Origin of the sequence: Rhizobium sp. BR 315 (assembly GCF_050577975.1) — a bacterium.
Lineage (GTDB): Bacteria > Pseudomonadota > Alphaproteobacteria > Rhizobiales > Rhizobiaceae > Rhizobium > Rhizobium miluonense.
Map to the genome: position 1 here is coordinate 56860 of NZ_JARWKZ010000012.1, position 94508 is coordinate 151367.

Annotated in this window: 91 protein-coding genes and 3 tRNA genes (1 of these 94 running past the window's edge); 35 read left to right on the forward strand and 59 right to left on the reverse strand. The window is 60.6% G+C overall.

Annotation, left to right across the window (positions count from 1 at the left end; all coding sequences use genetic code 11):
* Positions 1-548, forward strand: partial view of a gamma-aminobutyraldehyde dehydrogenase gene (locus QD409_RS14685; protein ID WP_430762974.1) — the 3' end only. Its footprint begins 880 nt before the window's first position; the window shows 548 of its 1428 coding nt (coding positions 881-1428); its start codon lies beyond the left edge, outside the window; its stop codon occupies positions 546-548.
* A gap of 199 nt (positions 549-747) precedes the next feature.
* Positions 748-921, forward strand: a complete 174-nt coding sequence (locus QD409_RS14690) for a DUF1328 domain-containing protein (protein WP_430762975.1) — start codon at positions 748-750, stop codon at positions 919-921.
* 31 nt (positions 922-952) lie between these two features.
* Here QD409_RS14690 and QD409_RS14695 read toward each other — a convergent pair whose 3' ends face one another.
* From QD409_RS14695 to QD409_RS14745, 11 genes are all read right to left on the reverse strand, one after another.
* A complete protein-coding gene (locus QD409_RS14695; RefSeq protein ID WP_430762976.1) occupies positions 953-1627 on the reverse strand; it encodes a DUF1345 domain-containing protein in 675 nt (224 codons plus the stop codon).
* A 106-nt stretch (positions 1628-1733) separates the two neighbouring features.
* Positions 1734-2465 carry an SDR family oxidoreductase gene (locus QD409_RS14700; protein WP_092852557.1) on the reverse strand — a complete coding sequence of 244 codons (732 nt, stop codon included), beginning with the start codon at positions 2463-2465 and terminating at the stop codon, positions 1734-1736.
* Positions 2466-2572: 107 nt separating this feature from the next.
* Positions 2573-3706 (reverse strand): extracellular solute-binding protein, encoded by a 1134-nt coding sequence (locus tag QD409_RS14705; RefSeq protein ID WP_430762977.1) that lies wholly within the window; start codon positions 3704-3706, stop codon positions 2573-2575.
* On the reverse strand, positions 3703-4164 hold the full coding sequence (locus QD409_RS14710) for a MaoC/PaaZ C-terminal domain-containing protein (protein WP_430762978.1): 462 nt from the start codon (positions 4162-4164) through the stop codon (positions 3703-3705). The genes QD409_RS14705 and QD409_RS14710 overlap by 4 nt, the downstream gene beginning before the upstream one ends.
* Positions 4165-4167: 3 nt before the next feature.
* A complete protein-coding gene (locus QD409_RS14715) occupies positions 4168-5241 on the reverse strand; it encodes a Gfo/Idh/MocA family protein (protein ID WP_430762979.1) in 1074 nt (357 codons plus the stop codon).
* A gap of 195 nt (positions 5242-5436) precedes the next feature.
* The gene (locus QD409_RS14720; protein ID WP_430762980.1) at positions 5437-5766 is read right to left on the reverse strand and encodes an L-rhamnose mutarotase; all 330 of its coding nucleotides are present in this window, start codon (positions 5764-5766) and stop codon (positions 5437-5439) included.
* A gap of 13 nt (positions 5767-5779) precedes the next feature.
* A complete protein-coding gene (locus QD409_RS14725) occupies positions 5780-6892 on the reverse strand; it encodes a mandelate racemase/muconate lactonizing enzyme family protein (RefSeq protein ID WP_430762981.1) in 1113 nt (370 codons plus the stop codon).
* Positions 6893-6903: 11 nt separating this feature from the next.
* Complete coding sequence (locus QD409_RS14730) at positions 6904-8001, reverse strand: ABC transporter ATP-binding protein (protein ID WP_430762982.1); 1098 nt, start codon at positions 7999-8001, stop codon at positions 6904-6906.
* 5 nt (positions 8002-8006) lie between these two features.
* Positions 8007-8873: a carbohydrate ABC transporter permease gene (locus QD409_RS14735; protein WP_430762983.1), complete on the reverse strand. Its 867-nt coding sequence runs from the start codon at positions 8871-8873 to the stop codon at positions 8007-8009.
* A 2-nt stretch (positions 8874-8875) separates the two neighbouring features.
* Complete coding sequence (locus QD409_RS14740; protein ID WP_092852541.1) at positions 8876-9769, reverse strand: carbohydrate ABC transporter permease; 894 nt, start codon at positions 9767-9769, stop codon at positions 8876-8878.
* A gap of 186 nt (positions 9770-9955) precedes the next feature.
* Positions 9956-11239, reverse strand: coding sequence for a sugar ABC transporter substrate-binding protein (locus QD409_RS14745; protein ID WP_425348549.1), 1284 nt, complete (start codon positions 11237-11239; stop codon positions 9956-9958).
* Positions 11240-11453: 214 nt separating this feature from the next.
* Between QD409_RS14745 and QD409_RS14750 the strand changes: the two genes are divergently transcribed.
* The 4 genes from QD409_RS14750 to QD409_RS14765 all read left to right on the forward strand — a co-directional run bounded on the left by QD409_RS14750 (position 11454) and on the right by QD409_RS14765 (position 14883).
* A complete protein-coding gene (locus tag QD409_RS14750; protein WP_430762984.1) occupies positions 11454-12245 on the forward strand; it encodes an IclR family transcriptional regulator in 792 nt (263 codons plus the stop codon).
* 65 nt (positions 12246-12310) lie between these two features.
* The gene (locus QD409_RS14755; RefSeq protein WP_430762985.1) at positions 12311-13147 is read left to right on the forward strand and encodes an amidohydrolase family protein; all 837 of its coding nucleotides are present in this window, start codon (positions 12311-12313) and stop codon (positions 13145-13147) included.
* Positions 13148-13178: 31 nt separating this feature from the next.
* Complete coding sequence (locus QD409_RS14760) at positions 13179-13724, forward strand: MaoC family dehydratase (protein WP_092852536.1); 546 nt, start codon at positions 13179-13181, stop codon at positions 13722-13724.
* A 1-nt stretch (position 13725) separates the two neighbouring features.
* Positions 13726-14883, forward strand: coding sequence for a CaiB/BaiF CoA transferase family protein (locus QD409_RS14765; protein WP_430762986.1), 1158 nt, complete (start codon positions 13726-13728; stop codon positions 14881-14883).
* A gap of 333 nt (positions 14884-15216) precedes the next feature.
* Here the strand turns inward: QD409_RS14765 and tal are convergent, their stop codons facing one another.
* Positions 15217-16182 carry a transaldolase gene (tal, locus tag QD409_RS14770; protein ID WP_092852532.1) on the reverse strand — a complete coding sequence of 322 codons (966 nt, stop codon included), beginning with the start codon at positions 16180-16182 and terminating at the stop codon, positions 15217-15219.
* A 503-nt stretch (positions 16183-16685) separates the two neighbouring features.
* On the opposite strand from tal, the gene QD409_RS14775 reads away from it, so the two are divergent.
* Entirely contained in the window at positions 16686-17675 is a 990-nt protein-coding gene (locus QD409_RS14775; RefSeq protein WP_092852530.1) for a sugar-binding transcriptional regulator, read from the forward strand.
* 275 nt (positions 17676-17950) lie between these two features.
* Here the strand turns inward: QD409_RS14775 and QD409_RS14780 are convergent, their stop codons facing one another.
* Positions 17951-18823 (reverse strand): methylated-DNA--[protein]-cysteine S-methyltransferase, encoded by an 873-nt coding sequence (locus QD409_RS14780; protein ID WP_092852528.1) that lies wholly within the window; start codon positions 18821-18823, stop codon positions 17951-17953.
* A gap of 111 nt (positions 18824-18934) precedes the next feature.
* Positions 18935-19438, reverse strand: coding sequence for a DUF2244 domain-containing protein (locus QD409_RS14785; RefSeq protein WP_430763038.1), 504 nt, complete (start codon positions 19436-19438; stop codon positions 18935-18937).
* A gap of 22 nt (positions 19439-19460) precedes the next feature.
* On the opposite strand from QD409_RS14785, the gene nth reads away from it, so the two are divergent.
* Positions 19461-20240 (forward strand): endonuclease III, encoded by a 780-nt coding sequence (nth, locus tag QD409_RS14790; RefSeq protein WP_430762987.1) that lies wholly within the window; start codon positions 19461-19463, stop codon positions 20238-20240.
* Here nth and QD409_RS14795 read toward each other — a convergent pair.
* Positions 20237-20959, reverse strand: a complete 723-nt coding sequence (locus QD409_RS14795) for a sulfate transporter family protein (protein ID WP_430762988.1) — start codon at positions 20957-20959, stop codon at positions 20237-20239. The genes nth and QD409_RS14795 overlap by 4 nt on opposite strands.
* A 253-nt stretch (positions 20960-21212) precedes the next feature.
* Here QD409_RS14795 and QD409_RS14800 point away from each other — a divergent pair, with 253 nt between their 5' ends.
* Entirely contained in the window at positions 21213-22064 is an 852-nt protein-coding gene (locus QD409_RS14800) for a MurR/RpiR family transcriptional regulator (RefSeq protein ID WP_430762989.1), read from the forward strand.
* Between the two features lie 22 nt (positions 22065-22086).
* Here the strand turns inward: QD409_RS14800 and QD409_RS14805 are convergent, their stop codons facing one another.
* The 9 genes from QD409_RS14805 to QD409_RS14845 all read right to left on the reverse strand — a co-directional run bounded on the left by QD409_RS14805 (position 22087) and on the right by QD409_RS14845 (position 31887).
* The gene (locus QD409_RS14805; RefSeq protein ID WP_430762990.1) at positions 22087-23670 is read right to left on the reverse strand and encodes an FGGY-family carbohydrate kinase; all 1584 of its coding nucleotides are present in this window, start codon (positions 23668-23670) and stop codon (positions 22087-22089) included.
* A gap of 20 nt (positions 23671-23690) precedes the next feature.
* Positions 23691-24365 carry an HAD family hydrolase gene (locus QD409_RS14810; RefSeq protein ID WP_430762991.1) on the reverse strand — a complete coding sequence of 225 codons (675 nt, stop codon included), beginning with the start codon at positions 24363-24365 and terminating at the stop codon, positions 23691-23693.
* 99 nt (positions 24366-24464) lie between these two features.
* The gene (locus tag QD409_RS14815; RefSeq protein WP_430762992.1) at positions 24465-25946 is read right to left on the reverse strand and encodes a mannitol dehydrogenase family protein; all 1482 of its coding nucleotides are present in this window, start codon (positions 25944-25946) and stop codon (positions 24465-24467) included.
* 151 nt (positions 25947-26097) lie between these two features.
* Positions 26098-27096, reverse strand: a complete 999-nt coding sequence (locus QD409_RS14820; protein ID WP_092852515.1) for an ABC transporter ATP-binding protein — start codon at positions 27094-27096, stop codon at positions 26098-26100.
* A gap of 11 nt (positions 27097-27107) precedes the next feature.
* On the reverse strand, positions 27108-27950 hold the full coding sequence (locus tag QD409_RS14825) for a carbohydrate ABC transporter permease (RefSeq protein WP_092852513.1): 843 nt from the start codon (positions 27948-27950) through the stop codon (positions 27108-27110).
* Between the two features lies 1 nt (position 27951).
* Complete coding sequence (locus QD409_RS14830) at positions 27952-28824, reverse strand: carbohydrate ABC transporter permease (protein WP_092852511.1); 873 nt, start codon at positions 28822-28824, stop codon at positions 27952-27954.
* A 148-nt stretch (positions 28825-28972) separates the two neighbouring features.
* The gene (locus QD409_RS14835) at positions 28973-30289 is read right to left on the reverse strand and encodes an ABC transporter substrate-binding protein (protein WP_430762993.1); all 1317 of its coding nucleotides are present in this window, start codon (positions 30287-30289) and stop codon (positions 28973-28975) included.
* Positions 30290-30435: 146 nt separating this feature from the next.
* A complete protein-coding gene (locus QD409_RS14840; protein ID WP_430762994.1) occupies positions 30436-31389 on the reverse strand; it encodes a sugar-binding transcriptional regulator in 954 nt (317 codons plus the stop codon).
* Between the two features lie 42 nt (positions 31390-31431).
* Positions 31432-31887: an RbsD/FucU family protein gene (locus QD409_RS14845; protein ID WP_430762995.1), complete on the reverse strand. Its 456-nt coding sequence runs from the start codon at positions 31885-31887 to the stop codon at positions 31432-31434.
* Between the two features lie 225 nt (positions 31888-32112).
* Between QD409_RS14845 and QD409_RS14850 the strand changes: the two genes are divergently transcribed.
* The 6 genes from QD409_RS14850 to QD409_RS14875 all read left to right on the forward strand — a co-directional run bounded on the left by QD409_RS14850 (position 32113) and on the right by QD409_RS14875 (position 38657).
* On the forward strand, positions 32113-32772 hold the full coding sequence (locus tag QD409_RS14850; protein ID WP_037151794.1) for a response regulator transcription factor: 660 nt from the start codon (positions 32113-32115) through the stop codon (positions 32770-32772).
* Positions 32769-34121 (forward strand): ATP-binding protein, encoded by a 1353-nt coding sequence (locus tag QD409_RS14855; protein WP_430762996.1) that lies wholly within the window; start codon positions 32769-32771, stop codon positions 34119-34121. The genes QD409_RS14850 and QD409_RS14855 overlap by 4 nt, the downstream gene beginning before the upstream one ends.
* An 87-nt stretch (positions 34122-34208) precedes the next feature.
* Complete coding sequence (locus QD409_RS14860) at positions 34209-35132, forward strand: ROK family protein (RefSeq protein ID WP_430762997.1); 924 nt, start codon at positions 34209-34211, stop codon at positions 35130-35132.
* The gene (locus QD409_RS14865; protein ID WP_430762998.1) at positions 35122-35832 is read left to right on the forward strand and encodes a copper homeostasis protein CutC; all 711 of its coding nucleotides are present in this window, start codon (positions 35122-35124) and stop codon (positions 35830-35832) included. The genes QD409_RS14860 and QD409_RS14865 overlap by 11 nt, the downstream gene beginning before the upstream one ends.
* Positions 35833-36075: 243 nt before the next feature.
* A complete protein-coding gene (locus QD409_RS14870; RefSeq protein WP_430762999.1) occupies positions 36076-36975 on the forward strand; it encodes a DUF6030 family protein in 900 nt (299 codons plus the stop codon).
* Between the two features lie 230 nt (positions 36976-37205).
* On the forward strand, positions 37206-38657 hold the full coding sequence (locus QD409_RS14875; protein ID WP_430763000.1) for a DHA2 family efflux MFS transporter permease subunit: 1452 nt from the start codon (positions 37206-37208) through the stop codon (positions 38655-38657).
* Between the two features lie 15 nt (positions 38658-38672).
* Here the strand turns inward: QD409_RS14875 and QD409_RS14880 are convergent, their stop codons facing one another.
* From QD409_RS14880 to QD409_RS14940, 13 genes are all read right to left on the reverse strand, one after another.
* Positions 38673-40220: a SpoVR family protein gene (locus tag QD409_RS14880; RefSeq protein WP_092852491.1), complete on the reverse strand. Its 1548-nt coding sequence runs from the start codon at positions 40218-40220 to the stop codon at positions 38673-38675.
* The gene (locus QD409_RS14885; RefSeq protein WP_092852489.1) at positions 40220-41491 is read right to left on the reverse strand and encodes a YeaH/YhbH family protein; all 1272 of its coding nucleotides are present in this window, start codon (positions 41489-41491) and stop codon (positions 40220-40222) included. Before QD409_RS14885 ends, QD409_RS14880 begins: the two co-directional genes overlap by 1 nt.
* Before the next feature lie 18 nt (positions 41492-41509).
* A complete protein-coding gene (locus QD409_RS14890; protein WP_430763001.1) occupies positions 41510-43456 on the reverse strand; it encodes a PrkA family serine protein kinase in 1947 nt (648 codons plus the stop codon).
* Positions 43457-43794: 338 nt separating this feature from the next.
* Positions 43795-43870: transfer RNA gene (locus tag QD409_RS14895), tRNA-Phe, on the reverse strand.
* 196 nt (positions 43871-44066) lie between these two features.
* Positions 44067-44282 carry a DNA gyrase inhibitor YacG gene (gene yacG / locus QD409_RS14900; protein ID WP_092852485.1) on the reverse strand — a complete coding sequence of 72 codons (216 nt, stop codon included), beginning with the start codon at positions 44280-44282 and terminating at the stop codon, positions 44067-44069.
* A gap of 5 nt (positions 44283-44287) precedes the next feature.
* A complete protein-coding gene (locus QD409_RS14905; protein ID WP_430763002.1) occupies positions 44288-44908 on the reverse strand; it encodes a Maf-like protein in 621 nt (206 codons plus the stop codon).
* Between the two features lie 114 nt (positions 44909-45022).
* Positions 45023-45241, reverse strand: a complete 219-nt coding sequence (gene infA, locus QD409_RS14910) for a translation initiation factor IF-1 (protein WP_004117876.1) — start codon at positions 45239-45241, stop codon at positions 45023-45025.
* Between the two features lie 142 nt (positions 45242-45383).
* Complete coding sequence (locus tag QD409_RS14915) at positions 45384-45851, reverse strand: low molecular weight phosphatase family protein (protein WP_092852482.1); 468 nt, start codon at positions 45849-45851, stop codon at positions 45384-45386.
* Positions 45852-45856: 5 nt separating this feature from the next.
* Positions 45857-46330, reverse strand: a complete 474-nt coding sequence (locus QD409_RS14920; RefSeq protein ID WP_037151803.1) for a UPF0262 family protein — start codon at positions 46328-46330, stop codon at positions 45857-45859.
* A 3-nt stretch (positions 46331-46333) separates the two neighbouring features.
* Positions 46334-47632: a histidinol dehydrogenase gene (gene hisD / locus QD409_RS14925; RefSeq protein WP_430763003.1), complete on the reverse strand. Its 1299-nt coding sequence runs from the start codon at positions 47630-47632 to the stop codon at positions 46334-46336.
* Positions 47633-47691: 59 nt separating this feature from the next.
* Positions 47692-48135, reverse strand: coding sequence for a DUF2948 family protein (locus QD409_RS14930; RefSeq protein WP_430763004.1), 444 nt, complete (start codon positions 48133-48135; stop codon positions 47692-47694).
* A gap of 216 nt (positions 48136-48351) precedes the next feature.
* Positions 48352-49644: a UDP-N-acetylglucosamine 1-carboxyvinyltransferase gene (gene murA, locus QD409_RS14935; RefSeq protein WP_430763005.1), complete on the reverse strand. Its 1293-nt coding sequence runs from the start codon at positions 49642-49644 to the stop codon at positions 48352-48354.
* A gap of 161 nt (positions 49645-49805) precedes the next feature.
* A complete protein-coding gene (locus QD409_RS14940; RefSeq protein ID WP_430763006.1) occupies positions 49806-50054 on the reverse strand; it encodes a hypothetical protein in 249 nt (82 codons plus the stop codon).
* Between the two features lie 155 nt (positions 50055-50209).
* On the opposite strand from QD409_RS14940, the gene QD409_RS14945 reads away from it, so the two are divergent.
* A tRNA-Thr gene (locus QD409_RS14945) sits at positions 50210-50284 on the forward strand.
* Between the two features lie 622 nt (positions 50285-50906).
* Here QD409_RS14945 and QD409_RS14950 read toward each other — a convergent pair.
* Positions 50907-51188, reverse strand: a complete 282-nt coding sequence (locus tag QD409_RS14950; RefSeq protein ID WP_430763007.1) for a hypothetical protein — start codon at positions 51186-51188, stop codon at positions 50907-50909.
* A gap of 32 nt (positions 51189-51220) precedes the next feature.
* On the opposite strand from QD409_RS14950, the gene QD409_RS14955 reads away from it, so the two are divergent.
* The gene (locus QD409_RS14955) at positions 51221-52285 is read left to right on the forward strand and encodes a D-alanine--D-alanine ligase family protein (RefSeq protein WP_430763008.1); all 1065 of its coding nucleotides are present in this window, start codon (positions 51221-51223) and stop codon (positions 52283-52285) included.
* A gap of 24 nt (positions 52286-52309) precedes the next feature.
* On the opposite strand, the gene QD409_RS14960 is transcribed toward QD409_RS14955, so the two are convergent.
* Complete coding sequence (locus QD409_RS14960) at positions 52310-52657, reverse strand: CAP-Gly domain protein (RefSeq protein ID WP_430763009.1); 348 nt, start codon at positions 52655-52657, stop codon at positions 52310-52312.
* A gap of 242 nt (positions 52658-52899) precedes the next feature.
* Here QD409_RS14960 and QD409_RS14965 point away from each other — a divergent pair, with 242 nt between their 5' ends.
* Both QD409_RS14965 and pdxA read left to right on the forward strand, forming a co-directional pair.
* Positions 52900-54081, forward strand: a complete 1182-nt coding sequence (locus tag QD409_RS14965; RefSeq protein WP_430763010.1) for a four-carbon acid sugar kinase family protein — start codon at positions 52900-52902, stop codon at positions 54079-54081.
* The gene (gene pdxA, locus QD409_RS14970) at positions 54078-55094 is read left to right on the forward strand and encodes a 4-hydroxythreonine-4-phosphate dehydrogenase PdxA (protein ID WP_430763011.1); all 1017 of its coding nucleotides are present in this window, start codon (positions 54078-54080) and stop codon (positions 55092-55094) included. The genes QD409_RS14965 and pdxA overlap by 4 nt, the downstream gene beginning before the upstream one ends.
* Here the strand turns inward: pdxA and QD409_RS14975 are convergent.
* Positions 55091-56014, reverse strand: a complete 924-nt coding sequence (locus tag QD409_RS14975) for a LysR substrate-binding domain-containing protein (protein WP_430763012.1) — start codon at positions 56012-56014, stop codon at positions 55091-55093. The two genes, pdxA and QD409_RS14975, sit on opposite strands and share 4 nt — an antisense overlap.
* A gap of 112 nt (positions 56015-56126) precedes the next feature.
* On the opposite strand from QD409_RS14975, the gene QD409_RS14980 reads away from it, so the two are divergent.
* From QD409_RS14980 to QD409_RS14990, 3 genes are all read left to right on the forward strand, one after another.
* Positions 56127-56873: an SDR family oxidoreductase gene (locus tag QD409_RS14980; RefSeq protein WP_430763013.1), complete on the forward strand. Its 747-nt coding sequence runs from the start codon at positions 56127-56129 to the stop codon at positions 56871-56873.
* A gap of 101 nt (positions 56874-56974) precedes the next feature.
* Positions 56975-57448, forward strand: a complete 474-nt coding sequence (locus tag QD409_RS14985) for a VOC family protein (RefSeq protein ID WP_430763014.1) — start codon at positions 56975-56977, stop codon at positions 57446-57448.
* Positions 57449-57679: 231 nt separating this feature from the next.
* Complete coding sequence (locus QD409_RS14990) at positions 57680-58423, forward strand: metallophosphoesterase (protein ID WP_430763015.1); 744 nt, start codon at positions 57680-57682, stop codon at positions 58421-58423.
* A gap of 52 nt (positions 58424-58475) precedes the next feature.
* On the opposite strand, the gene QD409_RS14995 is transcribed toward QD409_RS14990, so the two are convergent.
* From QD409_RS14995 to QD409_RS15015, 5 genes are all read right to left on the reverse strand, one after another.
* A complete protein-coding gene (locus QD409_RS14995; protein ID WP_430763016.1) occupies positions 58476-61628 on the reverse strand; it encodes an efflux RND transporter permease subunit in 3153 nt (1050 codons plus the stop codon).
* Between the two features lie 23 nt (positions 61629-61651).
* The gene (locus QD409_RS15000) at positions 61652-62800 is read right to left on the reverse strand and encodes an efflux RND transporter periplasmic adaptor subunit (RefSeq protein WP_430763017.1); all 1149 of its coding nucleotides are present in this window, start codon (positions 62798-62800) and stop codon (positions 61652-61654) included.
* Positions 62801-62859: 59 nt separating this feature from the next.
* Positions 62860-63468, reverse strand: a complete 609-nt coding sequence (locus QD409_RS15005; protein WP_430763018.1) for a TetR family transcriptional regulator — start codon at positions 63466-63468, stop codon at positions 62860-62862.
* Positions 63469-63694: 226 nt separating this feature from the next.
* Positions 63695-64174 carry a hypothetical protein gene (locus tag QD409_RS15010; RefSeq protein ID WP_430763019.1) on the reverse strand — a complete coding sequence of 160 codons (480 nt, stop codon included), beginning with the start codon at positions 64172-64174 and terminating at the stop codon, positions 63695-63697.
* A gap of 113 nt (positions 64175-64287) precedes the next feature.
* Positions 64288-64719, reverse strand: a complete 432-nt coding sequence (locus tag QD409_RS15015; RefSeq protein WP_430763020.1) for an OsmC family protein — start codon at positions 64717-64719, stop codon at positions 64288-64290.
* A gap of 369 nt (positions 64720-65088) precedes the next feature.
* On the opposite strand from QD409_RS15015, the gene QD409_RS15020 reads away from it, so the two are divergent.
* On the forward strand, positions 65089-65883 hold the full coding sequence (locus tag QD409_RS15020; protein ID WP_430763021.1) for a FadR/GntR family transcriptional regulator: 795 nt from the start codon (positions 65089-65091) through the stop codon (positions 65881-65883).
* A 31-nt stretch (positions 65884-65914) separates the two neighbouring features.
* On the forward strand, positions 65915-67063 hold the full coding sequence (gene dgoD / locus QD409_RS15025; protein ID WP_092852449.1) for a galactonate dehydratase: 1149 nt from the start codon (positions 65915-65917) through the stop codon (positions 67061-67063).
* 325 nt (positions 67064-67388) lie between these two features.
* On the opposite strand, the gene QD409_RS15030 is transcribed toward dgoD, so the two are convergent.
* The 6 genes from QD409_RS15030 to QD409_RS15055 form a co-directional block, all read right to left on the reverse strand.
* On the reverse strand, positions 67389-68105 hold the full coding sequence (locus QD409_RS15030) for a Bax inhibitor-1/YccA family protein (protein WP_430763022.1): 717 nt from the start codon (positions 68103-68105) through the stop codon (positions 67389-67391).
* A gap of 23 nt (positions 68106-68128) precedes the next feature.
* Complete coding sequence (locus QD409_RS15035) at positions 68129-68899, reverse strand: anti-sigma factor family protein (protein ID WP_430763023.1); 771 nt, start codon at positions 68897-68899, stop codon at positions 68129-68131.
* On the reverse strand, positions 68886-69425 hold the full coding sequence (locus QD409_RS15040) for a sigma-70 family RNA polymerase sigma factor (protein WP_430763024.1): 540 nt from the start codon (positions 69423-69425) through the stop codon (positions 68886-68888). The genes QD409_RS15035 and QD409_RS15040 overlap by 14 nt, the downstream gene beginning before the upstream one ends.
* 66 nt (positions 69426-69491) lie before the next feature.
* Complete coding sequence (locus QD409_RS15045) at positions 69492-70415, reverse strand: bestrophin family protein (protein WP_430763025.1); 924 nt, start codon at positions 70413-70415, stop codon at positions 69492-69494.
* 130 nt (positions 70416-70545) lie between these two features.
* A complete protein-coding gene (msrA, locus tag QD409_RS15050; RefSeq protein ID WP_430763026.1) occupies positions 70546-71298 on the reverse strand; it encodes a peptide-methionine (S)-S-oxide reductase MsrA in 753 nt (250 codons plus the stop codon).
* Between the two features lie 120 nt (positions 71299-71418).
* Positions 71419-71628, reverse strand: coding sequence for a SlyX family protein (locus QD409_RS15055; protein WP_092852437.1), 210 nt, complete (start codon positions 71626-71628; stop codon positions 71419-71421).
* Between the two features lie 237 nt (positions 71629-71865).
* Here QD409_RS15055 and QD409_RS15060 point away from each other — a divergent pair, with 237 nt between their 5' ends.
* From QD409_RS15060 to QD409_RS15080, 5 genes are read left to right on the forward strand one after another with little or no spacing between them, the layout of a single operon-like run.
* A complete protein-coding gene (locus QD409_RS15060) occupies positions 71866-72702 on the forward strand; it encodes a metallophosphoesterase family protein (protein ID WP_092852435.1) in 837 nt (278 codons plus the stop codon).
* A complete protein-coding gene (locus tag QD409_RS15065) occupies positions 72699-73862 on the forward strand; it encodes an ABC transporter ATP-binding protein (RefSeq protein WP_092852433.1) in 1164 nt (387 codons plus the stop codon). The genes QD409_RS15060 and QD409_RS15065 overlap by 4 nt, the downstream gene beginning before the upstream one ends.
* On the forward strand, positions 73855-74778 hold the full coding sequence (locus tag QD409_RS15070) for a carbohydrate ABC transporter permease (RefSeq protein ID WP_092852431.1): 924 nt from the start codon (positions 73855-73857) through the stop codon (positions 74776-74778). The genes QD409_RS15065 and QD409_RS15070 overlap by 8 nt, the downstream gene beginning before the upstream one ends.
* A complete protein-coding gene (locus QD409_RS15075; protein ID WP_092852429.1) occupies positions 74775-75611 on the forward strand; it encodes a carbohydrate ABC transporter permease in 837 nt (278 codons plus the stop codon). The genes QD409_RS15070 and QD409_RS15075 overlap by 4 nt, the downstream gene beginning before the upstream one ends.
* Positions 75612-75636: 25 nt before the next feature.
* On the forward strand, positions 75637-76902 hold the full coding sequence (locus tag QD409_RS15080) for an ABC transporter substrate-binding protein (RefSeq protein WP_092852427.1): 1266 nt from the start codon (positions 75637-75639) through the stop codon (positions 76900-76902).
* A 198-nt stretch (positions 76903-77100) separates the two neighbouring features.
* On the opposite strand, the gene QD409_RS15085 is transcribed toward QD409_RS15080, so the two are convergent.
* Positions 77101-78078, reverse strand: coding sequence for a LacI family DNA-binding transcriptional regulator (locus QD409_RS15085; RefSeq protein WP_430763027.1), 978 nt, complete (start codon positions 78076-78078; stop codon positions 77101-77103).
* A 251-nt stretch (positions 78079-78329) separates the two neighbouring features.
* Here QD409_RS15085 and QD409_RS15090 point away from each other — a divergent pair, with 251 nt between their 5' ends.
* Positions 78330-79250: a YncE family protein gene (locus QD409_RS15090; RefSeq protein ID WP_430763028.1), complete on the forward strand. Its 921-nt coding sequence runs from the start codon at positions 78330-78332 to the stop codon at positions 79248-79250.
* A gap of 39 nt (positions 79251-79289) precedes the next feature.
* Here the strand turns inward: QD409_RS15090 and QD409_RS15095 are convergent, their stop codons facing one another.
* Positions 79290-79745: a MarR family winged helix-turn-helix transcriptional regulator gene (locus tag QD409_RS15095; protein WP_430763029.1), complete on the reverse strand. Its 456-nt coding sequence runs from the start codon at positions 79743-79745 to the stop codon at positions 79290-79292.
* 74 nt (positions 79746-79819) lie between these two features.
* Here QD409_RS15095 and QD409_RS15100 point away from each other — a divergent pair, with 74 nt between their 5' ends.
* Positions 79820-80980: an FAD-dependent oxidoreductase gene (locus tag QD409_RS15100; RefSeq protein ID WP_430763030.1), complete on the forward strand. Its 1161-nt coding sequence runs from the start codon at positions 79820-79822 to the stop codon at positions 80978-80980.
* A gap of 71 nt (positions 80981-81051) precedes the next feature.
* On the opposite strand, the gene QD409_RS15105 is transcribed toward QD409_RS15100, so the two are convergent.
* Positions 81052-82638 carry an aldehyde dehydrogenase (NADP(+)) gene (locus tag QD409_RS15105; protein WP_430763031.1) on the reverse strand — a complete coding sequence of 529 codons (1587 nt, stop codon included), beginning with the start codon at positions 82636-82638 and terminating at the stop codon, positions 81052-81054.
* Between the two features lie 250 nt (positions 82639-82888).
* Here QD409_RS15105 and QD409_RS15110 point away from each other — a divergent pair, with 250 nt between their 5' ends.
* Complete coding sequence (locus QD409_RS15110; RefSeq protein WP_092852415.1) at positions 82889-84403, forward strand: mechanosensitive ion channel family protein; 1515 nt, start codon at positions 82889-82891, stop codon at positions 84401-84403.
* Positions 84404-84501: 98 nt separating this feature from the next.
* Here the strand turns inward: QD409_RS15110 and QD409_RS15115 are convergent, their stop codons facing one another.
* Entirely contained in the window at positions 84502-86031 is a 1530-nt protein-coding gene (locus tag QD409_RS15115; protein ID WP_430763032.1) for a S10 family peptidase, read from the reverse strand.
* 215 nt (positions 86032-86246) lie between these two features.
* Between QD409_RS15115 and QD409_RS15120 the strand changes: the two genes are divergently transcribed.
* The gene (locus QD409_RS15120) at positions 86247-86978 is read left to right on the forward strand and encodes a dienelactone hydrolase family protein (protein ID WP_430763033.1); all 732 of its coding nucleotides are present in this window, start codon (positions 86247-86249) and stop codon (positions 86976-86978) included.
* Between the two features lie 82 nt (positions 86979-87060).
* Here QD409_RS15120 and QD409_RS15125 read toward each other — a convergent pair whose 3' ends face one another.
* Positions 87061-87747, reverse strand: coding sequence for a cysteine hydrolase family protein (locus tag QD409_RS15125; protein WP_430763034.1), 687 nt, complete (start codon positions 87745-87747; stop codon positions 87061-87063).
* 246 nt (positions 87748-87993) lie between these two features.
* On the opposite strand from QD409_RS15125, the gene QD409_RS15130 reads away from it, so the two are divergent.
* The gene (locus tag QD409_RS15130) at positions 87994-88884 is read left to right on the forward strand and encodes an amino acid ABC transporter substrate-binding protein (protein WP_430763035.1); all 891 of its coding nucleotides are present in this window, start codon (positions 87994-87996) and stop codon (positions 88882-88884) included.
* Between the two features lie 200 nt (positions 88885-89084).
* Positions 89085-91646, forward strand: coding sequence for a GcvT family protein (locus QD409_RS15135; protein WP_430763036.1), 2562 nt, complete (start codon positions 89085-89087; stop codon positions 91644-91646).
* A gap of 130 nt (positions 91647-91776) precedes the next feature.
* Here QD409_RS15135 and QD409_RS15140 read toward each other — a convergent pair whose 3' ends face one another.
* The 3 genes from QD409_RS15140 to QD409_RS15150 form a co-directional block, all read right to left on the reverse strand.
* Positions 91777-92967 (reverse strand): DUF418 domain-containing protein, encoded by a 1191-nt coding sequence (locus tag QD409_RS15140; protein WP_430763037.1) that lies wholly within the window; start codon positions 92965-92967, stop codon positions 91777-91779.
* Positions 92960-93574: a TetR/AcrR family transcriptional regulator gene (locus QD409_RS15145; RefSeq protein ID WP_092852403.1), complete on the reverse strand. Its 615-nt coding sequence runs from the start codon at positions 93572-93574 to the stop codon at positions 92960-92962. Before QD409_RS15145 ends, QD409_RS15140 begins: the two co-directional genes overlap by 8 nt.
* Before the next feature lie 699 nt (positions 93575-94273).
* A tRNA-Met gene (locus QD409_RS15150) sits at positions 94274-94350 on the reverse strand.
* Positions 94351-94508: the final 158 nt, after the last annotated feature.

A 94508-nucleotide genomic window follows, 5' to 3' on the forward strand; every position in this document is an offset into this window, starting at 1 on the left:
ACAATTTCGTCGCCGACCTGACCTCCGCCGTGTCAAGCATCAAGTTCAACCTCGCCGACGACACCGAGAACGAGATCGGCCCGCTGATCTCCAAGCGCCAGCGCGACCGCGTCGAAAGCTTCGTCACCCGCGCCGCCGAACACAAGCACATGGAAATCACCACTGGCGGCAAGATCTCCGGCGAACGCGGCTTCTTCTATGCACCGACTGTGGTTGCCGGCGCCACGCAGGACGACGAGATCGTCCGCCGCGAAGTCTTCGGCCCCGTCGTCTCGGTCACGCACTTCACCAACCCCGACGACGCCGTCGCCTGGGCCAATGACAGCGATTACGGCCTCGCCTCCTCGGTCTGGACGAAGGATATCAGCCGCGGCATGCAGACCGCCGCCCGGCTGCAATATGGCTGCACCTGGATCAACACCCACTTTATGCTGGTCAACGAAATGCCGCATGGCGGCCTGAAACAATCGGGCTACGGCAAGGATATGTCAGTCTACGCTATCGAAGATTACACAGCCGTCCGGCATGTCATGATCAATCATGGGTGAGGTGTGGCTCTCGGTTCGGCCGGCTTTCTCGAGGTTGCCGCATCTCTGTACCCCCTCTGTCCCGAAAGTGACAGAGGGGGTGCCGTACTCTCCGCAAACTTCGAAATCAGCCAAACCCAAATTCCACAATCAAAACGGCTTCGGAACAATTCACCCTCCTTCTGCGTCATTAAGAAGTACAACGCAGAGGAGATTGCTAATGCTGAAATGGGCTCTCATTTTCTTTGTGATTTCGCTGATCAGCGGCTTTTTCGGCTTTTCCGGTGTGTCGGCGGCAATCGCAACCGTTGCGCGCGTTCTCTTCACCATCTTCATGATCATCTTCCTGGTGTTCCTGATCCTGGCTGTCATGGCCAGCAACGCCGTCGTCTGACGACATTGACCATCGGCGCATCGGAGGGGGCCTAGATCAGGCTCGCCCCGACGTTTATGGCGAGCGCCAGAATCGTCGTGTTGAACAGGAACGACAGGATAGAATGCAGAAGCGCCAGCTTACGCATCGAAACGGTGGAAATGCCGATATCGGCGGTCTGGGCCGCCACGCCGATGGTGAAAGAGAAATAGAGGAAATCCCAATAGATCGGCTCCTCCAAGGGCTCGGCGAATTTCAGCCCCTGCCCCTTGCCCCGGCTGCTGTAATATCTGTGCGCATAGTGGATCGTGAACATTATGTGCAGAAACGCCCATGAGATCAGGATCGTCACGATCGCCATCATCACGCGGTAGAAAGCGACTTCGGGCGGGGCATCCTTGACCCCCAGCAGATCGAGCGCGATGCCGCCGATGCTTGCGAGAGCAGCGGTGATCGACAGGAACAGCAGAAATCCATCCGAAAAATCGAGATCGGCGGAGCGCTTGCGGATGCGCTGCGGGTCAGCCGTCAGCATTCGGTAGAGGCTGTAAATGATATAGACGATCGCGGTCGCGTCCCAGGCGATCAACAAGTTGCCGGCGTTGAAATCACGCGACGTAAGAAGCAGAAAAACGAGGATACCGGCGAGCACCGAAAGCACGATGACATGATGCTTGCGCCACAGCACGAGCCATCTGGATCGATGCAAATGTCCGTGCGCATCCATGCCGCTCTCCCGATCGCAAATCGCCTGTCAGAACCGATTCGCCGATCAGAGTGGCAAATAAAAGGAAGCCCCGCAATACGGGGCCTCTGACGCATGAGATGAAGCCTCAGCCCGTCCAGCCGCCGTCGATGACGTGGGTCTGGCCTGTCGTGAAGCCCGCTTCGTCGCCGGCGAGATAGGTTACCAGAGCGGCGATCTCCTCGGCGGTCGCGATCCGACCCATCGGCTGGCGAGCGATGAAATCCTTCATCGCCTTGTCGTAGTCGCCGGTTGCCCGCAGCCGTTCATGCAGCGAAGGGCTGTCGACCGTACCAGGGCAAATAGCATTGGCGCGGATGCCCTTGGAAACGAAATCAGCGGCGATCGACTTGGTGAGCCCGATGACGGCGGCCTTGGAGGCGCAATAGGCGAAGCGGTTGGGCACGCCCTTCACGCTGGAAGCCACCGAAGACATGTTGACGATCGAGCCCTTGCCCTTTTCCAGCATGCCCGGCAGGAAGGCCCGGCAGGTCGTGTACATCGCCTTGGCGTTGAGGTTGAAGGAGAAATCCCAATCCTTTTCCTCGCAGTCGAGGATCGTTCCCGAGTGCACGAAGCCGGCGCAATTGAAGAGCACGTCGACCGGGCCGAGCTCCTCAGCGAAAGCCTTGACTGCGGCGCTGTCGAGCACGTTCAGCACATGCTTGCTGGCGCCTTCGAGCGTCGAAAGCGTCTGCTCATTGATGTCGGTGGCGTAGACATGCGCGCCAAGCGAGATGAAGCGCTCCGCCGATGCCCGGCCGATGCCTTGCCCGGCCGCCGTGATGACGACCTTCTTGCCTTCCAACCCGTGACCCATAATCCTGATCCTTTCCTCGGGACTATGACCCCATCCACGCTGGCAGCCTACGCGACCAATACCTCGGATAAGATCATGCAATAACAATCAGTTGGCGCAGCCTCTCCCTAGACCTCGAAAGACTGCGCGAAGCGGCGGTTGAGCTTGTCGATGAGAACTGTATGCCGCGTCGCCGTTCGCAGTCCATCGCTAATCACTTCGGATGCCTCGCTTTGAAATGCCATGTAGCCGTCGTGCCGAGGCCGCACATAGGCGCCCTCCAGCGTCGCGCGCGTGTTGCGGTAAAAGTCGAGCGCCGGCGGGTTGACCGCGTCGCTGACCCAGGCGTCGGCATGGCCGGGCTGACCATTGCTGTCGGCATAAATACCTGATTGTACCGGCCCGCCGGCAATCCAGCGCGCAAAGGCCTTCGCCTCTTCCGGGGCCTGCGTGCGTGCCGATACGGCAATGCCCGTACCGCCAAGAGCTGAGCCATGCGGCGCGCGGCCATCGATGATGGGCATATCCGCGAAAGCGATCCGAGCCGGCCTGAAGCCCGCAAAGGAATAGTTGACGTAGCCGTAGATGAAAGGCGACGCCACGTAAGGGCTGCCGGGCTGGCTCATCAGATCGAGCACGGCGATCGGGTCCATCTCGTAGCAGCTGATATCCATCCCGGCGACAATCCGCGCCATCCAGTCAAGCACCGCCTCGCCATCGGCTTTCGCGATGAAATCCGGTCCCTCGATGCTGCAGGGCGTGCCGAGATGCGCAGCAAGCGTTATGAAGGTCATCAGCGAATGCGGCGGCCGCATCGGCAGGATCGCCTTACCCTCTGCTGCGAGCGCGACGAACTCAGCAAGATCCTTGATCGGTGCGCCCAAACGGTCACGCCGATAGGCCTGCACCTGCGTCGCCGCATCGATCGGAAATGCCCATTGCCGGCCCTGCCAATTGTAGCTCGGATAAGAGCGGCCGACGGTGCCGGCGGCAATCGCCGCGATCTCATCCGCATGCGCAGCATCGTCAAGCGGCAATAGGCAGTTCTCGCGGGTGATCTGCCCGACATGCGGGTGATCGATGACGATCAGGTCGTATTGGGCGGCAAGCTCCTCGACAGGAAAGGTCTCGAAATCCTGTAGCGAGCGCTTTTCCCAGCTGATCTCGACACCGGTCTTTTCCTGCCAGAGCTTCGAACAGGCTAACATGGGATCGTAGCCACGCGGATGCGACCAGGTCATTCCCTTAAGCTTCACCATCACGCCTTCTCCGCAGCCGGCTTGCGCTCGACGATCAGGATGTGATCGGCAGCGAGTACGACTTCGTCGCGCTGGTTCAGCACCTCGCAACGCTCGACGACACGCCCGGCGGCCAGCCGCTTCGGATCGTCCTCCTTCGCCGAGATAGTGACGCGCGTACGGATCGTGTCGCCGATATGCACCGGCCGAACGAAGCGGAGCCTGTCATAGCCATAGGAAAAGGCGACGGGATTGATGAGCGACGCCGTCAGGCCGACGCCGATCGAGAAGATCATCGTGCCATGCGCGATGCGCTGGCCGCCGGGCAAGGTCTTGGCGAATTCCGCATCCATATGGTGCGGAAAGAAATCGCCGGTATGGCCGGCATGAACGACGAAATCAGTCTCGGTGATCGTCCGTCCGGTCGTCATCCTGACATGGCCGAGTTCGTAACCTTCGAAATAGATCGTTTGTTCAGACATTCCTCAAGCCTTCGGAAGTTCGGCAATCGGCGTCGCCGGAGCGGCGCTCGACTGATAGGCGGCTTCGACCAGCGCCATGGTCTGCCAGGCGTCGTCGACCGAGCCGACCAGCACCTTGTCCTCGCCCGAGGCGAAGCGCTGCAGGTTGGCCATACGGTTGACGAAGGCGTCCGGGAACCAGGCACCTTCGAGCTTCACCTCCACCCATTCGGCGCCATCAGCGGGACGTATCCATAGCTCGTCCGGCTCGCCGCGCGGATAGTCGAGATTGACGCCGAGCTTGATATAGGCGGCACCCTTGGTGCCGGCGATGCGGAACTCGCAGGCCTGGAACTTACGGCCGAAATCATGATCATGATTGACCGAGAGCACGCAGCGCACTTTGTCGCCGTAGTCGAGGATCGCTGCCGTTCGCGTCTGCACGACATCGTGATTGGGGTGGCCGATAGTCTTGGCGTGGACTCCCTGCGGATTGCCGAGCAGCCCGCGAATGAAATCGAGGTAGTGGATCGAGTGCATGGCGATCTCGATCCGCGGCAAGCCTTTCAGGAACGGCCACAGCCCCCAGGGGGTGCCGAGCGCCAGCCAGGCGTCGAAATCGACAAGCTCGCCGAGATAGCCCTTCTCCACGGCATCGTAGAGCGCCAGCATCATCGGCGCAAAACGGAGCTGGAAATTGACAGCCGCCTTGATGTGGCGCTCGCGGCAGACCCGCAGGATTTCTGTGGCCCCAGCAAGATCACTGCCCATCGGCTTCTGGATCAGCGCGAAGGAGCCACGCGGCAATTTCGAAAGGATCGCGGCATGTGCCGCAGGCGGCGTCGCCAGATCGAAGATGGCGTCGTCGACAGCCAATGCCTCGGCCTCGGAGGCAAAGGCGCGAATGCCCCATTGAGCGGCCAGCGCCGCCGCTTTTTCGGCGTTCGGATCGTAAAGGCCCGCGACCGGGAAGCCGCCTTGCTTATAGGCCGGAAGATGCGCGTCACCAACGATGCTGCCGGCGCCGAAGATCACGATCGGGCGCGGATTCAAAGGCTTAGGCCACCATTGGCGGAGAGATTGGAGATCGACGGTCATGAATTCAGCTCCGGTCGCGGGACGCCCCTTATCCGGCCTGTCGGCCACCTTCTCCCTGTTGTGACGGGGAGAAGGAAACGGATGCCGCCCCCGTCGTCCCTCACCTTTGCAAGGATCGAAAGCATGCTCCAAAGTAGATCGTCCCCTCTCCCCGCCTGCGGGGAGAGGGCTAGGGTGAGGGGCTTGCCTTGAAAGTCATCCATGATGAAACACCTCCTCCATCATGGCCCACCACTCACCCTCCTTGCGGGTTTCGAGCGGTTTCTGGCAGGGTATGCAGACAGACCACCATTCCTGGTTCTTTGGGCTCGCGGCCATCTTGCGCATATCGGCGTCGAAATCCGTGCCGACATATTCCCAATAGCCGAAGAGCAGGTTCTCCGGCTCCTTCAGGAAGATCGAATAGTTGGTGATGTTGCAGTCTGAGATCAGCGCCAGGATCTCGGGCCAGACGGCCACGTGCAGCGCCTTGTATTCCGCGATTTTGGCCGGCTCCAGGCCGATCACCATACCCATTCGCTGCATGGCCAGTTCCTCCTCAGCCGTGGATTTCCCTGGTGAATTCGCCGATCGAGCGGGCCTTCACGGCTTCCCAATCCCAGGCGATGCCGATACCAGGCTCGGAGGGCGCAAGCGCCTTGCCGTCGACGATCTCCATGCCCTTGGTGGTGAGGTCATCGAGCTGCGGAATGTACTCGACATATTTGCCGTTCGGCACAGCGCAGGTGAGGCTGACATGCAGCTCCATCAGGAAATGCGGGCAGACAGGAATGTCGAAGGCTTCGGCCGCATGCGCCACCTTCAGCCAGGGCGTGATGCCGCCGATGCGTGCAACATCGACCTGGACGATCGAGCAGGCGCCCTTCTTCATGTACTCACGGAAATGCCGGATCGAATACATGGATTCGCCGACCGCGATCGGCGTCGGCGTCGATCGCGTCAGCCGGATATGGCCATCGAGATTGTCGGCCGGCAATGGCTCCTCGATCCAGGCGAGGTCCAGTTCCTTGAGCCGTGCCGCCCGGCGGATCGCCTCGTCGACGGTAAAGCCCTGATTGCAATCCGTCATGATCTCGAAGCCGGAGCCGAGCGCCAGGCGCATCGCCGCAAGCCGATCGTAATCCTCGGAACCATGCGGCTTGCCGATCTTCACCTTCGAACCGGAAAAGCCCTTGGCCTTCGCCTGCAGGGCGTCCTCGACCAAGGCTTCCTTCTCGATATGCAGCCAACCGCCTTCGGTCGTGTAGAGCGGACAACGATCCTTGGCGCCACCGGCAAGCTTCCAGAGCGGCAGGTTCTGCTTTTTCGCCCGCAGATCCCATAGCGCCGTATCGACGGCAGCAAGCGCCAGCGCGGTGATCGGCCCGATGGTCGTTGCGTGGGTGGCGAATTCGAGTTTGTGCCAGATCGCCTCGATGCGATCGGCATCCTCGCCGATCAGCAGCGGCACCAGATGATCTGATAGCAGCCGCATGACGGACGAGCCGCCGGTGCCGATCGTATAGCTGTAGCCCGTGCCGGCGGCGCCATCGCTGTCGGTGATGGTGACGATCGGCGTCTCCTGGCTGACGAAACTCTGGATCGCATCCGTCCGCTTCACCTTCGGCGGCAGGTCGACCATGCGCAGTTCAATTTTTTCGATACGTGCCACGGATCGGATCCTTAGTTTGCCAGGCTCTTGCCGGCTTCGACGGAGAAGAGGTGCGCCTGACTGAGGTCGAAGCTCATCTTCAGCTGTTCGCCGCTCTTCAAGCCGCGCGGATTGAGCATGCGCGACACCCATTCCCGTCCCGCGAATTCGACGAAGACGAGCGTTTCGTTGCCGAGTGGCTCCGTGATAGCGACCGGCAATGTCTGCTCGTAAACGGCCGATTCCGCGCCCGAATGCAGGCCGTGTCCTGTCGGGAAGATATCGTCGGGCCGCAGGCCGAAGGCGACCGTTTCGCCTTCATTGACCTTGCCGGCAAACTGACCGGGCAATGGCAGCCGGTCGCCATTCTTGAAGACCAGTTCTCCCGCTTTCAGCGTCGCCTCTTCAATATTCATCGGCGGCGAGCCGATAAAGCCGGCGACGAACCGCGTGGCGGGTCTCTTGAACACCTCATCCGGCGTGCCGACCTGCTCGATATAGCCGTCGCGCATGATGACGATGCGGTCCGCCAGCGTCATCGCCTCCACCTGATCGTGCGTGACATAGACCACTGTCGACTGCACCTTGGCATGCAGCTTCTTGATCTCGGTGCGCATCTGTGTGCGCAGCTTGGCATCGAGGTTCGACAGCGGCTCGTCGAAAAGGAAGACCTCCGGCTGGCGCACGATGGCGCGGCCCATGGCGACGCGCTGGCGCTGGCCGCCGGAAAGCTGTGCCGGGCGGCGATCCATGAGGGCTTCGAGGCTGAGAATGGCCGCTGCCTCGTTCACCCGCTTTTCGATCTCAGCCTGCGGCTGCTTGGCGATCTTCAGCGAGAAGCCCATGTTCTCGCGCACCGTCATATGCGGATAGAGGGCATAGGATTGGAACACCATGGAGATGTTGCGGTCGCGTGGCGGCAGCTCGTTGACGACGGTGTCGCCGATCTCGATCGTGCCGCCCGATACCTCCTCGAGGCCGGCGATCATCCGCAGCGTCGTCGACTTGCCGCAGCCGGACGGGCCGACGAGCGCGATGAACTCCTTGTCCGCGATGTCGAGATCGATCCCGTGGACGATTTCCAGGGCGCCGTAACGCTTGACGAGTTTTTTGAGGGAAACCTGAGCCATGGAGATCAACCTTTGACCGCACCGAATGTCAGACCCGACACCAGATGCTTCTGAATGATGAAAGTGAGAGCGAGCGCCGGAATGATCATCACAACCGCCAGTGCGCACATGCCGCGCCAATCGATGGTGAACTCGGCCGTATAGTCGAGCAAGCCGACGGGCAGCGTCTTGGAATCGACGGAGCGCGTCAGCTGCGAGGCCAAGGCATATTCATTCCAGCAGGTGAGGAATGCGAAGATGCCGGCGGACGCGATGCCGGGGCCGGCAAGCGGAAATTCCACTTGCCAGAAGGCCTGCCAGCGCGTGCAGCCGTCGATCTGCGCGGCTTCGGCGAGATCCTTCGGCACCTGCCGGAAGAAGCCGTCGATCAGCCAGATCGTAAAGGGCACGTTGAGCGCGACATAGGTGAGGATCAGGCCGAAATGCGTGTCGATAATGCCCAGCCGCGCGTAAACCATGAAGAGCGGCAGCGACAGGGCTACGCCGGGCACGGAGCGCGTCAGCATCAGCCCGAGGAACACCGCCGACTTGCCGCGGAACCTGAAACGGGCGAAGGCATAGCCGCCGGACATACCGATCACCAATGCGATCGCGGTCGAGGTGATGGAAATGATCAGCGAGTTGCGGAAATAATCCCAGACGGGAATACCGCCCTGCCCCACACCACCGAACATGGAGCGATAGGCTTCGAGCGACAGCTCCTGCGGGATCCAGACCGCGGGCTTCGCCATGATTTCCACGGTCGGGCGCAGCGAGCTGATGATGATCCAGAAGCCGGGCAGGCAGATGACGAGCATCGCGAGGAAAAGGCCGATGAGATAGGCGATGTTCCAGAGGCGGCGCTGCAGGCGTTGTTGAGCGTTGCGATCCATGATTACCACTCGGCTCCGATCTGGGTGCGGGCAAGCGCCAGCTTACGGAAGAAATAGACTGTGAAGGCGATCGACAGAAAGATCGAGACATAGGCCATGGCGTTGGCGAGACCCATCTGCGCATCGGCATAGGCGGTGCGCCCGACCAGCGTCCAGATCAGCTCCGTGCGCCGCGCCGGCCCGCCATCCGTCATGATCTTGACGATGTCGTAGGCGCGCGCGACGTCGAGCGAACGGATTGTCATGGCGATGAAGGCAAACGGCATCAGGAACGGCCAGGTGACATAACGGAAGGTCTGCCAGCTGGTGCAGCCGTCGACCTTGGCAGCCTCCACCGGCTCCTGCGGCATGGCGAGCAGCCCGGCGAGGATGAGGATCGCGAAGACCGATGTCGACGACCAGACTTCTGCGATAACGATGGACAGCAGCGCCAGATTGCCGTCGATCAGCCAGGGTATGGCGTCATTGGTAATGCCCAGCGACTGCAGCGCATTGTTGATGATGCCGACGTTGTCGTTGAACATGAATTTGAACTGGAAGCCGACGAGTACCGGCGAGAACATCATCGGAAACATCATCAGCGTGCGCAGGATGCGCTTGCCGTGCGTCGCCTTGTTGACCAGGAGAGCCAATCCGAGGCCGAGCAGCATTTCCAGATTGAGCGCGATGGTCAGCAGCACCACGGTACGGACGAACGCCGCCAGAAACACCGGATCCGTCAGAATGCGGGTGTAGTTGCGCAGACCGATGAAGGTGAAGAGCGTGGCCGGCTTTGTCAGGCGAAACGGCGTGAAGCTGGAATAGAACGAGAGAAGCAGCGGAAACAGCACCACGGCCACAAGGACGACGATCGCCGGGAGAAGAAGCAGGACCGGTGGAGATATCTTTTTGAACATGGTTTGCACCTGTCGGCATTCCTCGGCAGCGTGGCCCGGACTGCGTGGAATGGATTGCTTGGGACGAGATCCGGCACGAAACCGGCAGCGCCGATCAGCCCCTCGCGGCACCGGTCGAAAGCCATTCTCGAAGTCAGATTGCGGGAGTCCCGCGCTCTCGAAAGCGCGGGACTTCGATTGCATCGCTTAGAGCGCGCCGGCGTCCTTCAGGACATCGGTTGCCTTCTGGGCAGCGGCATCGAGCGCCTGCTTGGAGCTCTTGTCGCCGAGAATGGCGGCCTGAAGCTCGGGATAGACAACGTTCGAAATCTCGATCCATTGCGGCGTGCGCGGAACCGGGAAGGCATATTTCATGGCTTCCTGGAAAGTGCTCAGCACTTCCTTCTTGTAAGGGTCGGAGGCAGCCTTCTGGATATCCCATTCCCAAACCGTCTTGCGGGTCGGCAGCGTGCCGTTGGCAGCTTCGAGCTTCTGCGAATCGTCGTTGGTCAGGAACCAGACGAGCGAGGCGGCAGCATCCTTGTGAGCGCAGGATTCGGTGACCGAGAAGCCATGATGGCCGGACCAGCCGGTATGTTTGCCGGACGAACCGGCTGGCTGCACGACGACACCGACATTGCCTGCAACCTTGGAGGACTTCGGATCGTTGAAGTAGGTCGCCCAGCCCGGCCAGTCGAGATCGAGCGCAACGGAACCGGAAGCGAAGCCGGCGCCAAGGTCGTCCCACAGATAGTTGGTCGTACCGGCAGGAACGGCCTTGGCCTTGTACATGTTGACGAACCAGTCGAGCGCACGCACGCCAGCTTCGGAGTTGAAGGCAGGCTTGCCGTCCTTGCCAAGATATTCGCCGCCTTCAGCGACCAGCATTTCATAGAAACGGCCGTTGATGGCCTCTTCCTTGCCGGGGAACTGCGTGCCGAAGAAGTTCGGCGGATTGGCGAAGAACGTCGCCTGGTCGGAGACTTCCTTCCAGGTCTTCGGCGGCGCAAGATCGTAGCCGTACTTGTCCTTGAAGGCCTTCTTCTTGGCGTCGTCCTTGTAGAGGCTCTTCTGATAGTAGAGCGCCGAGACGTCGAACTGGGCGCGCGGCAGCATGACCAGGCGGCCGTCGATGGTGGATGCCTGGATGGTCGAATCGACGAACTGGCCGATTTCTTCCTTCGGCAGCAGCTTGCCGAGGTCGGTATAAAGGTCAGGGTACTGAGGTGCGAAGGACGAGTGGTTCGAGCCGACGCACCAGGAAATGCTGCCCGAGGCCATGTCGGACTTGATTTCCTTGTCGAGCTCGAAGTGGTTCTTCTTGGACAGGATGTTGACCTTGGCGCCCGTCGCCTTCTCCCACTCGGTGATGCGCGCGTAGAGCGGCTCATATTGCTGGCCGCCGATGAGCTTGGCGTCGATCGTCACGCCCGGAAATTTGCCCGGCAGATCGGCAGCGAAGACCGAGGTGCCTGCAAGCAATGCCATCATGCCGGCAGCAAGACCGGCCCTCCAATTCCTCATCGAAATTCCTCCCATTAACATCGGACCCCTTGTCCGACTGCCCTCTCGACCCAAATATGGATCAATGATTTATAAGTAAACATCTTATTCATTGGCCGTCAAGCCGAGATCGCGCGCTTGTAAAATGCATTCATTTATATATGAATGATGATTCATGTTTCTTCGCATGGGGGACTTGCTGATGAGTGTAGAAGACGACAGTGATCGCTATCGCGCGCCGGCCCTAGACAAGGGGCTCGACATATTGGAGCTGCTCGCAACCATAGACGGCGGCCTGACGCAGGCGGAAATTGCCAAGGCGCTCAACAAGAGCCCCAATGAATTCTATCGTATGCTCGATCGCCTGGTGCGGCGCGGCTATGTGCAGAGACAGGACGGCGACCGCTTCTATCTGACGCTGAAGCTGTTCGGCCTTGCGCATTATCATGCGCCGGTGCGCCGCCTCGTCTCCTTCGCAACGCCGCTGATGCGCGAATTCTCCAACCGCGCCGAGCAGGCCTGTCATCTGGCGATCTACGACCGCGGCTCGGTCGTCGTCATCGCCCAGCAGGATTCGCCGACCTATTGGGGCATTTCCATCCGCGTCGGCGCACAGATCAATCTCTACAATACCGGCTCCGGCCATATTCTCCTGGCATTCCGGGATGAAAAGCAGCGCCAGATGATGATCAACGAGCAAAGGCGCCAGGAGCAGGATCCCGAGGAACCGCCCGCCGATCTCGAGGAGAAGCTGCTGGCGATCCGCGACAAGGGCTTCGAAACCATGAGCAGCCTGCAGACGAGCGGCGTGCACAACATTTCAGCGCCCGTTCTGGCGATGGATGGCAATGCGCTTGCCGCCCTCACCTGCCCCTATATCGAGCCCGTGAATCCGAAGGCTCCGACGCGCGAGCAGGTTGTCGAATACGTGCGGGAAGCGGCAAAGCAGATCTCCGAAACCGTGGCCGGTACCGTGGACAAGGCTGAGCTATAATTTTTATTTGAATAAATTATTCTTCTGTGAGTATATGTTGGGCAAGCAGGTATGGGAGGAACGCCATGCTTTTCGACAGCCATCTGCACATCGTCGACCGGAAACGCCTCGCTTACCCCTGGCTGGCTGAGGCCGGTGCGCTCAATCGCGACAGCCTTTACGAAGACTACGCGCGGGAAGCCAAGCGCCTAGGAATTACCGATACGCTTCACATGGAAGTCGATGTCGCCGAAGACGATATCGAGCGGGAAACAGATTACGTCAAAGGCCTGAGCCGCGAGCCGGGCAGCCTGCTGCGCGGCGCCGTTGCCGCCTGCCGTCCCGAAAGCACGAACTTCCCCACCTATCTCGAACGCGTACTCGCCGACCCCTTCGTCAAGGGCTTCCGTCGCGTTCTGCATGTCGTGCCGGACGATGTCTCCGAGGGTGCGCTCTTCCGCGAAAACCTGAAGCGGCTTGGCAACACGCGGCTCACCTTCGATCTTTGCGTGCTGCCGCATCAGATATCCAAAGCGATCGTGCTCATCGACCTCAATCCCAATGTCCGCTTTATCCTCGATCATTGCGGCGTACCAGCAGTGAAGGATGGGCTTAGCGAAAGCTGGTCGGCAGGTATCGCCGAAGTCTCGAAACGACCGAATGTCACCGTGAAGATCTCCGGCGTTGTCGCCTATGCCGATCCCGACAGCTGGTCGCCGGAAACGCTGCGTCCCTTCGTCGAACATTGCATCGCAAGCTTCGGCTGGGATCGCGTCATCTGGGGTAGCGATTGGCCCGTCTGCACGCTCGGCGGCAATCTCTCCACATGGATCGCCGCCACCCATGCTCTCATGCAAGGCGTAAGCGCCGACGAACGCAACCGGCTCTATCACCTCAATGCCAAGCGCCTCTGGTCTCTCTGAGACCGGCGGTTTTCCATCGAAAGACAATGCCATGACCGCCACCGTCGGCGTATCCAGCACCCATCCGAAAACCATGCCGGCCGATCACGCCGAAATCCCTGTCTGGAATTCGGAAAACTGGTTCTATGAGGATTTCGAAGTCGGCCACAAGATCCGCTCGCTGCGCCGCACGATCTCCGAGGGCGAGTCCCAGCAGTTCAACGCGCTGGTGCTCGACATGCACCCTTACGTCAGCGACCAGATCTTCGCCGAAACCGAAGGGCTGTTCGGCAAACGGCTCGTGGCCGGCGCCTTCGTCTTTTCCGCCGGCCTCGGGCTCGTCGCCACGAATTGCGTCAACGCCTTTTCCTATGGCTACGACAAGCTGCGCTTCATCAAGCCCACCTTCATTGGCGACACCATCTACACCATCCGCACCAATCTGGATAAGCAGCCGAAATATGCCGAACTCGGCCTGATCCGCTCCTCCTACGAGGTGTTCAAGGGCGAAGGCGAACTGGTGCTCTATTGCGAGCATATCCAGACCGTGCGCTACAAGAATGGCCGGCCGGCAGACGCACCGCCGCTGAAAGTTTGAGATGAATACGAAAAACGAAGAGGGTCTGCTCTCCGGCATCACCGTGCTGGATATGAGCCAGTTTCTGGCAGGCCCGATGGCTGCCCTGCGGCTCGGCGATCTCGGGGCACGCGTCATCAAGATCGAGCGGCCCGATGGCGGCGATCTCTGCCGCCGGCTCTATCTCAGCGACACCGAGATCGGCGGCGATTCCACGCTGTTTCACGCCATCAACCGCGGCAAGGAGAGCTTTGCCGTCAACATGAAGGATGAGGCCGATCTGCAGGAATTGCGGACGCTGATCGCCAAGGCCGACGTCATCATCCAGAATTTCCGCCCCGGCGTCATCGAAAGGCTAGGCCTCGATTACGCCTCCGTTACCGCAATCAATCCGCGCATCGTCTATGGCAGCATCACCGGATACGGCCCCGACAATGAATGGCGCCACTTTCCCGGGCAGGATCTGCTGGCGCAGGCCCGCTCCGGCGCCATGTGGCTGAACGGCGAGGCCAATGACGGCCCTGTACCCTTCGGGCTCGCCGTCGCCGATATGCTGGCCGGCAACCTCCTCGTTCAAGCCATTCTCGCGGGGCTGGTGCGACGCGGGGTAACCGGGCACGGCGTGCATGTGGAGACGAGCCTGCTGGAAGCGCTGGTCGATTTCCAGTTCGAGGTGCTGACCACGCACCTGAACGATGGCGGCCGCCTGCCCAAGAAATCCACCGTGCGAAACGCCCACGCCTATCTCGCAGCGCCTTATGGCGTCTATCGCTGCGTCGATGGCTGGCTGGCGCTGGCGATGATGCCGCTGGCAAAGCTAGCGCCGCTGCTCGATCTGCCGGCCCTAGCCGATTACACGCCAGATGATGCCTTCCAGCGCCGGGACGAGATCAAGAGCCTGCTCGCCGGCCGACTGCACGAGAAGACGGTTCGGGAATGGCTCGCCCTGTTGGAGCCCGCCGACATTTGGGCGGCGGAAGTGCTGGATTGGCCGAAACTGCTGCAAAGCGCCGCCTTCCGCCAGCTGGACATGCTGCAAACCGTCACGCGCGAGGATGGCGTGTCGGTGCGAACGACGGCAAGCCCGATCCGGGTCAATGGTGTCAGATATAAGGATGGATTAGCTGCACCGACGATTGGTAGCCAGTCTGAGAAGATTAGGGCGGAGTTCCTTCGGTAGGATCTTCCTATCCGTTTGCCGCACCGATCTTACCCCCCTCTGTCACTATCGTGACATCTCCCCCACAAGGGGGGAGATTGGTAACCTGTAGCGCTGCCATTGCAAAACAATGGGCATCGTATTGGCTGAGCTATTATACCTTGCCTTGCGGACTGAATGATGCGCCCCAACGATCTCCGCCCTTGTGGGGGAGATCTCCCGAAGGGACAGAGGGGGTATCACAGGCGCGGCACGCTCGAAGTCCCGATCTATCGTCGAAACACAAGAGGGGCGCCGCATTCCTGCGACACCCCTCTTAACGAACCACTCTCCAAAAAGAGAAGCAAGATCACCTTAGGCCGCAGCGAGCTGCAGTTCCTTGCTGACCATGGCGCGCAGCGTGCCGAGATCCTTGGCGAAGGCGCGGATACCTTCGGAGAGCTTCTCGGTTGCCATTGCGTCTTCGTTCATCATCCAGCGGAAGGTCTTTTCGTCGACGGCAATCTTGCCGGCGGAGCCCTTGTTCTCCGGCGAGAGCTTGCGCTCCAGCTTGCCTTCGTCCTTGGAAAGATCGTCGAGCAGGTTCGGGCTGATCGTCAGGCGATCGCAGCCGGCCAGCGCTTCGATTTCGCCGGTGTTGCGGAAGGAGGCGCCCATGACAATCGTCTTGATGTCGTTGGACTTGTAGTAGTGATAGATGTCGCGCACCGAGACGACACCCGGATCTTCCTCAGCCGTGTAGTCCTTGCCGGTCGACTTCTTGTACCAGTCGAGGATACGGCCGACGAAAGGCGAGATCAGGAATACCTTGGCATCGGCGCAGGCAATCGCCTGGGCCTTGCTGAAGAGCAGCGTCAGATTGCAGTCGATGCCTTCCTTCTGCAGCACTTCGGCCGCACGGATGCCTTCCCAGGTGGAAGCAAGCTTGATCAGGATGCGGTCACGCTCGATGCCGCGCTCCTTGTAGGCCGCGATGATGGCACGCGCCTTGGCGAGCGACGCTTCGGTATTGAAGGACAGGTCGGCGTCGACTTCCGTCGAGACACGGCCGGGAACAAGGGCGGAGAGTGCTGCACCCACAGAGATCGCCAGACGGTCGCCAACAGCAGCAGCGGTAGCTTCCGGCGTGCCGCCCTGTTTCTTGCCCCAGGCCACAGCTTCCTTGATCGCATCGGCAAACATCGGGGTGCCGAGCGCCTTCAGCACGATGGTCGGGTTAGTGGTGCAATCCACCGGCTTCAGGCGAGCGACTGCCTCGATATCGCCGGTATCGGCCACGACCGTCGTCATGGCGCGGAGTTGATCAAGCTTGGAAGTCATAACAGGTATCCTTGTTGAATGAAGCCCATTTGGATGGGAGGTATCGGGCAGCAGATCCGGTCTTTTCGTCGGGCGGACTCGAAGGCGTCAGGGGAGTGCAGCCTTCCTTCTCCTATGTTTCGGTAACGGGATAAAAAGCGCGAAAGTTCCATTTCCGGTGTACGGCCGAGCGATCAGGAGACAACCTTCCGCAAACAAGCTTTTCACCGGCACCGGGCGCCCTATATGGCTCCCCGTCCGGCCTGGCACTTGCTCGCAGCAGCACTCGCACATTGTCCTCCTCGACTGGACAAGACCGAATTCCTCACCGCCGACTATCAGCAATCTCGCACCGAAAAGTCAAGGACATTTGTGCAATTCGATTGACATAAGTTTCACGTCATAGAATATCGGCAGCAGAAGAGCCGATCCCGCCTGCTCCTGTCATCCGCCATCACCCCATTTCGTTTTCCGGGGTGATCATGACCCTAAAAGGCGCATGCGACAATCATTTCGGAGGACCTGTGGCCAAACTGAGACGCGGAACCCATACCGCCTATTCGGAGACCTCCTCCTTGAGGCTTCGCGCAGCATGGCTCTATTACAACCAGGGCCTGACGCAGAAGGACGTTGCCGAACAGCTGGGCATTAGCCGCACCACCGTCATCCGCCTGCTTGATGAGGCCATGCGCCGCGCCGAAGTGCAGATCTGGATCACCGAAGGCATCGACGATTGCGTCGAGCTGGCGATCAAGCTCGAGCGCACCTACGGCCTCGATGAAGCGATCGTGGTTCCCGAGCCGGCCGGCGGCAATGTCAACGCGCAGGCAAAAAGCGTCGGCCTGGCGCTCGGCCAGTTTCTGACGGAAGCCATTCCAGACAATTCCACCATCGGCGTCGGCTGGGGCCGGACGATGACGGCCTCGCTTGCGAGCTTCCGCCCGACCCGCCGCGACAATTGCAAGGTGGTCTCCCTGCTCGGCGGCATCGTCGCCGTCCATCAGACCAACCCGATCGACTATACGTGGCGCCTGGCGAGCCAGCTCGGCGCGGAATGCTACATGTTCCTGGCGCCGCTGCTGGTCGACTCCGTCGAGACCAAGCGCAATCTCATCGAAAAATGCGGCCTCGAAGCGATCTACCGGCTGGCAGAAAACCTCGATCTTGCGATTGTCAGCTGCGGCGATATCGGTCCGCAATCGACATCGCTGTCTGAGGGCTTCATCTCGAAGCGCGAGCTGGAAGAGCTGATCGAAGCAGGCTGCGTCTGCGACACCATGTTCAACTTCCTCGACGCCGAGGGCAATTCCGTCGATCACCCCATCAACAAGCGCGTCATGTCCGTCGATCTCGATACGCTGAAGAAAGCCAAGCATATCGTCATTTCCTCCGGCGGCGCCCATCGCGCCCAGGCGATCAGCGCCACCATCAAGCGCATCGGCTGCAATACTTTAATTACGGATGAAAGCGCGGCGAAGGCGCTGCTGCAGATGGCTATGGCGAAGGCTGCTTAAGGGCAACCCCACCACTGGCTCCGAATTTGGTGACAGTGCACACCCCCCTCTGTCACTTCGTGACATCTCCCCCACAAGGAGGGAGATCTTTGGGAGTTTGCGGTTGTCCCTATCAAATACTCAACAACGGTAATTTCAGCAGACGCAATGTTTGCTTTGAAGCGAGAGGCTGCCGCGAATTACCAATCTCCCCCCTTGGGGGGGGATGTCGCGATAGCGACAGAGGGAGGTGGCGCAGGCACCGCAAACTCGGGGCTTCCGAAGGCACACACCCCTCATGCATCCCCTGATTCCCATCCCAGCATCGCCCGCTTGCGCGTCAAGCCCCAGTGATAACCGGTGAGCTGGCCGTTCTTGCCAAGTGCACGATGGCAGGGCACGACGAAGGAGATTGGGTTGCGGCCGACAGCCGCGCCCACGGCCCGCATCGCCGTCGGCTGGCCGATATCCTTGGCGATGTCGGAATAGGTCACGGCACGACCCATCGGGATCTTCAAGAGGCTTTCCCAGACGCGAAGCTGAAAATCCGAGCCGATCAGCACCACCCGCAACGGCTGGTCGCTCGACCAGTTCGAGCGCTCGAAGATGCGCGCCGCATAGGGAGCGGTCGCGTGCGGATCCTCGATGAATTGCGCATTCGGCCAGCGGCAGGTCATGTCTGCCAGGCAGGCCTTTTCATTGCCGGAGTCGCTAAAGGCTAGGCCGGCAAGACCGCGATCGGTGACCATGATCAAGGCAAGGCCGAAGGGGGAGATGTGGAACGCGTAGCGCATCACCAGACCGCTGCCCCTGGCCTTCCACTCGCCCGGAGACATCGCCTCGTGCGTCACGAAAAGATCGTGCAGCCGGCTCGGGCCTGAAAGACCGACCTCGAAGGAGGTCTCCAGTAGCGGCAGATCCTCCTTGCGCAGCAGCCGCTTGGCATGATCGAGCGTGACGGCCTGAAGGAACGCCTTGGGCGACAACCCGGCCCAGCGCGTAAACGTCTTCTGCAATTGGGTCGGTGATTGGCCGAGCCGGTCGGCAAGCATCTCCAGCGACGGCTGGTCGCGATATTCCTCGGTGATGAGCTCGATGACCTCCCGAACGGTCTCGTAGTCCTGACCTTCAGGGGTGATGTCTTTCTTCAACTGTGCAATCGCATTCATGATCTTTCTCCTTGGAAAGGAGAAAACCACGGCAAGAGGGCTAAAACCACCCGATTCTTGCGCAAGTATTCTCTTTGCGAAAATGTGATCGGCCTGCCTCGCTCTGCCCGCTCATATCCTCTGCGTGACGGTCGCCAATGCGCGTTTGAAGGCCTTGGCAAAGCTCTCGCGATCTTCGGGGTTGAGGAAGGAGCCGACATCGGTGTCGTGGCTTCTGTCGCGGACATGCATCGACACGACCCCGATCTCGCGGTGGCGACGAACGAGGAAACGCGTCCAGAACGGATTGAAATCGTGTTCTACCATCCGCCCTGTTGGCGAGAACTTGCGGATGGAGACGTTGGTGCGCGACACCGTCACCTCTTCGCGCACGCGCCCGGAGCGATAATTCAGCCAGAAGGCGCCATAGAGCAGGAGAAAGTCGGCACCAAAGAAAATGCCGATCGGCCAGGCGCCGCGCGCGACGAAGAAAATGCCGTAGAAGAAGCAGGAGATACCGGCCAAGGCCAGCATGACCTTGAACCCCTTTCGTCCAAGCGAGCGATGGGGAAACAATTCGGCGGCAAAAACCGGCCTGTTGCCGTCTGCTGCCGTATCGGCGTTGCGTTCCGTCATAGGACTTGAGTATAGGTCGTTCATGGCAAATCCCAAGATCAAATCCAGCGCCCAAACCGTGAAAAAGTCAAATGCGACCGCAGGCCGCAAGCCGGCTGCAAAAAGCCTCTATTCCAAGGCGGACCTGGAAGAGATCTTCCGCCGCTTCTCGATCCAGCGGCCGGAACCGAAGGGCGAACTCGAGCACGTCAACCCTTTCACGCTCGTCGTTGCCGTGGCGCTTTCGGCGCAGGCGACTGATGCCGGCGTCAACAAGGCGACGCGCGCCCTCTTTGCCGTCGCCGACACGCCACAGAAGATGCTGGATCTCGGCGAGGAACGCATTCGCGAATACATCAAGACGATCGGCCTTTACCGCAACAAGGCAAAGAATGTCGTGGCGCTATCGGAAAAGCTGATCACGGATTTCGGCGGCGAGGTGCCGCGGACGCGTGAAGAGCTGGTCACCCTGCCGGGCGTCGGGCGCAAGACTGCGAATGTGGTGCTGTCCATGGCCTTCGGCCAGGCCACGATGGCTGTCGATACGCACATCTTCCGTATCGCCAACCGGCTGCTGCTGGCAACCGGCAAGACGCCGGATGAGGTCGAGCAGCAGCTGATGAAGATCATCCCCGACGAATATCTCTACCATGCGCATCACTGGCTGATCCTGCACGGACGCTACTGCTGCAAGGCGCGCAAGCCGGAATGCGAGCGCTGCGTCATTGCCGACCTCTGTCGCTCGCCGGAAAAGACCTGGGATATCCCGGCACCGCTGGTCGAACTGCCGGCGCAAGTCATCGGCGCCGAAGCCGCAAGCTAAGAGCGTCGGACCTGCACACTCGTCTCCTTGTGTGAAATCAGCTTGTGCAGATGCACCATCATCCCGGCCGCAAACAGCGGCGTCAGCAGATTGAGCAATGGGATGGCCAGAAAGGCCGCGATCACCAGACCGGCGAGGAATACCGTGAAAGCGTGTTTGACACGAAACTCCCGCGCCTCGTCCGGCGAGCAGAAACGCATGGCGGCGAATTCGAAGAATTCCCGGCCGAGCAGATAACCGTTCACCAGAAAGAAGGCGACGAGATTGACGCCCGGAATGAACAGCAACAGCAGCGCCACGATGTTGCCGACGATGACGACACCAAGAAACCGCACCGAGCTTTTCATCGCCGAGGCGACTGGCATCGCCGTTCCGGGCGAATCGGAAGGATAGTCGCGCTTTTCTACAACTTCAGCGACATCATCGAGAAAGAGGCCGGCGATCAGCGCGGTGACCGGCGAGATCAGCAGCGCCATGACCAATGCCAATGCGATGCCAGCGAAAATGGCAAGGAAGAGCGTGAGCCATCCGGTCCAGTCCGCAGTGGACGGCATGAAGCCTTGCAGCCACGGCAGAACGAAGGAATTGAACGCGCCGCGCAAGGCGAACCAAAGCACGGCGAGCGCGAGCAACGTCAGGCCGAGAACCTTCCAGAAAACCCTGCGCGTCTCCGGCGCAAAGAGATTTTCGAAGGCAAGGCGGGCAGCAAGGGCAATCATTCGGTCGAGCCTCGTGGCGGATAATCCGACACCTAGGAAACGATCGCACCGATATCAATATCCCGCCGAATTGGTGAGTATGCTCAATTAAAAAAATGTATCGTTGTAATAAAGTTTAGGCTAATATGTTTTCGATGCCTTGTTCCTAACAACAACCAAAACAACAAGGGCGGCCTTACGAGATTTGCACAACCGATTGTTCCATCAATTGGTGCACTCAAACATCAAAAGGACCGTCAATGGGGCGCATAATTTGGAAGACCTCGGCCAAAAACTTAGAGAATATATCAAGGTTGGTACGCCAGCTGAGCGACGTATTGCAAAGTATTTCTCAGAACATCTGAATGAATTGCCCTTCGAGACCGCCTCTTCCGTGGCCGACAGGCTGGAGTTGAGTCCTATGACGGTGGGACGATTCTTGCGGTCCCTCGGCTATCACGGTCTGGATGGTATCCGGGTGCATCTGAAGGAGAATGTGGTTCCGGTTACGGTACAATTGCCGAATGTTCTCGAGCAGCTTCAGAAGGATGCCGGCGAGAGCCGCCCTTTGGCAGCCCAGGTCGTCGAACAGGTCGAGATATTGCAGCATATCTACAACCTCGCCAGCCAGCCGCAGTGGCATGATGCGGTGTCGACAATCCTGTCGTCCAGCAGTGTTTTCGTCACGTCTCATCCCGGCCTTGCGGGGCTTGGCCGCCATTTCTGCGACCGGCTGACCTTTGCCCGCGATCGCGTTCTCTTCCTCGACGGCGCCAACGGCAGCTATATCGAAATGCTGGGCGCGCACTCCGAAGACAGCCTGCTCATCATCATCGATTCACCGCGCTTCGTCGCCTCGCGGTTGCTGGCCCGTTCCGCCCGCCGTGCCGGACACAAAGTTCTGCTCGCAACTGGCCAATTTACGGAATGGGCGCATGAATTCGCCAATGTCACGCTGTCGTTGCCGCCTCTGCGAGCCAATAGCCGCGAGAGCCTCTCGGGCATGATGGCGCTGCTGGAACTGATCGCCGTAGCCGTCACCCATGCCGCGGGCGAAGCGGCGGAAAACAGAACGCGCCGGATTGAAGAGCTGCAAGGCATGTTCGCCCCCGCACCGCTAAGATAAGCAGCAGCAAGGGCAGATCCACCTATTCCATGGCGTCCAATTCCGCCCGATGGCGATACATGGCAAGGAAGCGGCGATAATCACGATCGTAAAGTGCCTGCCTGCGAGTATCCGGCAAGCGCTCGTGACCACCGGGATACATGGCAGCACCCGCTGCACCCAGGCTTTCATGGATACCGCAAGAGACGGAGGCGGCGATTGCCGTGCCGAGAAGCACCGTCTCATTCATCTTCGGGGTCACGACCTTGCAGCCGGTCACATCGGAATAAAGCTCCATCAGCACCGAATTCTTCACATGGCCGCCGGCGACGTGCAGCGTGTCGGGCACGTAACCGTAGTCCCGCATCCGTTCCAGTATGTGGCGGATACCGAGCGCAATACCGACGCTGGTGCGCCAGTAAAGCCGGCAGAGGCCGTCGAAGGACGCGTCCAGCGTCATGCCGCTGATGACGCCCAATGCATGCGGATCTGCAAGCGGCGACCGATTGCCGTGAAAATCGGGCAGCACATGGATGCGCCCTCCGAGAGAGTCGCCTTCGGCTAGCCGCAACTCGGCGATCCGTCGAACGATACGGTCATGCAATGCCGCCGACGGAGGGCCGCCAGCCGCATGCATGCTGACGATATGGTCGAGAAGCGCACCCGTCGCCGACTGCCCGGCCTCGGCCAGCCACATGCCCGGGAAGACGGCTTCGTAATAAGGCCCCCACATGCCGGTGCTGCGCTTGCGCTCACGCGCGAAGGAAACGACGCAGCTCGAGGTTCCGGCAATCAACGCCAGCTGATGCTCCAATGTCGCGGCATCGCCGGCATGGGCGGCGAGTGCACCAAGCGCGCCGGCATAGGCGTCGATCATGCCGGCGCCGACATGGCAGGCGCGGTCGAGCCCGAGCGCCTCGGCCGCCTCGGCCGTCAGTGTGCCGATGCTCTTGCCGACGGCGACGCTCTCCTCGGGCAGGCCACCGCGCTCGCGCAGATCGCCAAGGCCGATCACATTGAGAAAATCGGCTTGCCAGCCCGGATCGCGATGGGCGAGATAATTCCATTTAGCCACCAGCGTCGAACGCGAGCGGGCAAGCGAACCCGTGGCCTTCCAGGTCATGAAATCGGCAAGATCGAAGAAATAGCCGGCCTCAGCCCAGCTTTCCGGCAGGTTCTCCTTCAGCCACATCAGCTTCGGCATTTCCATTTCCGGCGACATGAACTCGCCGGAATATTCGAGAACCGCATGCTTGGTCGCGGTGCAGTAATCCGCCTCGGCCAGCGCCCGATGATCGAGCCAGACGATGGTATCGTATCTCTTCTCGCCACCGGTGGAAATGGTGAGCTGCCCGCCGTCGCGATCACGCACCACCAGTGAACAGGTTGCATCGAAGCCGATCGCGCCGATGACGGATGCATCGACGCCGGATGCCTTCACGGCTGCGCGAACGGCTGCGCAGACGGCAGCCCATATGTCTTCGGAATCATGCTCGGCGTGGTTCTCACGCGGGCGATTCATCAGGATCTGATGTTCGCTTTTTCCCAGCAGTGAGCCGCTCGCCGTGAAGACACCGGCGCGTGCGCTGCCTGTGCCGATATCGACCGCAACCACGTGATCACGCATGCAAAAGAGGTCCCGACCACTTATCTCTTGTTGCGGACAAGTTGTATCAATTCCGGCATCGCGTCAAACACGACTTCCGGCGAAAGCTGCTCTAGCTCCGCCCGGTAACTCGGCGAATGCGCATGCGAACCGCCGGTGAAGGCAAAGACCGTCATGCCGGCCGCGCGCGCCGCCGTGATCCCCGCCGGGCTGTCTTCCACGACGATGCAATCCTGTGGCGGCACACCCATTTTTTCGGCCGCATAAAGAAATAGATCCGGCGCCGGCTTGCCGCGCTTGACCATGCTGGCGCTGAAAATGTTCGGCTCCAGCTTGTCCAGAAGACCGGTCACGCCGAGCGAGAGCCGGATGCGCTCCAGCTGGCTCGACGAGGCAACACAGCGCGGCAGCGAAAGCGCATCCAGCGTCGCAGCAATGCCGTCGGTCGGCTTCAATTCATGCTTGAATCGTTCGTAAAGATTATTGCGAATGCGATCCAGGAACGCCTGATCGATGAAGACATCGAACTCCGTTTGCATCGTATCGACGAGCGTCGCCAAGCTCTTGCCGAGGAAGCGGCTGTAGACATCCTCTTCGCTCATCTCTACGCCGATATCGTGCATCGCCTCGATGAGCACGCCGACAGACAGCGGCTCGCTGTCTACAAGCACACCATCGCAATCGAAGATTACGAGCCCTGTTCCCGCACCCGTCATCACAGATCCAACCTGAATTCTGTTGTTGTCCCGCCTACCCGATTTACCGGGGCAGCAATGGAAAACGGCCGGAACAGGAAAAATCCGGCCGTTTGAAAGTTATTCCGCGAGTTTGTTGTCCAAGTATAGCTGCAGCGTGGCGCGGGTACCCTTTTCCCACAGCGTTTTCAGTGCATGCGCGAAGCGCTTGCGGAAGAGATCGGATTTGGCGACATCGCCGAAAATGTCGTCGAACACCAGGAAGGCTGCCGGATCGCTCTTGGCCTTGAGGGCTGCTTCATGCAGCCGGTCGGCGCTGGCATCGTTGAAGACGATGTCCTTGCCGCCGTCGCTCTTGCCGGCGAAGTAGCGGCACCAGAGCGCCGAGACGAGTGCAAGACCGACAATATCCTCGCCGCGGCGGAGGCGATCGGCCGTGGATGGCAGTATGAACTTCGGCTGACGGTTCGAGCCGTCCTGCGCGAGACGCGGAATGGTATCGGCGATCTTCGGGTTGGAGAAACGCCGCTCGATCAGCTTGAAATAATCAGCAAGCACCGTGTTCGGCACGGGCGGGATGACGGGGATGATCTCATCGTTTTCGAGCTTGGCAAGGAAGGCGCGGATCAGCGGCTCTTCCATGGCTTCATGCACGAAATGGATATCCATCAGCGCTGCCGGATAGGCGATCGCCGCATGACCGCCGTTGAGGATGCGGATCTTCATATGCTCATAGGGCGTCACATCGGGCACGAAGGTCACACCGACCTTTTCGAGCGCAGGACGGCCGGCAGGGAAATTGTCTTCCAGCACCCATTGCTTGAACTCTTCGCAATAGACGGGCCAATTGTCCTCGATGTCGAAGGCTTCTTTTAACAGGTCGATCTCGCGCGTACCGGTCGCCGGCGTGATGCGGTCGACCATGCCGTTCGGAAAGGCGACGTTCGCCGCGATCCAGTCGGCAAACGTCGGGTCGGAGAGCCGCGCCGTGCCGACGACGGCCGCTTTGGTAACTCCGCCATTATGGGGAATGTTGTCGCAGGACATGACGGTGAAGGGCTGCAGGCCGGCGGCACGCCGCACCTTGAGGCCGGCCACGATCAGACCGAACACGGTCTTCGGCGCATCGGGGTCCTGCCCGTCTGCGACGATTGCCGGATGAGCGGGATTGAACTTGCCCGAGGCGTCGATGAAGTAGCCGCCCTCGGTGATCGTCATTGAGACGATACGGATCGTCGGGTCGGCGAGCTTGGCGATGATAACCTTGGCATCGCCGACTGGCAGAATATCGATCATGGGCGCGGTGACGCGCGCAGCTGTGCGATTATTGTCCTGCTCGACCACGGTCGTCAGAAAGTCCTGAGCGGCCAGCTTCTCCCGCATGGCCGCATCGGAAGGCAGGACGCCTGCGCCGATGATCGCCCAATCATGAGCCGCGCCGGCATTGAAAAGATCGTCGAGATAAACAGCCTGATGGGCGCGATGGAAATTGCCGACACCGAAATGCACGATGCCCGCCGAAAGCGACTTCGGATCGTAGGCAGGAATAGCCGCCTTTGCAGCCGCCTGCTGGAGAGTTGCGAGCGATAATTTGCACGTCATGTCTCTGGTCCTTCTGAAAGGTCTCTGGCTCAGGGCGGCTTGGGAAGACCGCGCCGGCTGGTATGCTTGCCCGTCCGCGGAGATCAATGAATGCGAACCGGAAGAAATGCGTTGGCCGCACGCATTGATCGCGCGCGGCCTTGGTTTTGGCTCAGATCGACAGGCCCCCGGCGTTGAACCGATGAATATGCGCCTTGTCCGGCGTCAGGTAGACGATGTCGCCGGCCCGGGCCGGGAAGTCGCCCGAGCCGCGCGCCGTCACCGTGCCGATCCCGTCGACGTCGATATGCAGGAAGGTGTCGGAGCCAAGATGCTCGGCAACCAGCACCTTGCCCTGCCAGTCGCCGGAGGTGGTCGACAGCAGCACATGCTCCGGGCGTACGCCGATGGTGTCGCCGCCGAGGCTCTGGGCATAGGCGCCCTTGACGAAATTCATCTTCGGCGAGCCGATGAAACCGGCGACGAAGAGATTGCGCGGGCTGCGATAGAGTTCCAGCGGCGAACCCACCTGCTCGATATTGCCGCGGTTGAGCACGACGATCTTGTCGGCCATGGTCATGGCCTCGACCTGATCGTGCGTCACATAGATCATCGTCGTCTTCAACTGCTGATGCAGCTCGCTGATTTCGAGGCGCATGTTGACACGCAGTGCCGCGTCAAGGTTCGACAAGGGCTCGTCGAAGAGGAAGGCTGCCGGCTGGCGTACGATGGCGCGGCCGATGGCAACGCGCTGACGCTGCCCGCCGGAAAGCTGGCGCGGCTTGCGCTCCAGATAGTCCGTGAGATTCAGGACGCGCGCGGCATCCGCGACCTTCTTGTCGATTTCCGCCTGCGGCATGTTCGCCATCTTCAGCGGAAAGGCGATGTTCTTGCGCACGCTCATATGCGGATAGAGCGCGTAGGACTGGAACACCATGGCAAGGCCGCGGTCGGATGGCTTCAGATTGGTGCCGTCCTTTCCGTCGATCATGATCTGCCCGCCGGAGACGTCTTCGAGGCCGGCGATCAGGCGCAGCAGCGTGGACTTGCCACAACCGGACGGGCCGACGAACACGACGAACTCACCATTATCGATCTCGAGGTCGATGGAAGGGATGACCTTGGCTTCGCCGAAGACCTTGGAAACCTTCTTAAGAACAATGCTACCCATGCTTGTCTTCCTTACTTAACCGCGCCGAAGGTGAGGCCGCGAACGAGTTGTTTCTGGCTGAACCAGCCGAGGATCAGGATCGGAGCGATCGCCATGGTCGATGCCGCCGAAAGCTTGGCATAGAACAGGCCTTCCGGGCTGGAGTAGGAGGCGATGAAGGTGCTCAGCGGTGCTGCGTCTACGGCAGACAGGTTGAGCGTCCAGAAGGCCTCGTTCCAGGCGAGGATGATGTTGAGCAGCATCGTCGAGGCAAGGCCGGGGATCGCCATCGGCGTCAGGACGTAGATGATCTCCTTTGCCAGCGTCGCGCCATCCATGCGGGCCGCTTCGAGGATCTCGCCGGGGATTTCCTTGAAGTAGGTATAGAGCATCCAGACGATGATCGGCAGGTTGATAAGCATCAGGACGACGACCATGCCGGCGCGGCTGGCGAACTGGTTGTTCAAGAGGCCGAAGCCCTGGAACAGCAGATAGATCGGGATGAAGGCGCCGACCGGCGGCATCATCTTGGTGGACAGCATCCACATCAAGACATCCTTGGTCCGCTTGGTCGGCGAGAATGCCATGGCCCAGGCGGCCGGAACGGCGACGAGCAAACCGAGGATTGTGGAACCGAAGGCGATGATGACCGAGTTGCCGAAGTGGAGGAAGTAATCCGAACGCGACTGTACCTCGAAATAGTTCTGCAGCGTCCAGTGGAAGAAAAGGAACTGCGGCGGCGAGGCGATGGCGTCACCCTCAGTCTTGAAGCTCGTCAGGATCGTCCACAGGATCGGGAAGAAGATGAGGAGCGCCACGACCCAGGCGACCACCGATATGAAAATCTTGCGCTGTGTGGTGATTTTGCGTGCCATCTCAAGCCTCCAGATTCTTGCCGACTGCGCGCATCAGGAAGATCGCGACGATGTTGGCGAGGATGACGGCGATGATGCCGCCCGCCGATGCGCCGCCAACATCCTGCGACAGAACGATCTGCGAATAGACGAGATAAGTCAGGTTCGTCGTCGCCGTACCCGGACCACCATTGGTGGTGACGAGGATTTCAGCGAATGCGGAGAGCAGGAAGATCGTCTCGATCAGAATCACGACCGTGATGGCGCGGGCCAGATGCGGCAGGGTGATGTAGATGAACTTCGAGATCGGACCGGCGCCGTCCATTTCGGCGGCTTCCTTTTGCTCTTCGTCCAATGACTGCATGGCCGTCAGCAGGATGAGTGTGGCGAAGGGCAGCCATTGCCAGGCGACGATGATGATGACAGACAGCAGCGGAACCGTCTCCAGCCAGGTCAGCGGATCAAGCCCGAACAATCGGAAGAGATGCGCCAGGAGCCCGTTCACCGGGTTCATGAACATGTGCTTCCAGATGAGTGCGGCGACCGTCGGCATCACGAAGAAGGGCGCAAGCACCAGCATGCGCACGATGCCCTGGCCGAAGATCGGCTGATCGAGAAGGAGCGCCAGCGCAATGCCGCCGACCACGGTGATCACCAATGCGCCGCCAACAAGCAGCAGCGTCACGATCAGCGAACTCAGGAAGGCCGGATCGGTGACGAAATATTCGTAGTTGAGCCAACCGAGGAAATCATGCGCGCCGGGCGACAGCAGATTGTAGTTCAGCGTCGAGAAATAGATCGTCATGACGAGCGGGACGATCATCCACGCAAAGAGGAGCAGAATCGAAGGCGCCATCATGACGCGCGCGGTGGAACGGGTGTGCAACGTTGCCATGGCAAGTACCGACCTATCTTTGAGCAGGAAGAGGTGGCCGTGGACCGGCTGAAACGAAAAGGGCCGCCAAGGGCAGTTCGGCGCTCGGCGGCCTAGGGGAAAGCAATGCTCGAGAGGAGGCACTGCTTTCCTTAGCTTCAACGGCCCCTTACTTCGGGTAGCCGGCCTTCTTCATTTCGCGTTCCGTCAGCTGCTGCGCAGCCTTCAGGGCCTGGTCGACGGAGATCTGGCCGGCAAGAGCGGCCGAGAACTGCTGGCCTACAGCCGTGCCGATACCCTGGAACTCGGGGATAGCGACGAACTGGACGCCGACATAGGGAACCGGCTTCACGGTCGGATGCGTCGGATCGGCAGAGTTGATCGAGTCGAGCGTCATCTTCGCGAAAGCCGCTGCCTTCTGGTAGTCCGCGCTCGTGTAGAGCGACGTACGGGTGCCGGGAGGTGCGTTCAGCCAGCCTTCCTTCTGGGCGACCAGGTTGGTGTATTCTTTGCTGGTTGCCCAGGAGATGAACTTCTCTGCAGCTTCGGTCTTCTTCGACGAAGCCGGGATGGCGAGGTTCCATGCCCACAGCCAGTTGCCGCGCTTGCCCAGACCCTTGTCCGGAGCCAGAGCAAAGCCGACTTTATCGGCGACCTTGGATTCCTTCGGATCGGAGACGAAGGAAGCGGCAACCGTTGCGTCGATCCACATTCCGCACTTGCCGGACTGGAACAGAGCCAGGTTTTCATTGAAGCCGTTGGAAGAAGCACCCGGAGGGCCAGCGTCCTTCATCAGCTTGACGTAGAAGTCGAGCGTCGCCTTCCATTCCGGCTGGTCGAACTGTGCCTTCCACTTCTCGTCGAACCAGCGGGCGCCGAACGAATTCGACATCGCCGTCAGGAACGCCATGTTCTCGCCCCAGCCTGCCTTGCCGCGAAGGCAGATGCCGTAGACTTCATGATCCTTGTCGGTGATCTTACGGGCGGCATCGGCAACGAAGTCCCAGGTCGGCGCGTCCGGCATCTTCAGGCCGGCCTTTTCGAACAGGTCCTTGCGGTACATCACCATCGAGCTTTCGCCGTAGAACGGTGCCGCATAGAGCTTGCCGTCGGTGGTCAGACCGCTGCGAATGGCCGGGAGAAGGTCATTCACGTCATAGTCCTTGTCGGCGGAAAGCTTGTCGAGCGAGGCAAGCCAGCCGAGCTTGCTCCAGATCGGCACTTCGTAGGTGCCGATGGTAAGTACGTCGTACTGGCCTGCCTTGGTAGCGATGTCGGTCGTAACCTTCTGGCGCAATACGTTTTCTTCAAGCGTGACCCACTGCAGGTCGATGCCGGGGTTCTTGGCTTTGAAATCGTCCGTAAGCTTCTGCATACGGACCATGTCACCGTTGTTGACTGTCGCAATCGTGAGGGTTTCGGCGGACGCCAAGCCGGCAAACATCAGCGCCGAGCAGGCGCTCAGCAGTAAAGTTTTCAATTTCATATCTTCCTCCCAGAAGACTAAAAATGAGCATTCGCTTTGCTCGTGGGCAATTACTCACCTCTTGCGACAAAATGTCAATGCGAATTCGTTGCTGCAGTGCCGAGCAAGCAGCCTATCCTTTTGTTTTTACAGATTAAATTTTTTGCTCAGCTCTTGAGCAAAAACTCAGCAACTGCCTCATCGGTGATCAAACCGTTGATTTGACGGCCGGTGACGGCCGCCTTGATCGCCTCGAACTTGCGTCTTCCCTTGGCGATTCCGATAACGGACGAGGTATCGCGCGACGGCAGCGGCGCGCTTGCGACGCGATCGTTGACGTCGTCTGGCATGAGCTTTCCTTCACCATCGAAAACCCAGCCACAAATCTCCCCGGCAGCGCCGCGCTTCATCAGCGCCAGCATCTCGTCCTTCTCAAGAAAGCCGTCGAGACAGAGCGGCGCCTCGACACCCATTTCGCCGATGCCGACAAAGGTCACGTCGGCCTGGGCGCTGATATCGAGCGTCGAGCGCACCAGCGCCTGCGCATGCAGCAGCTCGCGTTCCTCCGCCGAGGATACCAGCACGGGCAGCGGCATCGGAAAGTGCCGCGCCTTGACGACGTCGGCCATGCTGAAGATGACGTTATAATAGGCGGCCGAACCATCCGGGCCGATATTGCCCGTCAGCGACACAACGCGGTGCTGCAGACATTCGATCGCCGGCAATTGGTCGACCGCGGCCTTCAGCGTGCGGCCCGTGCCGATCGCCACCACGATCGGGTCGCTGCGCTTCAGCCAGCGCTCGATTTCGGCAGCACCCGCCTGAGCGATGCCGACCGTGGAGGACGTACCGTCCGGATCGCTCGGCACGATATCGACATGTCGCAGATTGAATTTCTTCTTGAGCGCCGCCGAATATTCGAGGCAAGCCGCGATCGGATGATCCAGCCGAACCTTGATCAGCCGTTCGGCGACGGCAAGCGACACAAGCCTCTGCGCCGACTGGCGGGAAATCCCCATAGCGACGGCGATCTCGTCCTGCGTCCGCCCGGCGACATAATAGAGCCATCCGGCACGCGCCGCATCGTCAAGCCGCCCTTGGGAATCCAGCTTCTTCGCCATCGCATTCCTTTATCGAAACAGCGCCCTTGTCCGGTAACCGGATCACTCAGCTTCCGGCGGGATGACGCCCTTGGTCAAGGTGAAACAGCCGTAAAAGCGACGTTCGCCTGTTTGGATGACGCAATAGGCATCCTTGGCACGCTCGTAGAAAGCAAATCGCTCGACCGGCGACAGCGGCCAATGCTTGCCCTCAGCCTTGTCGACCACCGCCTGCACTTCGCGCTGGACCTGCGGCACCTCGTCCGGCGCACCCACAACTTCCATGCGCGTCGCCGCATCGTCGATGAAGGTGTCGAGGGGCATCACCGACAATATTGCGGCAACCGCATCGGCAGCCGGCACGTTGTCGATGCGCAGCAGCTCACCCAAAACCGTCTGGCTCGCGATGGCTTCTGCGGGAAAATTCGTATCTACCACGACGAGCATGTCACCATGCCCCATCGATTTCAGCGCGTAGAGCACATCCGCATTCAACAGCGGCGAAATTCCCTTCAGCATGACCGAATAACCTCCAATAGCTTGTGGCGGCCATCCTGCGCCGCTTCGTTCTCCGCGCAAAGAAGTAACCACGGCATCCCAGTCTGTCCATAGGTGCCGGGAACGTTTCCGGAAAAGACGCCTCGGCTTGAAAGACATATCTCCGCAAGGCCTATTTTGGCCGTTATTGACCCGATAGGTTCGTCGGCATTAACTGAAGCGCAGTCAACGGTTGAGAGGGCTCAGGTGCGGATTCTCCTTGTGGAAGACGATGATACGATCGGCAGCGCCGTTCGGGACCATATCGCGGCAGACTCGCACGCCGTCGACTGGGTAAAAAATCTGGCCGATGCCGGCGAAGTTACCAGTGCCGTGAACTACGGTCTCGTCTTGCTGGACCTACAGCTTCCGGACGGCAGCGGCATCGACTTTCTGAAGCGCCTGCGCCGCAAGCCTGACGAGACCCCCGTCATCATTCTGACCGCGCGCGACCAGATTTCCGATCGCATCGAGGGCCTGAACAGCGGCGCTGACGATTACCTCGTAAAACCTTTCAGCCTCGGCGAGCTCACCGCCCGCATCCTGGCTGTCGCCCGCCGCTATATCGGCAGCCCGCAGCCGACCATTCGCTTTGCCGACCTCGAGATCGATCAGCCGCAGCGACGCGTCCGGCTGGAAGGCAAGGACATCGTTCTGACGGGGCGCGAATGGGCCGTGCTCGATCTGCTTGTCGCCCGACCGGGCGCAATCGTATCGAAGGACAAGATCGAAGAAGCGCTCTACGCCTTCGGTTCCGAAATCGAGAGCAACACGGTCGAAGTCTATGTCAGCCGCCTGCGCAAGAAGATCGGCAAGGACCGCATCCGGACGGCCCGCGGCGTCGGCTATAGCCTGGGTGACAAATGACGAAGCCCAATGAGCCCAGCCGCGCCAGCATCACCTGGCGCCTGATCGCCGCGCTCACGGGTACCGTCGTGCTTTTCTGGCTGATTGCCGTCGGCATCGGCGTCTATGTCGTGCATAAGGAACTATCTGAGACTTTCGACGGCGCGCTGCAGGAAACCGCGGAGCGGCTGATGCCCCTGGTGCTCGACGATCTCGGCAACCGCGACCATTCGGGCGATCCGCAAAGCCTGGAACAGCTCAACAAAGGGCTGAACCGCGAATATCTGACCTATCAGGTGCTCGATGCGAACGGCAAAGTCATCCTGCATTCGCACGATGCCCCTCCCACAGCCTACGATGTGCCGCTGGTGATCGGCTTCCACAACGCGGCGCGCTACCGGATCTATACGGAATCGTCGGCTGACGGGACCATCTTCCTGCATGTTGCCGACGCGTTCAAGAATCGTCGCGAAGCATCCCGCGAAAGCGGTGTCGCGCTGCTTTGGCCGTTGCTGGCCCTCATTCCCGCCAGCATCGTCGCCATCGGCCTTATCGTCGGCCGGTCGCTGCGGCCGATCGATCGCCTGCGATCACAGATCGCCACCAAGGACGGCGGCAATATGATGCCGCTGGATGCCGAGACCTTGCCGCGCGAGCTGCAACCGATCGCCCGCTCCGTCAATCTCCTGCTCGACCGTCTGCGGCTCGCCCTCGAAGCCGAACGTGAATTCTCCGCCAACAGCGCCCATGAACTGCGCACGCCGATTGCCGGCGCTCTCGCACAGACCCAGCGCCTGCTGGTGGAATTGCCGCCAGGCCCGCTTGCCGAACGAGCCAGCCGCATCGAGACGTCGCTCTCCAATCTCGGCCGTCTGGCCGAAAAGCTGCTGCAGCTCTCCCGCGCGCAGGCCGGCATCGGCACCGGCGAAAAGCCGATCGATCTGATCGCGGTCATCGAAACCGTGATCGGCGATTACGATCGCGACACCGGCACCGCCGGACGCGTCCTGCTGGAGAACGAGACGAAGGGGAAACTGATCCGCAATATCGATATCGATGCCTTTGCCATCGTCATGCGCAATCTGATCGAAAACGCATTGATCCACGGACCGGTCGACGATGAAGTAACGGTCAGAGTTGACGATAGCACCGTCCGCGTCGTCAACGGCGGCCATGTGCTTTCCCAGGAAGAATTCACCGGCCTGAAGAAACGCTTCTGGCGCGGCAAGACAAAGGCCGCAGGCTCCGGCCTCGGACTTTCCATCGTCGAACGCATCGTCAATCAGATCGGGGGGCGCATCGATCTCATGTCGCCCGCCACCGGAAGATCCGATGGTTTCGAAGCGAGGATTACCCTGCCGCGCGGTTGATGGCGGCGCAGCACCGCAAGGATTGGCCTTGCAAAGACCGGCAAAGGGTGCGAGCAAGTGCCGCATGTTTCCTGCAGGTCTGTATTCATGATCGTTTCCTTCGACATCGGCGGTAGCGCCATCAAGGGCGGAATCGCCCGCTCCATGTCCGATATTCTGCCGCTGGCGCGGCGCCCCACGCCCAAGCATGACTTCGCCGAATTCGTCGCAGCCCTGCGCGATGTCATCACCGAGGCGGGTGAGAAACCGGATTGCCTCTCCTTTTCCATTGCCGGCGTGGTGGATCCCGATACGCAGGCGCTGACCTGCGCCAACATACCCTGCATTCATGGCCGACGCCTCGCCGACGATCTGGAGGCTGAACTCGGCTATCCCGTACTGGTTGCCAACGATGCCGATTGCTTTGCCATGGCGGAAGCCATGTCCGGCGCCGGCCGCGGCCATCGCATCGTATTCGGCGCCATTCTCGGCACCGGCGTCGGCGGCGGTCTGGTGGCGGACGGACGTTTGGTGAATGCCGCCGGCGGCTTTGCCGGCGAATGGGGTCATGGGCCGATCATCGCTTCCTTCGCGGGCGATCCGCCGGCCGCCATCCCCGCCTATCCCTGCGGCTGCGGCCAGAAGGGCTGCGTCGACACCGTCGGCGGCGCCCGTGGCATCGAGCGCCTGCACAAGACGCTGCACGGTGTCGAATTGTCCAGCGAAGAGATCATCGACCGATGGCTGAAGGACGACACGCAGGCTCAGCGCACGATCGACGTCATGATCGATCTGGTCGCCTCGCCGCTTGCGCTGACGGTCAATATAACAGGCGCGACCATCGTTCCGGTCGGAGGCGGCCTTTCCAACGTCGAACCGCTCCTGGCACGGCTGGACGAGGCGGTACGCGCCCGCATCCTGCGCAAGTTCGGCCGGCCGCTTGTGGTCCCCAGCCAATGCAGGCTTGAGCCGGGACTGATCGGCGCTGCCCTGCTGGGACTGCGATATGCGGGAGAACACCATGCTGCTTGAGATCTGCGTCGACGATATTTCCGGCCTCAAGGCCGCCATCGCCGGCGGCGGCGATCGTATCGAGCTTTGCAGTGCGCTCTCCGTCGGTGGCCTGACGCCGAGCGCCGGGCTGATAGAGGTGGCGGCAGGCATGTCCGTTCCCTCCTATGCCATGATCCGCCCCCGCGCCGGCAGCTTCATCTACTCTGCCGACGAGCTCGACGTCATGAAGCGCGATATCGACATGGCGCGCGATGCCGGACTGCCGGGCGTCGTATTCGGCGCTTCGCTGCCCGACGGGCGGCTCGATTTCGATGCGCTGGCCGCGCTGACAGCCCACGCAGGCACACTTGGCAAGACGCTGCACCGCGCCTTCGATCTCGTTCCGGATATCGATGAGGCCGTCGAAATGGCCGTCTCGCTTGGTTTCGAACGCATCCTGACATCGGGTGGCGCGAAGACGAGCGCGGAGGGCGTCGCAACGCTGGAACAGGTGATTGCCATTGCCGCTGGCCGTATTTCCATCATGCCGGGCGCGGGCGTCACGCTGGCGACGATCGGCCAGCTATGGCCGCGATTGCCGATCAGAGAAGTCCACTCCTCCGGCGCCGTGGCGGCAACGGAAACCGATGAACGGCTGCTCGCCCTCGGATTTTCGGCACCGTCGGCTCGTCGCACCGATGTAGCGACCGTCAAAGCGCTCAAGGCTTATTTCGCCTAGAGCGCTTCAGTCCTCTACGGAAGCTCCGAGCCGCTGCAGCCCCCGTTGTTTTCACGCAATTCCGGACGGGAGGCCGCTGTGCGCTTTTCCCGGAGTTGCTCCAAGCAACGTCATGAATTGACAAAGAAACATTAGAATGATCAATCGTTCATAAACGCATATGCTGTAGGCATGGGCGAGCTGCGCAACATACGATCGTTGCAGCAAAGCGAATTTCCTCGGGAGTAGCTGTAGATCTCAATCATGTCGGTGGCGCCACCTCGCAAGAAAAGCTGGGCTGTGTTCTGGATTGCGGCTGTTGTCATCGGCTCGATCATTCTCGCGACCGCGCTGCTTGCCAACGACATGCGTAACCTGAGAGCGCTGGACCGTCGCTATCATCTCAACCTGTTTCCGAAGCAGGAGCAGCAGCCCACGCCTTCACCGGCCCAAAGTGCCGGAAGCGCGGTCTCGCCGCCTGCCGGAGCCGCCCCGAAAACCATAGTCGGAAACAAGACCGCGGCGCCGGCCGGCGCCCCTGTGCGCAGCGCTCGGGCACCGGCCAAGGCGGCCACCGCCAAATCATCTCCAGCCAGAACCTCGCACCTGTTCGATACTCCGGTCGACGCGCTGCGCGGCGCCTTCGTGCGAAGCTGGAGAATATCCGGCCAGACCCTTTGCGCCGATCTAGTGAAATTCGGCCTTTCCGTCGGCGAATGGCGGCAAAGCGAGCTGGGCGGCGGCACGTCAGAATGCAGCTATGCCGTCCAGAAGGGCGCCTATGGCGATGCGAAGGCGGCTTCCTTCTTCATCATTGTCCGAGGCAAGCCGACCGGTGAGCTCGACGCTATCCGCATCAAGGTGATCATGCCCGACAACGCCGACGGCAAGGCCATCGCCAGCACGTTCGTGGACACCGTCGTGCTCTTGCTCAACGAGACGCATTGGCTGGATTTTCAAACCGCGCTGGACGCAATCGGCACCTTGCAGGACGTGACGCTGCAAGCCTTCGGCGCCAAGCTCAGCTTCTTCAAGGAATTCCAGGGCAACAATAATTTCAATCTTCAGCTGGAGTTGAGAAGAACCGCACCGGAACAGATCCGAACGGCTACCGTTTTCGACAAGGCCCGCTGGACGCTGCGTTCTCCCTTGCAGACCAACTAGAGCAATTCCAGGAAAAGTGCGCAGCGGTTTTCCGTCCGGAATTGCGTAAAAACAATAAGCTAGAGCGGCTCTCAGATTCCGTGAAAAACTGAACCGCTCTAGATCGCAGGACGCGCCCGGCATCCGGCAAACCCTATCGGTCCGGTTTTTGTTGCACTGCGCCATGGATAATGATCATATCATTCGGAAACGCCTGCTCCCCCTCAGGCGGTGGAAAGCTATTACATTTTATGGACTCGCCTGATCTCAATCCGCAGGGCCAGACTTTCGCGGTCGAACGCAATCCCCGCCTGCGCTACATCATTCCCGCCGTTGTCGCCGTGGCCTTCCTGATGGAACAGCTCGATTCGACCATTCTCATCACCGCCGTTCCGGATATCGCCAAAAGCCTCGCCACCACCCCGGTCCGTATGAACCTGGCGGTAACGACCTACATCCTGACGCTTGCAATGTTCATCCCGGTGAGCGGCTGGTTCGCGGATCGCTTCGGCGCGCGCCGCATCTTCGCCCTCGCACTTTTCGTCTTCACGCTCGGCTCGATCCTGTGCGGCCTGGCGACCAGCCTGCCCATGCTGATCGCCACGCGCGCGCTGCAGGGCTTCGGCGGCGCCATGATGACGCCGGTCGGCCGCCTCATTCTCATCCGCAGCTTCCCGCGCAGCCAGCTGGTAACGGCCATGACCTACATGACCCTGCCCGCCGTGATAGGGCCGGTGATAGGGCCGGTGCTTGGCGGGTTCCTGACCACCTATCTTTCCTGGCGCTGGATCTTCTGGGTGAACCTGCCCTTCGGCCTGATCGGTATGGCCATGGCACTGCGTTACGTCGAAGACACCGAACGCGACGAGACGATCAAGTTCGATTTTCCCGGCTTCGTCATGGTCGGCGTCGGCTGCGTGCTGCTGCAATACGGCATCGAGAATGTCGGCCGCCCGACAATTCCTGTCTGGGCTATTTTCCTCACGCTCGCCGCCGCCGGCCTGCTGCTCGTCGGCTTCATCCGCTATGCGAAGACGGCGAAATCCTCGGCTGTAGACCTTACCCTTTTCAAGCTGCGCACGTTCCGCATCGGCACGCTTGCCGGCGGTATCTGTCGCGTCGGGCTGAACGGCGTTCCCTTCCTGCTGCCGCTGATGCTGCAGGTCGGCTTCGGCCTGAGCCCGATCGTCTCGGGTACCCTGACCTTCGTCAGCGCCTTGAGCACGCTGGTCGTGCGTCCCGTATCGGTGAAACTGCTGAAACTCTACGGCTTCGATCGCATGTTGACCTGGAGTGCCGTGTTCGGCGCAGCTGTCGTCGCCGGTTTCGCCTTGATAACCCCCAACACGCCGCACTGGTTCGTCATTCTCTATGTCTTCATCTTCGGGCTGGCGCGCGCGGCGCAGTTCATGACCTCCAACACCCTGTCATATTCCGAGACGCCGGCGGCTCAGCTCAGCCGCGCAACCAGCCTCGGCGGCGTCCTGCAGCAATTGAGCGTCAGCTTTGGCGTCTCGGTCGCCGCCATGCTTCTCGGCCTGGTCACGCTCGATGGATCGTCGCTGACACCGGAGAAATTCCATATCGTGTTTCTGCTGATGGCGATGATCCCGCTGTTCGGCATCCCCGGCTTCCTCAGGCTGCAGCCGGAAGACGGCATGCAGGTGAGCGGCCACCGGCGCCGGGCGGCTCAATCCTCATAGTCGATCCCGGCTTCCTTATGCCGCAAGCGCTGACGCGCGCGGGTGGACCAGATGGTCACGAAGCACCGTGCCGGAGCGATCGACTTCCTGCATCAGCACATCATAGCTCCAGAGATCGGCCAGGTGCTGCAATACGCGCTTGGCATCCATATCCTCGAGCAGCGCGCCGTTCAGCACCGTATGCTTGAGCAAGAGCCGCCTGTCGCCGGCAAGATCGACGTCGACGATCTCGATATGCGGATCGATCCAGCCGACATCATATTGCCGTGCAAGCTCCCGACGGATGCGCCGATAGCCGCGCTCGTCATGAATTGCAGCGACCCTCAGCCCCTCTTCCTCTTCCGGATCGTCGGTGAGCTGGAACATCCGCATCTTGCGCATCAGGTGTGGGCTCAGAAATTGCGATACGAAACTCTCGTCGCGATAATTGGCCCAGAGATCGCGCAGCACCGCCATGGCGTCGCCGGTGCCGGCGATCTCCGGGAACCACTGACGGTCCTCGTCCTTCGGTCTCGTCACGATGCGCTCGATATCCTGCATCATGGCAAAGCCGATCGCATAAGGGTTGAGGCCTGAGTAGCGCTGATCGTTGAAGGTTGGTTGGAAAACCACGTTGGTATGCGACTTCAGAAATTCGAGGAAATCGCCGTCGCTGATGCCGCCAAGCTCGTGCAGCCGCGTCATGATGCGGTAGTGCACGTAGGTCGCCGTGCCCTCGTTCATCACCTTGGTCTGGCTCTGCGGGTAGAAATATTGGGCGACATGCCGCACGATGCGGATGATCTCGCGCTGCCACGATTTCAGCCGCGGCGCCATTTTTTCCAGGAAGTAGAGGATATTTTCCTGCGGCAGACCCGCCAGGGAGCGCCGGCGCTCCAGATCGAGATCGGGCATCTTCTTGCCTGCCCCGACCGGAATCGTACGCCAGAGATCGTTGAAAATCTTCTCGTCATATTCGCGCCGCTCGCGCTCGCGCTTTTCCTCGTCGCGCAGGTCCGGCGTCTTCTTGCCAGCATAGCGATGGACGCCATGCGACATCAGCGCGTGCGCCGCGTCCAGCGTCCGCTCGACGGCGGCGTGACCATACCGCTCCTCGCAGCGCGCAATATAGCTCTTGGCGAAATTGAGGTAGTCGAGAATGCCTTCGGCATCCGTCCAGAGCTTGAAGAGATAGTTGTTCTTGAAGAAGTGATTGTGGCCGAAGGCGGCATGCGCAATCACGAGCGCCTGCATCGTCGCCGTATTCTCTTCCATCAGGTAGGAAATGCAGGGCGAGCTGTTGATGACGATCTCGTAGGCAAGCCCGCGCAGCCCCTTGCGATAGAAGGCCTCGTGATGAGCGAAATGCTTGCCGAAGGACCAGTGCTTGTAAAAGAGCGGCATACCGATCGAGGAGTAGACGTCGAGCATCTGCTCGGCAGTGATGATCTCGATCTGATTGGGATAGACATTAAGGCCGAGCTCGCCGATGGCGATCTTCTGGCAGGCATCGTGGATTCGCTGGATGGTGGCAAAATCCCAGTCCGCACCTTCAAAAAGCCGTTCCATCGATGCTTTTTCCATTATCCACTCCTTGTTTCGGCCGCCCTGCGCTGGAAGAGATCGTGGAAGACCGGATAGATCTGGTTGCGATCGTTCACACGACGCATCGACAGCACCGGCCACGCCGCCTGCAGCCGCTCGTAGAGCGACCAGATCGCCGAGCCGGACGAGATCGCGACGCTGCGCGACTCGCCCACTTCCAGATAGGCGAAATACTGGCAAACCGGCAGGATCGCGCCAGTCATGAGGGCAGCCGTCATGGCATTGTCGGAATAGGCATTATCGCCGTCCGACGCCTGTGCGGCATAGATGTTCCAATCCGACGGCGGGAAGCGATCGTGCACGATCTGCCGCATGGCTTCGAGCGCGCTCGAAACCTGCGTGCCGCCGGTTGCCGGGCTACGGAAGAAGGTCTCCTCATCCACCTCCTCGGCCACATCCGTATGCCGGATGAAAACGATCTCGACGCGGCGATATTGCCGGGTCAGGAAGACATAAAGCAGCATGTAGAAGCGCTTGGCGAGGTCCTTCATGTGCTCCGACATCGAGCCGGAGACGTCCATGAGGCAGAACATCACGGCTTGCGCCACGGGCTTCGGTTCGTTCTCGAAACGGCGATAACGAATGTCGATCGGATCGATATAGGGGATGCGCCGGACCTTGGATTCCAGCAGCTTGATCTCCGCCTCGAGCTGTGCCCGCCGCTTCTCGTCCTTGCACTCCTCCGCCTCTTCGATGAGCTTGGCGACGGTTTCCGGCTTGGGTCGATGCAACGCGACGCGACGCATCATCGCCAGCCGCATGGTGCGGTTGATGGCGAGGTTGGCAGGCGACCCCGTCACGGAGTAGCCCGAACGTACCGGATTGATCTGATCCGCCGACATCAGCCGCCGCTTGGCAAGGTCAGGCAGTTCGAGATCGTCGAGGAAGAGATCGAGGAATTCGTCGCGTGTCAGGATGAAGCGGAAAGCGTCCTCGCCCGTGCCATCGCCGCCGGCCTGCGGCCTGCCGCCGCCACTCTCGGGACGCGGGAGGATGTCACCCTCGAGGAAGTCCTTGTTGCCGGGAAGAATATGCTCCTTCAGCCCCTCGGGGCCGCGATGGAACCGAGGCTCCTCGGTTCCATCCAGTGGAATGCTGATTTCGCCACCTTTCAGAATGTCCTGAATGTCGCGTTTCTGAGAGGATTCGAAGACCGCTCTCTGCACCAGCGCTTTTGCTCTTCGCAAAAATCGTTGACGATTTTCTAAACTTTTTCCGCCTGGGTTCAGGCGTCTGTCAACAATGTGCATTCCTTCTTCCTTGGTGGCTCATCCCGCCTGTTTCACACGCATGTACCATTCCACAAGCCGTCGAACCTGACGTTCGGTATAGCCTCGCGCCATCATGCGATCGACGAATTCGGCATGTTTCTTTTCGGACTCGCCGTCCTTCTTGGATCCGAACGAGATAACAGGCAAAAGGTCCTCCACCTGGGAGAACATCCGCTTTTCGATGACTTCGCGGATCTTCTCGTAGCTCGTCCAGGATGGGTTCTTGCCGCCATGGCTCGCCCGTGCTCTTAGGCAGAACTTGACGATCTCGTTGCGGAAGTCCTTCGGGTTGGCGATGCCGGCCGGCTTCTCGATCTTGGTGAGCTCCTGATTGAGAAGCTCGCGGTCCAGAAGCTGGCCCGTGTCGGGATCTTTGAAGTCGACATCTTCGATCCAGGCGTCGGCATAGTCGACGTAGCGATCGAAGAGGTTCTGGCCGTAATCGGAATACGATTCCAGATAAGCCTTCTGGATCTCGTGACCGATGAATTCGGCATAGCGCGGCGCCAGTTCGCTCTTGATGAACTCGATGTAGAGCTTCTCGGTTTCGAGCGGCAGCTGCTCCCTGCGGATCGCCTGCTCCAGCATGTACATCAAGTGCACCGGATCGGCGCCGATCTCGGTCGTATCGTAGTTGAAGGTCGCTGCCAGCACTTTGAAGGCGAAGCGGGTGGATGCTCCGTCCATACCTTCGTCCACGCCGGCCGAGTCGCGATATTCCTGTACGCTGCGTGCCCTCGGATCGGTCTCCTTCAGGCTTTCGCCGTCATAGACGCGAAGCTTGGAAAAGGCCGTCGAATTCTCATGCTTGGAAAGTCGCGTCAGAACCGTGAAGCGGGCGAGCGTTTCCAAGGTCGACGGCGCGCAGGGCGCGTCGCTGAGTTCGGATTCTTCGATCAGCTTCTCGTAGATCTTCTGCTCTTCGGTGACCCGCAAACAATAGGGAACTTTCACGACGCAGATGCGGTCGATGAAGGCCTCATTGTTCTTGTTGGCCTTGAAGGTCTGCCATTCCGACTCGTTGGAGTGCGCCAGAATGATGCCCGAGAAGGGAATAGCGCCGATATTCTCGGTGCCGATGTAATTGCCTTCCTGGGTCGCCGTCAGCAGCGGGTGCAGCATCTTGATCGGCGCCTTGAACATCTCGACGAATTCGAGAATGCCCTGGTTGGCGCGGTTCAAGGCACCCGAATAGCTGTAGGCATCGGGATCGTTCTGCGCCAGGCTTTCGAGCTTGCGGATATCCACCTTGCCGACCAGCGAGGAGATATCCTGGTTGTTCTCGTCACCCGGCTCCGTCTTGGCGACGCCGATTTGCCTCAGCCTGGAGGGCTGCATCCGAACGACGCGGAAACGGGAAATATCACCTTCGAACTCTTCCAGCCGCTTCAGGCACCAAGGGCTCATGAGACCGGTCAAACGCCGGCGCGGGATGCCGTAGCGCTCCTCGATCATCGGTCCCATGGTGACAGGGTCGAAGAGACTGAGCGGGCTTTCGAAAACCGGGCTCACCTCGTTGCCGGCCTTGAGCACGTAGATGGGGTGAACTTCCATCAGCGATTTCAGACGCTCGGCGAGCGATGACTTGCCGCCGCCGACAGGCCCGAGCAGATAGAGGATCTGCTTACGCTCCTCCAGCCCTTGAGCAGCATGCCGGAAGAAGGCGACGATACGTTCTATCGTCTCTTCCATGCCGAAGAAGCCCGAAAAAGCCGGATAGGTCCGGATCGTCCGGTTCATGAAGATACGCCCAAGTCTCGTGTCCTTGGCCGTATCGATCAGCAGTGGTTCTCCCATGGCTGCCAGCAGCCGCTCCGCCGCATTTGCGTACATGAGCGAGTCGTCCCGGCACGCTTCCAGGTACTCGGAGAATGACATCTCGGCTTCGCGCCGTGCTTCGAAAGTACGGGCGAACGTGCTGAATAGAACATCGTTGTTTGACATGGCGCCTCGATAGCTTGCTATTGCAATAAACGCCGGACTTAACGAGATCACGTATCCCGCTAGTATCTAAGGTGCGGTATCAGTCGCTTCGAATCAATAGGTGACTCGTACAATAATTCGTACGCCTGATTGTGAATGCCATCAACATCTTGAAGTACTCGTACACCGAATTAATGAAGCACAACCTTCAAGTTGTTGTGATGACAATAACATCATCAGAGGATGCATATTCTCGCTAGGGAACTCACACGAGCTTTCCATGTGAAAACCCGATCTCAACGAACAATTGGTCAAAGCCAGCGTCGAACTCTATTGTCCGCATGATTTGGGAGAAAAGATGGTGCCCAGAGCCGGAATCGAACCAGCGACACGCGGATTTTCAATCCGCTGCTCTACCAACTGAGCTATCTGGGCATCCAGACTTCACGTCAAACGAAGGGCCTTGGCAGGCACTGGGCGGTTGGTTCGCCCCGGAAGCGAGCGGGGTTATAGCATCTTGTTCGGCCATGTCCAGCAGCAAATGACTCTTTTTTGACAGGAAATGGAATTTTGGTAATTCGCGAACAAAATGAAGGGGTTCGTAAGGTCGGGCAGTACGGGAAAACTGCGTTCAACCCTGATCGGAACCGTCGGCCTTCGTCTCATCCTCGGTGACGGGGATGGCGTAGGAGCCCTTCAGCCAACGCGAAAGATCGAGCTCGCGGCAACGATCCGAACAGAAAGGATAGTGTTCTCGCGCCGAGGGCTGGCCGCATTCCGCGCAGGGGCGCGTCTTGCGCAGCGGCTCGATCTTCGAGCCCACCTTGATCTCATCGATCTTCGCCATGGTCGCTATCCTTCCTGCCATCCGGCGTGGACATCAAAGCCCTCGCCCGCCAGCAGCAGCATGGTTTCATAAAGCGGCAATCCGACGACATTGGTGTAGGAACCGACAAGTTTCTGCACGAAGGAGCCCGCAAGCCCCTGAATGCCATAGGCTCCCGCCTTGCCGCGCCACTGGCCCGATGCCAGATACATTTCGATATCGCGGCCGGAAAGCCGCTTGAAGCGCACTTTGGTCTCAACAACCTTCTGGCGCAGCTTGCGGTCCGGGGTGATCAGGCAGATGCCGGTATAAACGACATGGCCGCGACCCGAAAGCAGATGCAGCGCCGACGAAGCCTCATCGACGAATTCCGCCTTCGGCAGGATGCGCCGCCCGACGGCGACCACCGTATCGGCAGCCAGAATATAGCTGCCCTGCCAGGCGGCATCGCTTCTGACGGCCGCAAACGCCGCCTCACCCTTTTCCCCCGAAAGCCGCCGCGCCAGCGAGCGCGGATGCTCCGACTTCTTCGGCGTCTCGTCGATGTCCATGGGCATGAGGCGCGCGGGCTCGATGCCTGATTGGTGCAGGAGTTCGACGCGGCGCGGCGATCCGGAAGCCAGTATCAGCTTGTGTTTCAACGCCATCAGACCTCGAGCTGTCATGCGGGAATGAGAACCGGCTCCAGAGCATGATGCCGAAAAGTGTCAGCCGTTTTCGGGCGACATCATGCTCCACTTCTTTGAACCGAGAGCGGCGAACTACTTGAAACGGTAGGTGATGCGGCCCTTGGTCAGGTCATATGGGGTCATTTCCACCAGCACCTTGTCGCCGGCAAGAACGCGGATGCGGTTCTTGCGCATGCGGCCCGCCGTGTGGGCGATGATCTCATGCTCGTTTTCCAGCTTCACGCGGAAGGTCGCGTTCGGCAGGAGTTCGGTGACGACACCGGGAAATTCGAGGACTTCTTCTTTCGGCATTAAAGCTTCTTTTCCTGTCGGTTGAGGCCGGCGCCCATGGCAAAAAGCCGGGGGTCGCCGGAAATTGCGCGGAAACTACACAATCGTCGCGGTTTTGTGAACCTCGTTGATAAGGGTTTCTGCATTTGTTTCATCGGCAGCTCTAAAGCGAACCGCGATGCTCCACAAGTCGGTTCTCGATCAGGCCCAGCAGATGGTCCCGAACTTCGCGATAGGCATCCAGAACCTGTTCGCGCGTCCCATCGGTCGCTGACGGGTCGATGGTCGGCCAATAGATGACCTCCACGGCCTTGGCTCGCGTCAATTCCAGGGCGGCGTGGTGGGCCTCCGGCGAGAGCGTGATGATGATATCGAAGAAATCATCTTCCAGCTCCTCCATGGTCTGCGGCTGCCGGCGCCCGAGCGAAAGCCCGATCTCGTCCAGCACCACATCGACGAAGGGATTGCGCTCGCCGGCCCGCACGCCGGCAGACGCGATATAGGTGCCTTGCGGCAGCATGCTGCGTGCGATGGCTTCGGCCATCGGCGAACGGATGGCATTGAGCCCGCACATGAAGAGGATGGCGCCGGGCGCTTTGCCGTTGTGCTCAATCGCCTGCGGCAGCTCCATGCCGGTCACCCGCGCCAATAAAGTACGCAGACAAGCGTGAAGAGCCGGCGCGCCGTGTCGAAATCCACGGTGATCTTGCCGTCCAGCCGATCCATGAGCGTTTGGGAGCCTTCGTTGTGAATGCCGCGCCGGCCCATGTCGATCGCCTCGATCCGGCTGGGGGTGGCAGAGCGGATCGCCTCGTAATAGCTCTCGCAGATCATGAAGTAGTCCTTCACGATCCGGCGAAACGGGGTCAGCGACAGGATATGCGTGGCGACCATGCTGCCATCCTCGACGCGAATGTCGAAGACGAGCTTCTGGTCGACCAGAGACAGGTTGAGCAAATAAGGTCCGCCCTTATGCCCAACGGGCTCGAAGCTGTTTTCCTCGATCAGATCGAAGATGGCGACGGCACGCTCATGCTCGACATCCGGCGTCGAACGGCCGATCGTGTCGTCCAGGACCACATCGCTCAGCCGGAAGACGCCCTTGGCCATGCCTTACCCTTCGAGATTGAGGCGGATCGCGACCGACCGCGCATGTGCATCCAGCCCCTCGGAATTGGCAAGCGCGATCGCCGCCGGCCCGAGTGCACGAAGCTGCTCCGCGCCGAGCCGCAAGATCGAGGTGCGCTTGACAAAATCCAGCACGGAAAGGCCGGAGGAGAAGCGTGCGGAGCGGGCCGTCGGCAGTACATGATTCGAGCCGCCGACATAATCGCCGATCACTTCCGGTGAATGGCGGCCGACAAAGATGGCGCCGGCGTTGCGGACACCGGCCAGAAGCGGCTCGGGATCGTCGACCGCAAGTTCCAGATGCTCGGCCGCGATGCGGTTGGCAAGCGGAATGGCCTTCTTCAGCTCGGAAACCAGAATGACAGCGCCGAAATCGCGCCAGCTTGCGGCCGCCGTCTTGGACCGGCTGAGCCGCGTAAGCTGTCGCTCGACCGCCGCTTCCACGTCCCTACCGAATTCGGCATCATCGGTGATCAGGATCGATTGCGCGCTTTCGTCATGCTCGGCCTGTGCGAGGAGATCGGCGGCGATCCAATCCGGATCGTTGTTCTTGTCGGCGATGACGAGCACTTCCGACGGGCCGGCGATCATGTCGATGCCGACGGTGCCGAAGACCTGGCGCTTGGCCGCCGCCACATAGGCATTGCCGGGACCGGTGATCTTGTAGACCGGCTCGATCGTCTCGGTGCCATAGGCAAGTGCTGCAATCGCCTGCGCGCCGCCGATGCGATAGATTTCTTCGACGCCTGCCATGCGCGCGGCGGCAAGTACTGCCGGATTGACGGCGCCATCCTTGGTGGGCACGACGATCACGATACGGTCGACACCGGCGACCTTGGCCGGCACGGCATTCATCAGCACCGAGCTCGGATAGCTCGCCGTGCCGCCGGGCACATAGAGGCCGACAGCCTCGATCGCCGTCCAGCGCGAGCCGAGGCCGACGCCGAGATCGTCCTCATAGATATCGTCCTTCGGCAACTGCCGGCGATGATGCGATTCGATGCGGGTGGCGGCGACCTTCAGCGCGCCCAGAACCTCGGCCGGAACGGCCTCGATCGCCGCATCGATCTCCGCTTCGCTGACGCGCATCGGCGTCGTGGCGAAATCGACGCCGTCGAACTTGCTGGAATAGTCCGCAAGGGCTGCATCGCCGCGCGTCCGCACATCGTCGATGATGGCACGCACCACGGCGTTCACATCCTCGGACACTTCCCGCTTGGTCGTCAGGAAAGCGGCAAACTGCTGTTCGAACTCTTCAGACGCCTGATCCAGCCAGATAGCCAATGCTGATATTCCTCTTCCATCGAGGCCGCGTTCAGCGGCCGTATCCAACCGTTACAAGCCTATTCGCCCGCATCCGGATGCCTGGGCTTATGCGCCGTTTCCCACGCGCCGCCGATATCCGCAAGTTGGGCCTCGATGCATTCGACATCGAGCGCAATGGTGGCCTGGCCGGCAAGGGTCAGCTCGATCGTGCCGTCAGGCCCCTCGCCTCTCGGATCGAAGCGGATGGCGAGCAGCGACAGCACCTCGTCGCGGTTGCGCTGGTTGATGCCATTGGAACGGACCGCCTGCACGCGCTTGAACACCAGCGCGGCACGATGGCGCTCATAAGGCTTGCTGCGCCGATCGGATTGCTCCCAGGCGAAGCGATTGGCAGCAAGCGAAAACTGCTCTTGCTTCGGCGCAAAGGACATGTCGCCGACCTTGAAAACGCTATCCTGCATATAGGCAGAAATGACATCCAGGTCTTCGTTGTCGAGTGCCATTAGCTTGAGATCGCTCATTCGCCCTTTATCCCCGATCGCGCCAGTCAAACGCCATTTCCAGCGTTTCTCTTCTGTGGACATAAGATGAGAGCGCAAAAGACGCAACCGAAGAAAACGGGCTTGCCCGCTCTCTTCGCGCCATCAGACGGAATTAACGCATGCCACGCAAAACCGTGTCGCGGTTTTGCGACAGCGATAGGCACGAAACGGGGAGCTGTCCCGCGAAATCGCGCCTTAGTCGCTGATGCGCTCGACGATGGCGCCGCAACGGGTCAGCTTGTCTTCCAGCCGCTCGAAGCCGCGATCGAGGTGATAGATGCGCGACACCAGCGTCTCGCCTTCGGCGGCAAGGCCGGCGATGACGAGCGAGACGGAGGCGCGAAGGTCGGTGGCCATGACCGGCGCGCCCTTCAGCTTCTCGACGCCCTCGATACGGGCCGTCTGGCCGGAAAGCGAGATCTTGGCGCCGAGCCGGGCAAGCTCCTGCACATGCATGAAGCGGTTTTCGAAGATGGTCTCGGTGATATGCGAAATGCCTGAGGAGCGCGTCATCAGCGCCATGAACTGCGCCTGCAGGTCCGTCGGGAAGCCGGGGAACGGATCGGTGACGACGTCGACAGGCTTGATGCCGCCGCCATTGCGCATGATGCGGATGCCGTTGTTGGTCGGCGAAACGTCGGCGCCGGCCCGGCGCAGGCTTTCGAGCGCCGTATCGAGCAGCGTCATATCGGTATTTTCGAGCGTGACGTCGCCGCCGGTCATGGCGACGGCCATGGCATAGGTGCCGGTCTCGATGCGGTCGGGCAGCACGCGATGGCGGGCGCCCGAGAGCGAGGTGACGCCCTCGATGGTGATCGTGCTGGTGCCGGCGCCGGAAATCTTGGCGCCCATGGCGATCAGGCAGTTGGCGAGATCGACGACTTCAGGCTCGCGGGCCGCATTGCCGATCACGGTCGTGCCGCGGGCAAGCGTGGCCGCCATCATCAGCACATGCGTCGCGCCGACGGAAACCTTCGGGAAGACATAGCGGGCGCCGATGAGGCCGCCCTTCGGCGCAGTGGCGTTGATATAGCCGCCGTCGATTTCCATGGTGGCGCCGAGCGCCTCGAGGCCCTCGATGAAGAGATCGACCGGACGCGTGCCGATGGCGCAGCCGCCGGGCAGCGAGACGCGCGCCTGTCCCTCGCGGGCGAGCAGCGGCCCGATGACCCAGAAGCTCGCGCGCATCTTGGCGACCAGCTCGTAAGGCGCGGTTGTGTCGACGATGGTGCGGCAGGTGAAATGGATCGTGCGGGAATAGCCGTCTTCCTGGCGCTCGCGACGGCCGTTGACGGCAACGTCAACGCCGTGATTGCCGAGGATGCGCATCAGAAGCTCGACATCGGCCAGATGCGGCACGTTTTCGAGCGTCAGCGTATCGCTGGTCAGAAGCGAGGCGATCATCAGCGGCAGGGCGGCATTCTTGGCGCCGGAGATCGGAATGATACCGTTGAGCTCATTGCCGCCGACAATCCTGATACGATCCATGTGTGCAATACGGGCGAGGCCCGCCTTTCCTGAAGTTCCGCGCGCCAAATTCCACGCATTTGGGGAAAGGGCGCTGTTTAGACGAAATAGATGAAGGCTTCAATTCGTTTGATGATGGGCGACATCAATCATTGCGATTCGTCCATTTTTGCGGCAGCGCCCTACTCATCCCCCGTTTTTACAGCCTTTGCTTTTGCCGCCGGCAGCCCATCCGTCTCCTCGGCCTGGCCGGCACGGCGCGCCCGCACCTGCTGTTTGCGCCGCGAAAGATTCTCCCTGAGCTTCTGCGCCGCACGCTCCCGCCGCCGATCCGCCTCGGTGATCTGCTTCACGCCTTCGCTTGCCTCGCCGGGCGTCGAACCACCCTGCAAAGCCTGCCCGTCATCGATTTTCGTCTTGTCTGCACCCATGGCTTTTCCATAGCCGAAAACGCCCACCTTCAAAAGACCGACACATTTTTTCCAACGATCTTTCACAGAACTTGCAATTTGCGGCTTGCACTCCGCCCCGACCTATGGCAATAGCCGCCTCGCCCAATACGGCGCACCTACCCGCGCCACGGATTGCTGCTATAGCTCAGGGGTAGAGCACTCCCTTGGTAAGGGAGAGGCCGAGAGTTCAAATCTCTCTAGCAGCACCAGTTTTTCCCAACTCAATCGCTCTGAATTTGCCGACCTTGGCTGTACTAAATCCGTTTGCCCTAGACTGACTTCACAGATAACTCGTGCAGTTTGCTATTGCTCCGCTCTTGCGATCTCATAGTACAGCTGCGGAATGGGTATTGATGAAACTTATACAATGGCTATATTGATGTCAGCGATTGATCGGCGCGCTGCCTAAAAGACTTTCGCTCCTGTCATGTGCCTCGGGCCGAGGTTTGGGATGACTTTTTTCACCAGACTCTAAGGAGTGACGGCGATGAAGTATCGCAAATACAAAGGTCCATTTGGCCTTGTAGTACGCATAATGCAGAATGACCCAATCCTAGGCCACCATATTTTGGATGCTCACATTATTAGGACATTTAATCCTATGGATGAGCATGATCGCGATGAAATTGAGGCGGCCAAAACGCGATCGGAAGAGCGACGTAGCTATTGGATCAATTCCTCAGGAAGTAGATATCGGATCTCGTGGGGCTGATCACTACTACATTTCAGCTCGCCGTGCGTTCTCCTCGAGACAAAGTACTCCAGCTGTAAAAGCGAAAGCCCCGCCAGCAAACGCCAGCGGGGCTCTCCAAATCACACCAGACCTAAATCTTAGAACTTCACGCCGACGGAGAGGACGTGTTGGTCGAGGTCGGCCTTGATGCTGAGGACGTCCTTGTCGCCGTAGCTGTTGAAGGTCTTGGTTTCCTTGTCGCCCATCACCTTGATGAAGCCGCGCGTCGCGCTCCAGCCGAGGGTTGCGTAGATGAGCATGCGATCGAAGGCATCGCCGAGGCCGCCGCGGACTGCGCCGGGAACATCCGTGCCGTCCTTATTTCCTCCGCCACCCCTCCCCAATTTAGCTGCAATCCCCCATTTAAACCCTTCCCCCATCACATCCATCTTGGCCCGGGAGAAAAGCCTCAATGTCGAAACTACGCGTCGCCGTTCTGTTTGGCGGTCAGTCCACCGAGCATGAGGTTTCCGTCATGTCGGCCCGCAATGTCGTCAAGGCGATCGATGGCGCTAGATATGAGATCGTGCCGATCCTGATCGATCGCGCCGGGCGCTGGCTGCTGGTGGAGGAAAAGGGCGGCGCGCTGCCGGAGCCGGTTGCCTATGAAGGCACGGAAGTCTGCCTCGCTCCGGGCGGCAAGGGCCGGCTGATGGCGCTGGACGGTGCTGGCGCGCGCGAACTGCCTGCGGTCGACGTGCTGTTTCCGGTGCTGCACGGGCTGAATGGCGAGGATGGCTCCATTCAGGGCCTTGCCCAGATCGTCGGCCTCCCCCTCGTCGGCTGCGGCATTCTGGGCTCGGCCAACGCGATCGACAAGGATATGGCGAAGCGCCTGCTGCGCGAAGCCGGCCTGCCGGTGGCGCGCTCCGTCACCCTCTTGCGCGGCGACAAGCCTGATTTCGATGAGATTGCGAGCGCACTCGGCTCGCCTGTCTTCGTCAAGCCCACGCGCCAGGGCTCATCGGTCGGCGTCAGCAAGGTTCAGGATGCCGCAGCGTTCGAGAGCGCGCTGGCCGAAGCCTTCCGGCATGACCGCAAGGTGCTGGCCGAGGAGTTCGTTCGCGCCCGCGAGATCGAATGCGCTGTTCTGGAAGAGCCTGACGGTACGCTCTTCGTCTCGGTGCCGGGCGAGATCGCCACGGCGGCGGCGCATGGCTTCTACTCCTACGAAGCGAAATATCTCGATCAGGATGGCGCCGTCGTCACCGTGCCGGCGGATATTCCGGCCGAGACGGCAGACGTGCTGAAGCGGATGGCGGCGGATGGCTTCCGCGCGCTCGGCTGCGAAGGGCTGGCGCGCGTCGATTTCTTCTTGGCGCCGGATGGAAGCGCCGTCATCAACGAGATCAACACCATGCCGGGCTTCACCAACATCAGCATGTATCCCAAGGCCATGGGCGCCTCGGGCATTTCCTATCCGGAGCTCATCAGCCGCCTGATCGAGCATGGGCTCGCGCGGGCGCGGCAAGCCTAGTTCGCAGGTCGGCGATGCCCGCCCTCAGACCTTTTCCGTCTTCTTGGTCTTGACCTTCGGCTCGGCCGGCGCATCGGGCGTCGGTGCCAACAGCTTTCTGAGCGAGGCGATCTTGTCCTTCACCAGCGGGCGGAAGCGGCTGGCGCGATAGGGCATGTCGGCAGCGCCATAGCCTTCCGGGCCATCATCATTGCCGCGATGGATCTCCCCGAGCTTCACGCCGATGAAGGTGCCGTCGACATAATGCGTGTACTCGCCGACCCAGCGGATCGTGTAGATCGTCCCCTTGCGGATCAGCTGATCGATGCTGACATGCTTGAACTTGTCATCGACGCAGACGACCTTCTGGCCCACATGGAAATCGTAACTCACCCTGCCCTCCTTGAAGCGGCGGGAGCAACCCGCTGCATCGTTCAGATACAAGCATATCCGTATATGCGCCATGGAGTAAACTCAACGAATGTCGCAGCCACGATCAATGAAGCGGTGACAAAGCAACCCGTTGACATCCTTCATGGAAGGCTGAAGATTGCGCTTCGTCCGAGCAGCCGTAAGGCCTGGCTTTCACGTCCATATCCGATACCCGCAAGGCCCGCTGAAGGCTCGTTAAGTTCATGCCCACCCTCCGCCTCATCGCTGACGATCTCACAGGCGCGCTCGATACCGCAGTCGAATTCGTCGGTGTCTACGGGCCGATCGAGGTGCAGCGCGAAGATGCGTTGCCGGCAAACCTGCCGAATTATCTGGCGATCGACAGCGGCACGCGCGAGAAAACGGCTGCCGAAGCAGAAATGATCGTCGGCGGCATCGCGCCATTGTTGGAGGGTGCCGATCTTGCCTTCAAGAAGGTGGATAGCCTGTTTCGCGGCCCCTGGGCGGTGGAGCTCGCCGCCTGTTTCCAGCTCGGCCACTGGCGGCATTGCATCCTCGCACCGGCCTTTCCACATCACGGACGGCACACAAGGGGCGGACGGCAAGTGCTGTTTGCCGGGAAAGACGCCTGGCGCGATGTCAGCGGCGATCTGGTCGCTCACTTGCGAGCCGAGGGACTGCCTGCCTTCAACACGACGCTTGGCGTTGAAAACCAACCCATTCCCGATGGCATCCATGTTTTCGATGCCCATTCGGACGACGATCTGGACGCCGTCATCGCATGGGTATCATCGCAGCTGGAGGGGCCGGTCCTTTGGAGCGGCACCGGCGGGCTAGCCCAGGCCCTTGCACGGAATATCGACCTGGCGACGCATCATCGCCCTCATCCCGAAAAACCCTCAGGCAAAAAGCGCCCGGCGCCTGCCGTGCCCGTTTCGCGCCGGCTGCAAAGGCCGGTGCTCGGCCTCTTCGGCTCGGATCAGCCGATCACGCTGGCGCAACTCCAGGCCTGCGGCCCCTATTGGCTAAAGCTTGCGGAAGGTGCGGACGCCGATGCCGCCGATCGCCAGATCCAGCAGAGCGGTGTCGCCATGGTCAGCCTCGATCTGCCGTCGGGGCTTGATCGCGACGATGCGGCAAAGCGCATCGCGGCAACCTTCAGCGGCATAGCAAGTGCACTGCCTGCTCCGGCCACATTGATTGTCGCCGGTGGCGAGACCTTGAGAAATCTTTGCTCGGCGCTCGGCGTCACCGCCCTCAGCATCACCGGCCAGGCAGCGCCCGGCCTGCCGCGCTCCACGATTGTCGGCGGCCCGTGGCAAGGCACCACGGTCATCTCCAAATCAGGCGCATTCGGCGGCCCCACCCTATGGCGCGATCTCTTGAATGAAAACGCGCTGATCGCCGGAGGAGAAGAACCATGACGCGGCACCTTGCAATCACCATGGGCGATCCCGCCGGCATCGGCCCGGAAATCATCGTCAAGGCCGCAGCCCGACTGAAGGACAGGCTTGCCGAAGGTAAGTTGAAGCTAACGATCATCGGCAGCGGCCCTGCCCTGCGCTTCGCCGAACAGCAGCTCGGCCTCGATATCGAGATCCCCGAAGCGCAGATGGAGAGCGACTGGCCGAACCTATGCTTCATTCAGGCCGATGCCGAAGGTGAACCGATCCTGCCAGGCCAACTTTCAGCCGATGGCGGCCGTATGGCCTTCAAGGCGATCGAAAAGGGCGTTCAGCTCGCCATGTCGGGCAAGGTCGGTGGTATCGTCACTGCGCCGCTCAACAAGGAAGCATTGAACAAGGCTGGCTTCCATTATGCCGGCCATACCGAACTGCTGGCGGAACTGACCGGTGCGCGCGGCTCTGTCATGATGCTGGCCCATGGCAATATGCGCGTCAGCCACGTCACCACCCATGTCGCGCTGGAGGATGTGCCAAAGCGCCTGACGCCTGAGCGGCTGCGTCTCGTCATCGACCTGACCGACAAGGCACTCCAGCAACTCGGCATCGCCAGGCCGAAGATTGCGGTGGCGGCGCTCAATCCGCATGCCGGCGAAGGCGGGCTCTTCGGCCGTCAGGATATCGACATCTCCGCACCCACCATCGCCAAGGCAGTATCCGACGGGCTCGATATCGTCGGCCCCGTTCCCGGCGATACCGTCTTCGTCAAGCTGCGCGCCGGCCAGTACGATACCGTTGTCGCGATGTATCACGATCAGGGCCATATCCCGGTCAAGCTGCTAGGGTTCGAAATCGATCCGGCGACGGGAAAGTGGATGGATCTTTCCGGCGTCAATATCACCCTCGGCCTGCCGATCGTGCGCACCTCCGTCGATCACGGCACGGCTTTCGACATCGCCGGCAAGGGCATTGCCAATGAACGCAGCCTGATCGAGGCGATCGAATTCGCCGAAAGGCTTGCGGTCGGCCGTTAGGACGCTTGGGAAGCCCCGGATGCCTCGCCAAAAAGCAGATCGGTCCGCTCGGCGAGCAGCGCAAGAAAGGCTTTCGTCCGGGCAGCCGGGCGCGGTCCCGGCGGATAGATGGCATGGACTTCCACTCGCCTGAACTCATAGGAGGGCAGCACGGGAACGAGCCTTCCTTCGGCGATTTCCCGGCCACAGACGGCAGCGAACAATGCACCTATTCCCCTTTCCGCCAGCACCGCCTCCATGAGCGGCCGCCAGTGATTGACGCGCCATGCGGTGCGGATGGGCACTTCTATCGGCCCGCCGTCGAGATCGATCAGATGCAGGCGCTCATCCGCCGCGAAACCGGTGAAACGGATGAAGGGGTGGGCCGCAAGCTCTGCCGCTTCGCGCGGCAGCCCTTGCCGCTCGATATAGCCGGGAGCGGCCAGCAGGAGCCGCCGCATCGTCCCCAGCCGGCGCGCAATGAAATTGCCGCTGCCGATCTCGCCGATACGGATGGAGAGATCCACACCTTCGGTCATCGGATCGACGAAGCGATCGTTCAAGGTCACATCTACAGCCAGAGCCGGATGCAATGTCTGAAATTCGATGAGCAGCCTCGGCAATGTCATCTCTCCAAGGCCATGCGGCGCTGCGATCCGAAACGTTCCGGTCAAAGATGTCTCGGCCGAGGCGACGGAAGCCTCCGCCTCCTCGGCTGCTTCGATGGCGCGCTTGGCATATTCGTAGAAGCGTGCACCGGCATCGGTCGCCTGCACCGAACGCGTCGTCCGGTAGAGGAGCCGCGCGCCCAAATGCTTTTCCAGCTTTTCGACGCGTTCGCTTACGGTGGGCTGACCAAGGCCGAGATCGCGCGCGGCGGCCGAAAGGCTGCCGCGTTCGATGACACGAGTGAAGATGCGCATGGCGGAAAGCATATCCATGACCGCATTCTATCGTCTTTTACGATAAATGACATCGCCATTCGCTTCCTTCTAAAGCATATGCCGATCGACGATCTTCGGGCCAGTCAGCAATCCAATCGGAGAACCAGTCTTGCAGACCAGCACCATTCAAACGGGTAATACACAGGCTCAGTCGTTCCAGGGGCAGAACATCGTCATCATCGGCGGCTCCTCGGGGATCGGGCTAGCGACCGCCAGGCAGGCCAAGAATGCCGGCGCAAATCTCTTTCTGGTATCCCGCAATCCTGAGCGTCTTCGGGAAGCTGCCGAAGTGGTCGGCGGCGCGACCCAGATTGTCGCAGACATCGCCGCCCCGCAGCCGGCGATATTTGCAGGGATCGACAGGATCGATCATCTGCTGATCACCGCCGGAACGGTGCACCTGCAGTCGCTCAAGGATCAGTCGGAGGCAGATCTCTCGAAGGTCATCAACGAGCGCCTGATCGGACCCTTGCTCGCCATCAAGGCTGCTCTTCCCCTTCTGCATGCAGCGAGCTCGATTACCATGACCTCTGGGCAGTTCGCCTCCCGCCCCGCCGCCATCGGTGCGATCGTGGCAGCCGCCGTCTCCGCGGTCGAAAGTACGGTTCGCGCCCTTGCTATTGAGCTGTCGCCGATGCGTATCAACGCGGTTTCGCCGGGATGGGTGGATACCCCGCTGCTCGACGGGTTGATGGGCGAGGCCAAGCGGCAGGTGCTCGAACAGACCGCCTCGACCCTGCCCAGCCGCAATATCGGCCGGCCGGAGGATATCGCACAGGCGATCCTTTTCCTGATGGCGAACCGCTTCGTGACCGGAGAGGTCCTGCATATCGATGGTGGCGGACGGTTGGTATAAACGCCACCGCCCGGCATGGGTTCAAAAAAATTTTCGCCCCTTGTCGGTCTTGCCGCTCCTCTTTCGTCCTACGGGCATCCAATAGGAGAGAGGAGCACACGATGTCCAAGATTGCCCCATGCCTGTGGTTTGCACGAGAAGCAGAGGAAGCAGCGAACCTCTATGTTTCGCTCTTCCCGAACTCCCGTATCGATCATGTACAGAAGAACGTTATCGACACGCCCGCCGGTAAGGCCGATCAGGTTCTGGTCGTCAACTTCACGCTCGCCGACCAGCGCTTCATGGCGCTGAACGGCGGCAACCGCATCGAGTTCACCCATGCCATCTCGCTGGAGGTGGATTGCGTCGATCAAGCCGAAGTCGACCGCCTCTGGGACGGGCTCGCCGATGGCGGAACACCCGTGGCATGCGGTTGGATAACGGACCGTTACGGCGTTTCCTGGCAGATCGTGCCGACCGTGCTCAGCAAGTATATCGCCGATCCGGATCCGGCCAAGGCCGCCCGCGTCATGCAGGCCATGATGCAGATGGCCAAGCTCGATATTGCCGGCCTCGAAGCCGCCTATCGCGGCTGAACATCTTGACTATTGGGAGGTTGTACAACGTGCGACCTCCCGAGGGTGACGCTAAATTCCCCGCAATTTCAACGATTCGGACCAATGCCGGTGCGCGCAAGACTTGCGGTAAATCGATGCTTGGAATACCGTCTTGCGCAGGCTCGTCAAAATCGGGTTTCTCGAAACCATTTCAAGCAATTGGACTGCCGCGGCCATTCAGGCGCGACCCGGCAGGAAACGGTCGATTTCATGCAGCATCAACGGGGCCGTATCGATCTCACTGGACGCGACTACACGGCGATCTATGCACTGAGCGATATCCATGGCAGCTACGATGAGATGGTGGCGGCCGAAAGACGCATCGTTGAGGATGCCCGCGGCCTTCCCGGCCGAAAGCTGCTGATGTATCTCGGCGATTATGTCGATCGTGGGCCGCGTTCGAGCGATGTCCTGGCGCATCTCTGCGCCCCGCCGCCCGAAGGTTTCGACCGCTATGCCCTTTGCGGCAATCACGATGATGCCTTCCTGCGCTTTCTGGACGATCCCGATGCCAATATCCACTGGCTTGAATTCGGCGCGCTGCCGACGCTTCTGTCCTATGGCATCGACGCCAGACATGTGCTTTTCGACCTGGGGTATAGCATTGGGGAGCTGCGCGACCTGACCCCCAAGGCAATGCCGCCGGCACATGTCGATCTGCTGCGCTCGCTGGCCGTAGCCGTCACTCTCGGCTCGACGCTCTTCGTCCATGCCGGCATCCAGCCGGGTGTTGCTTTAAGCGAGCAGACGGATGAGGATCTGATGTGGATCCGCGAGCCGTTCCTGTCAGAGGGGCCGCAATTGCCGCTACTGGTAATCCACGGTCACACGCCGGGCTCCCATCCCGTTTTCGGCCTAAGCCGCATTGGCATCGATACAGCCGTTTCCATGGGCGGAACCCTGACGATCCTCAAGATCGCCAACGGCAGACAGACGATTCTGCCACCGATTTAGACAGCCCGAACGAAAACCCCGGCCTGAAGCCGGGGTTTGTTTCTCAGGTGCCTCACTCCGCCGCCATCGCGGGAGGAAGCTGGATTGTATTCTCGTCGTCGGACTGATCCTTGGCCGGCGGCTCCGCCGATTTGTTCTTCGGCTCGCGGCCGAAGAACAGCGCATAGCCGGCGGGCAATACGAAGATCGTCAGGATCGTCGCCACCAGAATGCCGCCCATCATCGCATAGGCGAGCGGACCCCAGAAGACACCGCGCGAAATCGGGATCAGCGCCAGCACGGCCGTCAGCGCCGTCAGCATGATCGGCCGGAAACGACGCACGGCCGAACCAATGATCGCTTCCTTCCGGTCCATGCCCGCCGCAATATCCTGGTCGATCTGGTCGACGAGAATGATCGAGTTGCGGATGATGATGCCGAGCAGCGCGATGACGCCGAGGATCGCAACGAAGCCGAAGGGCGCACCGCTGATCAACAGTGCCGCTGCAGCGCCGATGATGCCGAGCGGGCCGGTCGCCAGCACCAGCATCGCCTTGCCGAAGTGCTGCAGCTGCACCATCAACAGCACAACGATGACGACGAGCATGATCGGCGCCTTGGCAGCGATCGAGGCTTGGCTTTCGGCACTGTCTTCGGCACCGCCCTGGATCTGGATCTTATAGCCGGCCGGCAGGCTGTTCCTGAGATCAGCCATGTCGTTATAAAGCTTGGCCGTCACGTCGTTCGACTGCACGTTGTCAGGCAGGGTTGCCCGCACCGTGATGGTCGGGAGGCGGTCGCGGCGCCATTCGATGCCCTGCTCCATCGCAGGCACGATCTTGGCGACCTGCGATAGCGGCACGAAACCGCCGGAGTCGGTCGGAATATAGACCGAGTTCACCGACGTCAGCAGATGACGGCTTTCCTCCGGCTCGCGGGCAACAATCCCGACGGTTTCCTCGCCCTCGCGATAGTTGTCGAGCGTGACACCGGACATCGAAGCTTGCAGCATCTGGCGGATGCGCTGCGAGGTGACACCGAGGGCGCGGGCGCGATCCTGATCGATCACCAGCTTCATGGCGGGCACCGGCTCGAGCCAGTCATCATGGATTGCGCCGAGCAGCGGATTCTGGGCAAAGCGCTGCTTCACCTCGTCGGCAATATGGCGAACTTGCTGCCGGTCCGGACCCATGACGCGCATCTGCACGGGCCAGCCTGTGGGAGGGCCGAGGAACAGGCGATCGACCTTGCCGCGGACCGACGGGAAATCTGCTGCCAGGATGCCACGCATCTTGACGATCAGACGCTCGCGGGCCGGCTCGTCCTTGGCCATAACAAGCATTTGGGCATAGTTCGGATTGGTGAGCTGCTGATCGAGCGGCAGGAAGAAGCGCGGCGCGCCCTGGCCGACATAGGTGGCGATGAAGCGCTTGTCCGGATCATCGGCCATGCGGGCTTCCAAGGCCTGCGCCTGCCGCTCGACTTCCTTGATGCTGGTGCCTTCCGGCAGCCAGAGATCGACCAGAATTTCCGGACGAGACGACTGCGGGAAGAAGTTCTGCGGAATGAACTGAAAGGACCACAAGCTGCCGACGAAGGCGGCAATCGTCAGAGCCAGAACGATGATGCGATGGCGCACGGCCCAGGCTACCGAAGAGTGCAGACGGCGATAGAAGCGCGTATCGAACACGTCATGATGCTCGCCGGCATGATGGCGCTGCTTGAGGATCATGTAGCCAAGCCACGGCGTGAAATAGACGGCGACGAACCAGGAGATCACAAGCGCTATGCCGACGACGTAGAACAGCGTGCGGACATATTCGCCGGCCGTCGACGCTGCAAATCCCACCGGAATGAAGCCGGCGGTCGTGATCAGCGTACCCGTCAGCATCGGGAAGGCGGTCGAGGAATAGGCGAAGCTGGCGGCATCGAGCTTCACCAGCCCCTCTTCCAGCTTGCGCTCCATGAGCTCGACCACGATCATGGCGTCATCCACCAGCAGGCCGAGCGCGATGATGAGCGCGCCGAGCGAGATGCGCTGCAGGTCGATGCCGAACTCGTACATGATGGCGAAGGTGGCTGCCAGCACCAGCGGAATGGCGATGGCGATCACGAGGCCGGAGCGCCAGCCGATCGACAGGAACGACACGATCAGAACGATGACGAGAGCTTCGCCAAGCGCATGCATGAACTCGCTGATAGCGTCGGTCACAACGTCGGGCTGGTTGGCAATCTGATCAACCTGAACGCCGACCGGCAGCGAGGCCTCGAAACGCTTGTAGGTTTCCTCAACAGACTTGCCGACATCGGTCACCTTGAAGCCATTGGCCATAACGACGCCGAGTTGCACGCTCGGATGGCCGTTATACAGGAATTTGGCGGTGTAGGGATCCTGCAGACCGGCGGTGACCGTGGCGATGTCGCCAAGGCGGGTCACCTGGCCGCCGGCGGTCAGCCGCAGGTTCTTGATATCCTCGATTTTGTTGACGTCGCCTCCGACCGAGATGCGCACCGAACGCGTGCTGGTATCGACGGTGCCGGCGGGATCGACATTGTTCTGGCCGACGATGGCATTCTTCAAGTCGGTGAGCGTCAGTCGACGCTCGGCCAGAACCTTGGAAGAGACATCGATATAGATCTGCTCAGCCTGGTCGCCGATGATGGTGGCCTTCTCGACACCGGGCGTCGAGAGCAGCATGTCGCGCGCCTGGATGGCGAATTTCTTCAGCTCCGGATAGGTATAGCCGTCGCCGCTGATCGAATGCAGCGTGATGAAGGTATCGCCGAACTCGTCGTTGAAATAAGGGCCGAGCAGGCCGGACGGCAGCTCGTTGTTGATATCGCCGATCTTCTTGCGGATCTGGTAGAAGGCATCCTTCACCTCGGCCGTATTGGTATCGCCCTTGATCTGGACTGTCGTGATGGCAAAGCCGGCACGGGTGTAGGATTTGACCCAATCAAGATGCGGCGTTTCCTGCAGCTTGCGCTCGATCTTGTTGACCACCTGGTCTTCCATGTCCTGCAGGGAAGCGCCGGGCCACACGGTCTGCACGACCATGACGCGGAAGGTGAAATCCGGATCTTCCTTCTGGCCCATATGGGTCAGGCCGAGCGCGCCGGCGATGATGATGAGCCCGAACAGGAAGCGCGCAATGCTTGGATGGGCAATCGCCCAACGCGACAGGTTGAAACGCTTCCTCTCGGAGGAGGTGCTGTTGATGGACATGATGTCGTCCCTCTCGATCCGGATCAGCGTACGATATCCGCCGAAGCGGCTTTGGTTTCTGCGGTGGCCTGCTGGGCTGCGGCACCAGACAGTTTGACCTTCATGTTCTCGGTCATGAACTGGGTGCCGGCGGCAACGACGACATCGCCGGCCTTGAGGCCATCGGCGACGCGCACGCCGTCATCGGCGAAATCGGCAACCTTGACGGCACGCGAATGGACGGTGCCGGCGCTGCGATCGACGAGCCAGACGATCTGCTTTCCGTCCTTCTGCGCAAGTGCGCTGAGCGGAATGGAAACGAACGGCTGGGTGTTGTCGGCGAACGCCTCGATCGTCGCTGTCATGCCGAGCAGCACGCGCTGATCGGCCGGCAGGCTCACGCGCACCGCAAACGTGCGCGACTGATCGGCGCTACCGGATACTTCCCGCACCTTTCCGTCCAGTACGAGTGCCGAGTCCGACCAGAAGCGCGCCTTGACGTCCTTGCCGACCTTGAACTGGGCAATGTCCATTTCCGGTACGGCGACCTGCACTTCCTTCTCGCCATCGACGGCAACGGTGACGACCGGAGTGCCCGAGGCGACCACCTGACCGACATCGGCATTGATTGATGTGACGATGCCGTTCATGTCCGAGGCCAGGTCGGCATAGGCGACCTGGTTCTTCGCTTCGGTGAGCGCCGAGACGGCGGAATCGCGCGACGAAACGGCTTGCTCATAGGAAAGCTCGGCCTGTTCGAGCTGCGACTTGGAGGTGACGTTCTTGTCGAACAGCGCCTGGGCGCGATTGCGGGCGAGTTCGGCCGTCTGCACCTGCTTTTCAGCTGAATCCAGAGTTGCCTGGGAACGGCGAACGGCAAGGGTATAATCGGTCGCATCGATGCGGGCGAGCACATCGCCGGGCTTCACTCTCTGGCCGATATCCACCTTGCGCTCGACGATCTTGCCGTTAATGCGGAAGCCGAGATTCATCTCAGTGCGCGCGCGCACGGCGCCGGAATAGTCGAGCTTGCGTGTCGTGTCTGCCTGGGCGATCTCGACCACCTTCACCGGACGGATCACCTCCGCCGTCTCTTCCTTCTTCTCGTTGCAGCCCGAGAGCCCAAGCCCCAGGGCGGCAATGAGAACCGCGCCGGCAGCGGCCCTTAGAGTGTTCGTCGTCAGCGAAACCATGTCGCTCTCCTAAAGTCGAATAAAAATGGGAGCGCTCCGGCCATCCGGTGCGCGAACTGCTATTTCTTCAAGGCCCTGATGACGAATTCGATGAGATCTTCGGGCTCGGCCTGGTATGATTTGGCAAGACACTGCGCCACCATCTGCGGATGGCAGAGATCGACGGTCGCCGCGGCAAAGCACTTGGCTGCGACACGCGGGTCCTGCTCGGCAAACTCGCCGGCAGCAATCCCTTCGGCGATGATCTCGGCGAGCAGATCCTGGATGCGATCGATGTGCTTTTCGATGACATGCCAGTCGCGCTCTATGGCGACAATGACCATCTCATGAACCTTCTGCTCGTCGAGCATGGTCTCCAGCGTCATCTTGTATTGGGCCATGGTGCAGGCCCGCAGCCGGTCGGATGCACTGAGCGGCTGGTTACGGATATTGAAAGCCATCTGATAGCTCTGCTCGAGCATGCGTCCGCAAAGAGCCTGATGAATTTCAACCTTGGAGCCGAAGAACCGGTAGATGTTCGCCGTCGACATGCCGAGATCACGGGCGATATCGGCCACGGTCGTCTTGCTATAGCCATAGTGGCGAAACAGCCGCTCAGCGGCTTCAAGGATGCGCGCGATGTTGTCCTGACGCGCAGGGTCGGCGCTGACATCGGAAAGATCGAGCATGGATAGAACCTGATGATTTACGAGTGACGATTTTCAATTTTCGTCACTCGTAAATCATCAGAGCGCCGATGTCAAGAAAACCGCCTACAATCGCAGGCGGTTTTCGAATGCTACGCCATGAAGTTGAAACGCGCCGAACAACTTGCAACAAGGGTTAAATGATCGGCAACGCTCCTTGCGGAACGGGCCGAAAGTGTCCAACATGCGATGGAGCGGTGGCGTCCGGTCAGATGCCCAGGAGCGCAGGACGGAAGCGACGGATGCTCAGATAGCCGACAAGCAGACACACCACGAGGAGAGCCATCTGCGCCACCAGTATCGGCGGCTCGTTACCATTGGGTGCCAGCGCATTCAGCGCCGGTACCTTCTGGAACGATTGAATGATCAGCACCAGACAGTTGAAGAACAGCAGCACCATGGCCCCCACGATGAAAACAGGGCGCCAGATGCCGGCAAGATGAAAACTGTAGCGCGCCAGCGCGGTTGGTATGAAGATGAGAACGCACAGACCGCCGACGATGATTGCCGGTGTGGCAGCGTGAAACGGAAACAGAAAACCCGTCAAGCTGGTGAGAATGGTCGCGACCATATAGACCAGTGTCGATCGCTCGTGACGATTGGCGGTAAGAAAGCCGTGAGCGACGACAATGCCGCTGACGATGGCAATCAAACTTATGACGACGTGAATTAAGAGAATTCCTGACATTCGCCTCTCCCTTGAGCACCGCATTCCCATGAATGACAGCCCATGCCCGAATGCGGAATATATGCGAAACGCGCCGCGCCAACCAGCGCGACGCGAAAGCTGAAATGGCCGGTTCAGGCGGCGTGAACTTCCAGCGAAATCGGAACCGAAGCGAGAGCCTTGGAAACCGGGCAGCCGGCCTTGGCCTTGTTGGCAAGCTCGGTGAAGGTGGCTTCATCGGCGCCTGGAATCTTGCCCGTCAGGGTCAGATGGATTGCGGTGATGGCAAAGCCGCCTTCGACACTTTCCAGCGTGACCTTGGCCGTGGTCTCCATGCTTTCGGCAGTGAAGCCAGCCTCATTGAGGATCAGCGACAAGGCCATGGTAAAGCAGCCGGCATGCGCAGCCCCGATCAGCTCTTCCGGATTGGTGCCGGGGACGCCTTCGAAGCGGCTGGCGAAACCGTAGGGATAGTGATTGAGCGCGCCGCTCTGCGTCGAGATCTGGCCTTTGCCATCCTTCAGACCGCCGGACCATTGAGCCGAACCTGTACGATTGATCTGCATGTCGTCCTCCTTGTCGTTGAACTGAGCCTTGGGAGCAGAATCCTCGCTTCCCGCGATGATCCGACGGCAATGGCATTCACGCCGGCCGCACGGACACCATAATCCTTCTATCCATCGAAGACGACGCCGCCATAACAGGAGCGGCGCCGACTTCAACAAAGCGCAGCGCGGCGAATTGTTCCCGCCTGCGATGGGGTGATGCCATTTAATCATCATACAAGACCATTGCTAATGTATGATGATTAACGTATCTTGGCGCCCATGCGAAAAGCGCTTGGAACGCGAGCGGGCATTGGCTGCATGCACGGCCGACATCCGCCCCTCGCGGCAAGTGATTTCGGGAGCGCACAATGGTCTGGAGGAAGTAGGGTGGATTCGGTTGAAGGACAGGGGCATGACTCCTCGGCTCAGCCGGCGCGCCGTCCGCGCGTCCGCAAGAACGTGACCGCGTCGATTGCCGAAGACATTTGCTCCGAGCGCTATCCCTCGGGCTCGACCCTGCCGCGCGAGAACGATCTGTGTGCGATTTATGGCGTCAGCCGCACGGTCATCCGCGAATCCCTCAAGATACTGGAATCGAAGGGGCTCGTGCGCGGCAAGCCGCGCATCGGCACATCAGTCTGCGACAAGAACGACTGGAACATCCTCGATCAGGATGTGCTCGAATGGATGGGTCCCTACATCGCCGGTTTCGATATTCTCGGCTCCATCCTGGAGGCTCGCCGCACGATCGAGCCCGTTGCCGCTGAATATGCCGCCGAGCGGGCCACCGCTCAGGAGATTGCCGATCTCGACAATGCCTGGCGGCAGATGCGCGATAGCGGCGGCGATCCGGAAGGCTTCACCGAAGCCGACGTGACTTTTCACAAACTGCTGCTGAGCGCCAGCCACAACCAGGTGTTCCGCCGCCTGTCGAGCGCCATGCATGCCGGCCTCAAATATGCGCTGCACGCCTCGAATGTCGCCGCTCACAGCCGGGACGAGGCGATCGTCGTCCACGGCCAGCTGGTGGAGGCGCTACGTCTGCGCGACCGCGCTGCGGCCCGCGACTGCGCCCATCGCATGCTCGATCTTGCCGCCCGTGACCTTGCCGTCGAACGACGGCCGGATGGCGGGCGGAAAACCAATCCCGAAACCCCGACATCCGCGGCATCGCGCCGCTGATACGATTCAAAGTCGAAATGGAAGCAATGCCATGAAGATCACGAAACTGACGACCTACATAGTGCCGCCGCGGTGGCTGTTCCTGAAGATCGAGACGGATGAGGGCATTGTCGGCTGGGGCGAGCCGGTCGTGGAAGGCCGTGCGCTGACCGTGCAGGCAGCCGTGCACGAGCTTGAAGACTATCTGATCGGCAAGGATCCCTTCCTGATCGAGGATCACTGGAACGTCATGTACCGCGCCGGCTTCTATCGCGGCGGCGCCGTCCATATGTCGGCGATTGCCGGCATCGACCAGGCGCTCTGGGACATCAAGGGCAAAGCGCTCGGACAGCCGATCCACTCGCTGCTCGGCGGCCAGGTGCGCGACAAGATCAAGGTTTACTCCTGGATCGGCGGCGACCGTCCCTCCGACGTCGCCAACAATGCCAAGGACGTCGTTGCCCGCGGCTTCAAGGCGATCAAGCTCAACGGCTGCGAGGAAATGCAGATCGTCGACACCTACGACAAGGTGGAAAAGGCGGTCGAGACCATCGCCACCATCCGCGAGGCGATCGGCCCCTATATCGGCATCGGCGTCGATTTCCACGGCCGCGTGCATCGTCCGATGGCCAAGGTGCTCGCCAAGGAGCTCGAGCCCTACAAGCTGCTGTTCATCGAGGAGCCGGTGCTTTCGGAAAACCGCGAGGCGCTGAAGGAAATCGCCAATCATTGCTCCACGCCGATCGCGCTTGGCGAACGTCTCTATTCGCGCTGGGACTTCAAGTCGGTCCTGTCGGACGGCTATGTCGACATTCTCCAGCCCGACCTCTCCCATGCCGGCGGCATCACCGAATGCCGCAAGATCGCGGCCATGGCCGAAGCCTATGACGTGGCGCTGGCGCCGCATTGCCCGCTCGGTCCGATCGCGCTTGCTGCCTGCCTGCAGGTCGATGCCGTCAGCTACAACGCCTTCATCCAGGAGCAGAGCCTCGGCATCCACTACAACAAGGGCAACGACATCCTCGACTACATCTCCAACAAGGAGGTGTTCCAGTACGCCGACGGCTTCGTCTCGATCCCGCAGGGACCCGGCCTCGGCATCGAGGTCGACGAAGCCTATGTCATCGAGCGCGCCAAGGAAGGCCATCGCTGGCGCAACCCGGTCTGGCGCCACGAGGACGGCAGCGTCGCCGAGTGGTAAGATCACGGCCCTCTCCTGACGGACGAAGGGCCTGATATCCGCAATGATTAAGGGCCCGATGGCAGCAGATTTGCGCTATCGGGCCCTTTCTTTAGACAGTGCTCTCTTAGTCCGGCACCTTTCCCCTTTGCCGCGCTGCGGCGAAAATGGCTGCAAACTCGGTTTGCTACTCTCAAAAAAGTTGCGCCTGCAGTATCGGCGCAGATACTGCAGGCGCGTCATGCGTCTCAACAAGCCCCCAGGGAGACGCATTCCCAGAGCATGATCACCAAAAGGCGTGGAGTGCCCTCTAGCTCAGACCATGCTCAAGCAGGCAATTTCAAACTTACTCCCGCTCACCGGTGAGGTTCAGCAGCAGCTGGAAGATGTTGACGAAGTTCAGGTAGAGCGACAGGGCACCGAAGACGGCGAGCTTCTGCTGCGATTCCTGATCGTGGTTTTCGGCATACTGTTCCTTGATGTTCTGCGTATCCCAGGCGGTTAGGCCGACAAAGACGACGATACCGATTACCGAGATTGCGAACTGCAGAGCGCTCGAACCCAGGAAGATATTGACGATGCTGGCAATGATCACACCGAACAGGCCCATCATCAGGAACGAGCCGATGTTGGAAAGGTCACGCTTCGTCGTGTAGCCGTAGAGGCTGGTCGCGCCGAACATGGTCGCGGCGATGAAGAAGGTGCGCGCGATGCTCGTGCCGGTGAAAACCAGGAAGACCGAGGCCAGCGACAGGCCCATGACCGCACAGAACGCCCAGAACATCGTCTGCGCCGTGCTTGCCGACATGGACTGGATGCGGAACGAGAAGAAGAACACAAAGGCGAGCGGCGCCAGCATGACGACCCACTTCAGCGGCGTCTGGAAGATCGGCACGTAGAGCGCCGGCGTCGTGCCGACGATCATCGCGACAATGCCCGTCACGACCAGGCCGATACCCATGTAGTTGTAGACGCGCAGCATATGCTGGCGCAGACCTTCGTCGAAGAGCGCCTGCGAGCCTGCGCCGGCTCCATAGCCGTATCGCGGATTGGTCGGATTCATGGTCGTTCTCCTTTAACTCAAACTCAATACAGGCTGCGGGCGAGCTTTTCGGCATCGCCGTCAAGCTGCCCCGCCTTGCCGTTGCCGATCAGCGCATAGGCGACTTCGCCGATCTGCCAGTAGGCAGCCTGGACATCGTCACGCTTGATATGACTGACTTCCTGGACGGCAAAATTGCCCGGACGGACGGCGAAAAGTGACAATTGTCCATCCGTGCCGGCATCGACCATCATTTCGACGCTCGGACCGAACTCGGATGGATAGATCTGCGCATCGGTGACGCGCCAGTCGCCCGGCAGCGCCGGCAAGACGATTGCCGTCGACGCGCGGATTTCATCCGCATTGTAACTGGCGACCGCCGATTGCGGCTTGATTTCTTCGCGCACGGCGGTCGTCTTGTAGGCGCGCACCGCATCGTCGACAAAAGCCGGCGGCCGTCCGGACGCATTGACTTCGCTCGCCGTAAAGGCGCCGAAGGACGTATGCGCGACCCAGCCGGTTGTCACCAGCATGGCAACGGCGGCGACACGCTGGAAAGAGCCCAGTATGCGCCCGTAGACCAGCCCGCGCTCCAGCCGCCGCGCAACCTCGCGCGTCTCGGCTTTGAGCACGAGGCTCTCGCCGGCAAGCGCCATGCGCAACTCGCCGCGGATGCTCATGTCCGCCATCACCTTGGCGGCGATCTCGGGATGCTCCGAGAGATAGGATTCCACCTCGACACGGCGCGCGACCGACAACTCGCCATCGACATAGGCGTCGAGATCGGTATCGATGATCGGATCAACGTTTTTCATTGCCGCCTCCCTCGATAAGCCGCAGATGTGAAACCTTGGAGCTAGCCTCTTCGAAATTACGCAGGCTGGCGCGAGCCCGCGCAATGCGGGACATCAGCGTGCCGACTGGAATGCCGAGCGCGGCTGCCGCCTCCTGATAGGAGAGATCTTCGATCGCCACGAGATGCAGCGCCTCGCGCTGTTCCTCGGGCAGACTGAAGAAGGCCTCGCGCACCTGGCTCAGGCGCACCGTATGATCCTGCGGCGCGGGCAATGCCGGCTCGATCTCGGCAGCCGCTTCCTCGTGACGACGGTTCAGCGATTTCTTCTGGCGCAGACGATCGATATGCACATTGTGCAGGATCGACAGCAGCCAGGTGCGCAGATTGCCGTCACGCCGGAAGGACGCCTTCCGCTCATAGGCCTTGACCAGCGCGTCATGCACCAGATCTTCGGCGTCGTCCGCATTGCGCACGAGCGAGCGGGCGTAACGTCTCAGCGAACCGAGCTGCCCCAAAACATCGAATGTGCGTCCTTTGCGTTCCATACACCTATATACGGACGCACTCCGGATCCTATTCCATCGCCCGGCGAATATTTTTTGCTGATTTTTTTACATCAGCAGGAAGTCCTTCGGCTGCGGCAGCGGCGGCAGATCGGTTTCGCCGAGCGCTTCGCGCAGATTGATCTCGATCGTATCGGCAAGGGCGCCGATGGCGAGCGCATTGGGACGATGGCCGAAAGGATCCTCCAGCTCGTCACCCAACGCATCGAGGCCGAAGAAAGTATAGGCGATCAGCGCCGTGACGAAGGGCGAGCCCCAGCCAAGCGTATCGACATAGCCGAAGGGCAGCAGGAAGCAGAAGAGATAGGCGGTGCGATGCAGAAGCAGCGTATAACCGAAAGGCAGCGGGGTGTTGCGGAGGCGCTCGCAAGCGGCCTGTGCCGCCCCCATCTGGCCGATCGTGATATCTAGCATCTGATATTGGATATCCGATATCGCGCCTGATGCCTTCAATCGGGCGAGATCGGCGGACATCAGGCGCAGAATGAGATCGGGTTTGTTGCGGGCCACATGATAGAATTCGGCCTCGCTTGGGGTCAGCAGACGGAGCACCTTGCCCTCGTCGCTGCCCGGTCGCAGAAGACAGACCAGCGCCTGCGCGAAAGCCATGGTCAGGCGCAGCAGGTTCTTGCGCGCCTCGACGCCCAACTCGCCCGCACTCTCCAGCACCAGTGTCTGGCGGGCGAAACCCCGCGCGAGATAGACGAGTTGCCCCCAGTCGCGCCGCCCCTCCCACCAGCGGTCGTAGCAGGCATTGTTGCGGAAGCCGAGGAAGATCGAAAGGGCGATGCCGAGCAGCGAAAGCGCCGAGCCGTTGAAGGAAACGACAAGGTTCGGCCGTTGCTCATGACCCCAGACGATGAGCATGGACAGGAGGAAGATGGCGATGATCTGCGGCAGAATGCGCCGGACGATCGAGCCACGGACGATGAAGAAAAGCTGGAAAAGATTCGGCCGGTCGCGGACGATCATGGCGAAGCGCACTCTCGATGAATGTCAGGTGGCGCAGCAATACACCAGACGCGCAGCGAGTAACGAGCGTTTCTTGCAAGGCGGCCGTGACCGGCGAACATCGCTCGCCGGTCAGCCCATCGCGTATCGGTCAGTTCGCGCCGGCGCTCGCCGTCACCAGAACCGGGTCGGCGCGGTAATCCTTGGGAAAGAGATGCTCGAGGTTCTTGATCTTCGGCAGATCGTTGATGACGATGTAGGGATAGGTCGGATGCGTCGTCAGGAAATCCTGATGATAATTCTCCGCAACATAGAATTGCCGCGCCGGCTCGATCTTGGTGACGATATTAGCGTCGAAGACCTTGGCGTGATTGAGCTGATCGATATAGGCATGCGCGATATCGGCCTGTGACTGGCTCGTCGGGAAAATGGCGGAACGATATTGTGTGCCGGTATCGGGTCCCTGATAGTTCAGCTCGGTTGGATCATGCGCCACCGAGAAATAGATCTGCAGCAGATGGCCATAGCTGACCTTGTGCGGGTCGAAGACGATGCGCACGGATTCGGCATGGCCGGTGTCGCCGCTGCTCACCATTTCATAATGGGCCGCATCCTTGCTGCCGCCGGTATAGCCGGATGTGGCGCTGATGACGCCGTTGACATGCTGGAACACGCCCTGGACGCCCCAGAAGCAGCCGCCGGCAAGCACCGCCGTCTCGGTAGCGGCAGACCCTGCCTTTTCATCCACGCTCGGCGCAGGAATGACGCGCGCGTCCTCGGCCGAAGCGCGGCCAACGAATTGCAGCGCAACGCCGCCAAGCAATACCGCCACCGCCGTAAGGCCGGCGAAGCGGGCGACGCGTGCCGAATAAATGCGGATCATGTCTGTCGATAAAGTCTTCATGGTGATTTCCTCTCGACCGCGATGGCAAATGCTCCGGTCATAAGGAAATACGGGAAGACAGACACTTTTGTTACACACGCCCGCGTGTAACACCGAAACGTGAAGATAGAATAGAGCCGATCAGTAGTGCGGCGGCTTGGTGATACCAGGCGCGTCGAGCGATTGCTCCTCCAGCGTCAGGAAGCGCTCCGTCAGCCGATCGAGCTTATGCCTGGTCTGCTCGATCACCTTCCATTGCTCGGCAATCTGATCGGACAGTTCCTCGATCGTCTTCGCCTGATAGGCGACCATCTCTTCGAGTGTCGTGATGCGGTTCTCTTCGTCTGACATATCCAATTCCCTTCGGCAGCGATCTATATCATCCGAAGCATGCAGGTACAGGCCTCAATTCACCCCCCGGCGAGTGACGACGCCGTTTGACTGTGATGTGACAAAACTGAAAAACAGCTGAAAAGACCCGTTACCTTCCTGACATGGGGGCCTTCTAAAGAGAGCGCAGAGACGTGCCGGCTTTGAAGGCTACCCCTTCCGCAGGCGCACCCATTCTGAAGACTTCGGAGACGCGCCTTGAAGATCATCCAGATCACCGACACGCATTTGAGCCCCAACAAGCCGCATTTCAACGGCAATTGGGAGCCGCTGGCGAAATGGATCGAGGCAAGCGGCGCCGATCTCGTCGTTCACACCGGCGATCTCAGCGTCGACGGCGCCGACAAGGACGAGGATCTCACCTTCTCCATGGACATGATGCGGCAGGTCTCGATACCGATGCTCATCGTGCCCGGCAATCACGATGTCGGCCACCTGCCCGGCTCTTATCAGCCCGTCAATCCCGAGCGGCTGGCGCGCTGGCGCCGCCTCGTCGGCCCGGATTACTGGGCAAAGGACGTCGACAACTGGCGCCTCATCGGCCTCAACAGCCTGCTGATGGGCTTCGAGGACGCCGAAGAGCAGAAGCAGTTCGACTGGCTGCAGGACATGCTCGAAAGCCGTGGCGATCGTCGCGTCGCTCTGTTTGCACACAAGCCGCTCTTCGTCGACGCGCCCGACGAGGGCGATACCGGCTACTGGAGCGTGCGCCCGGCGCAGCGCCGCCGGCTCTATGATCTGATCTCGGCCCATGACGTCGCCCTGCTCGGCAGCGGCCATCTCCACTGGACCTGGGAAGGCCGTTTCAACGATACCGCCCTCGTCTGGGCGCCGCCGGCCGCCTTCATCCTCGACAAGATGGAGCGCGAGATGCCTGGCGAAAGGCTGATCGGCGCCGCGATCCATGAACTTGGCGAGACCGTATCGACCGAGCTCGTCGCCGTATCAGGCATGACCGCCTACTTCCTCGATGACGTCGTCATGGAAGTCTATCCGCAAGCCGCACCCAAGGCAAAGAAGGAGCCCGCTGAATGAGTGCACTCTCGCTTCGCGGCATCGCCAAATCCTTCGGCGGCAATGCCATTCTCAAGGGCGTCGATCTCGACGTCGAACCCGGCGAATTCATCGCCCTCGTCGGCCCTTCCGGCTGCGGCAAGAGCACGCTGCTGCGCATCCTCGCTGGCCTCGACCATGCCGACAGCGGCGAAATCGTCCTTGGCGGCAGCGATGTCTCCGGCGTTGCGGCGGCGGACCGCAACATCGCCATGGTCTTCCAGTCCTATGCGCTCTATCCGCATCTGACGGCGTCCGAAAACATCGCCGTGCCGCTCGCCATGCGCCGCCTGTCGCGCGCCCAGCGCCTGCCCTTCATCGGCTCGCTGATCCCCGGCCAGCGCGCCGCGCGCACCGGCATCATCCGCGACGTCCGCGAAATGGCTGTCTCGCTGAAGATCGACCATCTGCTCGACCGCAAGCCCGGCCAGATGTCCGGCGGCCAGCGTCAGCGCGTGGCGCTCGCCCGCGCCATGGTGCGCCGTCCCGCCGTCTTCCTCATGGACGAGCCGCTCTCCAATCTCGATGCCAATCTGCGCGTCCATGCCCGAGGCGAGATCGTCGACCTGCACCGCCGCGCCGGCGTGCCGACGGTCTACGTCACCCACGATCAGGCCGAAGCGCTGTCGATGGCGGATCGCGTCGCCGTCATGATCGGTGGGCAGTTGCTGCAGCTCGCCTCACCGCAGACGATCTATGACGATCCCACCCATGTCGAGGTCGCCCGCTTCGTCGGCCAGCCGCGCATCAACTTGCTGCCGGCGCTCGCGGAAAACGGCATCGTCGCCTTCGGCGGCATCCGCCTCGCACTCGAAGACGGCAGCGTTGCCGGCAACAATGTCACCCTCGGCATCCGTCCGGAATTCGTGAGCCTCGCCCATAATCGCCAGGATGCGCTCGCGGCCCATATCGAACGCATGGAATTCCTCGGCTCAGAGGTCATCCTCTACGCCAAGCTCGATGCGATCGGCGAAACCATGATCGTCAAGCTTGCTCCTGCCGAGGCCGCTGGCCTCTCTGCCGGAATGCCCGTCGCGCTGTCGCTAGCAGCCGAGCAGGCCCTGGTTTTCGCCGAAGACGGCCGTCGCCTGCGTGCTATCCCCACAACAGTCGATGCCGCCAGGGAGAAGGCGCATGGCTAGCATTGCCGCCACGTCCCTGCCGATGCGGACGGCCGCGGCGCGCGAACGCAGCGAAGCCCGCACGGCGCTCCTGTTCGCCCTGCCCGCTATCATCCTGATCGTGCTCTTCATCCTGCTGCCGATCATCGCCGTCGTCGTGCTCGGCTTCACGGATTTCCAGCTCGGCGACAAGAGCCTGCGCTTCGTCGCCTTCGAGAATTATGCGCATCTGCTGAAAGATCGCGCCTTCCAGAAATCGCTCTGGAACACGGCGACTTATACCGCGATCGTCGCACCCGTCTCGATCGTGCTTGGCCTCGGCGTCGCATTGCTGATCGAGAGCGAAGGCATCGGCCGCAGCTTCTTCCGCACAGCCTACTTCCTGCCCGTCGCCTCGCTGATCGTCGCGATGGCAACCGTCTGGCAGTACCTCTTTCATCCGACGATCGGCCCGATCAATGCGCTTCTCGCCGAGATCGGCGTGCGCGGACCGAACTGGCTCGGCTCTTCGGCGACCGCACTTTACAGCCTGTCGATCATCGGCGTCTGGCAGTCGGTCGGCTTCAACATGGTGCTGTTTCTCGCCGGCCTTACCGCCATCCCGCGCGAGCTTTACGCCGCAGCCGAGGTGGACGGCGCAAAGTCGTCTTTCGACCGCTTCTGGCTGGTCACTTGGCCAATGCTCGGGCCGACGACGCTCTTCGTTACCACAATCAGCATCATCAATGCGGTGAAGGTCTTCGACACCGTGAAGGCCCTGACCGACGGCGGCCCGAACCATGCCTCCGAGGTCCTGCTCTTCACCATCTACCAGGAAGGTTTCGTCTATCTCCGGGTCGGCTATGCCTCGGCGATGACCACGGTATTTCTCGCCATCCTGGTGGTGCTGACCTTCCTGCAATATCGCGTCCAAGACCAGCAGGTGCATTACACATGACCTCGACAGGCTTCACTCCCGGCCGTATCCTGCGCCTCTCTCTGCTGATCCTCGGCTCGCTCGTCTTCCTGGCGCCATACATCTTCATGATCTCGACGGCCGGCAAGGCACAGGACGATATTTTCACCTCCGCATTGAAGCTGATCCCGACGCATTTCTTCTACGTCGAGAACATCGTCAAGGCGCTGAGCAAGGTTTCGATGGGGACGTTGCTGTTCAACGGCGTCCTCGTCTGCGGGCTGATCTTCTTCTTCCAGGTGCTGATCGCCATTCCCTGCGCCTATGCCATGGCGAAGCTGAAATTCCCGGCTGCGCGCACCATGATGGTGCTGATCATGCTCGGCCTGCTGATCCCGATCCATGCGACGGCGCTACCCCTCTATGTCGGCTTCAACAGCCTGTCGCTCCTGAACAGCTACACGGCTCTGGTCGCGCCCTTCTCGATCTCGGTCTTCGCGATCTTCATGTTCCTGCAATTCTTCCGCGCCATGCCGGACGATCTGATCCATGCCGCCCGCCTCGACGGCATGTCGGAACTCGGCATCGTCGCGCGCGTCATCGTGCCGAATGCCTGGCCGGCGGTCACGGCCTTCGCGATCTTCTCGGTCGTCGCGCACTGGAACGACCTCTACTGGCCGCTGATCGTCATCACCAAGCAGGCCTATTTCACGCCGCCGCTGGGCCTCATGTATTTCCGCGCCGCCGAAGCCGGCGACGACTACGGCGCGCTCATGGCGGCAACCCTCATGATTACCCTTCCCCTCGTCGCCGCATTCCTTCTCGCACAGAAGCGTTTCGTCGAGGGCATTACCATGACCGGTCTCAAAGGCTGATCGGTTCGAAACAGGAGAACGAGCGATGAAGCATATCACCCAGATTCTCGCCGCCGCGGCCATCTCGATGGTCGTGACGGTCCCGGCCTATGCCGAAACCACCCTGACGGTCCACTATCCCATGCCCGGCTTCTTCAAGAACGTGATGGACACGATCTCGAAGAAGTTCATGGAAGAAAATCCCGACATCAAGATCCAGTTCGCCGCTCCTTCGGCCACCTATGAGGAAGGCATCCAGACCATCCTGCGTCAGGCCGGCACCAGCGAAATGCCGGATGTCACCTTCATCGGCCTCAACCGCCTGCGCATGATGGACGAGCGCAATGTCGCCGTCGATCTCGGCCCCCTCGTCAAGAAAGAGGGCAACATGGCCGAGAAGGGCTTCTCGGACACGATCCTGAAGCTCGCTCAGGTCAAGGGCAAGCAGGTCGGCCTCGCCTTCGCGACGTCGAACCCGATCATGTATTACAACGCCGACCTGGTGAAGGCTGCCGGCGGCAATCCGGACAACCCGCCGAAGACCTGGGACGAAGTCATCGCGCTCGCCGGCAAGATCAAGGCGCTCGGCAACGGCGTCGACGGCATGGACTTCCGCTGGCAGGGCGACGACTGGATGTTCTCCGCCCTCCTCTTCGGCGCCGGCGGCAAGATGCTGAGCGACGACGAAAGCAAGGTCGCCTTCAACGGTCCGGAAGGACAGAAGGCCGTCGAGATGATCCAGCGCTTCGTCAAGGAAGGCGGCATGCCGGTCTTCACTAAGGCTGCCGGCGAACAGGCCTTTGCTGCCGGCAAGGTCGGCTTCGAATTCCAGACCACCGGTGCTCTCGTCAACACCATCAAGAATGTCGGCACCAAGTTCGACCTGCGTACCGCCAAGATCCCGCTGATCGACCCAGTCAACGGCCGCCTTCCCACAGGCGGCAACGCCGTCGTCATCCTGACGCATGATCCGGTCAAGGAAGAAGCCGCCTGGAAGTTCGCCAAGTTCGCCGCCGGCCCCTATGGCGCCTCCGTCGTCGTTCCCGGCACCGGCTATGTTCCGAACAATGAGCTTGCCGCCAAGTCTGCCGAATATCTCGGCGACTTCTACAAGAAGAACCCGCTGTTCCAGGCTGGTCTGAGCCAGATGCCGGTCATGATCCCCTGGTACGCCTTCCCGGGCGCCAACGGCGTCAAGGTCACGCAGACCATCGTCGACAACCTCTCGCGTATCGTCGATGGTTCGGCCGCGCCGAAGGATGCGCTTAACGACGCCGCTTCCGACGTCGAAGGCATGCTGCCGCGCAGCTGATTGCTGGATCGGGTTTAAAATCTGCGCCGCTTCCTTACGGAGGCGGCGTTTTCATGTGCGGAGACGCGTCAGAACCGAAGCGTTTCCAAGAAACGTTAGAGCATTTCCAGGAAAAGTGCGCAGCGGTTTTCCGTCCGGAATGCGTAAAGAAACAAGAAGATAGAGCGTTTTCGCGATTCGAAGAAAAGCGGAAATGCTCTAATTGGCAAGATTGCGCACCGTGCCGCCCGAGCGCAGCCGATACGGGACGATCAGATGGCGCGGTGGCGCGGCATTTTCCGCCATATCGAGCAGCAGCGAGGCGGCCGCCGCTCCCATGGTTCCGTCCGGAATCTCCACCGTCGTTAGCGAAACCTCACCCAGAAAACCAAGGGAAATGCCGTCAAAGCCGGCAACCGAGATATCGTGCGGGATCGAAAAACCCTGTCGCCGCAGCGCACCCATCACGCCGAGCGCGAGAAGATCGTTGGAAGCGATGATCGCCGTCGGGTCTAGGCGAGAGATCGTGTCGGAAAGATCGAGCTGTTCCAGACTGCACACGAAGGAGATCTCCAGGGCGGCGAGAGGTTGCTGCCCCGCCGCCTCCATCGCCTTGATATAGCCGAGATAGCGCAGCTTTGCCCGATCCGATGCGGCGAAATGGCCGGAGATGAAGAGGATGCGCCGATGGCCCTTCTGCAGCAGATGATCCGTCAGATCTCGGCCCGCGCCGAAATTGTCGGTCGCAACGGCGGCGGTGAAACGGGTCGTCGGCAGATTGCCGAGCAGCACGGTCGGCGGCAGGGCGGAAGACAGAGCCGGGCTGCGTTCGGGATCGCAGACCGTGAGGATGAGGCCGGTCGGCTGCTGCTGAAGAAGCGAGGCGACTGCGTCCGGCTCCTGCGCCGGGTCATAGTTCGACTGCGCAATCAACACGCTGTGACCCGCATGAAAGGCTCGGTTCTGGATGCTGGAAAGCGACGCCGCAAAAACGGGATTGGTAACGCTGGGAATGAGCACGCCGATTGCCGGCCGCCCGTTGCCGGTACGCCCACCCGCCCGATAGCCGAGTTCCGCCGCCGCCCGGCGCACGCGGCGCACCATCTCGTCGCTGACGGGACCGTTGCGGTTCAGCACGCGGCTGGCGGTCGCGACCGAACAGCCGGCACGAAAAGCAACCTGCTGGAGCGTCGACATGATATCAAGCACCTCCGGCTTCGGACTTCAGCCCCGATTGGAACAGCCCCTGGAAATGATGGGGATTTATATCAGAGCAATGACAGTTATTTGACGGAGCGGTGCTCCAGCCGCGACATTCAGCCCCTTGATCTTCGCTGCGGCGCAACAGATCATTATCGGGATCGCAGCGGCGAATGATGCTGTCATCAACCGATGCCATGATTGCCGCGCTGTGATCCGCAGATCCGCCCCCTCGAAAGGATGCTCTCATGTCAGAAGCAGAAGCACGGACGCCTGCCACTTCCACCGACAAAACCGAAAGACTGTTCTTCCTCGATATCAACGATGGACGCATTCTCTCCTCCGCCATCGACGGCACCGATCTCAAGCTTATCGTCCAGCGGCCGGGCCGCAGCCCAGACGGCATTCTCGTCGACAGCGAGAATGGCTGGATCTACTGGACGGAAATGGGCAATGACTACAATGCCCATGACGGCTCGATCGAGCGCATGGACCTCGACGGCGGCAACCATATCACCCTGATCCCGTCGGGCAGCACATTGGTCACGCCGAAGCAGATCCAGATCGATCGCGACAACGGCAAGCTCTATTGGTGCGACCGCGAAGGCATGCGCATCATGCGCGCCAATATCGACGGCAGCGATATCGAGACCCTGATACAGAACGGCGACAGCCCCGAAGATAGTGCCGATATCGAACGCTGGTGCGTCGGCATCGCGCTGGACCTGCCGCTCGGGCAGATCTACTGGACCCAGAAGGGACCGCCGGATGCCGGCCTCGGCCGCATCTTCCGCGCCGGCCTCAATATTCCGGCAGGCGAAACCGCCACGAACCGCAGCGACATAGAAACACTGCTGGACAAGCTGCCGGAGCCGATCGACCTCGAACTGGATCTTGCCACCCGCACGATCTACTGGACCGACCGCGGCAATCTTCCGCGCGGCAATACCGTCAACTGCGCTCAGATGGACGATATCGCCGCAACGTCAGAGGTCGTTCTCGAAGGTCTCGACGAAGGCATCGGTCTCTCGCTTGATCTGCCTGGTAATCGCATGTTCTTCACCGATATCGGCGGCAATCTCTATTCCGCGAGCCTCGATGGCTCGGGCGAGCGGGAGCTCCTGCATCATGCGGGCTCATTCACCGGCATCGTCTACGCCGAAATCTGACTGCTGGAAATCGTAGGCGCGCGGACCGGACCAGCGCGCCTATGATGCATCCTCTTCAAAAACCATCCGGTCGAGGTTCCGGTTAAGCCGCCGCATCAATTGCAGCAGCGTTTGAACCTCGTCTTCGCTGAACCCGGCAAGAACCGCCCCCCGCCCCTCGTCCAAGGCGTGACGGGCAGCTGGAAGCTTTTCCAAAGCCGTCTCGGTCAGGGATACGAGGCTGCTACGTCCATCCGCCGGATCGGGCGTCCGCCGGATCAGACCATCACGCTCCATGCGGGCTAGCATTTGCGCCATGGAAGGCTGCTCGATTTTCGCGAACTTCGCCAATTCCTTCTGCGACATCTGCGCTCCGTTGCGAAGCAGATAGAGCACTGGCAGTTGGCCAATGTTGAAGCCCAGCGCCTTCACCCGGCGCTCGCCCAGCCGCGCGAAGCTGCGGGAGGCCATGTTGATGAGCGGTGCCGGGTTTTCGAACAAGTCCCAATCGGTCATATTTTCGTCACTTGAATAGGTGCCTATGTTAATCTATATAGGCACCTATCTACAGGAAGAAGAGAATTTTGTCCATGCCATCCTATCCCCGCATCGCCATCATCGGCGCCGGCCCTGGCGGCCTGACGCTGGCTCGCATCCTCCATCAGGCCGGCGTCGCAGCCACCGTCTTCGAACGCGAAGAACACGCGCTTTCCCGGCCGCAAGGCGGCACGCTCGATCTGCATCTGGACTCCGGCCAGCTCGCACTGCGCCGCGCCGGCCTCTACGAGGAATTCCTGACGATCGCACGCTACGAGGATCAGGGAAGCCGGCTTTATGACAAGGACGGCACGCTACTCTTTGCCGATGACGATGCCGACGATTCAGAAAGACCGGAAGTGGATCGCACGGCGCTGCGGCAGATCCTGCTGGCCTCCCTGCCGGAAGAGATCATCCGCTGGAACCACGGCCTGCGAGAGGTTATCCCACGCGACGATGGCGCCTACGATCTGATCTTCGAAAGCGGAAAGATCGGCCCCTTCGATCTCGTCGTCGGCGCCGATGGCAGCTGGTCCAAAGTCAGGCCGCTCGTATCCTCCTATCGTCCGCAATATAGCGGCATCACCTTCATCGAATTCGGCATCGACGACGTTGATTCCAGTCATCCAGATCTCGCAGCCCTTGTCGGACATGGCAAGATCGGCGTCGAGGCTGATGGGCGCGGCTTGATCGTGCAGCGCAATGGCAACGCCCATGTCAGGGGTTACGCGATTTTCCGCGTGCCGACCGACTGGGCTGAGAAGACCTTCGACCTTGCTAGACCGGCGAAAACTCGCGCGCGGCTCGCTGCCGAATTCGAAGGCTGGGCGCCAGAGATCGTCGGCCTTATCGAAGCCAGTAACGATCACATCGTTTCGCGGCCGATCTACGCGCTGCCGGTCGGTCATCATTGGCAGAACCGTATCGGCATAACGCTCATTGGCGACGCAGCGCATGTGATGTCGCCATTCGGCGGCGAAGGTGTGAATGCGGCCATGCTGGACGCGGCGGAACTTGCACGTCAGCTTCTCGAAGGCGGCGACTGGAAAAAGGCCGTCAAAGCCTATGAAACGGACATGTTCGAACGCGTCATCGAGCCTGCCGAACATGCCGCCGAAGCCGTCGCTACCGAGCTTTCTCATCTCGGAGCGGAACTCTCTCTCCAGCACTACAAGGCACATCTCGAAGCTCGTCTTCAAGGTTCGGCCGCCTAGCATCGCGCACAGGAAAGCGGGCCAATTAGGCCCGCTCCGGAGACGTTATTTTACCTCATCGGGATAACGGCTTAGCTGCCCTTGCGCACGCCATCGAGAAGATGCGGCAGCGACTTGACGCCATCGTCGCGAAGCTCTGATGGCAACAGTCCCTCCGGAAGATCCTGATAGGAGACCGGGCGCAGGAAGCGACGGATGGCAAGCGTGCCGACCGACGTCGTGCGGCAGTCGGACGTGGCCGGGAACGGGCCTCCATGCACCATGGCATGGGAGACTTCGACGCCTGTCGGCCAGCCATTGGCGAGAATGCGCCCGGCCTTGCGCTCCAACACCGGCACCAGCTTCGCGGCCGTGGCATAGTCATCCGCTTCGATCTGCAAGGTCGCTGTCAGCTGACCCTCGAGCTTTTCCGCAACTGCGATCATCTGCTCGATGTCCTTGCATCGCACCAGCAAGCTTGCGGCGCCGAAAACCTCATGACCCAGGCGCTCGTCGGCCAGGAAGGGCTCGACATCCGTCTCGAAGAAAATGCCGGGGCTGCGGTTGACGCCCTCGGCCGGCGCGCCGTGAGCGACGGTCTTGACCGCTTCATGCTCGGCCAATGCGGCAACGCTCTTGTCGAAGGCGGCGTGAATGCCCGGTGTCAGCATCGGCGCCGGTGCGCGGCCGGTCAGGGCATCGCTGGCGGCCTGGACGAAACGGTCGAGATCGGGGCTCTCGATGGCGAAAAGCAGGCCCGGATTGGTGCAGAACTGGCCGGCGCCAAGCGTCAGGGAATCGATGAAACCTGTACCGATCGCCTCGGCGCGCGCGGCAAGCGCGGCGGGAAAGAGGAAAACGGGATTGACGCTGCTCATCTCGGCATAGACCGGGATCGGCTCCGGCCGCGCTGCCGCAATGGCACCAAGCGCCATGCCGCCGCCACGCGAACCGGTGAAGCCGACAGCCTTGATGCGAGGATCACGCACCAGCGCCGCGCCGGTTTCATTGGCACCGGTCAACAGCGAGAACGTGCCTTCCGGAAGACCGCAAGCGGCAACGGCAGCACGGATAGCGCGTCCCACAAGTTCGCCCGTGCCCGGATGAGCAAGATGACCCTTGACGACGACCGGGCAACCGGCGGCGAGCGCCGAGGCCGTATCACCGCCGGCAACCGAGAAGGCGAGCGGGAAATTGCTGGCGCCGAAAACGGCGACCGGGCCGAGCGGGATCTGGCGCAGGCGCAAATCGGACCGCGGCATCGGCTTACGCTCCGGCAATGCCGGATCGACGCGCAGATCGAGCCACTCGCCGGCGCGGACCACCTCAGCAAACAGCCGAAGCTGGCCGACGGTGCGGGCGCGCTCGCCCTGCAGCCGCGCCACCGGCAGGCCGGTCTCTTCCGTCGCCCGCTCGATCAGCGCATCACCGATCTCCATGATATTGTCGGCAATCCTTTCGAGGAATGCCGCACGTTGCTCCGGGCTGGTCGCACGATAGGTGTCGAATGCCTGAGCCGCCAGTTCACAGGCCTTTGCCACATCGGTCTCGCTGGCAATCGCAAAGGCCGGCTCCAGATTGGCGCCCGTTGCCGGATTGATGGCGCGCGCGGTTCTGTTTTCGCCGGTCGAATCCGCGCCGATCAGCAAATCGCCGTTAATCACAAAAGACTGGGTCATGGATATTCCTTGATGATGTCGAAGCACCGGAAGGTGCGCTCGCGAGAGCAGATAGCAGGATGAGACGACAGATGTAAGATGATAATCGTCATCTAATTATCAAGACCGAAACAGCGAGATCGAGGCGCCAGCGACCTTTGGGCGCAGCATCGCGGAAGTCGAAAACAGGCGATCCATCGCCATATGGCGTTGCGGCCACTTTCGTGCCAATTTAGCGTCCATCCGAAAGACAGAGTGCGGCCAAGCCCCCATGTCCATTGCACTTCTTGGTGATCCGATTGTCCAGTTCTGCATTCTGGTCGTCATCGGCACATTCGTCAGCCGCATCATGCTGCGCCATCAGCGTGCAGGACGTCTCATTGGGCAGATCGTCTTCTTCGTTTCCCTGACCGTGCTGCTGCTCTATCACGGCATCATTCCTTATGAACCGAGCCCGCCGCAAGACTCGGTGACGCTGCGCACCTTCACGGGCTTTGCCAAGATCATTTGGTGGATCAACGGTGCATGGGTGCTGATCGCCTTCGTGCGCCTGTTCCTGATCTTCGAGCGCAAGCCCCGCGAGGGCCGGCTGCTGCAGGATCTGATCGTCGGCATCATCTATCTCGGCGCGATCCTCTCCATCGTCGGCGACGTGTTCAGCGTCCCGATCGGCACGTTGATCGCGACATCGGGCGTCTTTGCCATCATTCTCGGTCTCGCCCTGCAAAGCACGTTGAGCGACGTCTTCTCCGGCATCGCGCTCAATCTCGGCCGGCCCTACTCCGTCGGCGACTGGATCGTGCTCGAAAATGATATTCAGGGCCGTGTCGTCGAGACCAACTGGCGGGCAACGCACCTGCTGAACGGCACGAACGATCTCGTGGTGATCCCCAACAGCGTCCTTGCCAAGACGCGGCTCACCAATCTCTCCTCACCGGAGGAAAGCCACGGCGCGACGGTGACGGTGCGCGTTCAGCCGACCACTCTTCCGCGCATCATCGCCGATCTGATGGAGAATGTATTGATCAGCTGCAACTCGATCCAGAAAGTGCCTGAGCCCAGCGTCGCCATCACTTCCGTCGACGGGCAGGCGATCGAGCTGCTGCTTTCGTTCCGCGTGCGCGATATATCGATGACGATAGCGGCAAAGAACGAGATCTACGATCTTCTTTACCGTCATTCGAAGGCCGGTGGTTTGAAACTAGCCGGACCTCCCGGCACGATCACGGTTACCACCGAGCACACAACGGAAACGCCCGCCGATCAGCAGCATGCTCCGGGAACGCCATGGCGGCTGGTCAGCAATATCCCGCTATTCTCATCGCTGACCGAGGACGAGAAGGAGCATCTGGCGTCGCACATGCAGCGCCGCACCTATCGCAAGGATGCTGTTATCGCCGAACAGGATGCCAAGCTTCGCGCGCTGACGATCGTCCGATCCGGCGTCGTCAGCATCACCCGCCGCGAAGGACATCGGCAGATCGAGCTGACCCGCCTCGCTCCCGGCGATTACTTCGGGGAGAACGGCCTGTTGATGGGATCGGGCGAAGTCGGGACGGTTCGCGCCCTGACCTTCGTCGTCACCTATGAAATCGGCGAGGACTGCCTGTCGCCACTGCTGCATGACCGGCCGGCCCTTGCCGAGGAGCTGGGTGCCATCATGGCAAAACGCATCGAGGCCGAGCACCATCTGTTCGCCAGCGCCGATGTGCTGGTCAACGGCGCTCCCGTCAGCTCGCTGAGCTCCCGCATCAAACATCTCTTCCAGCTGCAGCAGCATGACTAGGCCACATCCTGCGTTTCGGCCAGGTGCAGCCCGGACGTCGAGGTCGCTGCGGTGCAGATGCATAACGCTCGGTCCCACGACACCGATGTTGAGCCTCGCTAGTTCGACTTCGCCGTCGGTGCAGCCTGGCTCTGTGCCGCAAAGAATGCCTTGGCATCCATGGTGAACTGCTCGCGCGATGCCGGACGGGTGTAGAACATATGGCCGCCGCGATAGAGTTTCAGCGCCACGCGATCGGCGAAGGCCGCCGGCATATGGTCGAGCACATATTTGTTGACCCCGAAGGGAATGACGAGATCGCTGTAGCCCTGCCCCACCATGAGCCGGAACGAGGGTGACAGCGACAGCAGTTCCTTGAGATCGTCGGTGACGCCGGCGCTGAGGCGCGAACCGCCGTCACGCCCGCCCCATTTCCACAGCCTGTTCACCGATGTCGACAGGAGCGTATAGGTCATCTCGGTACGAAAGCCGAGTTCATCGCGCGCATAGCTCGAATAGGCGCCGCCATAAGCTCGAACGAAACCGTCGAGGATGGGGTCGCCGCCGCGCTCGGAATCCGACTGCGGATAGGGATCGGGCGCCAGCAAGGAAGCATCATAGGCGCTCGCCACTTCGCCACCGCCGCCATCGGAATGTTTCTGATAGACGCCACCGATAAACCCCTGGCTCCTGGCGACGATATCGTCGGGGATGCCGGTCAGTTTCGCGACCCGAGCATAGAAGGCTCTGCCGGCGTCTCCGGAAGGCGGTGGGCCGGCAAGTGCGGGCAGATATTCGCTGAGAGCGAAAGCCTGGGCGGCCTGAACCGCCTTATCGCTGAACGCGTTTCGCCGCTCCAGTTCGGCTGCTGCCAGCGAAGGGAACATCAGGGCGGCACCAAGCGCATCGTTGCTACCACCGAAAACGAGCCGGCCCTCGAGCAAGGGCGAGAGCATGACGATGCCCGAGATCAGTATGCCTTGGTCCTCGCGCAGGCTGTTGGCGACCTTGACCGAACGGAAGCCGCCATAGCTTTCCCCGAGAATGTATTTCGGCGAGGCCGCGCGCCCATTATGGGCGACATAGAGGGCGATCGCCTTGGCAAGGCTCTCGGCATCGCTCTCCACCGTGTAGAAGTCGTTCGCATCGTCCGGCTTCACCGTCCGGCTCCAGCCCGTGCCGATCGGATCGATCAGGACGAGATCGGTGAAATCGAGCCAGCTCTGCGCATTATCGACCAGCTTGGCATTGGCGCCATCGCGGCCATCCGGACCGAAATCGAGAATCTTCGGCCCGACGAGGCCGAGATTGAGAAAGGCCGATGCGGCTCCCGGCCCACCATTGAATATGAAGGTAACAGGCCGGCCGGCGTCGCGGTTCTTCGCGGCATAGGCGGTATAGAAGATCGCTGCGCTGCGCTGGCCATCCTGCCCGAAAAGATCGAGTGTACCGGCCGTCGCCGTATAGGCAATGCTCTTGCCACCGGCATTCAGCATATGGTCGCTCACCGCATCGGGCGGCAGCAGCGAGAGGACACCCCCGCCACCTTCCCGCACCGTATGAGGCTGCTCCGGCGACGCGGCAAAAGCCGGCATGGACATCACCGAGAGCGCCAATAACAAGCTCGGAATCATCTGGCGAAGAGACATCGGAATTATCCTCAAAGGTCCGGCCATAGCCGTCATTGCCGGCTATACTATGTCACCGCAGGCAAGCACGGAAACTCAAGACATATTGATCGCCGATCCGTCGATCACGTCATTTTCAGCAAGCGATACTATTGAGCCCCCACCAACCATTTGCCAGTCTGGCGACAGCCTCGGGGAAACCAATCCGACAACAGAAAATCGTAAGGGATACGACGATGAAACAAGACATCGACATCAAGACGGCCGACGGTGTTGCCAAAGCCACCCTCTTCCGCCCCGGCAACGATGCTCCGGCCAAGAGCGGCGTGATCTTCTACATGGATGCCATGGGTCCCCGCGCCTCGCTTTACGGAATGGCGCAGCGGCTTGCCGATGCCGGCTATATCGTGCTGCTTCCGGACCTCTTCTATCGCTTCGGCGCCTATGGCCCCTTCGACGGCAGCGCCTTCGGCAATCCGGCATCGCGGGAGACCATCATGACAATGTTGCGCGGAACGACGCAACAAATGACGAGAAACGACAGCGCCGCCTTCCTCGACACATTGTCTGCCGCAGGCGCCAAGGGTCCAGCTGGCGCAGTCGGATATTGCATGGGTGGCGCTCGCGCGCTGACGGCCGCTGCCGCCTATCCCGAGCGTATCACGGTGGCGGCCAGCTTCCACGGCGGCAATCTCGCCAGCGAAGCGGAAGACAGCCCGCACCGCCTTGCGGCCGATATCAAGGCGCGCGTCTATGTCGGCGTTGCCGGTATCGACAACAGCTTTCCGCCGGAGCAATCCGCCCGTCTCGCCGAGGCGCTTCGCACCGGCGGCGTCGACCATATCATCGAAAACTACGTCGGCATGGCGCACGGATGGACGGTGCCGGACCATGGCGTCTATGACAAGACCGGCGCCGAAAGGCACTGGAAACGCCTTCTGAATCTGTTCGGCGAAGCCTTGGCATAGTCAAACGATACCACCATCGCGCTGTCATGCCGAAAGCGCGATGTTTTCCACCCGGTCTAAAGGCCATGGAGCCGCTGCCGGATCAGAATCTGATCAGCCCGATGCTGGTCAATGTCGTCTTTTGCGAAACGCCAGGTGCATTGACCATGTGCCAGGCGACATATTGCTCGCCATAAAGTTCGGTGGACGACATGCCGTCAACGGGCAGCACGATGTTCATGCCGTTCAAAGCGGCATCCGTCGCCGTATCGAGAACGGCGCCTTCCGAGGCCGTGCCCGTCACGATGACGGTCTTGATGCCCTTGTCGGCGAGAATGCTGCGCAGATTGGTGCCGATGAATTTGTCAGCCCCGGATTTGACGATCGGCTCGCTCGCCAAAGGCGCCAGAGCCGTTGCGATATCCTGCGGCTGGCCGGCGCCGGCCAAGCTGAAAACGACAAGCATCTCTTTGGCTCGCGCCTGATCCAGCAGGGTTTTGACCTTGGGCACGGAGGCGAGGCAACGCGGTTTGGTTTTCTCGTTGCAAGGCCCCTTGGTCGGATCCTGTGCGCCATTGAAATCAAGGATCAGCAATGCCGTCGTCTTCGGATCGATCGTGACGGGCTTCAGCTCCGGCGGTGCAGGCGGTTTCACCTCATGCCACTCGTCTATGATCGTCTGCGCCATCGCCGGCGATGTCAGCACCGGGCTGAAGGCCGTACAAAAAGCTGCAAAACAGGAACTGAAGGTAAAGACCGCTTTCCGGGTCGTGGCACTTGGCTGTCGCATCACGTTCGTCTCCTGTGCAAGCGTTCTCATGGGTAGACAACCCTGCAGGATAGATAGGCCGGAAATCGCGGCAGGGTAACGAAACTCTTCGTGATACCGGGAATGAGCGAATATGACGACGATACGGCTGCTACCCTTGTTCGACCGGCAATCGCCCGAGACAATCCATCGTTGACAAAAGTCAGCCAGACCATAATCTGCGCTTAAGCCTTTGCGATCGCCACCATTCTCCAGGAGATCATGACCATGCTGGCGAACTGCATGAGACGATTGATTTTGGCAGGCATTGCCCTTGGCCTCTCAGCCTATGCAGCCACGGCCGCCCAGACGCTCGATATCGTCGCGCAAAAGGGCTTGATCCGTATCGGCTATATCAACGACGAGGCGCCATTCTCCTTCAGGAAGAAGGACGGTAGTCCCACCGGCTATGCCGTCGATCTCTGCGGCAAGATCGCGGACGCCGTCGGCCGCAAGGTTACCGACCTGAAGCGGGATTATGTCGAAATGACCCTCGCCGACGGCTTCAATGCCGTGAAAGACGGCCGCATCGACCTCCTCTGCGGCGCCTTGACCATCAATCTCGCCAGACGTCAAAGCGTCGATTTCTCGCAGCCGATCTTCCTGACCGGCGCAAGCGCCTTGCTACGCAAAGATTCGCCCGACTATCTGATGGTGCTTTTCCTCGACAAGCGGCCGACCCTTGCCTCCAGCAAGCAGGTGCCGACAAAGAGCACGATCGGCGTCCGCTCCGACACGACCACCGGCGCGACGCTGCGCGAGGCGCTCGGACCTGACGTGCCGCAAACACGCATCGAGGATTTTGCCACCCATCAGGACGGCCTGGCCGCCCTCGAAAGCCGGAAGATCGATGCCTATTTCGCCGATCGCGCGCTACTCTTCGACCTCGCAGCCCATGCCCGCAACCCTTCCACGCTCGCCATTGGCAATCGCCTCTTCACGCACGAACCCTATGGGATCGCGCTCAGGCAGGATGACTCGGCCTTTCGCCTGCTCGTCGATCAGACGCTGACCGATCTCTACCAGTCGGATGATTTCACGAAGCTGCTTGCGACCTATTTCGGCAATGAAGGCCCGATCTTGCGCCGCGAGGTCATGATGCAATCCATCCCGCAATAGCGTTGCGGACACAGGCGGGAAGCTTGCCATCGCCTTTGCGACATCTACCGAATGCGTTCATTGCGGTAAAATCCTCCGCTTCTCGACTGCGACGGCCCGCAGGTCGTCGTGCAAGCATCTTGAATATGTCGTAGACAGGCTCTGGTCGCCGCCGCACACATCATAAAATCCGCCTCCAGTATCAATCAGGGTCGCACGCAATGGCAGCATTTCCTCAAAAGGCGAAGGTCGTAATCATCGGGCTCGGCGGTATCGTCGGCGCATCGATCGCCCACCATCTGATCGAGCGCGGCTGGGACGATATTGTCGGCATCGACAAGTCCGGTATCCCCACGGATATCGGCTCGACCGCTCACGCATCCGATTTCTGCTACACGACCAGCCATGATTTCCTGTCCTGCTGGACGACCCTCTATTCCATCGATTTCTACGATAAGCTCGGCCATTATGCCCGCGTCGGCGGCCTGGAAGTCGCCCGCGTCGGCGACGACGACCGCATGGCGGAAATCAAGCGCAAGGTGACCTCGGGCAAGGCCTTCGGCACGCGCGTGAGCCTGGTCGACCCCGCCGAGATCAAGGAAAAGTTTCCGCTGATCGAGGAAAGCATGGTGCAGGGCGGCATGTGGGATCCTGATGCCGGCCTCGTCATCCCGCGCTCGCAGACGGTTGCCGGCAAGCTCATCGATGAAGGCGAAAAGAGCGGCAAGCTCCTCTCCTTCGCCAATACGCCCGCCCAATCTCTCATCGTCAAGGACGGGCGCATCTCCGGCGTCGTCACCCACCGCGGCACCATCGAGGCCGAATACGTCATCGTCTGTGCCGGCCTCTGGGGTCGCCTGATCGCCGAGATGGTCGGCGAGGACCTGCCGGTCATGCCCGTCGACCACCCGCTGACCTTCTTCGGCCCCTACAACGAATTTGCCGGCACGGGCAAGGAAATCGGCTTCCCGCTGATGCGCGACCAGGGCAACTCCGCCTATATGCGCGACACAGGCGACCCGAAGACGGCCGAAGGCGGCCAGATCGAATGGGGTTACTACGAAGAAAAGAACCCGCGCCTCTGCCATCCCCGTGATCTCCTCGAAAAGCACGAGGCCCGTCTTTCGCCCTCGCAGCGCGACCTCGACATGGAGCAGATCATCGAGCCGCTCGAACGCGCCATGGAGCTGACGCCGATCCTCGGCGAACTCGGTTACAACGAAGGTCATTCCTTCAACGGTCTGCTGCAAGTCACGACCGATGGCGGCCCATCCGTCGGCGAAAGCCAGAAGGTCCGGGGCCTCTGGTATTGCGTTGCCATCTGGGTGAAGGACGGTCCAGCCTTCGGCAAGCTCGTTGCCGACTGGATGACCGACGGCCGCACGGCGATCGACCACAACAGGATCGACTATTCCCGCTTCTACCCGCATATGCTGGAGGAGAGCTTCATCGAAAGCCGCTGCACCGAGGCTGCCCAGAAGATCTACAATCCCGCCGTCCATCCGCGCGAACCCTATGCGACCGGCCGCAGTGTCCGCCGCTCGCCCTTCTGGGAGCGCGAGAAGGAGCTCGGCGGCTATTTCATGGAGCTCGGCGGCTGGGAGCGTGCTCACGGCTACGCGGCAAACGAGCACCTGCTCGAAAAATATGGCGATCGCATACCGGTGCGTGAAAACGAATGGGACAACCGCCATTTCTGGCGCGTTTCCAATGCCGAGCATCTGGCGCTGAGCGAAGATTGCGGCATCATCAACCTCTCGCATTTCGCCATGTACGACATCGAGGGGCCTGATCATGTCGAGCTGCTGGAATGGCTCTGCGCGGCCAAGATCGGCGGTGACGCCAATATCGGCAAGGGCATCTATACCCACTTCCTCGACGACGAGGGCATGGTGCGTGCCGACTTCACCGTGATCCGCATGGCCGACCGCTGCCGCCTCATCGACGGCGCCGATGCCGGCCCGCGCGACTTCCACTACATGCGCCGTGTCGCTGAGGACAAGGGTTTCGACGTCACCATCACCGATGTCACCGAACGCTACGTCACGATCGGCATCTGGGGGCCGAACGCCCGCGCCAACCTGCAGAAGGTGGTCGAGAACCCGGAAAGCCTGTCGCAGGAAAACTTCCCCTTCGCCGCGATCAAGCAGATCCGGATCGCCGGCAAGAACGTCACGGCATTCCGCATCTCCTATGTCGGCGAACAGGGCTGGGAACTGCATATGGCTTATGGTGATGCGCTCGCTGTTTGGGACGCACTGCGCTCGACGGGCGCCATCGCCGTCGGCGTCGAAACCTATGCCAACAGCCGCCGCATGGAAAAGAGCCTCCGACTTCAGAATGCCGACCTGCTGACGGAATACAATCTTCTCGAAGCCGATCTTGCCCGCCCGAAGGTCAAGGAAGCCGATTTCCGCGGCAAGGCCAAGCATCTCGAATATCGCGCCCGCGAGCATCAGCCGGCCATGCTCTGCACGCTCGTCATGACAGACAATGTGGACTCCAACGGCGTGGCCCGCTACCCGGTCGGCATCCTGCCTGTCATGGATCCCGAAACCGGCGAAACGCTGGTCGACGAACTCGGCCGCCGCTCCTTCACCACCTCGATCGCCTACGGCCCGACCATCGGCAAGAACATTGCGCTGACCTACCTGCCTTGGTCCTACGCCCAGGAAGGACGCAAGCTCAAGGTCGAATATTTCAGCGAGACCTACCCAGTCGAAGTCGTCGCCGTCGGCTACAAGCCGCTCTACGACGCCGAGAACCTCAAGCCGCGCAGCTGATCTCTCGGCCACATAAGCCCTAAGCCAAAAACTGCCCGTCTGGTTCCAGACGGGCAGTTTCATTTTGCGGATGGCAGCGATTGTCGTTCAGAGAGGCAAAGCTCTGTCGCATGGACGGATGTTCACGCCCTCAGAGATTGCTGCTTCCGCTCGAATCCCATCGGGGCCAATGACCTATGGTGACCGCGCGAAGCAGCCATTCGACCGGTCCATAGTTGAAGCGCCGAAGCCACCAGCGACTGAGAAGAAGCTGAACACCGAAGAGGACGACGGCCACAGCCAGCGTCATGGCGAAAGAGAGTTGGCCGATCAGTCCGAAACCATAACCATGAAAGATCAGGGCACAGGCAACCGATTGCATGAGATAGTTTGACAGCGCCATACGTCCGGCGCTTGCCAGATAATCGCGCCAACTGCCCATCCGGCCGGAATCCAACGCCGTCAGCACCCCTGCGATGATGGCTCCAGTCAGGAATGGCGAGGTGAGAATGGAGAGCGCCAAGCCTGCCGTTTCCAGCGAGCTGCCGGGAGCAAACTGCGTTGCGCAGGCGTACGCAACACCGCCGGGCAAACCGACTGCCAGTCCCCATCCAATCATCCGGCCGAGATACGGTCGATAGAGATCCCGATTTTCCAGCAGCTTTCGCCGCCCGAAAACGAAGCCGATGAGGAACATGGCCAATGCACAGGGGGCTTGAAGCAGCAACAGCATCGGCAGGAACGACACGATATCCTCCCTATGCTGCCCCATGATGGAAGGAGGCGTTCCCCGATAGGCGGCGAGCGCCGTTTGCGCATGGTCCATCACGAGAGCGCTATCGTCCTGATCCGGCATACTCCATTGCAGAAGCGCGAAAACGAACCAAAGCACCGCCGTTACAGCGACGAGCGTTGCCGCAAAGCGGATCTTGAAGCCGCCGCGCACCTCTCTCACGGCGAGGAGCAGCAAGCCGAGGACAGCGTAAGTGGTGAGTATGTCGCCGTGAAACAGAACGAGCGCATGAATGGCCCCGATCAGGAACAATCCGGCCTGACGGCGCAACATGCGCGGCAGAAAAGCCACGTCCGCCTTTTGCGCCGATTGCATTTGTAGCGTGACGCTGTAGCCAAACAGAAACGAAAAGAGCAGATAGAATTTCAGCTCGAAGACAGCCGAAATCGCGAAAGCCAGAACAGCGTCGAGCGACGACCACCCATCCGCTGCCTGAAGACCGGTGCCATAATAGACCGAGGAGAACGCGAGAATATTGACCTGTAATATCCCGAACAGGGCAAAGCCGCGCAATGCGTCGATATTGGTAATGCGACCACGATCACGCATCGGGATTTTCCCCGGTGATGCAAAGAACGTTGCTGATGATGGTTCGGAGCGAAGCACGCTCTTCAGCGGGATCGAAGCTGGCATCGATCGACGCGCGGTTGAAGATCCCGTCGATGACGATCATCAGAAACCGAACGGCATGTTCGAGCGGTACCATAAGCTTGACTTGGCCACGCTCGGCCGCGCCGCTCAAAAGCGCTGTGAGACCATCCCTGAGAAGCCTGTCGCCGGCGGCATTGAGCGCGCCGACATCCTCGTCTCGCGTTGCTTCAGCCGCGATCTCCAATATCAACCGCCTCTCCAGCGCATCCGCGGCTAGGTGCAGAACGACATCAAAGAAATCCAGCAGGGCTGCCGCCAAATCCGCCTGTTGAAGCAACTCGCCAATATAGGTCGCCGTCTGGCTCGTCTGTTCGTGGACGACGGCGAGGATGATCGCCTTCTTGTTCGGAAAATAGTGAAACAATTTTCCGGAACTCACACCAGCCTCGCCACAGATGGCTTCGGTGCTGGTCCTGTGAAAGCCGGTCCGGGCGAAGCAGATCTTGGCAGCCTCAAGGATAGCCTCCAGTTGCAGGGCATGTTTTTCGGGATCGCGAGTACGCATTGATGCCCCTTAAATAAAGCGCGTACTCTGTTTATTATTTGACCAAAGCTATAGCGTCAAGACACTCCCCTTCCGGGGCATGCCACAGCTGCGTCTGCTGAAGATGGACTGGGAATTTCGAAGGTCGGCGCCGTGAGGCATCAATCGAAACCGACCGCGATGCAGGACGGAAATGGTGAAGTCCTAACGGACCCGTCTGGCGCGCAGCCAACAACATAGTCGCCGTAGCCAACGTCACCGTCGAACCGTATACCCATTTCTAGGCTTATGGCCTCGCTGGGGGCGCTGCTTATTGCTTCATGAGGGTCCAGTGGGGCTGTTCGATCGAGCTGGGCTTTGTCGGCTTAGGCTGCTTGCGGGGGCCTGAGAAGTCGTTCAATCCTCGACGCGTCACCAAATACAAAAGCCCGCAGGACGCGGGCATTTTGACACTGGTTTTTGGTCCTGCTTAGCCCTGTTTGTAGCTTCGCGCAGTCCTGCTTAGCCCTGTTCGATTTCGCTATGCTCGAGGGCGGCCCCCGCTTGAGGTTCTGCGGCTGAGGAGCTACCGGACTTATTGATCCAGGCTGTAAGATTTGGTTGCGGGGGCAGGATTTGAACCTGCGGCCTTCAGGTTATGGTCCGCAGGACGAGGAGCTACATCGCGAGCGAAGCGGAATGCTTCGCGCCAGCGATAAGAACTTGGCAGGGATGGGATATTGGTTGCGGGGGCAGGATTTGAACCTGCGGCCTTCAGGTTATGAGCCTGACGAGCTACCGGGCTGCTCCACCCCGCGTTACCAGCGCAAATCGCGAAGCGATTTGTCGCGAATAGCAAGCCGTGTTCGGCTTGCGTCATCCACGCAAACCGCTTTGCGGTTTGTCGTGTGTTCCCTTGGCACGTTATTTCGCGTGCGCCGAGGGAGAATTGGTTGCTTTCCAGAAGCGACAAAGG

Coding starts and splice junctions, on each gene's coding strand:
- QD409_RS14840 (WP_430762994.1), bottom strand. CDS start 31,389: ATGGCGAAGAAGCTGGATTCCCAAGGGCGGCTTGACGATGCGGCGCGT.
- yacG (WP_092852485.1), bottom strand. CDS start 44,282: ATGGCGAAGATCGATGAGATCAAGGTGGGCTCGAAGATCGAGCCGCTG.
- QD409_RS14915 (WP_092852482.1), bottom strand. CDS start 45,851: ATGGAGCTGCCGCAGGCGATTGAGCACAACGGCAAAGCGCCCGGCGCC.
- QD409_RS15110 (WP_092852415.1), top strand. CDS start 82,889: ATGTCCATTGCACTTCTTGGTGATCCGATTGTCCAGTTCTGCATTCTG.
- QD409_RS15140 (WP_430763037.1), bottom strand. CDS start 92,967: ATGCGTGATCGTGGTCGCATTACCAATATCGACGCATTGCGCGGCTTT.
- QD409_RS14950 (WP_430763007.1), bottom strand. CDS start 51,188: ATGGGGGAAGGGTTTAAATGGGGGATTGCAGCTAAATTGGGGAGGGGT.
- QD409_RS14795 (WP_430762988.1), bottom strand. CDS start 20,959: ATGATTGCCCTTGCTGCCCGCCTTGCCTTCGAAAATCTCTTTGCGCCG.
- QD409_RS14690 (WP_430762975.1), top strand. CDS start 748: ATGCTGAAATGGGCTCTCATTTTCTTTGTGATTTCGCTGATCAGCGGC.
- msrA (WP_430763026.1), bottom strand. CDS start 71,298: ATGAAGACTTTATCGACAGACATGATCCGCATTTATTCGGCACGCGTC.
- QD409_RS15085 (WP_430763027.1), bottom strand. CDS start 78,078: ATGTCGACGCTCCAGCAGGTTGCTTTTCGTGCCGGCTGTTCGGTCGCG.
- QD409_RS15135 (WP_430763036.1), top strand. CDS start 89,085: ATGGCAGCATTTCCTCAAAAGGCGAAGGTCGTAATCATCGGGCTCGGC.
- QD409_RS14720 (WP_430762980.1), bottom strand. CDS start 5,766: ATGCAGCGAATGGGTATGGTGATCGGCCTGGAGCCGGCCAAAATCGCG.
- tal (WP_092852532.1), bottom strand. CDS start 16,182: ATGACTTCCAAGCTTGATCAACTCCGCGCCATGACGACGGTCGTGGCC.
- murA (WP_430763005.1), bottom strand. CDS start 49,644: ATGGATCGTATCAGGATTGTCGGCGGCAATGAGCTCAACGGTATCATT.
- QD409_RS14855 (WP_430762996.1), top strand. CDS start 32,769: ATGACGAAGCCCAATGAGCCCAGCCGCGCCAGCATCACCTGGCGCCTG.
- QD409_RS14715 (WP_430762979.1), bottom strand. CDS start 5,241: ATGACCGTCGATCTCCAATCTCTCCGCCAATGGTGGCCTAAGCCTTTG.
- QD409_RS14865 (WP_430762998.1), top strand. CDS start 35,122: ATGCTGCTTGAGATCTGCGTCGACGATATTTCCGGCCTCAAGGCCGCC.
- QD409_RS14695 (WP_430762976.1), bottom strand. CDS start 1,627: ATGGATGCGCACGGACATTTGCATCGATCCAGATGGCTCGTGCTGTGG.
- dgoD (WP_092852449.1), top strand. CDS start 65,915: ATGAAGATCACGAAACTGACGACCTACATAGTGCCGCCGCGGTGGCTG.
- QD409_RS14985 (WP_430763014.1), top strand. CDS start 56,975: ATGTCCAAGATTGCCCCATGCCTGTGGTTTGCACGAGAAGCAGAGGAA.
- QD409_RS15115 (WP_430763032.1), bottom strand. CDS start 86,031: ATGTCTCTTCGCCAGATGATTCCGAGCTTGTTATTGGCGCTCTCGGTG.
- QD409_RS14990 (WP_430763015.1), top strand. CDS start 57,680: ATGCAGCATCAACGGGGCCGTATCGATCTCACTGGACGCGACTACACG.
- QD409_RS15080 (WP_092852427.1), top strand. CDS start 75,637: ATGAAGCATATCACCCAGATTCTCGCCGCCGCGGCCATCTCGATGGTC.
- QD409_RS15015 (WP_430763020.1), bottom strand. CDS start 64,719: ATGCAGATCAATCGTACAGGTTCGGCTCAATGGTCCGGCGGTCTGAAG.
- QD409_RS15095 (WP_430763029.1), bottom strand. CDS start 79,745: ATGACCGATTGGGACTTGTTCGAAAACCCGGCACCGCTCATCAACATG.
- pdxA (WP_430763011.1), top strand. CDS start 54,078: ATGACGCGGCACCTTGCAATCACCATGGGCGATCCCGCCGGCATCGGC.
- QD409_RS14845 (WP_430762995.1), bottom strand. CDS start 31,887: ATGCTGAAGGGAATTTCGCCGCTGTTGAATGCGGATGTGCTCTACGCG.
- QD409_RS14875 (WP_430763000.1), top strand. CDS start 37,206: ATGGACTCGCCTGATCTCAATCCGCAGGGCCAGACTTTCGCGGTCGAA.
- QD409_RS14885 (WP_092852489.1), bottom strand. CDS start 41,491: ATGCACATTGTTGACAGACGCCTGAACCCAGGCGGAAAAAGTTTAGAA.
- QD409_RS14760 (WP_092852536.1), top strand. CDS start 13,179: ATGACCGCCACCGTCGGCGTATCCAGCACCCATCCGAAAACCATGCCG.
- QD409_RS14940 (WP_430763006.1), bottom strand. CDS start 50,054: ATGGGTGCAGACAAGACGAAAATCGATGACGGGCAGGCTTTGCAGGGT.
- QD409_RS15030 (WP_430763022.1), bottom strand. CDS start 68,105: ATGAATCCGACCAATCCGCGATACGGCTATGGAGCCGGCGCAGGCTCG.
- QD409_RS14755 (WP_430762985.1), top strand. CDS start 12,311: ATGCTTTTCGACAGCCATCTGCACATCGTCGACCGGAAACGCCTCGCT.
- nth (WP_430762987.1), top strand. CDS start 19,461: ATGGCAAATCCCAAGATCAAATCCAGCGCCCAAACCGTGAAAAAGTCA.
- QD409_RS15125 (WP_430763034.1), bottom strand. CDS start 87,747: ATGCGACAGCCAAGTGCCACGACCCGGAAAGCGGTCTTTACCTTCAGT.
- QD409_RS14860 (WP_430762997.1), top strand. CDS start 34,209: ATGATCGTTTCCTTCGACATCGGCGGTAGCGCCATCAAGGGCGGAATC.
- QD409_RS15005 (WP_430763018.1), bottom strand. CDS start 63,468: ATGCTCGATCTTTCCGATGTCAGCGCCGACCCTGCGCGTCAGGACAAC.
- QD409_RS15010 (WP_430763019.1), bottom strand. CDS start 64,174: ATGTCAGGAATTCTCTTAATTCACGTCGTCATAAGTTTGATTGCCATC.
- QD409_RS14965 (WP_430763010.1), top strand. CDS start 52,900: ATGCCCACCCTCCGCCTCATCGCTGACGATCTCACAGGCGCGCTCGAT.
- QD409_RS14710 (WP_430762978.1), bottom strand. CDS start 4,164: ATGTCTGAACAAACGATCTATTTCGAAGGTTACGAACTCGGCCATGTC.
- QD409_RS14765 (WP_430762986.1), top strand. CDS start 13,726: ATGAATACGAAAAACGAAGAGGGTCTGCTCTCCGGCATCACCGTGCTG.
- QD409_RS14745 (WP_425348549.1), bottom strand. CDS start 11,239: ATGATGGCATTGCTTGCAGGCACCTCGGTCTTCGCTGCCGATCTGCCG.
- QD409_RS14730 (WP_430762982.1), bottom strand. CDS start 8,001: ATGGCTCAGGTTTCCCTCAAAAAACTCGTCAAGCGTTACGGCGCCCTG.
- QD409_RS14780 (WP_092852528.1), bottom strand. CDS start 18,823: ATGAATGCGATTGCACAGTTGAAGAAAGACATCACCCCTGAAGGTCAG.
- QD409_RS14825 (WP_092852513.1), bottom strand. CDS start 27,950: ATGGCACGCAAAATCACCACACAGCGCAAGATTTTCATATCGGTGGTC.
- QD409_RS15070 (WP_092852431.1), top strand. CDS start 73,855: ATGGCTAGCATTGCCGCCACGTCCCTGCCGATGCGGACGGCCGCGGCG.
- QD409_RS15145 (WP_092852403.1), bottom strand. CDS start 93,574: ATGCGTACTCGCGATCCCGAAAAACATGCCCTGCAACTGGAGGCTATC.
- QD409_RS15040 (WP_430763024.1), bottom strand. CDS start 69,425: ATGGAACGCAAAGGACGCACATTCGATGTTTTGGGGCAGCTCGGTTCG.
- QD409_RS14870 (WP_430762999.1), top strand. CDS start 36,076: ATGTCGGTGGCGCCACCTCGCAAGAAAAGCTGGGCTGTGTTCTGGATT.
- QD409_RS14735 (WP_430762983.1), bottom strand. CDS start 8,873: ATGGATCGCAACGCTCAACAACGCCTGCAGCGCCGCCTCTGGAACATC.
- QD409_RS14920 (WP_037151803.1), bottom strand. CDS start 46,330: ATGGCCAAGGGCGTCTTCCGGCTGAGCGATGTGGTCCTGGACGACACG.
- QD409_RS15130 (WP_430763035.1), top strand. CDS start 87,994: ATGCTGGCGAACTGCATGAGACGATTGATTTTGGCAGGCATTGCCCTT.
- QD409_RS15090 (WP_430763028.1), top strand. CDS start 78,330: ATGTCAGAAGCAGAAGCACGGACGCCTGCCACTTCCACCGACAAAACC.
- QD409_RS15065 (WP_092852433.1), top strand. CDS start 72,699: ATGAGTGCACTCTCGCTTCGCGGCATCGCCAAATCCTTCGGCGGCAAT.
- QD409_RS14930 (WP_430763004.1), bottom strand. CDS start 48,135: ATGAGCGATCTCAAGCTAATGGCACTCGACAACGAAGACCTGGATGTC.
- QD409_RS14880 (WP_092852491.1), bottom strand. CDS start 40,220: ATGGAAAAAGCATCGATGGAACGGCTTTTTGAAGGTGCGGACTGGGAT.
- QD409_RS14820 (WP_092852515.1), bottom strand. CDS start 27,096: ATGGGTAGCATTGTTCTTAAGAAGGTTTCCAAGGTCTTCGGCGAAGCC.
- QD409_RS14905 (WP_430763002.1), bottom strand. CDS start 44,908: ATGGCGTTGAAACACAAGCTGATACTGGCTTCCGGATCGCCGCGCCGC.
- QD409_RS14810 (WP_430762991.1), bottom strand. CDS start 24,365: ATGACGGGTGCGGGAACAGGGCTCGTAATCTTCGATTGCGATGGTGTG.
- QD409_RS14785 (WP_430763038.1), bottom strand. CDS start 19,438: ATGACGGAACGCAACGCCGATACGGCAGCAGACGGCAACAGGCCGGTT.
- QD409_RS15100 (WP_430763030.1), top strand. CDS start 79,820: ATGCCATCCTATCCCCGCATCGCCATCATCGGCGCCGGCCCTGGCGGC.
- QD409_RS14700 (WP_092852557.1), bottom strand. CDS start 2,465: ATGGGTCACGGGTTGGAAGGCAAGAAGGTCGTCATCACGGCGGCCGGG.
- QD409_RS14805 (WP_430762990.1), bottom strand. CDS start 23,670: ATGCGTGATCACGTGGTTGCGGTCGATATCGGCACAGGCAGCGCACGC.
- QD409_RS14815 (WP_430762992.1), bottom strand. CDS start 25,946: ATGACGTGCAAATTATCGCTCGCAACTCTCCAGCAGGCGGCTGCAAAG.
- QD409_RS14955 (WP_430763008.1), top strand. CDS start 51,221: ATGTCGAAACTACGCGTCGCCGTTCTGTTTGGCGGTCAGTCCACCGAG.
- QD409_RS15055 (WP_092852437.1), bottom strand. CDS start 71,628: ATGTCAGACGAAGAGAACCGCATCACGACACTCGAAGAGATGGTCGCC.
- QD409_RS14750 (WP_430762984.1), top strand. CDS start 11,454: ATGAGTGTAGAAGACGACAGTGATCGCTATCGCGCGCCGGCCCTAGAC.
- QD409_RS14740 (WP_092852541.1), bottom strand. CDS start 9,769: ATGTTCAAAAAGATATCTCCACCGGTCCTGCTTCTTCTCCCGGCGATC.
- QD409_RS15105 (WP_430763031.1), bottom strand. CDS start 82,638: ATGACCCAGTCTTTTGTGATTAACGGCGATTTGCTGATCGGCGCGGAT.
- QD409_RS14890 (WP_430763001.1), bottom strand. CDS start 43,456: ATGTCAAACAACGATGTTCTATTCAGCACGTTCGCCCGTACTTTCGAA.
- QD409_RS15075 (WP_092852429.1), top strand. CDS start 74,775: ATGACCTCGACAGGCTTCACTCCCGGCCGTATCCTGCGCCTCTCTCTG.
- QD409_RS15000 (WP_430763017.1), bottom strand. CDS start 62,800: ATGGTTTCGCTGACGACGAACACTCTAAGGGCCGCTGCCGGCGCGGTT.
- QD409_RS15120 (WP_430763033.1), top strand. CDS start 86,247: ATGAAACAAGACATCGACATCAAGACGGCCGACGGTGTTGCCAAAGCC.
- QD409_RS15035 (WP_430763023.1), bottom strand. CDS start 68,899: ATGAAAAACGTTGATCCGATCATCGATACCGATCTCGACGCCTATGTC.
- QD409_RS14835 (WP_430762993.1), bottom strand. CDS start 30,289: ATGAAATTGAAAACTTTACTGCTGAGCGCCTGCTCGGCGCTGATGTTT.
- QD409_RS14975 (WP_430763012.1), bottom strand. CDS start 56,014: ATGGATATGCTTTCCGCCATGCGCATCTTCACTCGTGTCATCGAACGC.
- infA (WP_004117876.1), bottom strand. CDS start 45,241: ATGCCGAAAGAAGAAGTCCTCGAATTTCCCGGTGTCGTCACCGAACTC.
- QD409_RS14830 (WP_092852511.1), bottom strand. CDS start 28,824: ATGGCAACGTTGCACACCCGTTCCACCGCGCGCGTCATGATGGCGCCT.
- QD409_RS15045 (WP_430763025.1), bottom strand. CDS start 70,415: ATGATCGTCCGCGACCGGCCGAATCTTTTCCAGCTTTTCTTCATCGTC.
- QD409_RS14995 (WP_430763016.1), bottom strand. CDS start 61,628: ATGTCCATCAACAGCACCTCCTCCGAGAGGAAGCGTTTCAACCTGTCG.